This is a genomic window from Peribacillus sedimenti, from assembly GCF_046237635.1.
Taxonomy (GTDB): Bacteria; Bacillota; Bacilli; order Bacillales; family DSM-1321; genus Peribacillus; species Peribacillus sedimenti.
In genome coordinates, this window is sequence record NZ_CP143547.1 from 4175001 (window position 1) to 4280000 (window position 105000).

Annotated in this window: 91 protein-coding genes, 21 tRNA genes, 4 rRNA genes, 1 pseudogene, 1 riboswitch and 2 other annotated features (2 of these 120 running past the window's edge); of the genes and pseudogenes, 29 read left to right on the top strand and 88 right to left on the bottom strand. The window is 42.6% G+C overall.

Features of this window, described 5'->3' with window-relative positions; all coding sequences use genetic code 11:
* The 9 genes from V1500_RS20470 to sppA form a co-directional block, all read right to left on the bottom strand.
* Positions 1-521: ribosomal RNA gene (locus tag V1500_RS20470) — 23S ribosomal RNA — on the bottom strand; it reaches 2425 nt to the left of the window's first position.
* Between the two features lie 419 nt (positions 522-940).
* Positions 941-2490: ribosomal RNA gene (locus V1500_RS20475) — 16S ribosomal RNA — on the bottom strand.
* Together the 16S and 23S rRNA genes form the textbook arrangement of a ribosomal RNA operon.
* Positions 2491-2963: 473 nt before the next feature.
* Entirely contained in the window at positions 2964-4154 is a 1191-nt protein-coding gene (locus V1500_RS20480; RefSeq protein WP_409302166.1) for an acetate kinase, read from the bottom strand.
* 236 nt (positions 4155-4390) lie between these two features.
* The gene (locus V1500_RS20485; RefSeq protein ID WP_409302168.1) at positions 4391-5380 is read right to left on the bottom strand and encodes a class I SAM-dependent methyltransferase; all 990 of its coding nucleotides are present in this window, start codon (positions 5378-5380) and stop codon (positions 4391-4393) included.
* Positions 5381-5560: 180 nt separating this feature from the next.
* Positions 5561-6061 (bottom strand): thiol peroxidase, encoded by a 501-nt coding sequence (gene tpx / locus V1500_RS20490; RefSeq protein WP_409302170.1) that lies wholly within the window; start codon positions 6059-6061, stop codon positions 5561-5563.
* A 151-nt stretch (positions 6062-6212) separates the two neighbouring features.
* Complete coding sequence (gene ytfJ / locus V1500_RS20495) at positions 6213-6857, bottom strand: GerW family sporulation protein (RefSeq protein WP_409302172.1); 645 nt, start codon at positions 6855-6857, stop codon at positions 6213-6215.
* Positions 6858-6872: 15 nt separating this feature from the next.
* The gene (locus V1500_RS20500) at positions 6873-7535 is read right to left on the bottom strand and encodes a DUF2953 domain-containing protein (protein ID WP_409302174.1); all 663 of its coding nucleotides are present in this window, start codon (positions 7533-7535) and stop codon (positions 6873-6875) included.
* 86 nt (positions 7536-7621) lie between these two features.
* Positions 7622-8173 (bottom strand): RDD family protein, encoded by a 552-nt coding sequence (locus V1500_RS20505; RefSeq protein ID WP_409302176.1) that lies wholly within the window; start codon positions 8171-8173, stop codon positions 7622-7624.
* A 14-nt stretch (positions 8174-8187) separates the two neighbouring features.
* On the bottom strand, positions 8188-9189 hold the full coding sequence (gene sppA / locus V1500_RS20510) for a signal peptide peptidase SppA (RefSeq protein ID WP_409302178.1): 1002 nt from the start codon (positions 9187-9189) through the stop codon (positions 8188-8190).
* A gap of 237 nt (positions 9190-9426) precedes the next feature.
* Between sppA and V1500_RS20515 the strand changes: the two genes are divergently transcribed.
* On the top strand, positions 9427-10227 hold the full coding sequence (locus tag V1500_RS20515; RefSeq protein ID WP_409302180.1) for an NAD kinase: 801 nt from the start codon (positions 9427-9429) through the stop codon (positions 10225-10227).
* A 171-nt stretch (positions 10228-10398) separates the two neighbouring features.
* Here V1500_RS20515 and rarD read toward each other — a convergent pair whose 3' ends face one another.
* The 7 genes and pseudogenes from rarD to ezrA form a co-directional block, all read right to left on the bottom strand.
* Entirely contained in the window at positions 10399-11328 is a 930-nt protein-coding gene (rarD, locus tag V1500_RS20520; protein WP_409302182.1) for an EamA family transporter RarD, read from the bottom strand.
* An 80-nt stretch (positions 11329-11408) separates the two neighbouring features.
* On the bottom strand, positions 11409-13031 hold the full coding sequence (locus tag V1500_RS20525) for an amidohydrolase (RefSeq protein ID WP_409302184.1): 1623 nt from the start codon (positions 13029-13031) through the stop codon (positions 11409-11411).
* Between the two features lie 339 nt (positions 13032-13370).
* Positions 13371-14956: pseudogene (gene mbcS, locus V1500_RS20530) on the bottom strand (acyl-CoA synthetase MbcS).
* Positions 14957-15091: 135 nt separating this feature from the next.
* The gene (locus tag V1500_RS20535; RefSeq protein ID WP_409302186.1) at positions 15092-15289 is read right to left on the bottom strand and encodes a small, acid-soluble spore protein, alpha/beta type; all 198 of its coding nucleotides are present in this window, start codon (positions 15287-15289) and stop codon (positions 15092-15094) included.
* Positions 15290-15372: 83 nt separating this feature from the next.
* Positions 15373-16581 (bottom strand): tRNA uracil 4-sulfurtransferase ThiI, encoded by a 1209-nt coding sequence (gene thiI / locus V1500_RS20540; protein ID WP_409302188.1) that lies wholly within the window; start codon positions 16579-16581, stop codon positions 15373-15375.
* 4 nt (positions 16582-16585) lie between these two features.
* Complete coding sequence (locus V1500_RS20545) at positions 16586-17725, bottom strand: cysteine desulfurase family protein (protein ID WP_409302190.1); 1140 nt, start codon at positions 17723-17725, stop codon at positions 16586-16588.
* Between the two features lie 219 nt (positions 17726-17944).
* Positions 17945-19639, bottom strand: coding sequence for a septation ring formation regulator EzrA (ezrA, locus tag V1500_RS20550; protein ID WP_409302192.1), 1695 nt, complete (start codon positions 19637-19639; stop codon positions 17945-17947).
* 168 nt (positions 19640-19807) lie between these two features.
* Between ezrA and hisJ the strand changes: the two genes are divergently transcribed.
* The gene (hisJ, locus tag V1500_RS20555; protein WP_409302194.1) at positions 19808-20632 is read left to right on the top strand and encodes a histidinol-phosphatase HisJ; all 825 of its coding nucleotides are present in this window, start codon (positions 19808-19810) and stop codon (positions 20630-20632) included.
* On the opposite strand, the gene refZ is transcribed toward hisJ, so the two are convergent.
* Positions 20629-21285 carry a forespore capture DNA-binding protein RefZ gene (gene refZ, locus V1500_RS20560; protein WP_409302196.1) on the bottom strand — a complete coding sequence of 219 codons (657 nt, stop codon included), beginning with the start codon at positions 21283-21285 and terminating at the stop codon, positions 20629-20631. The two genes, hisJ and refZ, sit on opposite strands and share 4 nt — an antisense overlap.
* A gap of 153 nt (positions 21286-21438) precedes the next feature.
* On the opposite strand from refZ, the gene V1500_RS20565 reads away from it, so the two are divergent.
* The gene (locus V1500_RS20565) at positions 21439-21918 is read left to right on the top strand and encodes a GAF domain-containing protein (protein WP_409302198.1); all 480 of its coding nucleotides are present in this window, start codon (positions 21439-21441) and stop codon (positions 21916-21918) included.
* 73 nt (positions 21919-21991) lie between these two features.
* Here V1500_RS20565 and V1500_RS20570 read toward each other — a convergent pair whose 3' ends face one another.
* Positions 21992-23854: a diguanylate cyclase domain-containing protein gene (locus V1500_RS20570; protein WP_409302200.1), complete on the bottom strand. Its 1863-nt coding sequence runs from the start codon at positions 23852-23854 to the stop codon at positions 21992-21994.
* A gap of 519 nt (positions 23855-24373) precedes the next feature.
* Between V1500_RS20570 and rpsD the strand changes: the two genes are divergently transcribed.
* Positions 24374-24976 (top strand): 30S ribosomal protein S4, encoded by a 603-nt coding sequence (gene rpsD, locus V1500_RS20575; RefSeq protein ID WP_409302203.1) that lies wholly within the window; start codon positions 24374-24376, stop codon positions 24974-24976.
* Between the two features lie 184 nt (positions 24977-25160).
* On the opposite strand, the gene tyrS is transcribed toward rpsD, so the two are convergent.
* A complete protein-coding gene (gene tyrS, locus V1500_RS20580; RefSeq protein WP_409302205.1) occupies positions 25161-26417 on the bottom strand; it encodes a tyrosine--tRNA ligase in 1257 nt (418 codons plus the stop codon).
* A 76-nt stretch (positions 26418-26493) separates the two neighbouring features.
* Positions 26494-26728: a binding site (T-box leader), on the bottom strand.
* A 238-nt stretch (positions 26729-26966) separates the two neighbouring features.
* Here tyrS and V1500_RS20585 point away from each other — a divergent pair.
* Complete coding sequence (locus tag V1500_RS20585) at positions 26967-29909, top strand: transglycosylase domain-containing protein (protein ID WP_409302207.1); 2943 nt, start codon at positions 26967-26969, stop codon at positions 29907-29909.
* Positions 29910-29963: 54 nt separating this feature from the next.
* Here V1500_RS20585 and acsA read toward each other — a convergent pair whose 3' ends face one another.
* The gene (gene acsA, locus V1500_RS20590; RefSeq protein ID WP_409302209.1) at positions 29964-31682 is read right to left on the bottom strand and encodes an acetate--CoA ligase; all 1719 of its coding nucleotides are present in this window, start codon (positions 31680-31682) and stop codon (positions 29964-29966) included.
* Between the two features lie 425 nt (positions 31683-32107).
* Between acsA and V1500_RS20595 the strand changes: the two genes are divergently transcribed.
* From V1500_RS20595 to V1500_RS20605, 3 genes are read left to right on the top strand one after another with little or no spacing between them, the layout of a single operon-like run.
* Positions 32108-32740: a GNAT family N-acetyltransferase gene (locus V1500_RS20595; protein WP_409302211.1), complete on the top strand. Its 633-nt coding sequence runs from the start codon at positions 32108-32110 to the stop codon at positions 32738-32740.
* Between the two features lie 24 nt (positions 32741-32764).
* Positions 32765-33412 carry an acetoin utilization AcuB family protein gene (locus tag V1500_RS20600; protein ID WP_409302213.1) on the top strand — a complete coding sequence of 216 codons (648 nt, stop codon included), beginning with the start codon at positions 32765-32767 and terminating at the stop codon, positions 33410-33412.
* Positions 33409-34593 (top strand): acetoin utilization protein AcuC, encoded by a 1185-nt coding sequence (locus V1500_RS20605; protein ID WP_409302215.1) that lies wholly within the window; start codon positions 33409-33411, stop codon positions 34591-34593. Before V1500_RS20600 ends, V1500_RS20605 begins: the two co-directional genes overlap by 4 nt.
* Positions 34594-34698: 105 nt before the next feature.
* On the opposite strand, the gene ccpA is transcribed toward V1500_RS20605, so the two are convergent.
* Together ccpA and V1500_RS20615 are read right to left on the bottom strand one after the other, a co-directional pair.
* Entirely contained in the window at positions 34699-35697 is a 999-nt protein-coding gene (gene ccpA / locus V1500_RS20610; RefSeq protein WP_409302217.1) for a catabolite control protein A, read from the bottom strand.
* A gap of 485 nt (positions 35698-36182) precedes the next feature.
* Positions 36183-37259, bottom strand: coding sequence for a bifunctional 3-deoxy-7-phosphoheptulonate synthase/chorismate mutase (locus tag V1500_RS20615; RefSeq protein WP_409302219.1), 1077 nt, complete (start codon positions 37257-37259; stop codon positions 36183-36185).
* A gap of 249 nt (positions 37260-37508) precedes the next feature.
* On the opposite strand from V1500_RS20615, the gene V1500_RS20620 reads away from it, so the two are divergent.
* Positions 37509-39653: a cell division protein FtsA gene (locus tag V1500_RS20620; RefSeq protein ID WP_409302221.1), complete on the top strand. Its 2145-nt coding sequence runs from the start codon at positions 37509-37511 to the stop codon at positions 39651-39653.
* Positions 39654-39834: 181 nt separating this feature from the next.
* Positions 39835-40095 carry an alpha/beta-type small acid-soluble spore protein gene (locus tag V1500_RS20625; RefSeq protein ID WP_409302223.1) on the top strand — a complete coding sequence of 87 codons (261 nt, stop codon included), beginning with the start codon at positions 39835-39837 and terminating at the stop codon, positions 40093-40095.
* Between the two features lie 206 nt (positions 40096-40301).
* Here V1500_RS20625 and ytxJ read toward each other — a convergent pair whose 3' ends face one another.
* The 3 genes from ytxJ to V1500_RS20640 form a co-directional block, all read right to left on the bottom strand.
* Positions 40302-40634 (bottom strand): bacillithiol system redox-active protein YtxJ, encoded by a 333-nt coding sequence (gene ytxJ, locus V1500_RS20630; protein ID WP_409302225.1) that lies wholly within the window; start codon positions 40632-40634, stop codon positions 40302-40304.
* Positions 40635-40742: 108 nt separating this feature from the next.
* Positions 40743-41327, bottom strand: coding sequence for a YtxH domain-containing protein (locus V1500_RS20635; RefSeq protein WP_409302227.1), 585 nt, complete (start codon positions 41325-41327; stop codon positions 40743-40745).
* Positions 41328-41368: 41 nt separating this feature from the next.
* On the bottom strand, positions 41369-41890 hold the full coding sequence (locus tag V1500_RS20640) for a DUF948 domain-containing protein (protein WP_409302229.1): 522 nt from the start codon (positions 41888-41890) through the stop codon (positions 41369-41371).
* A gap of 297 nt (positions 41891-42187) precedes the next feature.
* Here V1500_RS20640 and V1500_RS20645 point away from each other — a divergent pair, with 297 nt between their 5' ends.
* Positions 42188-43303, top strand: coding sequence for an aminopeptidase (locus V1500_RS20645; RefSeq protein ID WP_409302230.1), 1116 nt, complete (start codon positions 42188-42190; stop codon positions 43301-43303).
* Between the two features lie 68 nt (positions 43304-43371).
* Here the strand turns inward: V1500_RS20645 and murC are convergent, their stop codons facing one another.
* From murC to V1500_RS20670, 5 genes are all read right to left on the bottom strand, one after another.
* Positions 43372-44676 (bottom strand): UDP-N-acetylmuramate--L-alanine ligase, encoded by a 1305-nt coding sequence (gene murC / locus V1500_RS20650; protein WP_409302232.1) that lies wholly within the window; start codon positions 44674-44676, stop codon positions 43372-43374.
* A gap of 239 nt (positions 44677-44915) precedes the next feature.
* Positions 44916-46013 (bottom strand): nicotinate phosphoribosyltransferase, encoded by a 1098-nt coding sequence (locus tag V1500_RS20655; RefSeq protein WP_409302234.1) that lies wholly within the window; start codon positions 46011-46013, stop codon positions 44916-44918.
* Positions 46014-46078: 65 nt separating this feature from the next.
* Positions 46079-49066, bottom strand: coding sequence for a DNA translocase FtsK (locus V1500_RS20660; RefSeq protein ID WP_409302236.1), 2988 nt, complete (start codon positions 49064-49066; stop codon positions 46079-46081).
* A gap of 330 nt (positions 49067-49396) precedes the next feature.
* Positions 49397-50203: a DUF1444 domain-containing protein gene (locus V1500_RS20665; protein WP_409302238.1), complete on the bottom strand. Its 807-nt coding sequence runs from the start codon at positions 50201-50203 to the stop codon at positions 49397-49399.
* A 56-nt stretch (positions 50204-50259) separates the two neighbouring features.
* On the bottom strand, positions 50260-50571 hold the full coding sequence (locus tag V1500_RS20670) for a thioredoxin family protein (RefSeq protein WP_409302240.1): 312 nt from the start codon (positions 50569-50571) through the stop codon (positions 50260-50262).
* A 239-nt stretch (positions 50572-50810) separates the two neighbouring features.
* Between V1500_RS20670 and V1500_RS20675 the strand changes: the two genes are divergently transcribed.
* Positions 50811-51257 carry a YtoQ family protein gene (locus V1500_RS20675; RefSeq protein WP_409302242.1) on the top strand — a complete coding sequence of 149 codons (447 nt, stop codon included), beginning with the start codon at positions 50811-50813 and terminating at the stop codon, positions 51255-51257.
* Positions 51258-51299: 42 nt separating this feature from the next.
* Here V1500_RS20675 and V1500_RS20680 read toward each other — a convergent pair whose 3' ends face one another.
* A complete protein-coding gene (locus tag V1500_RS20680) occupies positions 51300-51824 on the bottom strand; it encodes a DUF84 family protein (protein WP_409302244.1) in 525 nt (174 codons plus the stop codon).
* 129 nt (positions 51825-51953) lie between these two features.
* A complete protein-coding gene (locus V1500_RS20685; protein WP_409302246.1) occupies positions 51954-53027 on the bottom strand; it encodes a M42 family metallopeptidase in 1074 nt (357 codons plus the stop codon).
* 272 nt (positions 53028-53299) lie between these two features.
* On the opposite strand from V1500_RS20685, the gene V1500_RS20690 reads away from it, so the two are divergent.
* Complete coding sequence (locus V1500_RS20690) at positions 53300-53617, top strand: hypothetical protein (protein WP_409302248.1); 318 nt, start codon at positions 53300-53302, stop codon at positions 53615-53617.
* A gap of 64 nt (positions 53618-53681) precedes the next feature.
* Here V1500_RS20690 and V1500_RS20695 read toward each other — a convergent pair whose 3' ends face one another.
* Both V1500_RS20695 and trmB read right to left on the bottom strand, forming a co-directional pair.
* Positions 53682-54527, bottom strand: a complete 846-nt coding sequence (locus V1500_RS20695; RefSeq protein WP_409302249.1) for a YtnP family quorum-quenching lactonase — start codon at positions 54525-54527, stop codon at positions 53682-53684.
* 316 nt (positions 54528-54843) lie between these two features.
* Positions 54844-55482 carry a tRNA (guanosine(46)-N7)-methyltransferase TrmB gene (gene trmB, locus V1500_RS20700; protein WP_409302251.1) on the bottom strand — a complete coding sequence of 213 codons (639 nt, stop codon included), beginning with the start codon at positions 55480-55482 and terminating at the stop codon, positions 54844-54846.
* A gap of 277 nt (positions 55483-55759) precedes the next feature.
* Between trmB and V1500_RS20705 the strand changes: the two genes are divergently transcribed.
* Positions 55760-56038: a YtzH-like family protein gene (locus V1500_RS20705; protein WP_409302253.1), complete on the top strand. Its 279-nt coding sequence runs from the start codon at positions 55760-55762 to the stop codon at positions 56036-56038.
* 4 nt (positions 56039-56042) lie between these two features.
* Here V1500_RS20705 and V1500_RS20710 read toward each other — a convergent pair whose 3' ends face one another.
* The 6 genes from V1500_RS20710 to pepV all read right to left on the bottom strand — a co-directional run bounded on the left by V1500_RS20710 (position 56043) and on the right by pepV (position 62426).
* Positions 56043-56819, bottom strand: coding sequence for a phosphotransferase (locus tag V1500_RS20710; protein ID WP_409302255.1), 777 nt, complete (start codon positions 56817-56819; stop codon positions 56043-56045).
* Between the two features lie 389 nt (positions 56820-57208).
* Positions 57209-58174, bottom strand: a complete 966-nt coding sequence (locus tag V1500_RS20715) for a diacylglycerol/lipid kinase family protein (protein WP_409302257.1) — start codon at positions 58172-58174, stop codon at positions 57209-57211.
* Entirely contained in the window at positions 58146-59135 is a 990-nt protein-coding gene (locus tag V1500_RS20720; RefSeq protein WP_409306058.1) for an NERD domain-containing protein, read from the bottom strand. Before V1500_RS20720 ends, V1500_RS20715 begins: the two co-directional genes overlap by 29 nt.
* Positions 59136-59309: 174 nt before the next feature.
* Positions 59310-59873, bottom strand: coding sequence for an RNA 2',3'-cyclic phosphodiesterase (gene thpR, locus V1500_RS20725; protein ID WP_409302259.1), 564 nt, complete (start codon positions 59871-59873; stop codon positions 59310-59312).
* Positions 59874-60101: 228 nt separating this feature from the next.
* Entirely contained in the window at positions 60102-60959 is an 858-nt protein-coding gene (gene dat, locus V1500_RS20730) for a D-amino-acid transaminase (protein WP_409302261.1), read from the bottom strand.
* A gap of 36 nt (positions 60960-60995) precedes the next feature.
* Positions 60996-62426, bottom strand: a complete 1431-nt coding sequence (gene pepV / locus V1500_RS20735) for a dipeptidase PepV (RefSeq protein ID WP_409306060.1) — start codon at positions 62424-62426, stop codon at positions 60996-60998.
* Between the two features lie 524 nt (positions 62427-62950).
* Between pepV and V1500_RS20740 the strand changes: the two genes are divergently transcribed.
* Positions 62951-63172, top strand: a complete 222-nt coding sequence (locus tag V1500_RS20740) for a DeoR family transcriptional regulator (RefSeq protein WP_409302263.1) — start codon at positions 62951-62953, stop codon at positions 63170-63172.
* Positions 63173-63283: 111 nt separating this feature from the next.
* Here V1500_RS20740 and V1500_RS20745 read toward each other — a convergent pair whose 3' ends face one another.
* Entirely contained in the window at positions 63284-63997 is a 714-nt protein-coding gene (locus V1500_RS20745; protein ID WP_409302265.1) for a pseudouridine synthase, read from the bottom strand.
* Positions 63998-64121: 124 nt separating this feature from the next.
* Positions 64122-65741, bottom strand: a complete 1620-nt coding sequence (locus V1500_RS20750) for an oligosaccharide flippase family protein (RefSeq protein WP_409302266.1) — start codon at positions 65739-65741, stop codon at positions 64122-64124.
* Between the two features lie 557 nt (positions 65742-66298).
* Between V1500_RS20750 and V1500_RS20755 the strand changes: the two genes are divergently transcribed.
* A complete protein-coding gene (locus V1500_RS20755; RefSeq protein ID WP_409302268.1) occupies positions 66299-67564 on the top strand; it encodes an NAD(P)/FAD-dependent oxidoreductase in 1266 nt (421 codons plus the stop codon).
* Positions 67565-67724: 160 nt separating this feature from the next.
* On the opposite strand, the gene V1500_RS20760 is transcribed toward V1500_RS20755, so the two are convergent.
* From V1500_RS20760 to V1500_RS20780, 5 genes are all read right to left on the bottom strand, one after another.
* Complete coding sequence (locus tag V1500_RS20760; protein WP_409302270.1) at positions 67725-67910, bottom strand: sporulation protein Cse60; 186 nt, start codon at positions 67908-67910, stop codon at positions 67725-67727.
* Positions 67911-68033: 123 nt separating this feature from the next.
* Positions 68034-68345 (bottom strand): rhodanese-like domain-containing protein, encoded by a 312-nt coding sequence (locus V1500_RS20765; protein WP_409302272.1) that lies wholly within the window; start codon positions 68343-68345, stop codon positions 68034-68036.
* A 234-nt stretch (positions 68346-68579) separates the two neighbouring features.
* Positions 68580-70994, bottom strand: a complete 2415-nt coding sequence (gene leuS / locus V1500_RS20770) for a leucine--tRNA ligase (RefSeq protein ID WP_409306062.1) — start codon at positions 70992-70994, stop codon at positions 68580-68582.
* Positions 70995-71208: 214 nt separating this feature from the next.
* Positions 71209-71435: a binding site (T-box leader), on the bottom strand.
* A gap of 146 nt (positions 71436-71581) precedes the next feature.
* Positions 71582-72778 carry an MDR family MFS transporter gene (locus tag V1500_RS20775; protein WP_409302273.1) on the bottom strand — a complete coding sequence of 399 codons (1197 nt, stop codon included), beginning with the start codon at positions 72776-72778 and terminating at the stop codon, positions 71582-71584.
* 357 nt (positions 72779-73135) lie between these two features.
* Positions 73136-73411, bottom strand: a complete 276-nt coding sequence (locus tag V1500_RS20780; protein WP_409302275.1) for a YtzC family protein — start codon at positions 73409-73411, stop codon at positions 73136-73138.
* Between the two features lie 282 nt (positions 73412-73693).
* Here V1500_RS20780 and V1500_RS20785 point away from each other — a divergent pair, with 282 nt between their 5' ends.
* Positions 73694-74653 (top strand): TIGR01212 family radical SAM protein, encoded by a 960-nt coding sequence (locus V1500_RS20785; RefSeq protein WP_409302277.1) that lies wholly within the window; start codon positions 73694-73696, stop codon positions 74651-74653.
* On the top strand, positions 74653-75225 hold the full coding sequence (locus V1500_RS20790) for a class I SAM-dependent methyltransferase (RefSeq protein ID WP_409302279.1): 573 nt from the start codon (positions 74653-74655) through the stop codon (positions 75223-75225). Before V1500_RS20785 ends, V1500_RS20790 begins: the two co-directional genes overlap by 1 nt.
* Before the next feature lie 57 nt (positions 75226-75282).
* Here V1500_RS20790 and V1500_RS20795 read toward each other — a convergent pair whose 3' ends face one another.
* Genes V1500_RS20795 through V1500_RS20805 form a run of 3 tightly spaced genes read right to left on the bottom strand, consistent with a single transcriptional unit; the run spans position 75283 to position 78209 of the window.
* Complete coding sequence (locus V1500_RS20795; RefSeq protein WP_409302280.1) at positions 75283-76281, bottom strand: LLM class flavin-dependent oxidoreductase; 999 nt, start codon at positions 76279-76281, stop codon at positions 75283-75285.
* Between the two features lie 17 nt (positions 76282-76298).
* Positions 76299-77393, bottom strand: coding sequence for a tetraprenyl-beta-curcumene synthase family protein (locus V1500_RS20800; protein ID WP_409302281.1), 1095 nt, complete (start codon positions 77391-77393; stop codon positions 76299-76301).
* 12 nt (positions 77394-77405) lie between these two features.
* Positions 77406-78209 (bottom strand): lysophospholipase, encoded by an 804-nt coding sequence (locus V1500_RS20805; RefSeq protein WP_409302283.1) that lies wholly within the window; start codon positions 78207-78209, stop codon positions 77406-77408.
* Between the two features lie 144 nt (positions 78210-78353).
* Here V1500_RS20805 and V1500_RS20810 point away from each other — a divergent pair, with 144 nt between their 5' ends.
* Entirely contained in the window at positions 78354-78875 is a 522-nt protein-coding gene (locus V1500_RS20810; protein WP_409302285.1) for a gamma carbonic anhydrase family protein, read from the top strand.
* Between the two features lie 160 nt (positions 78876-79035).
* Here the strand turns inward: V1500_RS20810 and metK are convergent, their stop codons facing one another.
* A complete protein-coding gene (gene metK / locus V1500_RS20815) occupies positions 79036-80229 on the bottom strand; it encodes a methionine adenosyltransferase (RefSeq protein WP_409302287.1) in 1194 nt (397 codons plus the stop codon).
* A 269-nt stretch (positions 80230-80498) separates the two neighbouring features.
* Positions 80499-80657, bottom strand: a riboswitch (SAM riboswitch).
* A gap of 56 nt (positions 80658-80713) precedes the next feature.
* Positions 80714-81094, bottom strand: coding sequence for a thiol-disulfide oxidoreductase DCC family protein (locus V1500_RS20820; protein WP_409302288.1), 381 nt, complete (start codon positions 81092-81094; stop codon positions 80714-80716).
* A 219-nt stretch (positions 81095-81313) separates the two neighbouring features.
* On the opposite strand from V1500_RS20820, the gene pckA reads away from it, so the two are divergent.
* Positions 81314-82900 carry a phosphoenolpyruvate carboxykinase (ATP) gene (pckA, locus tag V1500_RS20825; protein WP_409302290.1) on the top strand — a complete coding sequence of 529 codons (1587 nt, stop codon included), beginning with the start codon at positions 81314-81316 and terminating at the stop codon, positions 82898-82900.
* Between the two features lie 332 nt (positions 82901-83232).
* On the opposite strand, the gene V1500_RS20830 is transcribed toward pckA, so the two are convergent.
* Together V1500_RS20830 and V1500_RS20835 are read right to left on the bottom strand one after the other, a co-directional pair.
* Positions 83233-83475, bottom strand: coding sequence for a DUF2584 domain-containing protein (locus V1500_RS20830; RefSeq protein WP_409302292.1), 243 nt, complete (start codon positions 83473-83475; stop codon positions 83233-83235).
* A 42-nt stretch (positions 83476-83517) separates the two neighbouring features.
* A complete protein-coding gene (locus V1500_RS20835; protein ID WP_409306063.1) occupies positions 83518-84309 on the bottom strand; it encodes an alpha/beta hydrolase family protein in 792 nt (263 codons plus the stop codon).
* A gap of 196 nt (positions 84310-84505) precedes the next feature.
* Here V1500_RS20835 and V1500_RS20840 point away from each other — a divergent pair, with 196 nt between their 5' ends.
* From V1500_RS20840 to V1500_RS20850, 3 genes are read left to right on the top strand one after another with little or no spacing between them, the layout of a single operon-like run.
* Positions 84506-85504, top strand: coding sequence for an ABC transporter substrate-binding protein (locus V1500_RS20840; RefSeq protein WP_409302293.1), 999 nt, complete (start codon positions 84506-84508; stop codon positions 85502-85504).
* Positions 85505-85516: 12 nt separating this feature from the next.
* On the top strand, positions 85517-86308 hold the full coding sequence (locus V1500_RS20845; RefSeq protein WP_409302295.1) for an ABC transporter ATP-binding protein: 792 nt from the start codon (positions 85517-85519) through the stop codon (positions 86306-86308).
* On the top strand, positions 86286-87077 hold the full coding sequence (locus V1500_RS20850; RefSeq protein WP_409306064.1) for an ABC transporter permease: 792 nt from the start codon (positions 86286-86288) through the stop codon (positions 87075-87077). The genes V1500_RS20845 and V1500_RS20850 overlap by 23 nt, the downstream gene beginning before the upstream one ends.
* 188 nt (positions 87078-87265) lie before the next feature.
* Here V1500_RS20850 and ytkD read toward each other — a convergent pair whose 3' ends face one another.
* Together ytkD and V1500_RS20860 are read right to left on the bottom strand one after the other, a co-directional pair.
* Positions 87266-87748, bottom strand: a complete 483-nt coding sequence (ytkD, locus tag V1500_RS20855; RefSeq protein WP_409302296.1) for an RNA deprotection pyrophosphohydrolase — start codon at positions 87746-87748, stop codon at positions 87266-87268.
* A 300-nt stretch (positions 87749-88048) separates the two neighbouring features.
* Positions 88049-88384 (bottom strand): hydrolase, encoded by a 336-nt coding sequence (locus V1500_RS20860; RefSeq protein ID WP_409302298.1) that lies wholly within the window; start codon positions 88382-88384, stop codon positions 88049-88051.
* A 516-nt stretch (positions 88385-88900) separates the two neighbouring features.
* On the opposite strand from V1500_RS20860, the gene V1500_RS20865 reads away from it, so the two are divergent.
* The gene (locus V1500_RS20865; RefSeq protein WP_409302299.1) at positions 88901-89161 is read left to right on the top strand and encodes a DUF6154 family protein; all 261 of its coding nucleotides are present in this window, start codon (positions 88901-88903) and stop codon (positions 89159-89161) included.
* An 84-nt stretch (positions 89162-89245) separates the two neighbouring features.
* Here the strand turns inward: V1500_RS20865 and V1500_RS20870 are convergent, their stop codons facing one another.
* A complete protein-coding gene (locus V1500_RS20870; protein ID WP_409302301.1) occupies positions 89246-89689 on the bottom strand; it encodes a Dps family protein in 444 nt (147 codons plus the stop codon).
* 122 nt (positions 89690-89811) lie between these two features.
* Here V1500_RS20870 and ytzI point away from each other — a divergent pair, with 122 nt between their 5' ends.
* Complete coding sequence (gene ytzI, locus V1500_RS20875) at positions 89812-89973, top strand: YtzI protein (protein WP_409302303.1); 162 nt, start codon at positions 89812-89814, stop codon at positions 89971-89973.
* A gap of 55 nt (positions 89974-90028) precedes the next feature.
* On the opposite strand, the gene V1500_RS20880 is transcribed toward ytzI, so the two are convergent.
* The gene (locus V1500_RS20880) at positions 90029-90502 is read right to left on the bottom strand and encodes an S-ribosylhomocysteine lyase (RefSeq protein ID WP_409302304.1); all 474 of its coding nucleotides are present in this window, start codon (positions 90500-90502) and stop codon (positions 90029-90031) included.
* 181 nt (positions 90503-90683) lie between these two features.
* Between V1500_RS20880 and yidD the strand changes: the two genes are divergently transcribed.
* The gene (gene yidD / locus V1500_RS20885; protein ID WP_409302306.1) at positions 90684-90914 is read left to right on the top strand and encodes a membrane protein insertion efficiency factor YidD; all 231 of its coding nucleotides are present in this window, start codon (positions 90684-90686) and stop codon (positions 90912-90914) included.
* A gap of 156 nt (positions 90915-91070) precedes the next feature.
* Entirely contained in the window at positions 91071-92003 is a 933-nt protein-coding gene (locus V1500_RS20890) for a metal ABC transporter solute-binding protein, Zn/Mn family (RefSeq protein WP_409306065.1), read from the top strand.
* A gap of 91 nt (positions 92004-92094) precedes the next feature.
* Here V1500_RS20890 and V1500_RS20895 read toward each other — a convergent pair whose 3' ends face one another.
* From V1500_RS20895 to V1500_RS20925, 7 genes are all read right to left on the bottom strand, one after another.
* Positions 92095-92241 (bottom strand): hypothetical protein, encoded by a 147-nt coding sequence (locus V1500_RS20895; RefSeq protein WP_409302307.1) that lies wholly within the window; start codon positions 92239-92241, stop codon positions 92095-92097.
* Between the two features lie 235 nt (positions 92242-92476).
* The gene (gene menC / locus V1500_RS20900) at positions 92477-93583 is read right to left on the bottom strand and encodes an o-succinylbenzoate synthase (protein WP_409302309.1); all 1107 of its coding nucleotides are present in this window, start codon (positions 93581-93583) and stop codon (positions 92477-92479) included.
* On the bottom strand, positions 93583-95073 hold the full coding sequence (locus V1500_RS20905; RefSeq protein WP_409302311.1) for an o-succinylbenzoate--CoA ligase: 1491 nt from the start codon (positions 95071-95073) through the stop codon (positions 93583-93585). The genes menC and V1500_RS20905 overlap by 1 nt, the downstream gene beginning before the upstream one ends.
* A 165-nt stretch (positions 95074-95238) precedes the next feature.
* Entirely contained in the window at positions 95239-96057 is an 819-nt protein-coding gene (menB, locus tag V1500_RS20910; RefSeq protein WP_409302313.1) for a 1,4-dihydroxy-2-naphthoyl-CoA synthase, read from the bottom strand.
* A 14-nt stretch (positions 96058-96071) separates the two neighbouring features.
* Entirely contained in the window at positions 96072-96878 is an 807-nt protein-coding gene (menH, locus tag V1500_RS20915) for a 2-succinyl-6-hydroxy-2,4-cyclohexadiene-1-carboxylate synthase (RefSeq protein ID WP_409302314.1), read from the bottom strand.
* A 1-nt stretch (position 96879) separates the two neighbouring features.
* Positions 96880-98637, bottom strand: a complete 1758-nt coding sequence (menD, locus tag V1500_RS20920; protein WP_409302316.1) for a 2-succinyl-5-enolpyruvyl-6-hydroxy-3-cyclohexene-1-carboxylic-acid synthase — start codon at positions 98635-98637, stop codon at positions 96880-96882.
* Positions 98630-100036, bottom strand: coding sequence for an isochorismate synthase MenF (locus V1500_RS20925; RefSeq protein WP_409302318.1), 1407 nt, complete (start codon positions 100034-100036; stop codon positions 98630-98632). The genes menD and V1500_RS20925 overlap by 8 nt, the downstream gene beginning before the upstream one ends.
* A 282-nt stretch (positions 100037-100318) precedes the next feature.
* On the opposite strand from V1500_RS20925, the gene V1500_RS20930 reads away from it, so the two are divergent.
* Both V1500_RS20930 and V1500_RS20935 read left to right on the top strand, forming a co-directional pair.
* Positions 100319-101254 (top strand): 1,4-dihydroxy-2-naphthoate polyprenyltransferase, encoded by a 936-nt coding sequence (locus tag V1500_RS20930; protein ID WP_409302320.1) that lies wholly within the window; start codon positions 100319-100321, stop codon positions 101252-101254.
* Positions 101255-101420: 166 nt separating this feature from the next.
* A complete protein-coding gene (locus tag V1500_RS20935; protein WP_409302322.1) occupies positions 101421-102182 on the top strand; it encodes a TraR/DksA C4-type zinc finger protein in 762 nt (253 codons plus the stop codon).
* Between the two features lie 40 nt (positions 102183-102222).
* On the opposite strand, the gene V1500_RS20940 is transcribed toward V1500_RS20935, so the two are convergent.
* From V1500_RS20940 to V1500_RS21050, 23 genes are all read right to left on the bottom strand, one after another.
* A tRNA-Glu gene (locus tag V1500_RS20940) sits at positions 102223-102294 on the bottom strand.
* Positions 102295-102297: 3 nt separating this feature from the next.
* Positions 102298-102388: transfer RNA gene (locus V1500_RS20945), tRNA-Ser, on the bottom strand.
* 3 nt (positions 102389-102391) lie between these two features.
* A tRNA-Asn gene (locus V1500_RS20950) sits at positions 102392-102466 on the bottom strand.
* Position 102467: 1 nt separating this feature from the next.
* Positions 102468-102544: transfer RNA gene (locus V1500_RS20955), tRNA-Ile, on the bottom strand.
* Positions 102545-102552: 8 nt separating this feature from the next.
* Positions 102553-102626, bottom strand: a tRNA-Gly gene (locus V1500_RS20960).
* A gap of 9 nt (positions 102627-102635) precedes the next feature.
* Positions 102636-102711, bottom strand: a tRNA-His gene (locus V1500_RS20965).
* A 20-nt stretch (positions 102712-102731) separates the two neighbouring features.
* Positions 102732-102807 (bottom strand) — tRNA-Phe (locus V1500_RS20970).
* 9 nt (positions 102808-102816) lie between these two features.
* Positions 102817-102892, bottom strand: a tRNA-Asp gene (locus V1500_RS20975).
* 3 nt (positions 102893-102895) lie between these two features.
* Positions 102896-102969 (bottom strand) — tRNA-Met (locus V1500_RS20980).
* A 171-nt stretch (positions 102970-103140) separates the two neighbouring features.
* A tRNA-Ser gene (locus V1500_RS20985) sits at positions 103141-103233 on the bottom strand.
* A 7-nt stretch (positions 103234-103240) separates the two neighbouring features.
* Positions 103241-103317: transfer RNA gene (locus V1500_RS20990), tRNA-Ile, on the bottom strand.
* Positions 103318-103477: 160 nt separating this feature from the next.
* Positions 103478-103554 (bottom strand) — tRNA-Met (locus tag V1500_RS20995).
* A gap of 25 nt (positions 103555-103579) precedes the next feature.
* Positions 103580-103655, bottom strand: a tRNA-Ala gene (locus V1500_RS21000).
* Positions 103656-103670: 15 nt separating this feature from the next.
* Positions 103671-103747, bottom strand: a tRNA-Pro gene (locus tag V1500_RS21005).
* A 5-nt stretch (positions 103748-103752) separates the two neighbouring features.
* Positions 103753-103829: transfer RNA gene (locus tag V1500_RS21010), tRNA-Arg, on the bottom strand.
* Positions 103830-103841: 12 nt separating this feature from the next.
* Positions 103842-103930: transfer RNA gene (locus V1500_RS21015), tRNA-Leu, on the bottom strand.
* A 10-nt stretch (positions 103931-103940) separates the two neighbouring features.
* Positions 103941-104015 (bottom strand) — tRNA-Gly (locus V1500_RS21020).
* A 5-nt stretch (positions 104016-104020) separates the two neighbouring features.
* Positions 104021-104105, bottom strand: a tRNA-Leu gene (locus tag V1500_RS21025).
* A gap of 6 nt (positions 104106-104111) precedes the next feature.
* Positions 104112-104187, bottom strand: a tRNA-Lys gene (locus V1500_RS21030).
* 45 nt (positions 104188-104232) lie between these two features.
* Positions 104233-104308 (bottom strand) — tRNA-Thr (locus V1500_RS21035).
* 7 nt (positions 104309-104315) lie between these two features.
* Positions 104316-104391: transfer RNA gene (locus V1500_RS21040), tRNA-Val, on the bottom strand.
* 9 nt (positions 104392-104400) lie between these two features.
* Positions 104401-104517 (bottom strand): 5S ribosomal RNA (gene rrf, locus V1500_RS21045).
* Positions 104518-104761: 244 nt separating this feature from the next.
* A 23S ribosomal RNA gene (locus tag V1500_RS21050) occupies positions 104762-105000 on the bottom strand; it runs 2707 nt beyond the window's last position.

Here is a 105000-nt window from a genome sequence, read left to right on the forward strand (position 1 = left end):
ACCTTTCCCTCACGGTACTGGTTCACTATCGGTCACTAGGGAGTATTTAGCCTTGGGAGATGGTCCTCCCTGCTTCCGACGGGATTTCACGTGTCCCGCCGTACTCAGGATCCACTCAGGAGGGAACGAAGTTTCGACTACAGGGTTTTTACCTTCTCTGACGGGCCTTTCCAGGCCTCTTCATCTACCCCGTTCCTTTGTAACTCCATATAGAGTGTCCTACAACCCCAGAAGGCAAGCCTTCTGGTTTGGGCTAATTCCGTTTCGCTCGCCGCTACTCAGGAAATCGCGTTTGCTTTCTCTTCCTCCGGGTACTTAGATGTTTCAGTTCCCCGGGTCTGCCTTCCATACCCTATTTATTCAGGTAAGGATACTGCCCCATTACGGGCAGCGGGTTTCCCCATTCGGAAATCTCCGGATCAAAGCTTACTTACAGCTCCCCGAAGCATATCGGTGTTAGTCCCGTCCTTCATCGGCTCCTAGTGCCAAGGCATCCACCGTGCGCCCTTTCTAACTTAACCATTGCTAATTTGTGATGACCGTCGGCCTTCTTCGTCAGCTTCACTCGCTCACTCCTCACGTATGTGTAATACGTTCCGGTGCTCGCTCGATTGCTTCCTCGAATCCCTCGGTCCTGACAAATCATCAGTTTTACATCTCGGTGTTTTGAAAATTGACGCAAAAATTTGCCTTATTACTGTTATCTAGTTTTCAAGGAACATGGCTACGGATTTCAATCACATCGTGATTCATCACCGGTAGCGATACTGCGTGCTGCCATGCGAAGAGCAAAAAGAGATGCCTCTTCGAATAAGCTGTGGCGCAGGAGCAATCGTCTTAAAAGAAGACTCATTTAAGACTCACAATATTTAAAGCTTGAAAGAATTGCTTCTTTCAAAACTGAACAAAACATAAGCGCCTGACGTCTGTATATCCTTAGAAAGGAGGTGATCCAGCCGCACCTTCCGATACGGCTACCTTGTTACGACTTCACCCCAATCATCTGTCCCACCTTAGGCGGCTGGCTCCAAAAGGTTACCTCACCGACTTCGGGTGTTACAAACTCTCGTGGTGTGACGGGCGGTGTGTACAAGGCCCGGGAACGTATTCACCGCGGCATGCTGATCCGCGATTACTAGCGATTCCGGCTTCATGCAGGCGAGTTGCAGCCTGCAATCCGAACTGAGAATGGCTTTATGGGATTGGCTCGGCCTCGCGGCTTCGCTGCCCTTTGTACCATCCATTGTAGCACGTGTGTAGCCCAGGTCATAAGGGGCATGATGATTTGACGTCATCCCCACCTTCCTCCGGTTTGTCACCGGCAGTCACCTTAGAGTGCCCAACTGAATGCTGGCAACTAAGATCAAGGGTTGCGCTCGTTGCGGGACTTAACCCAACATCTCACGACACGAGCTGACGACAACCATGCACCACCTGTCACTCTGTCCCCCGAAGGGGAACGCCCTATCTCTAGGGAAGTCAGAGGATGTCAAGACCTGGTAAGGTTCTTCGCGTTGCTTCGAATTAAACCACATGCTCCACCGCTTGTGCGGGCCCCCGTCAATTCCTTTGAGTTTCAGCCTTGCGGCCGTACTCCCCAGGCGGAGTGCTTAATGCGTTTGCTGCAGCACTAAAGGGCGGAAACCCTCTAACACTTAGCACTCATCGTTTACGGCGTGGACTACCAGGGTATCTAATCCTGTTCGCTCCCCACGCTTTCGCGCCTCAGCGTCAGTTACAGACCAGAGAGTCGCCTTCGCCACTGGTGTTCCTCCACATCTCTACGCATTTCACCGCTACACGTGGAATTCCACTCTCCTCTTCTGCACTCAAGTCCCCCAGTTTCCAATGACCCTCCACGGTTGAGCCGTGGGCTTTCACATCAGACTTAAAGGACCGCCTGCGCGCGCTTTACGCCCAATAATTCCGGACAACGCTTGCCACCTACGTATTACCGCGGCTGCTGGCACGTAGTTAGCCGTGGCTTTCTGGTCAGGTACCGTCAAGGTGCCAGCAGTTACTCTGGCACTTGTTCTTCCCTGACAACAGAGCTTTACGACCCGAAGGCCTTCTTCGCTCACGCGGCGTTGCTCCGTCAGACTTTCGTCCATTGCGGAAGATTCCCTACTGCTGCCTCCCGTAGGAGTCTGGGCCGTGTCTCAGTCCCAGTGTGGCCGATCACCCTCTCAGGTCGGCTACGCATCGTTGCCTTGGTGAGCCATTACCCCACCAACTAGCTAATGCGCCGCGGGCCCATCTGTAAGTGACAGCCGAAACCGTCTTTCCATCCTCCCCCATGCGGGGGAAGAACCTATCCGGTATTAGCTCCGGTTTCCCGAAGTTATCCCAGTCTTACAGGCAGGTTGCCCACGTGTTACTCACCCGTCCGCCGCTGACTTCCGGGAGCAAGCTCCCTTCTGTCCGCTCGACTTGCATGTATTAGGCACGCCGCCAGCGTTCGTCCTGAGCCAGGATCAAACTCTCCGATAGAATTTGTGATGCACATGGATGTGCTAACATCGGCGTTGTCACAGGACGTGACGATCTTAGCCGATGATCCTTAACTCTTGTACTTTTAAAGTGTTTACTCACTATTATTTAGACGTCTTATTTCCATAAAAGAAACAAGAATCTGGCGCTTGTTTTGTTCAGTTTTCAAAGAGCAATCTCAATGCCGTTTCTCTCAGAAGCGACTTTATCAATATAACACCATATCAATCAGTTGTCAACTTCTGCGAAAAAAACTTTTTTAATTTTAAAGTCGCTGCATCAGCAACATTTATCATCTTAACAGCATCGCCATACACTGTCAACACTTTTCTAGATCGCGCACACTGGAAACCTGTAGTGCCAGCGTCCTTAATCTTTTAAGAACCTCCTTATATTACTCCGGTTCCTCTTAATCGTCAAGGTGTAGATATTTCCCACTTTAATAGAAAAGCCCCTCAGCAGAGGGGCTTTGATCAAGTATTTGCTAATCTAATTACATCCCTGGCAATCATAACTTCTTCATTTGTTGGAATCACCATAACTTTGACAGGAGAATGAGGATAACTGATAAAAGCTTCTTCGCCGCGTGTCCTGTTCAATGCCGGGTCCCAATATACACCCATAAATTCCAGCCCGTGTAATACTCGGGCACGAATTGATTCGCTATTTTCCCCGATTCCAGCTGTAAAGATAATGGCATCTACACCGCTCATTCTGGCTGCGTATGAACCGATATACTTATGGATGCGGCCTGCAAACACCTCTAATGCCAATTCGGCACGCTTATTTCCATTATTCGCCTCAACCTGTATATCGCGAAGATCACTTGAAAAACCTGAAATTGCAAGCATACCGCTTTCCTTATTCAATACATCAAGAACTTCATCTGCCGTCTTGCCTGTCTTCTCCATGATATATGGAATAAGAGCAGGGTCGATGTTACCAGAACGTGTTCCCATTGTCACACCAGCAAGCGGAGTAAAGCCCATCGAAGTATCAATTGATTTTCCACCTTCAATCGCTGCAATGCTGGCACCATTGCCCAGATGGCATGATAGCAGGCGAAGCTGTTCCAAAGGTCTGCCAAGCATTTCTGCAGCTCTTTGAGATACATATTTATGGGAAGTACCATGGAAACCATATTTTCTAATACCGTATTTCTCATAGTACTCATATGGCAGACTGTATAAGTATGAGCTGCCTGGCATCGTTTGATGGAATGCTGTATCAAAGACAGCCACTGATGGAACTTCAGGAAGGATTTGTCTGAAGGCCATGATCCCTGTCAAGTTTGCTGGATTGTGAAGGGGTGCCAAATCTGACAACGCTTCAATTTGTGAGATTACTTCATCATTTATGAGTGCGGAATCACTGAATACTTCTCCGCCATGCACGACGCGGTGGCCAATACCATCAATCTCATCATACGATTTTATAATATTATGTTTTGTCAATTTTTCTAATAACAGCCTTACTGCTATATCATGATTCGGAATATCAGTAGTTTCAGTAATTTTTTCTCCATTTACTGAAATCGTAAAAATTGCATCATTTAAACCTATTCTTTCCACAAGCCCTTTTGTGATTACTTCTTCTGAGGGCATTTCAAAAAGCTGAAACTTCAACGAGGAACTCCCTGCATTGATTGCAATGATTTTAGACATCCGTCGCGCTCCTTTTCTTAAACGTATTACGTTTAATCTGTAACTCTTACCCCATGCCTATAGGCATGGCGTCTTTATTTCCCCATTTAATCATTGAATAAACCCCATTTCAAGATAGGATATCCATTGGACACGCTTACAATCTAAAATAAAATAATTCATATTTTTCATATAAATTACAATAAATTTAACAAAAGCTAATGACAAACATTATGCCATTAGCTTCTGTAAGATAGTCAGTATTTTTCTTGTTTAAACCATTCATCAATTTTACTCATGACTGATTTTGTCGCATTTACATTAGAAAGCTTCGGGAGCTCGACCAGCAATGCATTTTTAGGGGGATTTAACCCTTCTTTTTTCTTTTGCAGCAATAGAATGCTTTTAGCTGCGGCTTCATTCTTAAACATGGATAATGGGAGCTGTATCATACCCTGAATATGGGTGTATTGTTTAAGATAATTGTTCAGTTTGTCCGCTTCTGCTGTTGTAAAAATGTTATTCGGGATGATGAATAATAAATATCCTCCACCTTTTACATGCTTCACGCTTTGTTCAATAAATAAATGGTGAGCATACGAATGTCCCTGATCCGCAGCCAGCTCATAATCGGCCGCCCTTACATCATTGGGGTAGTAACCAACCGGTAAATCACTCACTACTATATCCACCGGATCAATGAATAATGGTTCCAGGCTATCCTGGTTGAAGAACTGTACAGAATGCTCCTGTAAATTTGCTCCTGCGTATGCGAGCCTTATCAGTGTTTCATCGACATCCACACCAAAGGATGTATTTTGCTTCTCTGATAAGTGATTAAGAATTGTGAATAAAAGGTTGCCAGTACCGACTGCCGGGTCCAATATAGAAAAAGCATGTATATTATTTGTAAATTTCCCGATTAAATAACTTACAAACATTCCCACCGCATCAGGGGTCATTTGATGATTTGCCTGGGTATTTTCCTTCATACCCTTCAAAATCGCAAGCTGGAATGCCTTCCTAATATCTTCCTTCGAAAACTTTTCGAGCGAAATCTCTCTATATTTATTTAATAGCCGCTTTCTTGACAGCTCACTTACCTCATCCTGGATTACATTCCCATGAAATATATTTTCACCGGTTTCTCCAAGAGCATCCAGAAAAGTACAAGATAGCTCTTCCTGGAGCAAGGACGCGGTCTCGTCAAAAATATGAAATAGTTGTTCTATTGGCGCAAAGTTCACTGCGAAATCCTCCTGATTTTTTTTGTTTCTCCATTGTATAGGTGTAATGCTGCTGAAAACAAGTATTACGTCCGCAAAACAGGCATTATTATGTATGATGACACCAAAAAAGCTCTGGCTCCTTCTAGATGCTACCGAAGTAACACAAGGACAAAGGAGCCAGAGCTATCGCATCTGTTGTTATTTTGCGTTTTTAGCTGCCTCTAGAGCAGCTTCGTAGTTCGGAGGTGTTGTTCCTTCACTTACATATTCAACGTATACTACTTTGTCATTGCTATCAACGACGAATACAGAGCGTGCAAGCAAACGAAGCTCCTTCATCACAACTCCATATGCTTCCCCGAAGGATAAGTCGCGGTGGTCTGAAAGGACCTGCACATTGTCTAAGCCGCTTGAAGCACACCAGCGCTTTTGAGCGAATGGAAGATCAACGCTGATAGTTAGAACCTTTACATTATCAAGGTTTGATGCATCTTCATTGAACTTTCTGGTTTGAGTATCACATAAACCCGTATCGATTGAAGGTACTACGCTTATGATCCTCACCGTTCCCTTTGAATCAGCTAGCGTGACCTCGGATAAATCATTGGCAAGCACCTTGAAATCTGGTGCCTGGTCACCAACCTTAACTTCGTTCCCCAGCAGAGTCACCGGGCTGTCTTTAAATGTTACAGATGCCATAGCAATCCCCTCCTAAACTGTAAATTATGTACATTTTAATCATATGGGCTGACTATGTATTTTGCAATATTTTAGCTTTAAAGAATAGTTCTCCAATCTGTTAGTTGTAATGAAAAATACAACTGCTGCCGGCTTTTGATAATAGTACCTGTCACCATTCATAATCCTGTTCTTCGCTGGATGGTCTCTCATTTTGTTCAGATGAATTTTCACCAGCGCCATCCTGTTTGGGCTGTTTCGAACCAGATTTCTGGTCCTCACCCCCATGTGCATTTCCGGAGGATTCTTGGCTCTTATTTTGCTGACCATCCTGATTTTGCTTCTGGCCGGACGATCCCTCTGATTGCTGTGACTTCTTGTCCTGTTTTTGATTAAATGCCCCATTTGCTTTCTTCTTGATATTATTATTTCCACCAGAGGACTTATCAAGCAGACTCTGGACCTTTTCGAAAACGGCAGGGGCAACATCCAGCATTTTTTCCAGAAGGTGTGTGCCCTGATTCAAATGAAGAAGCTGGACCCCTTTTGTGCCTACGATCAGGAAAGCAATCGGAGTTATTGAAACTCCTCCTCCGCTGCCTCCACCGAAAGGTTGTTTGGAGGAATCTTGCTGCTGCCCTTCAATGACAAACTCGCTTCCACCAGTAGCAAACCCAAATCCGACCTTTGATACAGTCAAAATCACACTGCCATCAGGGGCTTCCACTGGGTCACCTATAATTGTATTCACATCAACCATATCTTTAAGATTTTCCATGGCTGTTTTCATTAAGCCTTCAATTGGATGTTCTGGCATGCTCATTCACCCCTTTTAGACAGATTGTTCATTCGTTTCAGCTGCGGATATTACTGCCAGATCACTAGAAAAATCTCTTTTTATTCGTTTCCAATACAGTAATAGCCTAAATCCTGCCCAAATAGCTTTTCCGATTGGAAAGTGGAATATACAAGACAGATGGCTATCAACAGTTGTTTCTTGATAGTTTGGAGTAACTGAATAAACCGGAGGTGTTCTAAATTTAATTAGATAACTTAAAACTGAAAAGATATAGCTTTTTATCGATAAATACCCGCTTGCTGCCATTCCTGTTAACATAGCGTCCCCTGTACCTATCACACTGTGCCATACCAGTTTCGGCACCTTAACGGTAGCAATGAACCCTTTGGAAATTCTCAGAATCGACCGCAGTTGATCCTGATATTTTTTTGCATTTCCGGTTATCACATCAATTTTTTGCAAAAGGGTATAATGTGGCTTTCCAGTATCGTTGGTGAATGAAGTATGTCGTTCCGGATTGCTGCCAGTGTGATGAAGTGAAATGCTCTTTTTGTACCGAAAGATTTGCAGCCAGGCAAATGTCAGATTGATGCATCCATCGTGGTGCTGAAAATAGATAGATATATGTATGCTTGAAAAAGCAATGAAAAGGAGTAAAATGATGGATACTGCAAGAATCACCAGGATCGTAACCAAAATGCCGCCTCCCTCTTATCACTAATATGGGCGACGGGCTAAAAAAATAAACCTCACAGCCATAGCCGTGAGGCAATTTCTTATTTCTATCTTCTATCAATAAGTACAGCAGTATCAGCAAAGATATCGTGAAGGCCTTGTTTCTTTGGAAGGAATCCTGCAATGATATAACCGATAAAAGCGAACTTTGCAATAAATCTTCCAATAAACTCCCTAAAGATGACGGTGCCCCAGGTTAGCTTTTCTTCCTTCAGACTCATTACCTTCAGTCCAAAAATCATTTTCCCCAGCGTCTGGCGGGTATACTTGGTCATCAATACGAAATACAGGTAAAATACCATAGAAGTAAGGATGGCTTCAAGCGTGAACCATTCAAACGGTGAGCCGATATCCATTGTTTTGAATATAGGATGGATCAAAATTCGGTTTATACTGCCAATCACAATCAAATCGGCAAGGTACGCCCAAAACCTCATCCAGAACCCGGCATACGGCAGTTTTCCGGACCCAGCGTACAGAGCATTTTTACTTGAATCAGCTTTTTCAATAGTCGCTGGACTTTCTGCAGATGTCACTTCTTCATTTCTCGTATCATCCCCATGCTGTACAGCTTTGTGATTATCATTTATATCACTCATTTTCTTCCCCCTCCCTACTCAGAATATAAATACATAAGGCGGGGAGAATTTCGGTTAGACAGCAGTTTCAACAGTGTATTTGTTTCTTTCCCCATTAATTTTTGCGCACCCATATTAAAGAGTGACTCTAGTCCAGCCTCATCCGTGTAACGGACAACTTGTGCATTATTAATTTTAAGATCTTTTTTCATCGCCTCTGTCACATCTTCCAAATGCCCGAATTCATCAATCAAATGAAGCTTCTTTGCCTGGCGTCCATCATAAATGCGTCCGTCTGCAATCTTGCGTACATCGGCTTCTGGCATATGCCTTCCCTCTGCAATGATTTTTACGAACTGATTATACGAATTATTAATCATTGTTTGTAAGATCTCATGTTCTTCTTTTGTCATTTGGCGATTTGGGCTCATGATGTCCTTATACGGACCGCTTTTAATCGTTACGAACTCCACTCCATACTTTTTTGCCAGCTTTTCATAGTTCATACCCTGCATGATTACACCAAGGGATCCGGTCAGCGTTTCCGGGCTGGCGAAGATCTTATCCGCAGGGGCTGATATATAATAGCCTCCCGATGCAGCCATTGATCCCATCGAAACATATACAGGTTTTTTTGTTTCATTCTTTATCTCCTGTATTTTATCATAGATTTCCGCGCTCTCTACAACCCCTCCGCCTGGAGAGTTTACATCCAGTACTATTCCTTTAATATCAGAATCCTCTTTAGCCATTTGCAGTTTGTCCATAAAATCTTTATGGTTGTATCCTCCGCTGCTCATGAAGGAAGAAACATCCCCTGAATCCTGAATTACGCCATCCACTTCAAATATCGCTATTTTATTGGATTCATCATCTCCCTCCACCACTTCTTCCGTAAACTTGTCTTCAGAACCAAAGAGATTCGTGATCGCTTCTTCAGTATCAGCCGTAAAGAAACTGACAGCCATGCTGAAAAAGATTGATACCACAAATAATACAGCTGCAATCCCAAGCGCAGCCCAACGTTTGCCGTTCATACTTATTCCCCCTTTTTAGTATTTAAATGAACCTGTAATCGAAAGTCCTGAGTCTTATTCCAGGTCAAAATAATGCACCCTGCCTCTTTATGTATGCTTCCGTTTTTCAAATATTTCAAATCATGATAAACTTATAGCACATTAAAATAGTTTACCAAAATATTGCGGATTTGTGTAAGAATGACCGTGTCAAAAATAGAAGCCGACTCATTAGTCATAAAATGGAGGAAGATTCACATGGCCAATCGCCGAAATATTTATTTCTTTCATAAGCGTTCAGACGACATAGTGGAGAAAATCCAGCATTTATACGACCTTGCTGAGAGATATTCTTTCAATATTGTTAACGACTATAGTATCGCCAACATTATTGTCAGTATCGGGGGAGATGGGACCTTCCTGCAGGCAGTCAGGAAAACCGGTTTTAGAGACGACTGTTTATACGCAGGCATTTCAACCACCGGCAATCTGAACATGTATTGTGATTTTTATCTGGATAGCACAAGTAAGATGATTGAGGCAATGACTTCAGAGAACATCGAGGTTCGCCGCTATCCGACTATAGAGATTAAGCTGGATGATCAGCCATCCTTCTATGCACTGAATGAACTTAGCCTAAGATCATCCGTAATCAAGACATTCGTTGTCGAGGTCTTTATTGACGAGCTTCATTTTGAGACCTTCCGGGGCGATGGAATTGTGGTCGCAACTCCAACAGGCAGTACCGCCTATAATAAATCCGTAAATGGATCTATAGTCGACCCTACGTTGCCATGCTTCCAGGTAAGTGAACTGGCTTCTTTAAATAATAATACATACAGGACACTAGGTTCATCATTCATTCTTGGTCCCGACCGCAAGCTTACACTAAAGCTTATGCAGGAAAGCAAAGATTACCCTACAATTGGTATGGATAATGAAGCTATGAGTATTCGAAATATCAAAAATATAGAGGTGTCTTTAAGCGGAAAAGCCATAAAAACAGTAAAACTAAAAGATAACTCTTTTTGGGAGAAAGTAAGAAGAACATTTCTGTAATCGTGCAATCAATACTTAAGCATTCGTTATGAGAGGAAACTCTTTTGTTCTTATATTGTCCTTCTTATATTATATATAGTTTCTCTTTACTTATCGTCAAAAAACCTTGTTAAGGCCGTTCTTCCCAAATGAAAAAGGAATCTGCTGGCCGCTGATTCCTTTTCATATTTTCTATGCACCAAGCTTCACTTTGCCCTTCACTTTTTTCGTTCTTATTGTTCCCCATTTTGTCACTGAAAGTGTATAAATCACCAGCGCACTCCAAATAAACATGAACGCCAGCAAATGAACCCTAGTAAAACTTTCATGGTAAACGAATACTCCTAATATCAAAGTGATAGTCGGAGCTATATACTGAAGGATCCCCAGCATGGAAAGAGGAACCTTTTGAGCTCCTTTTGCAAAGTATAACAAAGGGAGAGCCGTTGCAATTCCCGCCCCCATCAAGAGCAAGCTCGTATTCGCTCCTGAAAAGAACTGTGAATCGGCAGTGAACATCAGGTAAATCCAATACCCTATGGCAATTGGGGTAACCATCATGGTTTCCAGCGTTAAGCCAATTGCCGAATCGGCATTGACCATCTTCTTAACCAACCCATACAGTCCAAAAGTGATTGCGAGCAATAGCGATACCCACGGTATGGCACCATAGTGGACCCCAAGAATCAAGACCCCTACGCCTGCCAGGGAGAAAGCAAAGATTTGTGCTTTACTCAGCTTTTCCTTCAATACTATGACACCTAAAAGGACGCTAATAAGAGGATTAATATAATAACCAAGGCTTGTTTGCAAAATATGTCCGCTATTGACAGCCCAAATAAATATCCCCCAGTTGGCACTGACCAATAGCGATGCTAAAAGTAGTGCACTGAATTTCTTGCGGTTTTTAGCAATATCCTTTAGAAATATAACAAATCCAGACCATTTTTTCGTTACAAGAAGAAGAATGACCATAAATACAAATGACCACAAAACCCTATGAGCCAATATTTCACCGGCAGAAACGTCCTGCAGCCATTTCCAGTAAATCGGGATAATGCCCCATATCAGATAGGAGAGTGCAGCGTAAAAGGCACCCTCCTTTTCATTTGACAGCTTCAATTTGCTTATCCTCCTTGAAATATTTCCGTACTCGAAATAATTTCATTATATAGAAGGATGGCTTAAATATCTATTCTTTTTTAATCATTTTTGGTTGTATATTTTACTGATTGAAAGACGCTTTTCCCCGCTATGACTGTCATAGCTACATTGGCTTCAAGCAATTTCTCTGCACTGTTTCTGAATATATCTGTATCCAGGATAGTAAAATCGGCATCAAACCCCTTAGCGATTTGACCCCGTGTTTTCTGTTCAAGTATTGCTCCAGCACTGCCTGTAGTATAGAGCGATACGGCCTCGAACATGGACAAGCGCTCTGATTCCCCATAAACAGTGTTATCCTCGCCCTCAGGTTTCATCCTTGTAACTGCAGCATGTATTCCTAAAAGGGGATTCAACTGCTCAATAGGTGCATCTGAGCCGCCCGCACATACAATGCCCATTTCCAAGTATGTTTTCCACGCATAGGAATTTATTAAAAGCTGCTTATCTACTTTGCTTGTTACCCAAGGAAAATCGGATGGGACAAAACCAGGCTGTATGTCAAAAATCACAGGTAAAACCTTTGCACGATCCAGTAAGTCTTTCCGGACTATCTGAGCATGAATTAAGCGATCCGTTAATCCCTTTTTAGGAGGGAATTTCTCAATGGAGTTAAGCACATATTCAAAGGCTAAATCCCCGATGGCATGTACAGCTACCGGCATATCAAACCTGCGCGCTTTTTCCACGAGGGCGTCTAACTCTTCCTGGCTGAATATGGCGACTCCTTGCGTCTGTGGTTTATCCTTGTATGGCTGGCTTAACAGGGCTGTGTTTCCGCCAAGGGATCCATCCGCAAAAACTTTCATGGCATCGAAGCGAATAAATTCCGAACCAGAACCGTAACTGAACCCTTCGGATTGCATATCATCAATCACTTCATGGTGCACCAGCAAATTGGCCCTGAGCGTCATGCCTTCCTCTTCAATCACTTTTCGGAAAGCATTGTAGACAGGGGTAAATCCGTTGTAATAATGTAAATCCTCTGTATGGCATCCTGTTAAGCCGAGGCTCCAGCTGTCCTTAATTGCAGTACGCAATGCTCGTTCCACATAACCCTGAGTGATGCCTGGCAGGTTTGCTGTTACTAGTTCCATCGCCGGGTCTTCTTTAAACACTCCATTTAAATCTCCGTCCTCATACCGGCCGATCACTCCGCCGCTCGGTTGTATCACATCTTCGGAAATTCCCGACTCTGCTAATGCCTGCGTGTTTGCAACCAAAGCATGCCTGCAGATCCGTTTCAAAATGACCGGGTTATAAGGGGAAATTTCATCTAATTCCCGCAGGAGAATCAATTCCGAATGGCTCCATTCATTTTCATTCCAGCCTTCGGCAACAATCCACTCTCCGATTGGTGTTAGGGTGCATTTCTCCTTAACGGCAGCAAGGACTTCCTCCCTGCTTTTCATACCGGATAAATCCAGCCTCAAAAGGCGCTCTCCATGGCCAACCAGGTGCATATGGCTGTCAACCAGTCCTGGAAGCATCGTGTTACCCTTCAGATCCGCTGTTTGATCTATTTTCTCACCATATGTTTCTTTTATGTACGCCAGTGTGCCGGTATCCATGATCTTTCCACAATCGGTATAAACCGCTTCTACTGTTTCATTTTCATTGCTCATCGTGTAAATTCGTCCGTTATGCCACAATGTCCCCACGCTGTCTTCCCCCTTGTTTTATGCTCTACAGGAATGAGTGTAGCATTGTATAAATATTCTGCCAACAAGGAATGTATTTAGCAGGCTTTAGTACCTGGCAAACGATACCCTGCTATTTAAACAATCCATTGAAGTACATTGTCCTACCGTCCTCTTTTCGCATACAAGGAAACTGAGGGCTCTGGCAAATGAATGGGGAAAAAGCAACCGGCGAAGAGCCAGTCGCCAAATGCAGGATGCTTACCCTATTGCGAGTCTTGCTTTTCATTATAAGAATAACAACCTTTCGCCCAACTATAAGAAAACGGTCACTAATATTAGGAATAGATTATGCAAAAGTTATGGGTTCTGGTTGATTAATGCCTCCTGATTTCTTAATTCGACCCTGCGAATCTTGCCAGAAGTCGTCTTTGGAAGCTCATCCAAAAATTCTATTTTTCTTGGGTATTTGTATGGAGCGGTTAGTTGTTTAACATGCTCTTGAAGGGCTGGAACTAATTCTGGATCATCAGGATTAACAGCTTCCTGAAGCACAACAAACGCTTTGACTATATTCCCGCGTATCTCATCCGGGCTTGCCACAACCGCGCATTCTTTAACCGAAGGATGTTTTACTAGAGCGTCCTCCACCTCGAACGGACCTATCGTATAACCAGAGCTGATAATAATATCATCGCTTCTGCCTTCAAACCAGAAATATCCGTCTTCATCTTTTTTCGCCTTATCTCCTGTAACATAATATTCTCCTCGGAATTGCATTCCGTCCTTTCCGGATCTTTAAAATAATGCTTGAAGAGTGCCGGTGTTTCCACATGCACAGCGATATCACCAACCTCTCCCACTCTGCAAGGCTGTCCATCCCCATTTATGATTTCCACCCGATTTCCTGGAGTAGGCTTTCCCATGGAGCCCGGCCTGATTTCCATACCCTTTGTCACACCGACAAGCAGGGTATTTTCTGTTTGCCCATATCCATCTCTGACATCAAGATTGAAGTGCCTTCTAAATGCTGTTATAACCTCTCTATTCAAGGGCTCGCCAGCTGAAACCGCACTGTGCAGAACAGGAACGGAATATTCGGCTAAATTATCAACCTTGGCCATTAGCCTATATTCTGTAGGCGTGCAGCAAAGCACATTAATGTCATAGTCAGACAGAAGCTGCAAATACTTTTTCGGTTCAAATTTTCCGTTGTAGACAAAACCGGTCGCACCCGATCCCAGCACGGATAAGAAAGGACTCCAGATCCATTTCTGCCACCCTGGCCCGGCGGTGGCCCATACTGTATCATTATCCTTTATTCCAAGCCATTTTGGCGCTGCAGTCCTTAAGTGTGCATAGGCCCAGGCATGAGTATGCACCACTCCTTTTGGATTGCCAGTAGTCCCGGACGTATATGATAAGAAAGCCATATCGGAACTGTTAGTGTCAGCTATCGTAAACTCGCCTGGCTGCTTGTCCATTTCTTCATCTAGAAATATCCATCCCTGTTTATATTGTCCGACAGAAAACCTCACAATGGCTGATGATTCCTTGACCTCTTCTACCTGTTTGACAAAAGGATAGTAGCTAACCACACCTTTCGCTTCACCATGTGTAAGTCGGTATTTAATATCTTTGGATCTGAGCATTTCAGAGCTCGGAATCACTACGAGGCCCGTTTTTAGGGCGGCTATATATACCTCGTAGGCTTCAATGATCCGCGGAATGATGACAAGTACAGTATCGCCCCTCTTTAGTCCGGCTTTCATAAATGCATTAGCTATCTTATTGGAATTCTTGGTCAATTTCGCGTATGTAATCCTCTTTTTGTTCCCCGATTCATCTTCCCACTTCAACGCCACTCGGTCCGGATCGTCTGAAAACTGTTCGATCTCGCTAACCAGGTTATATTTCTCCGGAGCCAGCAAATCTTCACGCTTCATATTGTTTCCCCTTTCGAATAAAGTTACATATACATTATACAAAACAATCGGAATATTTAAAAAATATTATCCAGAATAGAGGAAGGTGCATATAAAAAGAGCGGGGAAAGCTTCCCCCGCTCCTCTCTCATTTCTCTATTGCTGGTTTCGTCCTAGCTGTTGTTCAGCCATCTGGATCATTCGTTTTACCATTTCGCCTCCAACGGACCCGTTGGCACGGGCTGTTGTATCGGCACCCAGTTGAACTCCAAATTCATTAGCGATTTCGGTTTTCATCTGGTCAAGGGCTTGTTGTGCACCGGGAACTAACAATTTATTTCTGTTATTTGCCATGTGTCACCACCTCCTTGTAGTTATAGGGTGGGACAAAACGGTACTGTTGATACAGTTGCCTCTATGGAAATGATAAACATGATTTAGAAAAGGTCATCTACTGGGTCTTCCGCTTTCTTGCTTTGTCTGCTGATTGTTAGTGTTTCTGTGTTTTCCACAGCCTTTTCAATCAGAGAATCAAAATCAACAAAGCTTTCGTAAAAATTGACCTTTTCACGCTGTGGCTTTGTCTTTGGGGCCGCCGGTGTAAATACCGTACAGCAATCCTCATATGGCCTGTTCGATATTTCAAGAGTATCAAGTTCCCTTGCGATATCGATGATGTCCGTTTTATCCATAGTAATTAACGGCCTTAAGATCGGTGTATTTGTCACTTCATTAATTGCAAACATGCTGTTTAATGTTTGGCTTGCAACCTGCCCGAGACTCTCCCCTGTGACGATGGCCATTGCGTCGTTCTTTTCCCTGATTTTATCAGCAATTCTTAGCATCAGCCGTCGAGTCGATGTCATGGTATAATTTTCAGGGATCTGTTTTTGAATGAGCAGCTGGATATCGGTAAAAGGGACGATATGAAGCTTCATACCGCCGCTCAGTTCAGACAGTTTTTCCGTTAAATCTATTACTTTCTGCCGTGAACGTTCACTTGTAAAAGGAGGGCTGTAAAAATGAATGCACTCAATTTCAAGTCCGCGCTTCATGGAAAAATATCCGGCAACAGGACTATCAATGCCTCCGGATAACATAAGCATAGCTTTCCCGCTTGAACCAAGCGGAAGACCGCCTGCTCCCCGTATAATTTCTCCAGTCAAATACACGGCTTCCTTACGAGCTTCTACTCTCAAATTAAAATCAGGATTTTTGACATCCACCTTCAAGCCTTCGGAGTTCCTCAAGATGTGGCCTCCCAATTCATGATTGATTTCATCCGTGCTGTATGGAAAATCCTTATCAGATCGCTTTGCGGAAATTTTAAATGTACCTGGAGTTTCAGAAAGCTGCCTATAATAATACAACGCAGCCTTTTTCATTTCATCTAGATCTTTGTTCACCTTCAATGCAGGGCTTAAAGATTGAATGCCGAAGATTCCCCTCAGCCTTTCTATAATTTCGTTGTGGTTTTCTCCATTCAAGATTACATACATGCGCTCCCTGCTTGCCGATAGAGCTGCATTAGGGAAATCCCTTAATACCCATTTTATATTGTTTTTCATTTTATCAACAAACCGTTTCCGGTTTCTCTTCTTAGTCGATATCTCTCCATAGCGTATGATGATATGGTCAAATTCCATTTGATTACCTCATTACCTTCTTTAATTTCTCGACCGTTTTTTCTATAACATCCAATGCATAAACTGCCTCAACATTCGTATTTTGGTACGATAAGCTTATTCGCACGATGCTTTCTGCCCGATCTTGGTCATGGAACATCGCAAATACCGTTTTGCTTGGGGACCTGCGTTTGGAAGAGCATGCACTGGTTGTGGAAACGTAAATCCCTTCCTCCTCCAGAGCGTGGACAAAGACTTCTGACTTAAGCCCAGGCACAGAGAAATTCAAAATGTGCGGCGCTCCCTGTTTAGGACTGTTAATTTTAATTCCTGGAATTTTGCTAAGTCCATCCCACAAAATCCCTCTGATTTCCAGAAGGGAATTTATTTGGTTTTGTTGTTTTTCCATGGTGATGCGAAGTGCCTTTGCGAGAGCCACGATTCCGGCTACATTTTCTGTTCCGCTCCTGATTTTTGACTCCTGGCTGCCCCCGGAAAACAGCGCATTTATATGCACACCTTCCCGGATATATAAAATACCAGTGCCTTTTAATCCGTGAAACTTATGGCCCGACATTGTGCATAGGTCTATTCCCGAGCCTTTTATATCTAAAGGAACCTTCCCGATTCCCTGAACATGGTCCACATGAAAAAGGATATGAGGATATTTTCGAAGTAATTGCCCAATTTGCTCGACAGGCTGAATTGCTCCTGTTTCGTTGTTTACATATATGGTACTAACTAGTATCGTGTCTTTTCTGATAGCTGCTTTTAAGTCATCTATATGAATTTGACCAAGCTCGTTTACTGGCAAATAACTAACCTCGAAGCCAAGGTCCTTCAGATTGCTGCAGGCATCATGCACAGAGGCATGTTCGATGGAAGTGGTGATGATATGCTTTCCTTTTCCTTGATTGGCAAGAGCAGCTCCTTTTATTGCAAGGTTATTTCCTTCCGTCCCTCCTGAAGTGAAATAGATCTCATGATTCTTAACATTCAGAAGGCCTGCAACTTGTTTCCTAGCTTGAGAAAGCAAATTTTCTGCTTTGGCACCAATACCATGAAGTGAAGATGGATTCCCGAAAAATTCCGTCGAAACCTTTATAAAAGAATCCAGCACTTCATCATACGGCTTCGTTGTAGCGCTGTTATCAAAGTAAATCATCTCTTTCACCTTCCATATATGTTTCCAATTAGCAACTATTAATATTAACATATAAATGTCGCTTTTGAGAACTTTATGCCTACTCGTTCGTTTTTCTAGTGTCTGCCATTTTTGCAGAAACACACTCTATCTGTTCATAATTCTGTTATCCTTACCCTGCAGATCACGAAAAAACCGGCTAAACCACACCCTAAGGAAAAGGGGGTTCAACCGGCATCACTATGAGAGGATCTCGTCCAGATTCGCATCTAATTTTTTAAGGCTCCCTGGTTCCACCTTTTCAATCACATCGGCAGCAGCCTCTAACGCTGCTTGATATTGGTAATTACGAAATTGTTCTTCTGCTTTCCGCAACCCCTCTGCCACAGACGGAAACTTACTCCTATATCTGTTGCCATACTGAATAACCTTCTCCGCAAGAAACATATGCTCTATCAGCTCTCTTGTGAGATCATTCAGATTATGTACACTTGAATCGGCTTTCTCTAGAAAAATGCGGACTGAAGCCATGTCCAGCGGCTTTTCTTCCAGCTTGGCTTGCACATCCTCAAGGCTTTCCTTAGCTTCCATTACAACTGCCTTATATTCCTCGGGGAGACCTGGTAAATTGCTTTTTGTTAACAGCCTGCTTGTCTCTGCCATTATTTTGCGCAGCTCTCTTAGTGTGTCCCTCGCTTCAAGTTCATCCTTTCGCAGCGCCTGAAGCTTCCCAAAAAAAGTCTCCTGTTCATCTTTTACTTCTTTAATCTGGTTTCCTACCGACTGCATATCCTCGCTCAAGGCCGAATAGGCTTCATCGTTTTCTTCCATTTTCGCAACTAAAAGGGCATATCTCTTGGATATTTGAGCAATCTGTTTTTCCAGTCTCCTTACCGCTTCTATTTCACTTTGTGTTATATGGTAGCTATGCTGGACAATCGACATTTCAGCTTTCAGTTTATCATTTTCGAACTCAAGCGAGCTGATTGCATCAGATAATATTTCATCATTCTTCTTTATGTACTGTTTGGAATAAACTTCTTTTTCCAGCAGATCATACAGCACATTAATGCTTTCGTTTATTTCCTTGAGGCCTTGCTCCACCTCATTCGTCTCAGCATTTTCCAGGAACTGCTCGTATAACCCCAATTCCTTTTCAATCCGTTCCGTTTCCTTGTCAAACTGGATATGGTCTAAAGAATACTCCTGCGCCAGCATATCCCTGTAGCCTTCCTTTAATTCCTGCAGCTGTGCTGGCAGGGTTGACTGCGTTTCTGCCAAAAGCTGAGGGATCAATTCCATCCTGTCTGATATACTCGTAATTTTAGACTTGATTGTTAAAACCAGTTCCCTCGCGTTTAAGTAATTTCCGTTCTCTGTCGCAACCTCATATTGCTGGATGATCCCAAGAACCTCCTCAAGCATCCCTTCCAGTTTGCCAGACGCTTTCCCGTATGAATGGCCGTGTGCAAGGAGGGATTTTCTCAAAAAGCGGTATGCATCTTTCAGCTCTTCAATTTCCACACGGTTTTTCTCTTCACTTCCGACCAGGTCATGGAGTTCTGAAAGGATTCTTTCGATAGATTCCTCTATAGCTTGAAGTTCATCGGAAATTTTTCTTTGTACATCCCTCGATTTTTTGAATCTGTATTTGTCTACATATTCTTCGGCGTCAAACAGAAGCTCTTCCACATCCGGCATATGGACGGTGATAATGGCGTCCCACTCTTTCCTCCAGCGTTCAAACATCTCTTCTGTCTCCCCGGTCATATTCAGCTGTTTCACCTTAGACAATTCATCGAGGACAGGGCGGTTCATAATATCGATTTTCCAGGCTTCCAGCCTGTCAATTTCCTTAAAATATTTCTTCTTGCTAAAATAGCCCCATATTATAAACGCTAAAATAACTACGATAATACCCAGTATGTATTCCATGGTTTGCCCCCTGTTCTCAACCAAAACGTATTCTATATATATAGGAAAAATTAAATGTGCAGGTTCAATGCTTTTATGATAACATGTTAGAAATCATTTTTGACTAAAAAGTTGAATTTTTTTGTTGAAAAATGTAATTAAATCACAGATTATATGGAGTTGGTTTTATTGAAGTTCGACGGGCATATTCATAGTCCTTATTGCCCCCATGGTTCTTCGGATCAATTCGAAGAATACATTGAGCGGGCAGTACAGTTAGGCATGAATGAAATATCGTTCACAGAACACGCTCCGCTGCCGAAGGGTTTTTCCGATCCGACTCCGGACCAGGACAGTGGAATGGATTGGGAGCAGCTGCTGCCATACATAAAGGACTTGAAAGTTCTAAAGGAATACAATAAGAAAAGAATTAAAATAAATATTGGGCTGGAAGTGGACTTCATAGAAGGATTCGAACAGGAAACAAAGGAGTTGCTGGATGAAATTGGAGGCTCATTGGATGATAGCATCCTTTCCGTTCATTTTATAAAGCACGAAGATTCCTGGCTCTGCATCGATTTCAGTGAGGACCTGTTTTACGAAATTTCCAGGATGCTTGGAGGAGTAGACGAGGTTCACCAACAATACTACTCTACTGTCAAACAATCCATTCATGCTGACCTTGGCAAATATAAACCTACCAGAATCGGACATATCACATTAGCAACGAAATTCCAAAAAAAATACCCCGCAAGCAGAAGCTTTGATAGCGAGGTATTCAACCTATTGCATTTAATTCATTCGAAGAACTACTCACTTGATTATAATGGGGCAGGAAAGGTTAAGCCACTTTGCGGGGAAACATATCCGTCTGAAAAGTTTGCAAGCTATGCGGCAAAGCTTGGAATTCCCCTTATATATGGGTCTGATGCCCATACAGCAAAGGGGCTGGCACAAGGGTTTGAAGGCATTGCTGCAGCCGTAGAGCCTTCACTTAACAGGGTGATTCGCTAAAGCCCTACCAATGCTTTGCTGTTCCCTTCATTAGCCTTGCTGGCCTGGACAAAAAGCATGGAACGAAGAAACTTGTCTACCTGATCCTTGTACCTTTGTGTATAATACATTTCCTGCGGAAAGAAATGCAGGACTTCCATGGAATATAGTGAGTGCAGTACAGGTGCGGTCAAAAGACCTTTCAATTGCAGAATAAAGACTGGAATCGGGACTCTGACGAATGCTCCTTTCTTGATTCCTTCCTCAAGGAGCAGTTGAAAATAATATTTTTCCTTGGTGAGATAGGTGGACAGGAGCTCTCTGTTCAAGCTTGAATCGAGGGAAAATTCTCCGTGGATGAAACTGGCAGCGAGGAAGTGCTGCCTTTGGAAATCGAGAATATCTGAAACCATTTCCAACAAGCATGGGATGGGGCCGACATCCTTTAACGAGATAACATGCGATTCTACCAATTGGATATATTCTTCTAAATAGCAGATGAAACAATATTCTAGCAATCCGTGTTTATTTTTGAAATAATAAGCAATATTAGCAGTGTTTACTTGGGCTTTGCCCGCGATGTCCCTGATCGAAGTGGCGTGAAAACCCTTGAGGTGAAATAAATATAACGCAGCATCGACTATGGCTTGTTTTGTTTCGTTTTTCTGGTTCATCCGGCACCCCTCGCTTTTATGAGACAAGGTCTCTTTAATTGTTTTATTCTTTGCGCGAACGGGATTTCCTTGTAGGAGTTCTCGACAACTTCTTAATGGATAGCCATAATATGGATTATCCTGTAAAAATTAGTGGAACTAAGGTGATAGCATATGTTTAACGTCGAATTATATAAAGGCACAAAGGAAGATAATTATACATTGCTTCTGAAACAGCTGACTGCTCTAATTGAAGATGAAACAAATAAAATCGCTAACCTCAGTAACGCCTCAGCTCTTTTAAATCAGTTCCTTGATGAAATAAACTGGGTAGGTTTTTATTTGACAGAAGGAGAAAGCCTTGTTCTGGGGCCATTCCAAGGGCTTCCTGCGTGTGTACGCATCCCTTTTGGCAAAGGGGTTTGCGGAACAGCAGCGTCAGAAAAAAGGACTTTGAGAGTCAAGGATGTGCATGATTTTCCAGGGCATATTGCATGTGATGCTGCTTCTCAATCGGAAATCGTCGTCCCAATGATAATAGAAGGCCAGGTTATTGGGGTATTGGACATCGACAGCCCAATCAAGGATAGATTTGATGAAACAGATCAAAGAATGCTGGAACAATTCGTTTCTGAGCTGGTGAAATATTTGTAGTGTGTAACTGAAAACATAAAAAACAACCGTGGAGGAAGAGAACCACCCATCCACGGTTGTTTTTTCTTCCGTATTAATTTTGAACCAGGACCTTGTTCTTTCCTGAATTTTTCGCTTGATAAAGCGCTTGGTCTGCCCGTTTAAAAAGCGCCTTGGCATTATCCGCCTGGTCTTTCTTCCAGTAAGATACACCGCAGGAGATCGTCACCTTTGGATCAGGCAGCTCAGCTACCTTCTGAATAAGCCTCTCCGCGATGGATACACCAACCTGCAGCGAGACACGGGGAAGGTAAATGGCAAGCTCCTCTCCGCCCCACCTGGCTCCAATATCGGCATCCCGTATATTTTTCGTAATTAAGCTTGCAACCTGAACGAGAATTTCATCCCCGACCTGATGGCCGTATGTATCATTTACCTTCTTAAAATCATCAATATCAATAAGGATAAATGTGCCTTCCGCATCCTCTTGCATGGATTGGAAAATCTTTTCATCCAAATAATTGCGGGAATATAGCCGGGTCAAATGGTCGGTGATAACCATTTTCTCCAGTTCCTCCCTCAGCATGGAATTTGACAGAGCCAGGCTCGAATGATGAATAAGAGATTGAAGAAGCTTAAACATATCAAATGAGAAAAAATATTTTTCCTCATGCAGCACTACTGCAAATCCTTTGATAGAATTGCTTTGAATCATGGGAACTGCCATTAATGAACTATACGCAGATTTCTGTTGGCAGGGCATATTAAGATCGCCGATAAACAGCGAGTCCTTCTCCCTGCTTATTTTATCTTTTATCCAATCAATATACTTATAGGCTTCGTCCGTATGAAAAAATGGCGTACTGCCTGGGAGTGTCTCTGTCCCGCCATTTGGAAGAAACATAATGAAACCGGTTTCCTGGGCCCCGAATGAATCGGTTATCTGATTTTGCATATAGGCCATCGTTTCACTTAAAGGCAAACTGGAATTCAAGCGATTCGACGTCTCATTGATCATTTGCAGATCCGAAATAAGCCTTCTTGACTGTTCATAGAGCTGTGCGTTTTCCAAAGCACTACCTGCAGTATTGGCAAGCAGGGTGATAAATTCTACCTCACCCTTCGGAAAGATAACTGCATCACCGGCAATAACCTGGAGCACCCCGTACACACCCTGTTTTCCTTTTAAGGGTGCATATAATATTGACTTCTTTTCGAATGTTAAATCCTCGAATTGAACATTTCCTGTCACATATGCCTGCATGGCTGCAGCGTTATCAGAATCATACTCCATATCCTTTATAGGGAGGCCATCATTGTATTTATTGTCATGAGATATTAATAAATAATACGTAAAAGTAGGATAGACCTCCTCTAAGGTCTCAATTATTTCTCCAAGCACTGCATTCATGCTCATAGAGGAATGGAATTTTTCCGTTACCCTGAATAACTGCTTGTATCTTCTCTCTTGATTTACTATATTGGCAATGCTGGAAGCAGCCTCTAACAGGTCCGCACATTCTCTTGCCAGCCGTTCTCCTTCCGTCGGTGCAAATGCGGAAAGGGAGCCTTCCACCTGTTCCTGAATCGCCAGGATCCCTGCCAGTTCATTATTATAACGAAGAGGAAGGATAAGATTATATTGTTCAAGGCCGCCTAAAGGGAAACTGTTATAATAAAAAGCTTTCACACCGGCATTATCAATACCTGTGTATATATCCTCAAAAGGAATCGTATTCTGGCATGATTTTGGACAAGTGGACGCCTCCAAATAGAATGTCCGCTTCCAAAAATCGGATCTGAATAAGGCCACTTCCTTAACGGATAATATCTCCTTAATCCCCGCCAGCAGATTATTAATGAAACTATCGTATTTTATCTGTCCGCTTTTAAAATCCATATGATTTAAAAAAAGAGTTTTTAAATCGTACAGAGTATTAGTAGTCAGGTGTACCATTACAATCATCCCTATATAAATTGCCTTTAGTTAAAAAGTCTCATTCAAAGCCGAAAAAAAAATCCTGTTAAACATACATACTCTCTTGAACTCGATTCTCCCAAAATAAAAAAGATATAAATACAATATTATTATAAACGTAAAAGGAAAAAATTTCTTCCTAATTTTTATAAATTATGAGAAACAAGAAAACAAATATCTTCTCTCCTTGTTTTCAAAAATAAAACAAAACAAAGCCGCGCTTGACTGACTTCCATATAAATTATATAATACTCTTTGTGTAAAATATTGCAGCCTATGTGAAGGCTTTTGTGTGATGCATTTTGTTCCTCTTCTCATTCAGGCCTGTATGTCCTGAACTTACTATTAGTGATTAGCGTTTCCAGCGTTATTTATGAGGTGTATCACGTAACCCTCTGCTGCTAGGGCGAAGGTACATGAAAATAAAATGCCCACGATTGTTATTTCGCAACGGTTTTTATTTTACCAAAATAAAAACATTTGAAGGAGGAGTCATTCATGGCTCGTTATACTGGCCCAAGCTGGAAGTTATCCCGCCGTTTAGGGATTTCCTTAACTGGAACTGGTAAAGAATTAGAAAAGCGTCCTTACGCTCCTGGACAACATGGTCCAAACCAACGTAAAAAGATTTCCGAATACGGAATGCAATTACAAGAGAAGCAAAAGCTTCGTCATATGTATGGTGTAAACGAACGCCAATTCCGTACTTTATTTGATAAAGCAGGAAAGCTTCAAGGTAAGCACGGTGAAAACTTCATGGTTCTTCTTGAATCTCGCCTTGATAACGTTGTTTATCGTCTTGGTCTAGCTCGCACACGCCGTGCAGCTCGCCAGCTTGTAAACCATGGCCACATCCTTGTTGATGGAAGCCGCGTTGACATTCCGTCATACCGCGTAGCTCCTGGCCAAACAATCAGCCTTCGTGAAAAATCACGTAACCTAGACGTAGTTAAAGAAGCTGTTGAAGTAAATAACTTCGTTCCAGATTACTTGACTTTCGATGCTGATAAATTAGAAGGTACTTTCACACGTTTACCAGAACGTTCTGAATTGCCTGCTGAAATCAACGAAGCTCTTATCGTTGAATTCTACTCTCGTTAATCATACTCATAAGTGTTCCTGGCATATGCTGGGCACTTGGCAAAACCCCTGTCGCTGGATAGGGGTTTTTGTTTGATACTGAAGGATTTGGTTGTTCCCCAATCTTTATTTTTCTGTAGTTCGCTGATAGATAAAAAAAACAGAAAAAAGCTGGACCAAGCATAATAAGGTCCAGCTTTTTTTGCTATTTAATAAGGGTATACTTCTTTTTCCCTCGGCGGATTAGAGTAAACTGCCCTTCAATCCGATCGTTTTCAGTAATTATATATTCCACATCAGTGTTCTTTTCTCCATTAATTGAAATTGCCCCGTTTTGAATATCCTCACGCGCCTGGCGTTTTGATGGAGAAATCTTTGCTTCCACCAAAAGCTCTACCAGCGCAACATCGTCGTTAGAGGTGCGTTCAAAGCTTGGTACATCCTTGAATCCAACCTTGATTTCATCTGCGCTCAGGTCTTTGACATGGCCGCTGAAAAGTGCGGCGGAAATTTTGATAGCCTGCTGTAACGCCTCTTCCCCATGGATTAAGCGTGTCATTTCTTCTGCAAGAGTTTTCTGTGCCTGACGCAAGTGCGGTTCCGACTCTACAGCCCGTTCTAAAGCTTCAATTTCCTCATGCGGCAGGAAGGTAAAGAATTTCAGGTATTTAACGACATCCGCATCAGCAGTGTTAAGCCAGAATTGGTAAAATTCGTATGGGGTAGTTTTTTCTCCGTCCAGCCATACCGAACCCCCTTCTGTTTTCCCAAACTTCGTACCATCTGCTTTTGTAACGAGAGGAATGGTCAGGCCAAATGCCTTTGCCCCCTCTCCATTCATTTTTCTGATCAGTTCAAGTCCTGTTGTAATATTTCCCCACTGATCGCTCCCGCCGATCTGGACCCTGCAGCCAAAATTCTGATATAAATGATTAAAGTCCATAGCCTGAAGAATGGTATACGTGAACTCCGTAAAAGAAATACCTGTATCAAGCCGGGATGAAATGGTATCCTTCGCAAGCATGTAGTTGATGCCAATATGCTTCCCATAATCTCTTAGGAAAGTAACCATATCGATAGAGCCAATCCAGTCATAGTTATTGACCATGGCCGCCCCATTCTCTCCTTCAAAATCAAATATGCTCTGAAGTTGTTTTTGAATGCCGCGGACATTGTGTTCCACTGCTTCAAGCGTCTGAAGCTTTCGTTCCTCGCTCTTCCCGCTTGGATCACCTATTAAACCCGTTGCTCCCCCAACAAGTACAATGGGCCGGTGTCCATGCTGCTGAAAACGCCTTAAGGTCAAAAATGGGAGTAAATGGCCTATATGCATGCTGTCAGCGGTAGGGTCGATACCGCAGTATAAAGAGATTTTTTCTGTGTCCAATATAGTTTTTAAATTTTCTTCATCGGTTTGTTGATAAATGATTCCTCTCCACTCGAGATCTTTCAATAAATCCATTATAGTTCCTCCTTTGGTTTGTAAAACTACATTCACCCTGCCTTGAACAGCCAAAATAAAAACGCCCCTTCATAAATGAAGGGGCGAAAATATTCGCGGTACCACCCAACTTGAGGATCTGTGAAATGCAATCCTCCGCTCTTAACGATAACGGTCGCCGGCCGTTTGCCGCTACTTATCCCTTGTACAGGTCTTGTTCACGGCAAATGCTCAAGGAGGTAATTCATCATGCCATTTGTGCCGGTTCGCACCAAACACCGGCTCTCTGAAACAGGGATGGCATGACTACTTATTCCTATCAAAGCAATCTGGAATTGAAATTTTTAATATTAATGAATTTTTATCATAAAATCTGATCCCTTGTCAACTCGCTCTTCATATTCCTTTAAAGATATTTTTTTTCATTTCTATTTTTCACGAAATAAATCGAAATTTCCTATGTTAAACTGCCTTACTGAAATGTATACCAAAACAAGCCAGCATGGAAAGCCAAAAATCCCCAACAGTGAAATTATGGTATAATGTAAATGATTTCAGGGGGTATGAGATATGAATAATAACGAAAATCAATCGCCATCTAGAATAAGAGAATTACTGAATATGCTTCAGAGCAAAGCTGCCAGACGATACATACGGATTACATACGGGGTTATATGGAACCTCACTCTTTTGCTATTGATTATAGGAGTTCTCGCTTTTTCCTTCGCAGGAGGCGTCGGAGCCGGTTATTTCGCCGCGATGGTAAAGGATGAGCCAGTAAGAACGAAAGAGGATTTATCACGGGATATTTACAATTATGAAGAAACCTCGGAAATTTACTTTGCCAATAATGTATATCTCGGCAAGCTAAAAAGCGACCTGGAGCGGGAAGAGGTTACCCTGGAACAGGTGTCCAAGAACCTAGCTAATGCAGTTATCGCAACTGAAGATGAATATTTTTACCAGCATGATGGCGTGGTGCCGAAAGCGATCATGAGGGCCATATTTCAGGAACTGACCAATTCCTCCGTTCAATCAGGGGGCAGTACCCTTACACAGCAATTAATCAAAAATCAAGTCCTGACAAACGAAGTGTCCTTCGAGAGAAAGGCCAAGGAGATTCTCCTTGCTCTCCGTGTAGAAAAGTTTTTTGAAAAAGAAGAAATATTAGAAACCTATTTGAATGTCTCTACCTTTGGAAGAAACTCCTCAGGCAGGAACATTGCAGGTGTAGAATCTGCGGCTGAGGGTATTTTCGGAAAACCTGCCAAGGATCTAAATCTACCGCAATCAGCCTTTATTGCCGGATTGCCGCAAAGCCCCTTTGGTTACACTCCATATACCCAAAAAGGCGAGTTAAAAAAGAATTTGGAGCCTGGACTGTCCAGGATGAAGACAGTTTTAAAGCGGATGCATGATGGAGGATATATAACTGATAAAGATTATAGCGATGCTCTCAAATATGACATTGTCGGCGATTTTATAGAAAAGAAGCCTTCTCCACAGGAAAAATACCCATGGGTTACCTACGAAATAGAAAAGCGTTCTATTGAAATCCTTATGAAAATTCTTGCCAAACAGGATGGCTACGAGGAAAGCGACCTGACGAAGGATAAAGATTTAAGGGAGCAATACATGACCCTAGCCGATAGGAACCTTCACCAGAATGGATATAAAATCTATTCAACGATAGACAAAAAAATATACGATAAAATGCAGAAGGTAAAAGATAATTATGCCTACTATGGACCGGATAAGCCTCAGGAGGTAAAGGACCCGGAAACCAAGAAAACTTCGGTGATCAGCGAGCCTGTAGAGACAGGGGCCATACTGATAGAAAATAAAACCGGGAAGATTATCAGTTTCGTCGGAGGAAGGGACCATAAACGCGAACAGACCAATCATGCTACTGCTTCACTCCGGCCCAATGGCTCTACCATGAAGCCTATTCTTGTGTACGCACCCGGTATGGAACTTGGTAAATTATCTCCCGGCACCATTACAGCTGATGTGCCGATGACGTTTCCTGGAGGGTGGAAACCTAGCAACTATGGCGAATCGTACAGCGGTCTTACTACTGCAAGGAACGCGCTGGCAAAGTCATATAACATGCCTGCAATAAAATTTTATCTGGATATCTTAAATCAGAATCCGGTTAAATACTTGGAAAAAATGGGTTTTACCAGCATCAAAAAGGACCATTACACGAATATGTCCATGGCAATCGGAACAATGGAAACAACTGTGGAAGAAAACGTCAACTCCTATACAACGTTTGCAAATGGCGGGAAATTTATTGACGCTTATATGATTGATAGAATCGAAACAAAGGATGGAAAGGTCATTTACCAGCATAAGCCGAAACCTGTGAAGGTATTCTCTCCCCAGACAGCTTACCTGACCATCGACATGATGAGGGATGTCATCAATAAAGGCACAGCAGTCTATGTAAACAGCCAGCTTGCCTTTTCATCTGACTGGGCTGGAAAGACCGGTACAGGTAATGAATATAAGGATGCATGGTTTGTCGCAACCAATCCGAATGTGACACTGGGCACATGGATGGGCTATGATAATCCGAAATCGTTAAAGGGAACGTATAAAGGGCTTGAATATAACCAGCGTAATCTGCGTTTGTGGGCAGGACTTGCAAATGCTGCTTATAAAGTGAATCCCAAGCTTATGGATCCAAAAAAGCGGTTCGAGATGCCTGGAGGAATAGTAAGAAGATCATTTTGCGGCGTATCCGGACTCTTACCTTCTGATGCATGCTCAAGGGCAGGAATGGTGGAAACTGACCTGTTTAACGCAAAGTATGTACCTACGAAGGTTGATGACAGCTTTATAAACGGGAAATATGTTCAGGTTGGAAACAAACGGTACGCAGCCCTTCCTGAAACCCCTTCAGAGTTCGCAAGCGTAGGCTTCATGCTTAATCCAGTATATTTTGAAAGGATTGGGGGTAAATATGTTACTGATCCCGGGCTATTGATTCCGAAGGATATGCGCTGGGGCAACATCATGGTTCCAAATGCCGTTCTGAGGGATAATGGAAAAGTGCCAGCTGCGCCTTCTGCCACAGCAAGCGGAAGAGGCATCGCATGGAATACGCATCCGGAAAATGACGTTATTGGATATAGGATTTATAGTAATGGACGAAGAATAGGCAGCGTCAGGGCTGGCTCCTCCCTATCATTCAGTGGAGCTGGAAGCCTTTATGTATCGGCGGTTGATGTGGCAGGGAAAGAATCTCCACCATCAAATGTAATTAATGCTGGCTTCAGCAAAAAACCGGAAGAAAAAGAAGATACTCCTGATTCTGAGGACAGTACACCACCAGAAACAAAAAATCCCGAAAATACAAAGCCAGAAAAACCAAAGAATGAAAAGCCGAAGAATGAAAAACCGAATGATCCGAATGATTCAGAAGCAGAAGGCGATAAGCCGAATGTTCCTGCTGATCCCGAGAAACCGGAGGAACCAGGAGAACCTAAAGATAATTCCGAGGATTAATAAATAAAAAAAGAGCATCCTAGTGGAAGGATGCTCTTTTCAAGTATTTGTTGATCAGTCTTCCATTGTAGATAAATCGCCTGTTGGCAAATCCAATTCCCAGGCTTTTAACACACGGCGCATGATTTTACCGCTTCTTGTTTTTGGCAGCTTATCGCGGAATTCTATTTCACGTGGAGCAGCATGGGCGGCAAGCCCTTTCTTGACGAATTGGCGAATTTCCTCAATGAGTTCCTCGCTTGGTTCATGTCCATCCCGAAGAGCTATGAACGCTTTGATTATTTCACCGCGCACCGGATCCGGCTTGCCAATGACACCCGCTTCGGCAATCGCAGGATGTTCCACCAGCTTGCTTTCTACCTCGAATGGCCCTACCCTTTCTCCTGCAGTCATAATGACATCGTCAACGCGGCCTTGGAACCAGAAATACCCATCTTCATCCATATAAGCTGAATCGCCCGATACATACCAATCTCCAGGCATGAAATACGATTCATATTTTTGAGGATTATTCCAAATCTGGAACATCATCGATGGCCAGCCTTTTTTGATTGCAAGGTTCCCCATTCGATAAGGCGGTAATTCATTACCCTGGTCATCCACGATCGCAGCCTGGACTCCCGGAATCGGTTTACCCATGGAACCAGGCTTGATTTCCATGCACGGATAATTGCAAATCAGCTGGGCTCCTGTTTCAGTCATCCACCATGTATCATGGATACGATGCTGGAATACTTTCATTCCCCAGCGTACAACTTCAGGATTTAGAGGCTCTCCTACACTGAGAATATGGCGGAGTGACCGTAAATCAAAATGGTTGACAATATCATCACCGGCGCCCATCAGCATTCGGAATGCAGTAGGAGCACTGTACCACACAGTAACCCGATAATCTTCAATGGTCTTGTACCAGGCTTCCGGGCTAAAGCGGCCGCCTACCACTACATTGGAGGTCCCAGTTAGCCAAGGGCCAAAGATACCGTAGGAGGTTCCAGTTACCCATCCAGGGTCTGCTGTACACCAGTACACATCATCCTCACGAAGGTCAAGTACCCATTTGGCAGTCTGATAGTGTTGGATCATCGCATTATGTACATGCAAGACTCCCTTAGGCTTGCCGGTAGACCCAGAGGTATAATGAAGGATTAATCCGTCCTTACGGTCTACCCACTCTACTTCTAGTTCTGGGCTTGCCTCTTTACATTTATTATTAAAATCATAAAGGTTTTCTTTCTCTTCGACATCTTGTCCAACCAAGAATATATGTTTTAATGCAGGCAGTTCATTTACAGGAACACGTGAAAGCAGATCGGGGGTAGTCACTAACACTTTCGCTTCGCTATCCTCCAGGCGATCGCGTACCGCTCCCTCCATAAATGCTTCAAACAGCGGGCCCACAATTGCGCCAAGCTTGATTGCCCCAAGCAAGGCAAAATATAATTCAGGAGAACGGGGCATAAATATGAAAACTCGGTCTCCTTTTTCTACATCGCCGTATGCTTTCAATACATTGGCAGCTCTGTTCGTAAGTTCCTTCATTTCCCTGAAGGTGTATTTTTCATCCCTGTTTGCATCTTTGTAGTATAGTGCAACTTTATTCTTTCTGTGAGACTCTGCATGGCGGTCGATGGCTTCATAGGCAGCGTTCACCTTTCCAGTTTCTGACCAGGAAAATGCCTTTTCAGCCTCTCTCCAGTCAAACTGTTTGTACGTTTCCTCGTAATTCTGCAAATTATAATCCCCTTTAATAACTGGCAGCGCTTCCACTTTCATCGCAAATACTCCCCCTTTGTCCATAGATAGAAAAATATAAGTTTTTAACGTAAATACCCGCATTACCCGTTGGCCGTTGAACTCGAGCTCTTGTTTACCAAAGTGAGACGTACATTGCTGCAAAGTCCATCAGCCAGTTCAATTATCAAGCTTAATTAGCAGCCCAGGTTTTTACGTTATCTGAACTATACAGTTAATATTATATTATAAACATTATGTATTCACAATTTTTTAAATATTATCCCACCAGCCTTCTGTTTTTTCTTCTGCTTATTAATACCTTTGAACAATAATATGTAAACTTGACAATCTACAATTTAGTTAATTTTCATAGTTGCCAGAAAATATTCAAGAGTTGTATATTCCTGCTTTTTCTTTTTATGTATAATGAAAATAGTTGATTAAAATGGTTTGGTGGTGATGCAATGGAGCATAAAAAAACATATAATGCCAGGGAACTTAAAACAGCTCAGGGCACTTTGATCATTGAAGGGCCGATTTCATCGGAACAGATTGGCACATATGAGTTCCATGAGGACTTAGTCGCTTTTCGGCCCCCCATGCAGCAGCATAAAGCTCTAATGGAGATTGCCAGCCTTCCAGAGGGCAGGATCATCATTGCACGACACAAGGAAACGATTGTAGGATATGTGACCTACCTTTACCCGGATCCACTGGAAAGATGGTCGGAAATTGAAATGGACGACCTCATTGAACTCGGGGCAATTGAAGTAATTCCACAATTCCGCGGTGCCAAGGTTGGTAAAAATTTATTGACTGTGTCCATGATGGACGATGCCATGGAAGATTTCATCATTATTACAACGGAATATTATTGGCACTGGGATTTGAAAGGGACAGGCCTTAATGTATGGGATTACCGTAAAGTCATGGAAAAAATGATGAATGCGGGCGGGCTGGTATATTATGCTACAGACGATCCAGAAATTTGTTCCCATCCCGCAAACTGTCTGATGGCTCGAATTGGAAAAAGGGTCCCTCCTGAATCTGTTCAGCAATTCGACCGTTTGCGATTTATGAATCGCTTTATGTATTAACGGGATATACGAGGAGGAGCAGAAGTGATTATAGAAGAAATCATGAATAAAGATGTTGTTACTCTATCAGAATCCGATACTATACAAACGGCTATAGAATTGATTAAAGAAAAGAGATTTCGGCATATTCCCATCGTGAATGAAAGACGCGAGCTGGTGGGCTTGGTCAGCGACCGCGACCTTCGGGATGCAACCCCATCCGTTTTCCGTACTGAGGAATTTAAGCAGGATTTAGGCAAACCGCTTCGTTCCATCATGATTACAAACATTATCACTGGCCATCCCCTGGATTTTGTGGAAGAAGTGGGTGCAGTATTTTACGAGAATCGCATAAGCTGTCTCCCTATTATTTCAGACAAAAAGCTGGTAGGAATCATTACAGGAAGGGACCTCCTCCATTCCTACGTCGAATTGACTGGCGCTAACCAGCCAGGTTCACAGATTGAAGTCAAGGTTCCAAATAAAACAGGCATACTCCATGATATTACAGCCATCTTTAAAGATAGAAATTCAAACATTCAAAGTGTCCTGGTATATCCTTATAAGGGAAATGCAGCGTACAAGGTTGTGGTATTGAGGGTACAGACAATGAATCCCTCATTATTAGTAGAGGATTTAGTAAGTCATGGGTATACTGTTTTATGGCCAGGTTTGCCGGAGAATAATCTATGAAACGACATGCAGTTTTTGTATATTCTGACCAACTATTATCATATAAGTTCAATGACAGCCATCCTTTCAATCAAAAAAGGCTCCAGATTACACTTGATTTATTAAAAAAACATCACGCGATACATGAAGAAGATATCATTCAGCCGCGTATAGCGACTGATGAGGAGTTGCAGCTGGTCCACGACCCTAACTTTGTAAACGCTGTCAAGATGGCCGGCCAGGGGCTGCTTTCTGCTGAAAAGGCAGAAGGCTTTGGGCTCGGCACCGAGGATACACCAATATTCACCAATATGCACGAAGCCAGCGCCCTTCTTGTAGGGGGAACGCTGGAAGCTGTAGACCAGGTAATGGGCGGACACGCCTTGCATGCAATAAACCTGGGAGGAGGACTGCATCACGGATTCAGGGGGAAGGCCAGCGGTTTTTGTATTTATAATGACAGCTCAGTCGCGATAAAGTACATTCAGGAAAAGTATAAGGCCAGAGTGCTCTATGTAGATACGGATGCACATCATGGTGACGGAGTACAGTGGACTTTCTACGATGACCCTGAAGTATGTACCCTTTCCATACACGAGACAGGCCGCTATCTCTTTCCTGGGACAGGCAATATCAATGAACGCGGACAGGGAAAGGGATATGGATATTCTTTTAACATACCTGTAGATGCATTTACAGAGGATGAATCCTGGCTCCACTCCTATACTACTGCTTTCCGGGAAGTTATTGAATATTTCAGGCCGGATGTAATTTTAACCCAAAATGGGGCAGATGCGCATTATTATGATCCACTGACACATTTATCTTCTACAATGAAAATATATAAAGAGATTCCTAGACTAGCCCATGAAATGGCACATAAATATTGCGAAGGCCGATGGATCGCTGTAGGCGGCGGTGGCTATGATATTTGGCGTGTAGTTCCCAGAGCATGGTCTTTTATCTGGATGGCAATGACAGATAACCCGAATATATCCGGAAGGCTCCCGAGGGAATGGATCGACAGATGGCAGAAAGAATCGCCAGTGCCCCTTCCCGCCGAGTGGGATGATCCTGAAGGAATTTACAAGCCAATCCCGCGAAAAGGTGAAATAACCGAAAAAAACGAGAATACGGTTGACAAAGCATTATTTCCAATAAGGTCAGCCAGACCAGCTCCGACTTCAAATGGGACTGCATAAATGTTACAAGTATTGTGCCGCTGCACGAATCTTGCGCAAACTGCATAAAAAAGGATAGACACCGCATTAATTTGCTACTGTGTCTATCCTTTTCTTTCAAGCGATTTATTTGGTCGATTGTCGATTTTCAACGCGATGAGGAAGTATGACAGTTTCCTGGCCGTCTACCTTCTCATTGTTCATTAATTTTGTCAGCAGCCTCATAGCTACAGCTCCGATGTCATATAGCGGCTGTACAATCGTGGTTATTTGCGGGCGGACCATCAAAGTCAGCCGTGTATTATCAAAGCTTATAACCTCATAGTCTTCAGGAACATTATAGCCTTTATCCTGAGCGGCATGGACAATCCCCAGTGCCATTTCATCAGCACCTACCAAAACAGCTCTTGGATTGTCTTCTGATTCTAAAATTTTATCAAATGATTCAATTCCTGAATCGTAAGTATAATCTCCCTCAACGACATTTGCTTCATTAAACGAGATGCCCGCATCACTTAAAGCACGCTTATACCCCTGTAATTTCTTCTGATTGATAGGTTCTTCCGAGTTCCCTGCCAGAAATGCAACATTCTTGTGCCCACCCTGCACAAATTGGGTTACAGCATCGTAAGCCGCTGCTTCGTAATCTATATTTACTGAAGGAATTTGACCGGACTCCTCTAAAGATCCTGCCAATACAATCGGTACGGGAGATTTCTTAAATTCAGCAACATGCTCATCTGTAATATTCGAACCCATAAACACGATGCCGTCAACTTGCTTGCCCAGCATTGTGTTAAGCAAATGAAACTCTTTGTCTTTATTTTCATCGGAATTGCTAAGGATAATGTTGTATTTATACATCGTAGCAATATCCTCAATTCCTCTGGCAAGCTCTGCATAGAAAATACTTGAGATATCAGGGATGATCACACCTACGGTTGTTGTCTTCTTGCTGGCAAGTCCCCGTGCAACCGCATTCGGGCGGTATCCAAGGCGTTCAATGACCTCAAGCACCTTTTTTCTGGTAGCCGGCTTTACATTTGGATTCCCATTAACAACACGGGAAACCGTTGCCATGGACACGTTCGCCTCACGTGCCACATCATAGATTGTTACGTTCATTATACCACTCCTTCTTCTTTTTATTTTCCCCTGAAAATACTGTATTATTTCTCATTCTGTGGTTCTCAAATTTTTATATCGTTAAAAAGGTTTTGTAAAAAGCACATGAGCTCCTTATGTACTTGCAGCTTCAAATGAAATAAGTAACTATTCCTGAGAGGGTCCAAATCCCTCCTCTCCAGGTGAAAAGGCTTAAGCCAAAGCATTTTGATAACGTAATAATCACTATTAATTAAACAGCTTCGCCATGAACGAAGCATGTAGTACTGCTCCTTTTTGATTGTTCAAGTTTGAGCAATGAAATACAGAGTTGTTTACCTGAGGAGATTGTAGTGCTGGTTACATATTTATGCTTTATATCATACGACAGTCCTTACCTATCCTGCAATGCAGAAGCTTGTTTTTTCAATTTATTTTCACAAATATCGAAAAATAGGAAAAGCGCCCTGACTTAGAGTGTCAGGACGCAGTCTGAAGTTTGTATGTTAAACTGTAACCCAGCTTTGCCTTTGTATCTCATGGAAAAATTCATCGAATTGCTTCAAGTCCATCTGCTGTGCAGAATCGGAAAGTGCAACGGATGGGTCCGGATGCACTTCTGCCATAACACCATCCGCACCAATTGCAAGCGCTGCTTTAGCAGTAGGTAGAAGCAAGTCTCTTCGTCCGGTTGAATGGGTAACATCGACCATGACTGGCAGATGGGTCTCCTGTTTTAGGATCGGAACTGCAGAGATATCAAGAGTGTTTCGGGTCGCACGTTCGTATGTCCTAATACCGCGCTCACAAAGAATGATATTTCCATTTCCCTGTGACATGATATATTCAGCTGCATGGATGAATTCATCAATTGTTGCAGCAAGTCCGCGTTTTAACAATACCGGTTTGTCAACAGCACCAGCAGCTTTAAGCAATTCAAAGTTTTGCATATTTCGTGCACCAATTTGAATGACATCAAGGTATTCCACAGCTGTCTCTATATCACCTGGATTTACAATTTCACTTATAACTGCGAGGTCATATTTGTCAGCGACTTCTTTCAGTATCTTTAAGCCTTCTATCCCTAATCCTTGGAAATCGTATGGTGATGTACGAGGTTTATAAGCACCTCCACGAAGCAGCTTGAGGCCCTTATTTTTAACAGCCTCCGCTACTTGTGCCACCTGCTCATAAGACTCTACGGCACACGGTCCGAATACGAAGCTTGGTACTCCATTTCCGATCAGCTCACCCTTTAGATTAATAATGGTGTCTTCGGATTTTTTCTTTCTGGAAACCAGCAGAGCCTTTTTCTGATTTTCTTCCTGGAGACCTAGTCCTAATTTGAATATTTCCTTAAAAATATGCTTAAGCGAAGCATGATCAAGCGGCCCCTGATTATGTGACTCAATTAAATCAAGCATTTTTCTTTCTCGGACGGGATCATAACGATTTACACCTTGCTTTTCTTTAACGTGTCCTATTTCTTGTACGAGTTCAGCACGCTTATTGATAAGCTGCAATAACTCTAGGTTAACGCCATCCAGTTTGTCACGTAAAGCATCCAGTTCCTTGTTGCTCATTATAAATCCATCCCTTCGGCTACTATTTTTGACCGGTCACCATTCGATTTGGGGCTGTTTCTTAAAAATTAGTGATATTTAACAAACACCATTTCTACACCGGCTGCTTTTATGAAATAATAGAATTATAATTTCATATAATTAGGAACTATTATAAATCATTGCAAAGAGAATGTCACCAATTTTTTCTTCAATGATTAAACGCTTTTAAGCACTAAAGTATATTTCTCATAAAGAAGGTGTTTTCCGTTGCAGGAAAAAATTTTTGCTTTGGACATAGGTACCAGGTCCGTAGTCGGATTGGTTCTCGAAAAACGCGATGATACTTATTTTGTTAAAGACATATTAGCGAAAGAACATACAGAACGTGCCATGATGGATGGCCAGATACATGATGTAATCTCGGTTTCGAAGGTTATCTCAGAAATCAAAGATGGGCTTGAGCAGATACACGGGCCTTTGACAGAAGTTTGTGTCGCAGCTGCAGGAAGAGCATTAAAGACTGAAAGAGCGGCTGTTACAGTGGATGTAAGAGGAAAGCCAATCATGCAGCGTGATGATATTCTTCATTTGGAGCTCTCAGCTGTTCAGCAAGCCCAAAGCCTTGTTGCAGAAAAAATTAGCGGAGATGCATCCTATCATTATTATTGTGTAGGATATTCCGTGCTCTATTACAGATTGGATGGGGAAGAAATTGGAAACCTTATTGACCAGAGCGGAAATGAAGCCTCTGTGGAAATCATCGCGACTTTTCTTCCAAAGGTAGTAGTGGAATCATTGCTTGCTGCATTGAAGCGTTCCAACCTGACTATGAGTGCCTTAACACTTGAACCTATTGCAGCCATAAATGTACTGATACCGCCATCGATGAGGCGTCTTAATGTCGCTCTTGTGGATATTGGTGCCGGAACATCCGATATAGCTATTACCGATACTGGGACGGTCATTGCCTACGGAATGGTCCCAGTCGCCGGTGATGAAATAACTGAAGCAATCAGTGACCATTTATTATTGGACTTCCCAATGGCAGAGCAAGCAAAAAGGAGCTTGATGAATGAGCAGGAAATAACCGTCACCGATATTTTGGGCTTTGAAAACTCGATAGCCAGAGATGAGATTGTGGAGCAGATTTTTCCCGCTTTAGCCGGTCTAGCTGAAGCCATAAGCAAAGAAATCAGGGCTCTGAATAACCACAAATCACCAAAGGCGGTTATGCTTGTCGGCGGCGGCAGCCTGACGCCCAAATTGCCGGCACTACTTGCAGAAAAACTGGACCTGCCGCAAAACAGGGTTGCAATTAGGGGGATTGAAGCGATCACAAATCTTTCTATGTCTGACCATCTGCCCAAAGGGCCGGAGCTTGTTACGCCAGTCGGCATCGCCATTGCTGCCCACAACAGTCCTATCCAATATATGAGCGTCTATGTGAATGGGCAATTGGTTCGACTGTTTGAAATGAAAAAGATGACCGTGGGGGACTGCTTACTTACTGCCGGCATAAAGATTGGCAAATTGTATGGAAGACCAGGACTAGCGATGATCGTCAATGTGAATGGGCAAAAAATTACAGTGCCCGGCAGTCATGGACAGAAACCAACCTTACTGCTCAACGGCATACCGGCAGCCCTGGATGATGATGTAAAAAAAGATGATCAAATCTCAGTGGAAAAGGGTGTTGATGGCGAACCTTCTGTAGTTAAGATCGAGGACCTGCTGGATTCCTTACCACAAAAAAAAGTATATATAAACGACGTGGAGTATTTCGTCTCGGCCAACTTGCTTAAAAACGGAAAGCCTGCAAGCGGCAGTGACCTGGTGCGTGACAAGGACCAAATATCCTGTCATTTCCCTGAAAACATAGAAGAGCTTCTAATCAGTCTGCAGCTAAATGGATTCCCGGCCACGCTTTCCCCTTTTATGGTAAATGTCAATGGAAAAACAATAATCCTGGAAAACTTCTCAGCAGGAATTCGAAAAAATGAAATTCCAGTTACGAAGAGTCATGGATTTGAAAATGGTGACAAAATCCGCATTTATGGTCCTGCCAATCCAAAAGTAAGTGATTTGGCTACTCTGATTCAAGTACCATTAACCTATTCCATTCAGGTAACATTTAACGGAAATAGAACGATTTTAACAAAAAATGTGGGTGAATTCTACAGAGAAAACAAGCGATTAATAGAAACTGACGAGCTGCATAATGGAGATGAATTATCCTTAATCAAGCATAGGATAGATCCATTTATTTTCCAGGATATTTTTAAATATGTAGAAATAGATAAGCCAACAGATTCAAATGGCCGTTTTATTTTATTCAAAAATGATAAAGAGACTTCCTTTAACGAGATTATTACTTCAGGAGATCAATTAAAATTAATCTGGCCTGGTGGCTAAACCCCACAATCCAAGCTGTAACCTCAATTGCGAACAGCGGCGGCAGCCGCTGTTTTTGTGTTCCATCTTGCTAAAAAATATGCTTGCCTCCTTTTTGCCAGTAAATAAAAAAGACTGACTATCTTATATCTGAAATAGCTTGGATTTTTCAGGAAAAGATATAATCAAGGGGGTGTCAAATTTGGCAAGACGGAGAAGAAACATTCTCGTACCAGAAGCACGCAGCGCAATGGATCAACTGAAAGCTCATGTTGCAGGCACCGCCAGTCCGGAGGATGCAAAGTTCGAGGCTGCGAGAGAGGTCGGTGTACCTTTGCAAAGAGGTTATAACGGCAGGCTGACCTCGGAACAAGCCGGAACGGTTGGCGGCCGGCTTGGCGGGAATATGGTGCAGCAGCTGATTAAGATGGCGCAGCAAAATATGAGCAATGGCCATAAATAAAGCTACTCTTTATAAAAACAAAGCCCTGTAACCAGCAATTGCTGAAACAGGGCTTTCACATGTACTTGATTTCCGTCCCAGGCGCATTTGATTTCCCAGGTGTGGGGTGAGCCCCTCGTCGCTGCAGCACTGAAGCGGTGACACCTGTCCCGCTGCTCCAGCAGGAATCTGGCATTGTACACTCCAATTTTTTCATGCGCAAGTCGTTATTGCTCCGACTTAATAGCTTTCGACAGCGTATCATATGTAATCTTCCAGTGCGACGCGTTCCAAACCGGCTTTCCATTTCTGAATAATATGGCTTGAGGGGATTCATGTTTAATACCATATGCCTCAGCAATATAGTTCGATAACGGCCGGGCTTCCTGCACAGCCAAGTAGGCTGTATTCTCCCCTTGATGGTCCTCAAGGAAGCTTTCATATTCCTCAAATGCGGCACCGCTTACTGGACAAGTAAGGCTATGCTTGATCAGCAGAAAGCTTTCCTTACTAATTAACTCCTCAAATTCTGCCTGAGATTCAATTTTAGTCGTCGCCAATTTACTAACCTCCTTACAAACTGATACCGTGCATGATAAAGGACGGTGAAGCAATATTACCACTTCACCGTCCCCTGTGCAAATAAATTATCCGGCCTTTGTCAGCCGCTATTCTTTTAATTTATTTTCCGTTTCCTCAAACGCCTTTTTTGTTTCATCTAACTTCATTTGCGCTGCATTTGCGCCGGGTGTCGTGCTTGAAGAAGATGATGCATCTGCAGTTGTAGTAGTTGGTATTGTTTCCTGAGGAACTTGATCCACATCAACTGTACCTGTTTCTATAAATGCAGCTTCATTTTCTGCTTGCGCTTCCGGCTGTTCATTCTGCGTCCCATTTTTTCCTGAAGAAGTCATGCTTTTAACCTTATTGATCAAGCCGGAGGAAGTATTGGAGACCATTTCTCCGACAGAACTTGTCTTCTCCTTAGCTGTCCCCGCAATGGAGCCGCCTTTTTCCATAGCGACGCGTGTGATTTTTCCGGTCCTTTCAGAGATGTTTCTTGCTTGCCCGTTTATGTCGCTCATTAACTCTTTGCCGGATTTAGGAGCCATGAACAGAGCTGTTGCCGCTCCAACTACTCCCCCAATTAAGGCACCAATGATGAAATCTCTTGAATTCATAGTTTCTTTTTCAGTAACATACGGCTTTTGATAATCCCTTGTGTAGTCTTTCGGATATTCTTTTTGAGTCATTCATTCATTCTCCTTTTATTTTTTAAATTTTTTGTTGCTGCTTATCTGGATCTTAAGAACCTTCTTTTTGGTTCAGTGTCTGTAGCTTCCGTTTCATTCTGCACATCAAACGATGTCTGAACTGCTGGCAAATTTGTTTCTTGGACCGCCTGGGCTTTTCTTGCCTTCCACTTGTCGCGGATTTCCAATGCTACATTGCTCCATTGGACAATTTGGGAAATTTTTTCCTTGTTGTTGTCAATTCCAGCTTGTACCTTGTTAGATACCTTCTGGATAGATGAGTTGAAATTGTTGATCGATGATCCAACACCTTTTACAGCACTTACAACCGTGTTAAGACTTTCAGATTTCTTTTGAATGTCCTCTGCCAATGCATTTGTTTTATGAAGAAGGGACGCTGTTTCAACCGTGACTCCCTGCATCTGCTGCTCCAGTCCATCTAAGGTATGTGCAACGCTATCAAGTGTCGTCTGAAGTGACTTCAAGGTCCTGGACAAGAAAATCACCAAAACTAAAAACGCGACGGCTGCAACTGCAGCACTTAGATATAAAATAATTTCCATAGTACACCTCCGATGTTATTTCAAGTACTTTGTACCTTTAACTTGTTACTATAAATACCCGCTCACTTTTAATATAAACGTAATTATATTTTTCCATATAAACCGCAAAAACTCCTTCTTTTAACATATAACATAAATGACCTGCACTTTGTATGTATTATCTTCTATTTCTAAGTTTTTTATTAATGGCTGGCTGCCGCGAACTATTTCAAACTCCGAAACATATTAGTGAAATCTGCCCCAGCAATAAGGTACAATAGACTAGGAGTTATATACATACATACGGAGGAATGCAAGATGAGGGATCCTAGAATAGAATATTTGGCCAAAAATTTAATCAATTACTCAGTCAAGCTGCAAAAAGGAGAAAAAGTATTGATTGAAAACTTTGGCCTGCAGCGGGAATTGGTTACCGCATTAGTTAATGAGGCTTATGCTGCCGGAGGATATCCATTTGTTTCTCTGAAGGACCATCAGGTAGATCGTTCTCTGTTAATGGGCGCACATGAAGATCAATTTAATATGATTGCAGATTTTGAAGCGGAAGTCATGTCTAAAATGGATGCTTATATTGGACTTCGTTCAGGCGATAATATAAATGAACACGCTGACGTGCCATCCGAAAAAATGGCCATCCATGGAAGAACGATTGGCAAAAAGGTACATCGTGATATACGCGTGCCGAAAACTAAATGGGTTGTACTTCGATATCCAAATGCTTCAATGGCGCAGCTGGCCAAGATGAGTACTGAAGCGTTTGAGGATTTTTATTTCGATGTGTGCAATTTGGATTATGGAAAAATGAACGATGCAATGAACAGCCTTGTCGAATTAATGGATAAAACAGACAAGGTAAGGATTACAGGGCCAGGCACCGATCTTAGTTTTTCAATCAAAGGGATTAAGGCAATTAAATGCGCTGGGGAACTGAATATTCCGGATGGAGAGGTTTATACTGCCCCTGTAAAAGATTCTGTGAATGGAGTGATAACGTATAATACTCCTTCCCCATATCAGGGCTTCACTTTCGAAAATGTAAAATTGACATTCAAGGATGGAAAAATTGTGGAGGCTGAATCGAATGACTCAGAACGAATCAATAAAATCTTTGATACGGATGAAGGAGCAAGGTATATAGGGGAATTTGCGATTGGGGTCAATCCATATATTCTGCACCCTATGCAGGATATTCTGTTTGACGAGAAGATCGACGGCAGTTTTCACTTCACTCCCGGACAGTGCTATGATGATGCCTTTAACGGAAACCACTCCAATATCCACTGGGATATGGTGAACATCCAGCGTCCTGATTATGGCGGCGGAGAAATTTATTTTGATGATGTCCTAATCCGTAAAGATGGAAGATTTGTCCTTCCTGAACTGGAAAAATTGAATCCTGAAAACTTAAAATAAATACGCAGGCATAAAAAAAACGGAAATTCCGGTCGTGAATTTCCGTTTTTTTATATTTGCCTTTGATATTATCTAACTTCGGCTAATTTTTCATAGGCATCCTGGAATTTCTGAATATCGCCTGCTCCCATGAATAACAGCACACTATCCTCATGCTTCAGAAGAGGTGCCGTATCATCTTCCGTTAACAACTCTGCTCCAGGAATCTTGGCTTGGAGGTCTTCGATAGAAAGTTTGCCTTGATGTTCACGAGCAGAACCAAAAATTTCACAAAGATATACTTTGTCTGCCAAGTTAAGGGCGTCTGCAAATTCATCCAGAAAAGCCTGGGTTCTAGTATAAGTATGTGGCTGGAAAACTGCTACAACTTCCTTATCAGGATATTTTTGTTTTGCAGAATCGACCGTAGCCGTTATTTCCGTAGGGTGATGTGCATAATCATCAATGAGGATCTGGCTTCCACTATGCTTTTCAGAGAAGCGGCGCTTTACGCCTCCGAAACTTAAAAGCTGCTCCTTCACAATGTCTGTATCAAGATTTTCATACTTACACAATGCAATCACCGCTAGTGCATTGAGCACATTATGTTTGCCATAAGAAGGGATTGTGAAAGTTTCATAAAAAGTATTTCTCACAAATACATCAAACGATGTCCCCTGTTCATTAGTAGCAATATTTCTGGCCTGGAAGTCATTCTCCTCAGCAAAACCATAAAAAATTACAGGAACCTTAGCCTGGATTCTTTGGAGGTACTCATCATCGCCACACGCAATAATTCCCTTATTCACCTGAAGTGCCATCTGCTGAAAGGCCTGAAACACATCTTCAATATTTGCGTAATAATCTGGATGGTCAAAATCAATATTTGTCATAATAGCATAGTCGGGATAATAGGAAAGAAAGTGACGGCGGTATTCACAGGCTTCGAATACAAAGTATTCAGCACCCTGCACACCTTTTCCCGTTCCATCCCCAATCAGGAAGGATGTTGGCTTTGCGCCCCCCATTACATGCGAAAGCAAACCGGTTGTCGATGTTTTTCCATGTGCCCCGGTTACCCCAACGCTAATAAAATTCTTTAGGAAATCACCCAGGAACTTATGATAACGAACAATAGGCAATCCAAGCTCTATGGCACGTGCAATTTCCGGATGTGTATCTGGAAATGCATTCCCTGCAATGATCGTCATTCCCGGCTGTACGTTTTCTTCATTGAATGGAAGAATGGTAATTCCGGACTTTTCAAGAGCAATTTGAGTAAAAAATCGTTTTTCAATGTCTGAACCCTGGACAACATAGTCCATATCATGCAGTACCTGAGCAAGTGCGCTCATGCCTGAACCTTTGATTCCAACAAAATGGTAAACAGTCATATAGAGAACCTCCACCAATCGTCTATCTGTATGACAGTATATGACGGTATCTGTTATTTGCCTATCGATGAACATTTCATTAACCATAATGTTCATACTGGCTTAATTTAATTCATTGAAGCATTACTAAATAAAAGCTAAATGAGTTTTCACGAAAACCTATTATAACACTTTTTTATGAAATCAACCATCAAGCATGAATAGTCAACCACAGTTTCCTCATTTTGAAATAACTTACATTATTCCACTTTCTCAAGCCTTGGGTTTGGACGGTATCTCCTGCCCTCTTTTGCCTGATGATTTCCGTTTAAGAGAACATTATCCCCCGTAAAGCTTACTGAGATTTTCAACAGGCTGCTGCCAACCCCGTACATGTCAACCGGTACGTTGCCCTGTTCAAACCTTGTAATCCGTTCCTCGGTAAATCCGCCGCTTACTACAATCTGGACATGGTTAAAACCTTCGTCATCCAGAGCCTTCCTAAGAGCATAAATTAATTCTGCATTCACGCCTCGTGGATCAAAGGTTCCAAGTAGATGTTGATTTCGCACGAAATATTTATCAATCATCGTTCTGGACGTATCCACTCTGACGCCTCTCAATGTATCTCCAAAGGCCCTTGCGGCTTTAAGTGCATCCGTGATTGCATCGTTGTTATAATCGACCAGCGCAATTAAATCGTCTTCGGGATATTTTTGAATATAAGCCTCGCACGCAGCAACTATATCCCCATTGAATAGCTGTATCAGAGCATGGGGCATGGTGCCGATCCCTTCCTTGCCCCACCATTCATTCATTGCATGAGTTGCCTGTGCTGTAGCACCGCCGATATATGCCGCATATCCGTCTCCGGCTTGCTGCGTAAAATGGTCATCGCGGTCACCCATGAAAATCACTGGTTTTTGGACGCCGGTAAGAGCTGCCGCTTTAACTACATTATATACATTCGTAGCAACTGAAGTTCTGCGGGACAAAATTCCATCAATGACACCTTCTAAAAAACCAAAATCCTGATAACGGCCGGTTATGGTCATTACGGTTTCAAACGGACTGATCTTGTCCCCATCTTTCAGTGAAGAAATTTCCAGCTCATCCGGATTGGCCGCAAAGGTTTTTATCAAGGCAATCACTTCATCAGTCCCGCAAAGTACGGCATTTTGCTTTTGGAAAAATTGCATTGTCACTATATTATCCGGAAAAAATTCCTGGACAATTTCCTTTGTTTTAAGAAAGTAGACGGCTGAAAACCATCCTTCTCTGATTCTTTCATCAAATTTAAAGGTTTTATTGGTTAACCTTTTTATTTCCCCCTGCATTTTCAATTCAATTTCTTTCATCTTCCATGCTCCCTTTAGACCTCGAAGCACTATCCAATGACTTAACGTAAAAGTAACCAGTAAGATCAATTCATGTTGTTGGCTTCAAGGATGTATTCTAGTTCCTCTTCAGATATTAACACATCCCGCGGTTTACTGCCTCTAGATTCTGACAGGATCCCCTGTTTTTCCATCATTTCTATCAATCTTGAAGCTCTATTGTAACCAACATGAAAGCGCCTTTGCAGACTGGAAGCAGATGCGCCTTTTTGATTTACCGCAAACTCGCAGGCTTCATAAAACAATTCATCGGTTTCATCAAGGACTTGTGCTTTTGACAGCAATTCCTCCTGCTCAAAGAGATAAACGGGTTCTTGTTCTCTTCTTACATGATTTACTACCTGATCGATTTCATCGTCAGAAACAAATGTGCCCTGAAGGCGAACCGTTTTGGAAGAACCATTTTCAGCAAATAGCATATCTCCCCGCCCCAGCAATTTTTCAGCACCGCTTGAATCAATGATCGTACGAGAATCAACCTGGGACGAGACCGAAAAAGCAATCCTGGTAGGAATGTTAGCCTTAATTAAACCTGTAATAACGTCTACGGAAGGACGCTGGGTAGCGACAATCAAATGAATCCCGCATGCCCTTGCTTTTTGGGCAATCCTGCATATAGCCTCCTCGACGTCTGCAGGCGACATCATCATCAAATCAGCAAGTTCATCAATAATGACAACCATATATGGCAGCTTGTCCGAATGCTGTCCTGCCCTCTCTGCCAGCTCGTTAAAGCGGCTGATATCCCTTACCCCTGTATGGGCAAATAATTCGTAGCGGCGCTCCATTTCTTCCACTGCCCATTTCAGTGCAGCCGTGGCTGCCTTTACGTCGGTGATGACAGGGCTTACCAAGTGCGGAATTCTGTTGTATGGCGCCAGCTCCACCATTTTAGGATCAATTAACAAAAGCTTAAGCTCCTGCGGCGTTGCTTTATAAAGCAGGCTGACAAGCATGGTATTTATGCAGACGCTTTTCCCTGAACCCGTTGCGCCGGCTATTAGCCCGTGCGGCATTTTCCTTAAATCCGTAACAATTGGCTGTCCGGATATATCCAGCCCAAGAGCCACCGTCAATGGAGATTGGTCTTGTCTAAATGCATCACTTTCAAGGACTTCACGCAAAAATACCGGCTTGCTTTTACGGTTTGGGATTTCAATGCCGATCGTATGCTTCCCTGGAATAGGCGCCTCCATCCGGATATCCTGGGCAGCAAGACTAAGTTTGATATCATCGGTAAGATTAGTAATCTTATTAACTTTCACTCCTGGCTCAGGCTGTACTTCAAATCTGGTAACAGAAGGTCCCTGGGTTACATTCACAACACTGGCCCGGACGTTGAAATTCTTTAGTGTTTCATTTAACAGAAATGCCTGTTCATTCAGCCATTCCCGATCATTCTCTGCGTGCGCCGGAGGTGTTAATAAATCTATGAAAGGATAAACGTAATAAGGCATTTCCTCTACTAGGGAATCCTTAGCTCCTCTATCTTGAACACTTTCAACAGTTTCAGTCGTTTCCGAAATTTCAGTGGCTTCAATAGTTTCAGTAATCTCCCTATCTTCAGTAGTTACAGCAATTTTTTCAGCTGTTTTAGCCATTGCATCGGGTTCAACAACAGTTTCCTCCTGTTTTGACTCCATTGGTTCAGAAGCTACATGGTCTGCTGCTATGCCGGCATCTTCTTCCGTATTATTTTGGTTAGAATGAAGGGCTTCTTCTTCCATGTTACTCTTCGCAGGAATCCTTCTATCCATTTGCCCTTGATGTAAATTTACACGGTCCCTGTCTTGTTTAAGCATCAAAACATTGAAAGGAAGATGCTTCTTCTTTGGTTTTAGTTCCTCTCGATCTGCGTGATCCTGTTCTCCAGACTCCTTCAAGCCGAAAGACGGTTCTTCTTTAGGTGCGGCTTTCCCTTCCTCTTCGATGCCCGAGCTTCCTAATATGGCAGACCGTTCCTCCGATTGGTCTGTATCATGTTGATTCATGGATTGAGATTGTATTTCTGACTCTTTTTCCTCCACGTCTGCTGTCTCTTCCGCACCCATAAATCTATCAACGCTTCCAAGCTGTTCAGACGTGTCATTTTCATTGCTTTCCTTCTCCGGCTGAAAGTATGTCCCAGCTGAAGATATGATTTCGCTTTCGTTTGCCGCAGGTTTGCCTTCTGGCATAACGGTGTCAATTTCGGCAGCCGGTCCTTCATTGGCAAGCTGTGCAAAATCGCTGCCATTATCGGAATCACCTTCCGCAAAGAGCGGAAATTCATTGCTTACAGACATTTTCTCATCTGACTTTGATTGCTCATTCTGTATGGAAATGCCCGTCTTACCCAGAATATACTCTATTTCCTGTTCAGCTTCTTTGTTTGCAACTGCTAGCGACTCGTTCAAAATTCCTTTACTTTCAGGCTTTTCTACGTTTTTTTGGGTATCCTTACGATAGACTGCAGGTATATCGGAAAAATCTACTTTATTGTCCCTGTCCTTGGGTTCGAGCTCAAATTCTATTGATTCCTCAACCACCGGCTTCTTTATTTCTGGGCGGTTAAACCCATAAATGGGCGATGGTATTTCGGTTGGTCTGAAAGGTATATTGGATGGTTGAATTTTCGTTTGCTTATATCCTTCTTCACGGCCCTTGCTTGATTCCTTTGGTTTTCCCTGCTGTTTGACAGCGGAATCAGCCTTTTCATTCTTCCTGTGAACTTGCTGTTTCTCGGCTTTTCTCCGTTTGTTGCGCTCTAACTCCTTGTCTGATTCCACCGGGAATTTAAACTGCCCCTTCGGATATTGATATAATACTCTGGCCTCCGGTTCGATTCCCCTGGCTGTGTGGGAGCTATGTATCTGCCTGGAATCGTGTTCTTTAGGCTTAAAATCTTTTAACTTTGTAAAATCGACTGTCTTAAGTTCTTCTATGTCGACAGGCTCATCGACAATGATTTCTTCTATCTCAATGATTTCCTCTTCAGCCTGAAACCATTTCTTAATTTTTTTGAACCATTTCACTTTATCACACTTCCTATAACTCTTAGTCAATAATTCATTTTATCAGTATTTTAGAGAATAACGTACAAAAATATAGAACATTTGCAGTCTGTTTACCTTTTCACATTCAAGTCCTATCCTCATTTATCCAACAAACCGACGCGTTAAACTCCTATCTTATTTCGGCCAAAATAATTATATATTAAGCACTGAAAACTCTTGAATTGACCAGCCCAGGAAATAAAAAACCCTTATCGGATATCAGTACAGTCATTTTACTGTATTGATATCAAAATAAGGGTTCTGTTACTAACTCTTAATTTAAATGTAAAACTAATCAAAAGAAAATCATCATTCTGTTCGTTTTCTGTTTTTTCCCAAAATGAAAATAGGTTCCAGTTCTCCGTCTTCGTACAGGAAAGACAGTGCGGTTATCGGTACATGGCCGCTTGCAAAAAAGCTCATGGCCATTTGGGCAAGGATATCATAGCCTGTATCATTTTCGACATCGGCAATAATGATCACATCCTGGTGAGGCAGTGCGACGGCCATTGTTCCTTTCACGGACTGCTTCATTTCTCTAAGCCAAGACTCGTTTAGGATCCTGCTCGCATCATATCCATCATTTGTATTTAGAAAATAAAAGATATTGCCCGCCACCGTATCTTTTTTCAGAGTGGTAGGAAGGGAACGAACGTTAAAACGCGCCACCTGCCTGACCCTTTCAGGATCCCATCCTTCTTTATCAAGCAGACGCTTGTCAATTAAACGATAAGTATTACCCAGGTCGAGTGCATAGTAAATCCGGGTTTCCGCGGTATGCTCGTCAAATAAAAATTGGTTTCCCTCACTTTCTTCTTCGGGAAAAGAGGTTGAACGGATAACAGGGAAGATGGATTTTTCCCGGCCTGTAAGTGAATGCTCCGTACCCATAACATGCAACGCTTGTTCCGCATAATACACCACTTCGTCAACAGCCTTTTCCTTGGCAGTTTCCCAGTTTGCGATGACTCGACCCATTTCTATAGACAGCCCTTTTCCTGTAACTGTATTATCAATTCTCAGAACATCATTTTTGCTATCAAAATGAAAAGAACGATTTTCTCCCTTCAACCGCTCTTTGATGATCCCTGCCATTTTTCTGCCGTCCATTTTCATAAAAAGCCCCCTCTCTGACAATAAATCGCCCCCATCGCAAGACGGGGGATCAAGTTTTATAAAGATTCAATAAAAGATTCGATTTCTTCCTTCGTTTTACGGTCTTTGCTCACAAAGCGTCCCAACTCTTTCCCATCACCATAAGCTAAAAAGCTCGGAATGCCAAATATATCGTTTTCTGCGCACAAATCAATAAATTGATCCCGGTCAACATAAACAAACCGGTACTCTGGATATTTTTCCTCGATCTCCGGAAGGATCGGTTCTATTACCCTGCAATCCGGACACCAGTCTGCGGAAAACAAAAATATATGTTTCCCTTGATTTTTAAGCTCTTCAAATTGATTTATAGTATCTAATTGTTTCAATAGAGTTCCTCCTGTTATTAGCTTTTATATTGGTCCATTCTCTTGTTTTTCATTCAGATTCTATAATGATAATAACAAACAAAGGATGCCGCCACCAATGATATGCAATACGGTGTATTAAGGATTCTGATAAAAATTGATACGCAGGCCTTGTTCTTTTAAATTGATGTTTTCAGGATAAAAATGTAAGATGACAGTATTATCTTATTTTTCTATACAACACTGATGGAGGTGCGCCTATGAATTTGATCGTATATTTAGCAGGGGAAATCCACAGCGAATGGAGAGCCGAGCTAAAGGATAAAGCTGCTGCTCTTAAGCTTCCGTTGGAATTTGTCGGCCCAATGGAGAATCATTCCAGATCAGATGAGATAGGCGAGGAGATTCTGGGCCCTCAGCCCTCAGCCATCCTAAAGGACGAAGCAGCTTCCAGGATCAATAATCTTCGAACCCAGCTGCTTTTGAACAAAGCCGATCTTGTTGTGGCCTTCTTTGGACAAAAATACAGACAGTGGCATACTGCGATGGATGCAAGTTCAGCCATTGCATTGGGCAAACCATTGATATTGATCCGTCCGGAGGATTTGCATCATCCTTTAAAAGAACTTTCCCAGAAAGCCAGTGTAACTGTTGATTCTGTAAATCAGGCCCTAAAAGTAATTTCATATATTTTTGAAACCGAATAAAAGAACCTTGCCCGAAAGCAGGTTCTTTTTATATGCAGCAATTTAGGACGAAGCGCCATTAGATTTATGGTATTCATACTGGCCGATCAGCATCTGCATGATATGCTTGAACATTTCGCTCCTGGTAACCTGCTGATTCGTGAAAATACCTATGGCTCCTTCTTTTTGCCTGATATTTCTTTTATTCGTATACTCATCCATTATTGGCCCCAGTTCTGTCCCCTGGGATAATTTTTCTGCAATCTCATCCGGCAGCCGTATCCTTGCTCCCCCGGCAATAAAGCTGGTGCCATCCCTGGCGACAAGCGCTCCCCAGTTGCATAAAAACAAGCCAAATTGGGTTTGTACCACTCCACCTTCCAGTCCAAGACCTATTTCGGCATCACTTTGCATAAGGCAGATTTTTGCCCTGTTTAAAGCACCTTCAATGGTCTCTTCATCTGAGAAAGGCTGGCTGGAAACCCCAGACTCAACATCCAGTGTGATAATTTCCGCATCCTTGCCGTAGGATTCTGTGACTGCCTGGACCTTGGCTGGATTTGTACTTCCTATTGCAATACGTGTCATTCTTTGTCCACTGACCCTTCAATGCGCATTATACAGATTTATTGACAATACGAAAGTCCTGCTGCCTTTTCGCAGGCCGGCACCATCGCTAAAGTTTATTAAGGTAGCCAGCACATCAGTTATGGCTATCTATCCGTTGTTCCTGATAGATTCAACCGTCGTCCTGTCACAGCTTCTGACAAGCTTTCCAAGCAATTCCCTGGCCGCAGCATAGTCATCGATATGGATCATGGCTGCATGCGTATGAATGTACCGGGAGCATATTCCGACCACAGCGCTTGGAACTCCTTCATTGGCAATATGGACCTGGCCTGCATCTGTCCCCCCCTGTGATACGAAATATTGGTATGGGATACGATTCGACTCTGCCGTTTCCAGGATGAATTCCCTCATGCCCTTGTGAGTTACCATGCTTTTGTCAAGGATTCTCAACAACGTCCCTTTGCCTAGCTGTCCGAATTCACTTTTTTTGCCCGACATATCGTTTGCAGGACTTGCATCCAATGCGAAAAAGACATCTGGCTTAATCATGAAGGAAGCAGTGCGGGCACCCCGCAGTCCTACCTCTTCCTGGACTGTCGCTCCAGAATATAAAGTATTTGGAAGTGTTTCATTTTGGAGGTCTTTTAGCAGCTCAATGGCAAGCCCGCAGCCATATCTATTATCCCATGCCTTCGCAAGGATCTTTTTCTCATTCGCCATGGGTGTAAATGGGCAAATAGGAACGACCTGCTGACCTGGCTTTACACCGATTCTGTTTACATCTACTCGATCGTCCGCCCCGATATCGATCATCATATTTTTGATATCCATAGGTTTTGAGCGCTGTGATTCTTCAAGTAGATGAGGAGGGATCGACCCAATGACTCCTGTTACTGGCCCATTATCGGTAATAATTTCTACTCTCTGGGCAAGCAATACCTGGCTCCACCATCCGCCCAGCGGCTGAAAACGGATCATGCCATTGTCGGTTATGGAGGTAATCATAAACCCTACCTCATCCATATGGCCCGCTACCATTACTCTCGGACCAGACTCGTCTCCCCTTTTTACTCCAAAAATGCTTCCAAGCCCATCCTGAACTATTTCATCAGAATATTTTTCAAGCTCGGAACGCATGAATTTCCTTACAGCATGCTCATTTCCCGCAGTTCCCGGCAGTTCTGTAAGAGTTTTAAACAATGATAAAGTTTCTTGATTCAATTGCTCTCCCCCTAAATCGAAAGATATTCCCTCTTATTTTGATAAAGCCATAGATAGTTAGGCTTTCCAGCACTCATCGAAAGCTGTAATATGTACAGAAACATTTTACAGAAATTCAACAACATTTTCTATAATTATTTCGGTTCCTGAAATAAAGTGGCCTATAATTTGTTTATTTTTTCACTTTTTAGAATTCCTTTATTTGTTCTTCTACCCTATTGTTCGGTATACTATAAGAATATTATGCATCATTTAATCTGGAGGGGAAGCTTTTGAAATTGCGCACTTTGCTTATAGGGGCTGCGGCCGGATTTGCTGCAGGATTTGCAACAAAACAAGTATTGGATCAGTCTGGTAATCCTTCTCCCGAGAAGGTGTTATCACAGGTGAAAAGTCAGGTTCAGAAAGATGGCAAGATTTATGGATCCTGGATTTTAATGAAGCCTGAAACCTATCGCAAAAACGATTTGGAATACCAGGTTTACAAAGGCGGAGTAACCAGGCATATTGACGGCAATCAGGAGCAATTTGAATTCATTGCGGATTCTACTACTGGAACCATACTAGAACTAAATTTAAAAACAGAATGATATTCAAAAACTAGGCTGGCATTCTGCACAGCCCTTTTTATTGTTTGATCCTCGGTAAATGGATTTAACTGTTTCTTTTTACCGACTCTATGATTTCTTTTCCTTCCCTATCCCATTTAATCGCCCGATAAAACGCATCATGATAAAAACTATACCATGCCCTCTCGGCCAAGCCCTGTTTTATCCACTTTTCCTTTTGGTAAATCGACGTCATTGGGTAATCATCAAATGCAAGTACCCAGAGAGGATTTAAGTGGGCATGAGTTGGCATAAGATCCGCCATGTGAATCAGGCGCTCTTCCCCTTCTTCCATTACAATTATGGAATGCCCCTCACTGTGGCCGCCAGTATGAATCATCTTTATTCCTGGGGCAACTTGATACTCATCTTCATATGCCTCAACTAAATGGGAAACCGCCTCCCAATTTTCCTTCCAATATGTATTACGTGAGCGTATATTCGGACTCTTCATTTCATCCCATTCTATTTTGGAAGTAATAATTTTTGCGTTTGGAAAAACCGGTTCCCATCCTTTGTCGGAATGCTTCGAGAGCCCGCAAGCATGGTCAAAATGAAGATGCGTCATTAAAATATAGTCAATATCATTACAGGATAAGCCCAGCTCTTTTAAATCATCTTCAATGTTTGACTCTTCTGTGACGCCGTAGTTTCTTTTCTTTTTGGCATCCAGCTTTCCGTTTCCAATCCCGGATTCAATTAAAATATTGATACCCATTGTCTGAACAAGGATCGGATCGGTTCTTAATTCAATTTGATTATTTTCATTATGAGGATATTTTTTAGACCAAAGCGGTTTGGGCACCACACCAAACATCGCTCCTCCATCGAGATGAGTCACCCCTCCATTTAGCCAGGTAAGCTTTATGCTCCCTAATTGCAATGTCTCCATTTATTCCCCTCCTGTCCCATTTAGTGTAACAAAGATTTCTTTTTATTTAAAACATTTGTGAAACTTTGCTGGTAAACACCCGGTGAGGAATAGTGTTTATTATGCTGATCAATCAACGGCCTGTTGATAGCAGTGAAATGCATTCTGCTTACCTCGGGGCGGGCGGTGAACATCCCTAGTTGCTGACGATCCTGTGATGTCTTACCTGTCCCGCCGCTCCCGCAGAAGCGGCGCCTGGAACGCAGATCAAGATTGTTTGTTGATGTACTTCCCCAAATAGCAAAAAACCCGGCCAATTTCTCGGCCAGGGCTATCATTATCGGTATTGAGCTTCCAGACGGTAAATTCTATTCCCTTTTTGAGAAAACTTCTCCTCATACTCGGTCATGATATTTCCTTGAAAATCGCTATTATGCAAATCTAGACTTACATAAGTCAATAACATTCCATAGCGCGATATACTCATAAGGGATGATTCAAACAGTCCCTGATTATCTGTCTTAAAGTGTATTTCGCCTTTTTCTGGAAGAATATCCTCATATACTCGCAGGAATGTTTCATATGTCAGCCTTCGTTTGGCATGCCGCGTTTTCGGCCATGGGTCCGAAAAATTCAAGTACACACGGTTCACATCGCCTTTTCCGAAATAATCCCGCAAATCATTGGCATTCACATTCATCAGCTTTAAATTCGGCAGTTCAGCCTCTATAAGTAAATCCAGCGCAGATATGATCACACTTTTTGCAAGCTCTATCCCAATGAAATTGATATCCGGATGTGCTTTTGCCATTTCAGTGATAAATCTCCCTTTTCCTGTACCTACCTCGATATAAAGCGGATTGTTGTTTCCGAAAACCTCGTGCCATTTTCCCTTATGAAGCTCCGGCTGCGCTACTACATATTGAGGATATTGCGCCAGCTTGTCTTCAGCCCAGGGTTTGTTTCTTAAACGCATTAACACACCTCTGATTTTTTATTTTCTTGTTAGCATTTCAATCTGTATTAGTATTTCCTTAACCCAGCAATATAGATATCCCCTCTGGCGCGGCCGTGAGGAATTGGGGGGATATTTGGCCGTTAAACCACGGCAATAACTGGTTGTCCATAAGGACGAAGAGGATAGCCCAAACGCAATTTAATTGCCCAACGTCATATCAAACAAGTATAAAATTACGGGTACTCCACACTATATTAAAAGTAAAATCAGTTATCAGGAAGGATTGGATTTAATAATGCCGCTTTCTCATTCCGATCAATTTTCATTACTCAAAGATATTCTACAAAATCACGAAACGGACTGCTGCGGTTCAATTGCTGAATGTGAGCAGGTCGAGCGACTGGTAAAATCATTAATGGTCAACAGCAACATCAATAACGATGTTAAAACTGTGCTGGAAGAAATATATCGCTATAGCCAAAATGGCATTAATTCGTCCAGTCTCGATGATTACATCCATTCACGGCAGCATGACTTGTCCAATTGGGTCGATGATATCGAACGTTTTTCCTAATGACCTAAGCCAGTATAGCTGTAAGTTTACCAATTAGATGATTCATCTCTTCAATGCGCCCTTTGTCCTTATGCCATTGAATCGAATTCAACGATTGGGCAATCACATGCCACTTCATCCGGAGCTCGAAGTGTGCATCAAGGACCTTTCCATATTTAGCGAGCCAGTCTCGCCAATTATTTCGAGGCACATATGAATACAAGAGCACTCCAAGATCAATCGCCGGGTCAGCGATCATCGCGCCATCCCAGTCGATCAGGAATAACTCTTCTTCATCGTTTATCATCCAATTGTTATGGTTCACATCTGAATGGCAGACTACTTTTTCTTCCGTATCGACAAGCAGCAGATTTTGCTGAAGAAATGAAATGGCTTGGCTAACCACAGGAATTTCAATTAAGTCTTCATCCATGCTGTCTTCGATTTTTGAAAGTATGCTTTCAGGCCTTAAAGGAGATTTCCCCAATCGTTTCAGCATAGATAATAATGGCTCGGATTGGTGAATCTTCCGCAAAAGCTTTGCCACCTTTTCATCATTCATCTCTTGGTGGGACAGTTCTCTGCCATTCAGCCAATGCTGCGCAGTTACAACATCACCATTCTCAAGACGTTTTGTCCAAATTAGTTTAGGAACGATGCCCTCTGCTGACAAAACGGCTAGAAACGGCGAAGAATTGCGTTTCAGAAAGAGTTTCTGCTCCTGGTTGAGAGCTATAAAGGCTTCACCTGTTGCTCCTCCTGCGGGTAAGATTTCCCACTCCCGGCCTAATATATGTTCCAAAATGGTTCACCTTCAATTTCTTAGCTAAATAAACAAGCATAAGCATCTATTTAAACATCATAGTAATCAATTGATTAATAAGTCTTGGGATGGCTCTCATTTTTCGGACAACAGCCCGAAGCCGTTTTCGTAAATTTATGGTATTTATTGAAATAAAAAAGACAGCTATTTGACAATAGCCATCTATTAAATTTTAGTTAAAAGAGGTTTTACAGTCAAGTATATATTATGATACCAAAATAAAACATAACACCCAATACCTCTTTTAAAATTACATATTTTTAGCATTGAATCGATGGTTTCAGAGCATCGGGAGAAATTTGTGCCGCAGTCTTACAGCCCATTTATCAGCCACAGCCTTGCTTTATTTTCTCATGAAATAACATTTCTTAAAAATCCCTAACACTGTATAGAATTCTTATTTTTGTTGGCGCCAGTCGGACAGCTACATGCTGCTGTCCGACTACTTCCCCATCTGCCTGGACAAAGACAGGCTTGGATGAATCGATCACCACTTCATTGCAAAGGTATGAATCTACATTCCTTATCCGTAAGTGCCCTCCCCAAAATACTGTAATGAAAACAGATAGAAGCTTCGCTCGGGAAATATCATGGACTGCTATCACATTAAATTTACCGTCATCAGGTACAGAGCGAGGTGAAATATTAATACCCCCTCCAAAATACGGCTGGTTGGATACCACGATAAACCATACCTTTTTAAGATTGATTTCTTGTCCATCAATGATCACTTTCATATCTGTCCTTTGGTAGGTAATCAGCTTTTTGACAAAGAAATAAATATAGACAAGTTTGCCGAGCTTTAAGAGGTTAAACCACTTTTTGGCTGATGATCGGTTTACTTCAGCGGTAATCTCCGCATCTATTCCCATGCCAATACTATTTACAAACATGCCTTTATTCCCATTGGAATCATATTCTCCCAGATCGATTGAACGGCTGCTGTCAGGGTGCAGGTCCATTAGAATCGCCATTGCCTTTTTATATTGCGCAGTTCCCTGAATGCCTCTGGCATAGTCATTTCCCGACCCTGCTGGAATGCTGATGACTGCTGCATGCGGAAATCCTGCTGCTCCATTGATCACTTCGTGCATTGTGCCGTCTCCTCCGACTACAGCCAGGATCACCCTTGTGTTCGTTTTTTCAAGAACTTGTTTTGCTATCACTGCGGCATGACCCTGATATGCTGTATAAAACACTTGATACGGCCTGTTTCTCAATAGGAGCTCCTTTTCAACAGCTTGCCACACTTTCAGACTTCCAGCGTTCCGCGCTGCTGGATTGATGATAAAAACAAGCTCGGCTTCAACGATCGATAAGGTCTTCGCCGCCATCCGCATCCACATCCCATTCCAATCTTCTGTTAGACGCCGTATCACAATAATCCAATAAAGCCTGGGCGGCCTTTAGCTGCAGATGCTTTAACGGCGATGATAAATTCCGCATCCTTTGGAACCACTCGGGAAAGGAACGCTTATCCAGCAATAAAGTATCGAATGGGACTAGCGGATAATCGATATACCCATTCCTGGACAGAATAACTTTTTTGATTGGAAGATTTACTTCATACAGGGTAAAAACCTGGGTTACAATCTTCTCCATACGATTTAAAGCCAGCATAGGGTTTAGCACTTTTTTATCTCCATACCGATGATGCCGTTTAAGCCAGAATCTCTCATTCGTGCCGACGAATGCCGCATCCTCTTCCGCCTCGAGAAAGGTTATGCACCATGCATCCGTAGGGCTCAAGAGGATTACCTCCACTTCCACGGGAGCGTTTTTCAATAGAAACACAGGTTTATAGAGTACAAGAAACGTATCAGGAAATCTCTGCAGGAAAAACCTTAGCCTTTCATCGAGGTAAAATGCTGGATCTATAACCGATTTTTCATGAAGTGTCGAGCTTGCCCATTTCATCTGAAATCTTAGCAATTGATTTAAATAAGTCTGTTTCAAATCTTCCATGCTATCGGGACTGTTCGGAATATGCAGGGAAAAAATATTATCATCTTGATGGCTGGACCCTTCTATTTCATACTGATTTTCTAGCTCCCGGTCCTTTTTAAACAAGCCTTTAACCTTTGTAAACAAAGCCTGCTTGGGCTGATATATCCAATCATCTTCAATGTCAGACTCTTCCTTGCCGGCAAATAGATTTTGCAATTCACCGGCAAGATAAGCTGCTTTAAGCTTTTCCCACTGCTGATGTTTTAGCCGGACAAATTGTGAAGGATAACGGTAAACATCCTGCTCATATCTGGAGATGTAATCCTGCAATTTTATAAGCTGTCCCACTATAATCACTACCAGTCTCATTTAATTTAAAATAACGATATATTAACTACAATCGTCGGAAATAATGGAATCCTCTTCTGTCACTTAGGGCGATCTAAAAAAAAGAAGTCCCTCTTTTATCAAACTTTTTATTAAATCGAACTCAGTGAATCCTTAATTGGCTTATCGGCCATTTTATGATTTTTTTAAGGGTACTGTAAAAATGGGTTCATAGGAGGGTGAAGCACCCATGTGGGTTTTGTACAGAGTAACCTGTGACGCCCGAAAGACGTGTTCTCCTCTTTGCAGCATGGTTAAGTCCTGGCTCTTTTCAATCTGATATGGGATATCCCCTATGTATTTCCTGGCCACTGTTATATGCGGTTTAAAAGGTTTTTTATCGAGAATAAAGCCTGCCTGTTCACTGGCAGCATAGGTTTTTTTCTGCAATTCAAGGAGGCTATTGCTATGCTCTACACCCAGCCATAAAATCCTTGGCGCATGTACCGGGCCAAATGTACCAATGTCGGTTACTGTTAAAGAGAATTCCCCTAGGGGCTCTATAGCCTCCTCAACCAGCTTTTCAGCTTTCCTTCTCATTCCTTCCTCTGTATTCCCAAGAAACGCTAATGTAATATGGTAATCCTGCGGATGCAGCCACTTTTTAAAGGGAAGCTGCTTTTTAAGGTTCGTTATAATGTTATCAATGTATGTTTTAGTTTCATCAGGCAAAGTCAAGGCAAAAAAGAAATTTGTCATCAGTGTTTCACCTTTTTCCATCTAATTTTATCATAATCATGCCCAGTTCTCTTATTCTTTATTTAACTTAAGTGCCTGCCCTTATATCTATTATATCTTATAGGCAAATTTATTGAGCTATTTGGTATATAAGCGCGGGATGGCTGTTGAATGGATTCATTGTAAATACGCTTTAAAAAATGATATAAAAAAATCCCTGCCAACAGGGATTTTTCTCAGTGTACATCTTTAGTTGCGGACGCCGCATTGCCTTTCTACTTCATTACTGAAAAGCTCCTGAAGCTTCTGTGTAATCTGGCCTGGCTGTCCGTCGCCAATAACTGTCCCATCAATTTTAATAATTGGCAGGACTTCGATCGTGGTTCCTGTCAGAAAGACCTCTTCTGCATTCATTAGTTCATCGACCGTAAATTCCCTTTCTTCCACAGGAATGTCATTACTTGCACACAGATGCAGCATAACCTGTCTGGATATTCCATTTAGAATCAGGTTATTTGCTGGATGGGTGATAATCTTGCCTCCTGAAACTATGGAAACATTAGAGGAGCTTCCTTCGGTCACTGTCCCATCACGATGCTGGATGGCCTCAAAACATCCGGCTTCAGCCGCTTTTTGTTTGGCGAGAATATTCCCAAGCAGGTTAAGACTTTTGATGTCGCAGCGAAGCCAGCGAATGTCCTCTGTTGTAATTGCGTTCACACCTGTGTCCGCATTTGCTGTGCTTCTCGGCACTGCTTTTGTTTTTGCAATGTACATACAATCTACCGATGGATTAGGAAATGCATGGTTTCTAGGTGAAACCCCTCTTGTAATCTGCAAATAGATTATGCCAGACTCCAGACTGTTGGCTTTAACTAGCTCTTGCAGCTGTTCATTGATCTCTGACGCAGAATAGGGCACAGAAAGAAAAATATGCTTAGCGCTGTCCATAAGCCTTTTCAAGTGCTCTTCAGCCGTAAACAATTGGCCATTGTATACGCGAATTACCTCATAGATTCCATCACCAAACTGATATCCTCTGTCCTCAAAGTCTACCTTTATCTCCGTTTGGGCGACTAACTTTCCGTTCAGTATCATCTTTTCCATTTGGTTTCCCCTCCGATTTCCAATTCTATTTATTTCTCATTTCGCTAACTCATAGATCGCATGGGCATAAATAGCTGCGGCGCTCAACATATCATCAATTGCAATATATTCATCCTTTTGGTGTGCCACATCCTCACTTCCCGGGAATAACGGGCCAAATGCCACACCTTGTTCCAGTGATCTTGCATAAGTCCCTCCTCCAATGGAAAGTAACTTAGCTTCCTGCCCTGTTTGTTCCTTATATACCTGTTGAAGCGTTTTAATTAAAAAACTGTCACTAGTGACATGGTGCGGCTTTGAATTGGATTCTGCCGAAATTCCGAAATTGTGCTGTGCCAACTGAACAACGAGCTTTTCCTTACTTTCTTTCCAATTGTATGTAACAGGATATCGAGTTGTGAAGCCAATTGAGCCCCCACCATCCTGTGTATAGCGCAATACGCCTGCATTGATGGTAAGTTCACCGGTAATCTGATCCGAAAATGCAAGACCGAGCTTATGGCCCCTCGAATCCCCGAATAACTTGTCGTGCACAAAAGTAAAATATTCTTTAGCCTGATCATCAAGATTCAGTCCAGATAAGAAAGCGGATAAGAATAAACCGGCATTCACGCCGTTGTTTGGTTCCATGCCGTGAGCGGACACTCCCTCCAGTTCAATTATTATTCCGCCTTCCTTAAGAGTCGCAGTTCCGGCAAGAGAATGCTTTTGAATGAATGTGTTGAACCGGTCAGCTATTTCACTGCTGTCAGACGCTGCCTTAATGCTAACTATGGCATAGTCGGGTACCATATTCGGCCTTCTGCCTGAGGAGAATTCCTTTACTGTGATTCCTGTATTAGAAGCAGTGGTTACAGTATTTTGCTGGACGGTGAAATCCCATATCCCCTTTTCAGCATTAATGATTGGAAAATCCGCATCAGGAGCGAACCCCATGGCTGGCATTTCTTCTTTCTCGAAATACCGATCCACACATCGCCAATCAGATTCCTCGTCTGTACCTATAATCATTCGGACTCGTTTACCAAGCGGCAGTCCAAGTTCCTTAATAATCTTCATCCCATAATAAGCAGCCATAGTCGGGCCCTTATCGTCTATTGCACCACGGGCGTATATTTTGCCATCCCTTATATCAGCTGAAAAGGGATCAGAACTCCAACCATCTCCCTCAGGTACGACATCGACATGACATAGAATCCCTATAAGTTCGTCTCCTTCCCCCATTTCCAGATGCCCGGCAAGATTATCGACATTTTTGGTGACAAATCCATCCTTTGCACCTAATGAAAGCATGTAATCCAGGGCTGCCTTGACGCCCTTCCCCAATGGAGCTTCTTCTGTCGCTTGTTCTTCATCCAGCACACTTCTTATTCTTAAAAGCTCCTGTGTGTCCTGAAGCAAGCTTTCTTTTCGTTGTTCGATCTCCTGCCTCCAATGTATTTGGGCCACAATAATCACTCCAATCATTTGTGTGACAAAAATTGCTCTTCCATCTATTATCACTTCTTTACCATGCGTCTGCAAGAGCTTTAAAGCGCTAAAACAAAAGTTGGCTTGCAAAGAAAGCAATCCACTTTGACTTATACCGCATCATTCAAAATAAAATTCTGAAAATAACCATTTGCTGCATATCATGCATCGAAGAGGAACATGTCTTAAGACAACAGTTTCCTGAATAAAGAAATCCCTTTTTGAATATATAATAACAGTAATTTTTTTCCTAATATTTTGTTAATTAAGTTATTTATCTGGAATTTCACATACTAAAGGCGTAAAATATTAAGTAACTGCACGGTTTACAATGCTTCATAGCTGTATCACGGTGGTATAAAAGAATTAGGCATGTCGAAATTTTACCGGGAGCTGTATGTACAGCAGCTGATCTTGGAGAACAACGTATCCATTAGTCCTATCGCAGAGTTTTTCTATTTTGTTTGGCCTTACAGGCATTTCCTTATGGCCAATAAGGTAAAAGGAATAGGAGTGGTATTGTGAAACCTTCAACAAATCGAATGTTAACCCGTATTAAATCCGTTTATATGTTTATAAGTGATAACGGTACGGTTTCTACTCAAGAGCTTGTAGAAGAATTTGGCATCACTCCTCGCACGATACAGCGAGACCTGAATGTACTGGCATATAATAATTTAGTAAAAAGTCCAAGCCGAGGCCTTTGGACAACGACAAAAAAGCGTGTAAAAATGTCATCGTGATTATAGAGCAGCCAGTCAAGATCAGCGGGGCATGTCATAAAGAAATAACCAGCGCGCTCGATCCAGGCAAAAAAAGCGGCGGCCAATTTAGGCCGCCGTCTCTTATATCTATTATTCTTTACCTTTTAACAATCGCAGTTCCTCATCTGTGAGTTCCCTGTATTGGCCTAGCCCCAATTCTTCATCCAATACCAGACTTCCCATGGAGATACGTTTCAAATAAATGACCCGCTTTCCTACCGCCTCGAACATTCTCTTTACCTGATGAAATTTTCCTTCCGTAATCGTTAATTCAATGTCAGAAGTTAACCCCTGCTTGAGAATCGCCAATTCACCAGGTTTTGTCACGTATCCATCATCAAGGGTCACACCAGCCTTAAATGCTTCAATGTCATCCTCTGTCACTTCGCCTTCAATTGCGGCGAAATAGGTTTTCGGGACGTGCTTTTTAGGAGAAAGGAGCTGATGGGATAGCTGCCCATCATTTGTCAAAAGCAGCAGGCCTTCCGTATCCTTATCCAGGCGCCCTACAGGAAAGGGCTGGAACACAGCATCCTCAGGTTCAAGAATGTCAATGACTGTTTCCTGATAGTGATCCTCTGTTGCTGATAAGACACCAGGAGGTTTATTCATCATGAGATAAATGAACTCTCTATACTCTACGTCTTCACCCTGAACTGTTACACGGTCAGCTTTGGTATCCACATGCTCTTTTGGATCCTTGACCACCTTTTCATTCACTGCGACGGCACCAGATTTAAGTAGTTTTTTTACTTCTGTCCTGCTTCCATACCCTATATTGGATAACATTTTGTCAATTCTCATATTAACCTCCTGATAGTACCCTCACACCTGCGCTGTATCTACTATGGTCTTCTCACCAGATACAGGGCCCTTAAGGATTCAACATCCATACATAAGACCAGGCATTCATCTGATGAAAATGCAATTAGGCTTTTAGCTTCAATTTCCTTTGCAAAGCATCAATTCGGTTTCCAAATAAGCGATGTGCCAGCTTCGTCTTTAAAGCCAGAATGAAGTATGCTGCCGCTCCCGTCAATGCACATCCCGCTGTGACCAGGATAGCCTGAAACCGTTCCTGCGGGTTCAGGAAATGTGAGAAAATCCATTGGAATACAAATACGGAGATGGACATGAATATGGTAAAAATGAAAATAAGCATTGTTCTTCTTACAACTAGTTTATACTTATAGCCAGTAAAATACGTAATGATATACATATTGATCAGACATGCCACCAGGTAGCCAAGTGTTGTGGCATAAATGGAACCTGCTGTTTCAAACATTTTGATCAACGGAATATTCAAACTCAGCTTTATTAAGATCCCGGTCAACAGGCTTAATACGGTGAATTTTTGCTGATTGATCCCTTGAAGAACAGCTGCCGTTACTGAGAACAAAGCAAAAAAGATTGCAGCAGGTGCATAAATCTGAAGGATTTCGACACCCAATCGATCGTATCCATAAAACGCTGAGTACACTGGTTCCGCAAGCAGCGACATCCCTACTACCGCAGGAATCGTCAGGAAAAGCAGAATTTGAAAAGCCATATTCAGCTGGTTGCTAAATGTTTGAAACTTGTCCTCCACGAACGCTTTTGTTACACTCGGCAGGATGCTCATCGAAAAAGCAGTTGCCAATGTCATAGGGATAATTACTAGCTTCTGCGTCGAGAAGTTGACAATGCCTAGAGCCTCACCGGCAACCTTTGCATTTATCCCTGATGCAACCATCGCGCGGGTGAATGTCAAAGTATCTACCAATTGAAAGAGAGGGAGAGCTATCCCCACAAAAATAAACGGGATGGAAGATACTAAAATCTCTTTATATATTTGAGGTAAAGATATATGGATGGTACCCTTATCTTGTTCCAGCAATTTATCAAGGTGCGGTTTTCTCTTTTTCCAATAAATGAGCAATACAATGAGGCTTGCCACCGCACCTGCTGTTGCTGCCAATGTAGCCACGCTAATTGCTGTCACCAGGTCGCCATCCATTACCTTCAGAACGATATATACTCCGCCCAGCAAAAAGAGAACGCGTATAAACTGCTCTATTACCTGTGATATCGCAGTCGGCCCCATCGATTGATGCCCCTGGAAATAGCCGCGGATCATACTCATGAATGGAACTAGAATCAAAGCAAAACTGACCGCTCTTATAACGGTTGTGATGTCTTCTACAGTAAAATTCTGCTTGTCATCGACTGTGACAAATCCTGCGATAGCCGGAGATAATAAATATAATAGTATAAATGCCCCAATGCCGGTCAGCAGCATAATTTTCAAGCTTGATTTAAAGAGCTTCTGCCCCACGGCATATTCTTCCATTGCATTATACTTTGAGACAAATTTTGAAACCGCCAGCGGCATCCCGCCTGTGGCAAAGCTAATAAATAATGTATAAGGAATATAGGCATATTGGTATAATTCTGTCCCCTCATTGCCAACCCATTCCTCAAAAGGTATTACATAGAATAATCCGAGCACCTTGGACAGTACCATTCCAAAAGTTAAGATAAACGTGCCCTTCAATAGCTTTGATGACATTCAATCCCATCCTACCTTTATTCAGTTACGTGTTTTCGCACGCTATCAAACCTAATCTTAAAACTGACTGCCTCGCCTTATCTCTTTATAAGAACGGCACTCGAGTTATATGAATTCGAATATCTTTGATAAACTAAAGAAAAGTTTACTCTTTTCACGGATCAATTACAATTATGATATTATTTCCTGAAACGGATCTTTTAGCTTGCAGGAAAAGGACAAGCCTTTATTCAGCCAAGCTAAACTATTTTAACAGATTCATTCCTCCAAACCAATAATTATGTAGCATACTGCTGTAATTAGGGAAAAATTAAATTGTATATGTTGTCTACGTTTATTCAAATCCATGTATACTGATAGAATGGCTTGCATAAAGGGAAAAGAAATCAGACTAATGAACGAATCAGAAGGCTTATCATTTTTTGCAAAACTGCTTTATCTGCAGGTGTATGTCGACAACGCTGCCGGAGAAAAGGACGATATAGCCTAGCATTATTGTAAAGTCCCAAAGTAATATAAAGGGATATTTAAACTTAGCATAAAAGATGGTGGATGATATGAAATTTGATGTAGTTGTAATAGGCGGGGGACCCTCAGGCTTGATGGCTTCAATAGCAGCAGGCGAAAGAGGGGCCAGTGTGCTATTGATCGATAAAGGCGAAAAGCTGGGAAGGAAACTTGCGATTTCAGGCGGCGGGAGATGTAATGTGACAAACCGCCTCTCCATTGATGAAATCATCAAGCATATTCCGGGAAATGGCAGATTCCTGTACAGTGCTTTTTCAGAATTCAATAATGAGGACATTATTACATTCTTCGAAAATCTGGGTGTAGCTTTAAAGGAAGAGGATCACGGAAGAATGTTTCCCGTAAATAACAAAGCCCAGAGTGTAGTGGATGCGCTAATCAACCGGATGAAAGAGCTGAATGTCAAGGTTTATACGAATTCACCGGTTGCTGATCTCATTTATAGGGATGGAAAAACGGCTGCTGTTCTTCTAAAAAACGGACAAACCTTTGAAACCGACGCGGTTGTTGTTGCTGTAGGAGGCAAATCTGTCCCTCATACAGGTTCCACAGGCGATGGCTATGCATGGGCCAAGAAAGCGGGTCATACAATTACGGAGCTGTTTCCAACAGAGGTACCTGTACTTAGCGATGAACCATTCATACAAAGTAAAACATTGCAGGGTCTTTCACTGCGAGATGTTGCCTTAAGTGTATTAAATCCAAAAGGAAAGCCATTGGTCACTCATCAAATGGACATGATTTTTACCCATTTTGGAATTTCCGGGCCAGCAGTGCTTCGTTGCAGCCAATTTGTCGTGAAAGCGATGAAGAAATGGAATCTTACGCATGTCACGATAAAGCTGGATGCCCTTCCCGACAGAAATAAGGAGGAATTATTCCAGGAGGTTGTCATGGAGGTCAAAGCAGATCCGAAAAAAGCGATCAAAAATATACTTAAAGGATGGCTGCCAGAACGCTATCTGTATTTCCTGCTTGAGGAGAGCGACATAGACTTACAGGAACAGGGGGCAAACATACCTAATGAAAAATTGCGCCGCTTTGCCGAGCTTTGCAAAGACTTTCAATTTAAAGTGAACGGAACCCAGCCAATCGAGAAAGCGTTTGTTACCGGAGGCGGCGTCAGCGTTAAAGAAATCCATCCAAAAGAAATGTCTTCTAAATTGATGGGAGGATTATATTTTTGCGGCGAGATTTTAGACATCCATGGGTACACAGGCGGCTATAACATAACTTCCGCACTGGTAACAGGCAGGCTCGCCGGCCAAAATGCAGCACTCTATGCATGCAACTGATAGGCTGCGCAATTTCTTTTGCAGTTTGACTATCAAAAAAGCTATCTAAATTATTCCATGGCATACAGCTATGGTCCCAACCAGCATATATAAAAAGCACCCCGTCTGTTCAACCAGACGAGGTGCAATTCCCAAAGCCTTATTAATCATATACTTTTATTTATCTTACTTTATATATAACCATGGCGCTAAAACAGTAAATCTGTTCTTCTTCCTCTTCACCCGATGCGGCCACATTATACTTTATATCCACAATTTGATTATCCCGAATGCTCTCAAGGAAATAATTCATTTCGTCCTCTAAATCCTGTTCATGTTCATAATCAAACAGCTTTACTTGAATCATGGACATCCCCTGCCCTTTTTAGAAACAGGATTGCCCAAGATTCAAGAAAATATACCGTTTCCGTCAAAATTTGCACGCTTTTCTACTATGATGTTTATGAATTCTTCTTTTTGTAGAAGGATCCTACTTAACAATAACTTCGCCGGTCCAGTTCAGCATGCCGCCCACCATATTGCGTACTTTATAGCCCTGGTCCTGCATGTAGTGGCAGACATTATTGCTGCGATTGCCGGATCGGCAAACGAAAATATACTCCTTGTCCTTATCAAAATGGTCCAGTTTCTCAGGAATATCGCCCATCCGGATATGCTTTGCCCCTTCAATCATCCCGTGCTGAACCTCTTCATCTTCACGGACATCCACTATTTCCAGCTTCTCACCCGCCTCAATCTTTTCCTCTAGCTCCTGGGGAGTTATAGTCTTAATATCTTCCATTTAGACACCTCATCAATTTAAATTTATGTATGACTCATTATAACAATTACCCGTGCCTCATCCAAATAAGAGGCTCATTCTGCTGCCGCTGTACTCAGTTAAAGAGATTCTGATCTCCTTGTAGAATTTACACAATTAAATAGGGGTCTGACCCTAAAATTCTTAAGCATATGCTATCCCCAGGGATCAAGGCCCCCAAGATTGGCTCGGAGGCCTTGTCAGCAGCTTTTTTATTTAGTTGGCAACAATATTAACCAGTTTGCCAGGTACCGCAATCACCTTACGGATCGTTTTGCCATCAATCTGCTCTTTGATGGCTGCATCATGCATTGCCAATTCTTCCAATTTTTCTTTGGATGAACCGGTTGGAACCATTAGCTTTGTCTTCACTTTTCCATTGATTTGGATGACTATTTCCACTTCATCTTCAACAAGTTTGGCTTCATCGTATGCAGGCCATGTTTCATACGTAATGCTTTCGATGTGGCCAAGCTTTTCCCACAGCTCTTCAGCTATGTGCGGTGCTACTGGAGAGAGCATTTTCGTAAATCCTTCGATATAAGCCTTAGGCAGATTTTGTGCCTTATATGCGTCATTGATAAACACCATCAGCTGTGAAATAGCCGTGTTGAGTTTAAGTTCCTCGTAGTTTTCTGTAACCTTCTTGACGGTTTGGTGGTACACCTTTTCCAGCTTGCCGCTGTTATCATTCTCAACCACTTTTTCAGAAAGAGTACCATCGTCTTCCACCAATAGTCTCCATACTCTGTCAAGGAAGCGTCGAGCACCATCAAGGCCATTCGCTGACCATGCGATGGACGCTTCTAAAGGTCCCATAAACATTTCATATAGACGAAGGGTGTCGGCCCCGTGGCTTTTGATGATATCGTCAGGATTGACCACATTTCCTTTTGACTTACTCATCTTTTCATTATTCTCACCAAGAATCATTCCCTGGTTGAACAGCTTTTGGAAAGGCTCTTTTGTTGGCACAACCCCTAAATCATAAAGGAACTTATGCCAGAAACGAGCATATAGCAAGTGAAGCACTGCATGTTCCGCACCGCCAATATACATATCGACCGGGAGCCATTCCTTTAATTTTTCAGGATCAGCAATCGCCTTTTCATTCGTTGGGTCGATATATCGCAAGAAGTACCAGCTGCTTCCTGCCCACTGCGGCATGGTGTTTGTCTCGCGTCTGCCTTTACGGCCATTTTCATCTGTCACATTTACCCATTCTGAAATATTCGCAAGCGGCGACTCCCCAGTCCCGGAAGGACGAATCTCCTTCGTTTTTGGCAGCAATACCGGAAGATCTTTCTCTTTTACAGGTTCTACGCTGCCATCTTCCCAGTGGATAATTGGAATCGGTTCACCCCAGTAACGCTGGCGGCTAAACAGCCAGTCACGCAAGCGATAAGTAATTTTTTTCTCTCCAATCCCTTTTTCGGTAAGCCATGAGATGGCAGCCTTGATGGCTTCATCTTTCTTCATGCCGTCCAAGAATCCGGAATTGACATGCTCTCCATCACCTGTAAAGGCCTCTTCTTGCACATTGCCTCCAGTAACGACCTCCTTGATTGGAAGGTCAAACTTCACTGCAAACTCATGATCGCGTTCATCATGTGCGGGAACAGCCATTATAGCTCCGGTTCCATAGCTCATCAATACATAATCCGCAATCCAGATTGGCATCTTTTCTCCATTTACAGGATTAATAGCATAGGCACCTGTAAATACGCCCGTTTTTTCCTTTGCCAAGTCTGTTCTTTCAAGATCCGTTTTGTTTTTAACTGTTTGGATATATTCCTCAACTGCACTTTTTTGCCCTTCTGCAGTAATCTTTTCGATGAAAGGATGCTCAGGTGACAGTACAGCGTATGTGGCTCCAAACAATGTATCGGGACGAGTCGTAAATACAGTAAATGAATCGTCATGTCCTTCAATCGCAAACGTCACCTCTGCACCTTCAGAACGGCCAATCCAGTTTCTCTGCATATCCTTGATATTCTCTGGCCAATCAACCTCTTCCAAATCATCAAGCAAGCGATCCGCATAAGCAGTGATCTTAAGAACCCATTGCTTCATTGGACGGCGCTCAACAGGGTGCCCGCCGCGCTCACTCTTTCCGTCAATGACTTCTTCGTTAGCAAGCACCGTTCCCAATGCCGGACACCAGTTGACTGCTACTTCATCAATGTAGGCTAAGCCTTTTTCATACAGCTTTGTGAAAATCCACTGTGTCCATTTATAATAACTTGGATCTGTCGTGTTGATTTCCCGCTCCCAATCATAGGAAAAACCAAGCTCCTTAATTTGCCTTCTAAACGTATTGATATTTTTCTCTGTAAATTCAGCCGGGTCATTTCCAGTATCTAATGCATATTGCTCAGCCGGCAATCCAAATGCATCCCATCCCATTGGATGAAGGACTTTATAGCCCTGCATTCTTTTCATTCGCGATAATATGTCACTTGCGGTGTAACCTTCCGGATGGCCGACATGAAGTCCTGCACCAGATGGATATGGAAACATATCGAGCGCATAGAACTTCCTTTTACCGCCCTCTTCATTTGTTTTGAACGTCTTGTGTTCTTCCCAGTATTTTTGCCATTTTTTTTCGATCTCATAATGGTTGAAACTCATCATCTTTCCTCCTAGAGTTAAAATAGTAAGGCAACTGCAGCCTAAAGCGTGTTCAAAAAACTTGCCATTTGCCACATATAGTTGGTCACTTAGAACCATTACATGTACCCGACGACATCCCAAGCATATCGAAAACGTCGAAGCGGGCCGCAGTCAAAGTAAAAAACTATGCATTCCTATCTTCGATAAAGGAATAAAAAAATCCCCTCATCCCAAAAGGGACGAGAGGATTATGTATATCTTCCCGCGGTACCACCCAAATTGGCGACAGAAAACAATCGCCCCGCTCTTCGATTCCGTAACGTGGAAAACGCCGGACACTACTGTTCATTCATGTCCGAAATTCAAAGGCGAGTTCACGATCATTCCTGGCTGGCTTTCACCGTCCGCCAGCTCTCTACGCAGGTTCAAATCGCTAATACTCCTTATCATCATCGTTAGATATAGGATTATATACGTATTCTAGTAAATTTTATTCATAAATGCAATAGCCGTTTTTCATTCATTATAAACATCTTTTGTTTTATATATTCATATTATGGGAAATATGTTTTCATTTCCAACCTGTTTCGCGCTCATCAAGGAAACTATTTTACAGGTGAAATTATATTTTCACTGCTGTTAGCTTTCTTAAGCCCTTTATCGTAAAAGAGTGTTGTAACAATAGCCATGACGAAGAGAATTGAAAATACACCGAACATCATATTCATTCCAAAAGAATCCACCAGAAATCCCCCTAGCAGCGGGCCAACCATCCTTCCCGCAGTGGCGGTGCTGTTCACGACCCCCTGGTAAAACCCTTCTTTCCCTTTAACAGCCAGTTCATTAGCAGCCGCTGGCACGGCGGGCCAAACAAACATTTCCCCGATTGTCAGAATGACCATAGCTGTCATGAAACCTGCAAAACCCGCTGCGTTGGCAGCCACCGCAAATGAAATAATAAAAATAAGCATCCCCGCAATAAGCTGCACCTTCAGTGTTTTTGCAAACCATTTGACTAATCCAGAGACAACTGGCTGTGCAACTACAATCAACGCCCCATTTATAGTCCAAAATAAGCTGTATTGCTTCAATGTAATTCCTATTTCCTGAGTATAAGCAGCGATAGTAGATTGCCATTGCACATATCCGATCCAGCATAGGAAATATCCAATGCTTAAAATGATCAGGGCATGCATTTTAACGCTGATTTGAGCTGTCTTGCCTCCAGCCGCAGGTGCTGCCTGTATGGAATCATCAGTCTGGATACCTCTAAATCCAAACACTGCAAGAGCAAGAAAAACTAAATACAAGGCTGTATTCGCAGCAAAGATGTATTCGAACGAGAATGAAGCGACTAGTCCTCCCAGCGCGGAACCAACAGCCACCCCAAGGTTCTGTGCCACATAAATAGCATTAAAGGCCTTTCTTCCGCCCTCTTTCCAGCAAGAACCGGCCATTGCAAAAATAGCCGGAAATATAATACCTGCTCCAAAACCGGAAATGGTTAATAAGATTACGTACGGCGTCCATGAATGGTCAATTGTCAGCCCTACGGAAGAAAGGACAGTCAATAAAATTCCGACAACAATTGTTTTATAGCCGCCTATCTTGTCAAACATGATTCCCCCGGCAAGATTTCCAACTACGCTTACTAGAGAATTGGCCATAAGAACGAGGCCGGCGACTGAAAGAGACTTCCCTAACTGGTCATGAATATAAATGGTATTGAGAGGCCATAAAAAGGATGATGCAGTTACATTTATAGCCATACCGATAATTAACATCCATAAGGAACGAGGCATAACTTTGCTCCCTTACATTAGAATCGTTTTGTGCACTAAACCATTCTATTGCTTTTCCTCCTGCCCGGCAATAGTTTTGTCAGCAAAATGATTCGGTTGCGGCCAATGCAGATTCACTGCCTCAGGGATTAAGATTCAGAAAACATGTGAAAACTTGTGCTTATTATCAAATATGCAGTATATGTAATAACTGGCGTGGTACAAATAATCAGAAAGTCCCGTATTATGTTTCTCATGAAACAAATACTGGCATGAATTTCATTGAAAAAGCAGTATACAAGAACAAAAAGAACTGGTCCGCTGACACTCACATGTCCGCGTCAGTCCTATTCACAGTATGGAGACGTTGATTTTAAGTCACATCGTTCGTGTATTGCTGCGCAAGATCATCTGGTTCTGCATTTGATCCACCAGCAATCGCATCCTGTAAAGCCTTTCTCTCTGCTGATTATCCGCACTGTTCCAAAGAACATCAATTTCATGTATAGCCTGTTCTAGCATGTTCTGGGCCTGGGTATATTCCAAGTCGTTGCCGTGCTCCTGCCTGGCCCCTTCCATATACTGCTCGTCCGCATATTGCAGCGCATCCTCGCAATTAAAAAGGCACATATCTATAGAATGTCTTGTTGCCACATTCCTTCACTCCCTAGCTACACAAGATAGAAGAGAAAAATCTCATCCGCAATTTTAGTTTTCTCACTTTAGATTTGCTTTATAAAAGGCAAGTATAGACATTTCCCTTCCTGTGACCTGAATTCGAAATACTTTTGAAAACAGACTTTGATACATGGTAAAATACCTTTTATGATTGTAAAACCTACCGCAATCGGAGGGCATGAATGTTGCATGTTCATCAGTAAATGCACACAGCAAAAGACAATTTGGATGTTATTCGCAATGAAGGAGGTTTCTGCCATGGATGAGTCAAACCCGTTTATATATGCTGACCAAGATAAACGATATCACACATGGAATTACCATTTGCGTCGGGTTTTTGGACATAAAGTATTTAAAGTGGCACTTGATGCCGGCTTTGATTGCCCTAATCGAGATGGGACTGTAGCGCATGGAGGATGTACCTTTTGCAGCGCAGCGGGTTCCGGAGATTTTGCCGGCAATCGGGCAGATGACCTTAAAACTCAATTCCGGCAGGTAAGCCAAAAAATGCACAAAAAGTGGAAAGATGCCAAGTACATGGCGTATTTTCAGGCTTTTACGAATACTCACGCCCCTGTCGAGGTCTTACAGGAAAAATATGAGACCGTCCTCAAGGAGGAAGGAGTCGTTGGCTTATCGATCGCCACAAGGCCCGATTGTCTTCCCGATGATGTTGTGGAGTATCTTGCCGAACTAAATAAACGAACGTACTTATGGGTGGAACTAGGGCTTCAGACAGTTCATGAAAGGACCGCATTATTGATTAATCGCGCCCATGATTATCAGTGTTATGCAGAGGGAGTCGAAAAGCTGAGGAAACACGGTATACGGGTGTGCTCACATATTATTAACGGTCTTCCGCTTGAGACGGACGAAATGATGCTGGAAACTGCAAGACAAGTTGCCGAGCTTGATGTACAGGGAATTAAAATACATCTCCTGCATCTATTGAAAGGTACCCCGATGGTCAAACAATATGAAAAGGGTATGCTGGAATTCCTCTCGTTCGATCGGTATATCTCACTCGTCTGCGACCAGCTTGAAATTCTTCCTCCAGAAATGGTGATCCATAGAATTACAGGTGACGGGCCAATAGAACTGATGATTGGGCCTATGTGGAGTGTTGATAAATGGAGTGTTTTAAACGCAATTGACTCAGAATTAAAAAGACGAAACAGCTGGCAAGGCAAATTTTATAAACAAGCGGTGAGTATTTGATGAAATTGGATAGGATTTTGCCGTTTGCAAGGGTTCTGCTCGAGAAAGCAATTAGAGAAGGAGATATAGCTGTAGATGCGACTACCGGGAACGGGTTCGATACTGTTTTTTTAGCACAACTTGCCGGAAACACAGGCCACATCTATGGTTTTGATATTCAGCAGGAAGCACTTGAGGCCACCGCTGCACGGCTGAACGAGCAGGGCCTCGCAAACTGCTGCACTTTAATTCACTCAGGTCATGAAAACATAAAGAACCATATCCCTGAATCGGTTCATCACAGGATCACTGCCGCAATTTTTAATCTCGGCTATCTCCCGGGAGGGGATAAACAAATTGTTACGAGGGCTGACACGACCATTTCAGCAATCGAACAACTGCTGGAAATCATGGCTGCTGAAGGGTTGATCATCCTTGTTATCTATCATGGACATCCTGAGGGCGCTGTTGAAAAGGATGAACTATTGCGATATGTTTCTTCCCTTCCACAGGACAGAGCGCACGTTCTACAGTATGGGTTTATCAATCAAGTTAACCAGCCTCCATTTATCATTGCCATTGAAAAAAGATAGAAAAAGTCTGCCATCCATTAGCTGGCAGACTCTTCTTTTTAATATTCTCTTTTTCCGCTAATTCCCAAAATGCTCAACAATTAACCTTAAAGCCTTTACTTTATCTTCAAAATTAAACGTAATGCTTACGAGCATCATTTCATCGACCATGTAGCCTTCACTCAATTCCTTTAATTGCTTAGCTGCAGAAACAGGACTCCCTACTACCATTCTTTTGCGATTTTCCCTGATCCAATCTAGTTCAAAAGATGAATACTGATAAGCCTGAACCTGCTCAAGATTTGGCGTTCCCTCCAGGCGAGCGCCCTGCTGCTGCATAAGCATGGTGTAATCCAATATTGATGCAATTTCTTCTGCTTTATGGTCTGTTTCCGCGCAAATAAAGAACACGGCAGCTAGACTCTTCGGTACGCTTAAAAATTTTGATGGCTTAAAATTCTGCCGGTATCTTTCCATATATTCAAACCCATCTTCCCCATTTATAAACTGGGCAAATGTGTAGGGAAGGCCTTTTTCTGCAGCGAGCAGCGCACTTGATTCTGTTGAACCAAGCAGCCAGACCTCTGGTGCAGTTTTTGTAACGGGGGCTGCAGTAAGGCCTGTGAATCTATGGCCTTCGGGCAAGGCATCGTGCAAGTAAGCCAAAAGGTCATCAATTTGTTCCGGGTAGCGTGTTTTATCCCTCTTTCTTCCGTCTGCTAATGCAAGGGAGGCAATGGGCATTCCGCCAGGGGCCTTTCCTATTCCCAAATCAATCCTGCCCGGTGCCAATCCCTCCATGACCCGAAAATTTTCGGCGACCTTAAAAGCGCTGTAATGAGTAAGCATAACCCCGCCGGATCCTACTCTAATTCTGTCTGTCTTTGCTGCAAGATAGGGAATCAGCACTTCCGGAGAGGTGCCGGCAAGAGTCATTGCATCATGATGCTCAGATACCCAAAATCTGTGGAAACCCAATCTTTCAGCGTGCTGCGCTAATTTAACAGTATTTTGGAGAGCTTCTTCTGCTGACATTCCCTGCGAAATTGGTGATTGGTCCAGAATACTTAATTTCATTGACGCTCCCCTTTCTGTCAATTTAGGCTGGCTGCTGTCGCAGCTGCATGCCTTCTTTTTTGCAGCGAACGATACGCCCTGCCATTCAAATAGAAGAACATGGACACGAAGCCGCCGCATCGAATCAGTCTCTTGGAAACAGCTTTAATCTTTTTCTGGGATTGTACTTTATCATCAGATAAATAAAGACCTAACAAGCCCCGATGAATAAGCAGGTGGAATCGTTTATGTGGAAGTAATCTCGAATGCTGCTCCGATTTTTCAACAAAATAAGCAAATCGGTTATAAAGCTCTTGATCGTCCTTATAATAGAAACAGAAATTCAAATCTCCTCCGTCTCTATCCTCTTCCTGATCGATAAAATAATCCAATAGGATATGGAGTCCCTGTATGTATGGAAAGTACCCCTGCCAGATCTTTTCCGCATATTCTTGAGTAAAATCCGGTCTCATGCTGTAGGAAACAAGGCAAAAAATACCGAGAGTGGATCCCGAGCAAGCGGAAAACTCATACCACGACATAGTTGGTAGCTGTGCTTTATGATGGTCAAACCATGATTGAAGCCGAGGTACCCTTTCTTCAACTCTTACATGCTTATGCACCTGCAAATCACAATAAACAGAGCATAAATCCCTTAGATATGGGAAAATATCCAGATAGCTGGAAATCCCCCGTAGAACAGATTGACAAGCAGAGACCAGTTCATGCAAATAACCCCCATCATCCTTATCGGACCGATATCTGTAGTAATCCGACGGCTCGGCATCAATATCGATCGAGTGGTGCATGGATTCATGCAGAGCCCTGAAATCCTCGGGATCAAGAGATGTGCTCCGATCGCATAAATTATCCAGGTAGTCACTGATTGTCTGATAGGCCACGATAAAACGGATCGCAGCCCTTGCTTGACTCTCGGCAGCGAGCGCAAGAATCGATCCTCCTTCACAATGAAATGTTTTTGAATGGATGCTTGCCAACGCTTGTCTTTTCAGTTCCTGATTGGGTATTTCTTCTGCCCGCTTCTTCCAATAATTGAGCTCCTCATGTACAACGGGAAAGATGTCCCGGTATACATTTTTCATTAATGTTAAGGGGTTTGTCGGTACTGCCATAGCACACCTCGCCTAAATAATATATCCCAGTGTCTTCAACCTATTTTCAACAAACCCTAATGCATATAGAAATACATTTTCTCTTTCTGGTTCGTTAAATATTTCATGATAAAGCCCAGGCCACTCTTTATAATGCTTTTCACTGCAGAGAATGTAATTAAACCATTCCCGCACCGGCCTTTTATCTACTATTTTATCATCTCCCCCTTGCATTAAGAGAACGGGAATGTCCTGTAATTCAGGGATTTCGTCAAAAGCATCCTTAATTGAGCTGACCAGTTCCCGGTACCATCTGACAGATACTTTGGTAACGAACAGGCTGTCATTCATGTCTTCATCCTTAATATCAGGATTTCTCGTTGCCATTTCCGGTGTCAGCTCTGGGTCAACCCTATATTTCGGATGAACTAGATTCAGTATTTTTGAAGCCGTATTTTTCATCCGTGATGGGTATGATGCCAATCCGAGGCAGGGTGATGAAAGAATGACCCCTGCCAAGTCATGCTCTTCTTGCTGAAGGAGCCTGATTGCAATAAGTCCTCCCATACTATGGCCCAGTACGAAAACAGGAAGGGAGTACTTATAGGCCTCGGCAATCCAGCTTCTGACTGCAGTTAAGTATTCATCGAAAGAATCTATATGCCCGCGAAATGCACGGGTGGTCATTCCCTGTCCGGGAAGGTCGCCCAAAATAACATGATATCCTGCTGATTTCCACATTTGGGAAAGCCATTTATAACGGCCATGATGTTCTAAAGCACCATGTACGATGACGATCACGGCTTTAGCAGAGCCCTCTGCTTGTAAGCTCCACATAGATAGAACTCCTCCTCCAGACAATATATAGATGGTAATAATGTGAAGAGATTTACTCTGCAATCTTTTCCGGATTGCGATATATTATCTTTATATAAGATAATACCGAAAAGTTCCATACGACGGAAAGGATTTGATTCTGAAATGAGTATCTACCCATACAAAGAATATAGCCCTGACATAGCGGATAGTGCATATATCGCTGAAAATGCCATAGTCACAGGCAATGTTTCTATTGGTGCTGAGTCGAGCCTATGGTTTAATTCCGTGATCCGCGGAGATGTTGCACCCACCATCATAGGGAAAAAGGTGAATATCCAGGATAATAGCGTATTGCATCAAAGCCCGAATAATCCTCTGATCCTTGAAGACGAAGTCACGATTGGACATCAGGTAATCCTCCACAGCTGCAAAATCAGGAAAGGAGCCCTGATTGGAATGGGTTCAATTATCCTTGATAATGCTGTAATTGGAGAAGGCGCCTTTATAGGTGCAGGCAGCCTGGTTCCACAAGGGAAAGAGATTCCGCCAAATGTGCTGGCCTTCGGAAGACCGGCACGTGTAATTCGCGAGCTGACAGATGAAGATAGAAAAGACATGCAGCGAATTTCCCGAGAATATGCGGAGAAAGCCCAATATTATAAACACGCGAAAAAAATTAAGTGAGTGCCCGAATACGAAGGAAAAAAAAGCCGATCGTACTCCCTTCATTGGTTTTATTATTGTTTTCCATCAAGCAATTTAATCACCATAGCAATGCAAAAAGGACCCATACCAAGTCTGAAGATTTACTTACTTGGTATGGGTCCTTTTATTAATATATTTATTAGGCCTGGGATCTAAGTGCTTCAGCTTTATCCGTGCGTTCCCAAGGCAGTTCAACATCAGTACGGCCAAAGTGTCCGTAAGCTGCTGTCTGCTTGTAGATAGGGCGGCGAAGATCAAGCATATTAATGATGCCGGCAGGGCGAAGATCAAAGTTTTTCCGTACTAGCTCTACCAGTACATCTTCACTTACAGTTCCTGTGCCGAATGTATCCACAGAAATCGAAACGGGCTGTGCGACACCGATCGCATAAGCCAGCTGTACCTCAACCTTGTCAGCAAGGCCTGCTGCTACAAGGTTCTTTGCAACATAACGTGCTGCATACGCCCCAGAGCGGTCCACCTTTGTAGGATCCTTTCCAGAGAAGGCGCCGCCTCCATGGCGAGCATACCCTCCGTAAGTATCCACAATGATTTTGCGTCCAGTCAGCCCCGCATCACCTTGTGGCCCTCCAATAACGAACCGTCCTGTAGGGTTAATGAAATATTTTGTATTTTCATCTATTAATTCAGCAGGAACGACAGGGTTAATCACATGCTCTTTAATATTGCGCTGGATCTGGTCCAGGCTGATTTCAGGATGGTGCTGAGTAGAAATAACGATGGTATCAATGCGCACTGGCTTGTCATTCTCATCATACTCTACTGTAACCTGGGTTTTGCCATCAGGCCGCAGATATGGAAGAATATCCTCTTTGCGCACTTCGGTCAGGCGCCTGGCAAGCTTGTGTGCCAATGAGATAGGAAGCGGCATAAGCTCTTTTGTTTCATTTGTGGCATAGCCGAACATTAATCCCTGGTCACCAGCACCAATGGCCTCAATTTCTTCATCGGTCATTTGGCCTTCACGCGCTTCCAACGCTTGGTCCACACCCATCGCAATGTCGGGTGACTGTTCATCGATCGATGTCAAGACAGCACAGGTTTGAGAATCGAAACCATATTTTGCCCGTGTATATCCAATATCGGCTATCGTTTCTCGAACAATTTTAGGGATATCTACGTATGTAGATGTTGTGATTTCTCCTGCAACCAGGACAAGTCCGGTTGTAACTGAAGTTTCACACGCAACACGCGCATTCGCATCCTTGGATAGAATGGCATCCAAGATTGAATCTGAAATCTGGTCACAAATCTTATCAGGATGACCTTCAGTAACAGATTCAGAAGTAAAAAGACGGCGTTTCTTGGACATCTTATTTCCTCCTAACAAAAAAGTATGTGCAGGCATCTGAATGAGGGAGTACAATAGTGAGGTTACCCCATTGAAAGGTACATAAACGACTCACTTTTTCTTCAGCCTGGCTAATCGACGGAGTTCATTCCCTTTAGGTTTCTATCATAGATTGTTTTATAGTCAATTTCCCGAATATTTTAACTCAAGGTGACATCGCTTTCCTGACTACATGAAAAAAACCTATCCACTTGAGAGGAAAGGTTGTTGTCAGAACAGCTATCCTTTCACTCTTATCGTTCAAGGGTTTAAAAACCTTGCATCAGGTTAGCACCATCGCCAAATATTCCGGTAATAATCCGTGCTCATTTACAGCAGGTTCATTCCGGTATATCGGCAGGTTGCCGGGTTTCATAGGGCCTGTCCCCTCCACCAGCTCGGGATAAGAGAATCCGTACAAGGTAAAATCATAACAAAATAACGAAAAATGTCAAATATTTTGTTGTCAATGAATCGAACATTTGCCGTCTTCACATTCCGTTCTAAAAAACAATCTACGGCGGTCGGCAATATAACGATAAAGGGGCCGGCCAATAATCCCGGCAAACGGAAGGTACGCTAAAATGCCGAATGGAATCAAAAGTGGGCAGCGCAGCATGATTCTCCTTACAGCATAGAATCCCCTTAATAGTTGCCGTTTATGTGTAATTAAGTGAAGTTCTTTTCTTAATTGTTTCTGATCTATAGATAATTTATAATGTTGTGTTGTCGCATAATCCTGAAGCGGGATCCATTGTATGGTCTGAAACCAATCAAATGAAGAAATATATTTTTTTGTCTTTTGGCAAAGAGTACATTCGGCATCGTACAATGCTATATCTTTCATCCTTCTTCACCTCTCCCATAAAATCTATATTATATTATCGCACATATGAAAACCGACAAAACACATTTCAGCTCAAAATGGACAAAACAAAAAAACGGTGACAAGATTCTGAAAAACCATCACCGAAAAGTTTTGAATAGTATAGACTAATTGAATAAATGTGTTATACTAATCGTATTATTACGTTAAATTCAAAAATAAAAGGATGGTATCTCATATATGAATTATGTCAGCACTTCAAATGGGTTGCATGAGTTATTGGCCGGGAGCAACGCGCGTGTACAACTTTCAGTCCCTCAATTAGTTGAGAAGGTTTTGAGCCGAAAGGAAGGAGTACTGACATCTACTGGGGCAGTAAGAGCCGAAACGGGGAAATATACGGGCCGGTCTCCAAAAGACAAATATATCGTTGAAGATGAATCCGTTATAAAGAAAGTGGACTGGGGCCCTGTAAATCAGCCGATTTCAAAGGAAGCCTTTGCTAAGCTATATGACAAGGTGATCCTTCATTTAAAAGAAAAAGAAGAGTTTTTCGTTTTTAAAGGCTATGCTGGCGCAGATCATAAATATAGACTTCCTATTCAGGTAATTAATGAATATGCCTGGCATAATCTTTTCGCCCATCAGCTTTTTATCCGTCCCATTGAGGAAGAACTCCAGGGTCATGACGCCCAGTTCACTGTGATTTCAGCTCCTGATTTCAAAGCTGACCCAGTTTTGGATGGTACAAAGTCCGAGACGTTCATAATTATTTCTTTTGAGCGGCGAACTGTTCTTATCGGCGGTACAGAATATGCAGGTGAAATGAAAAAATCGATTTTTTCAGTCATGAATTATTTACTCCCAGAGCAGGGAATTCTCCCAATGCACTGCTCCGCAAACGTCGGCAGAGAAGGAGACGTTGCACTGTTCTTCGGTTTGTCAGGTACAGGGAAAACAACTTTGTCTGCTGACACCAGCCGCAAATTAATCGGTGATGATGAACATGGCTGGTCTCCAAACGGAGTATTCAACATCGAGGGTGGCTGTTATGCGAAATGCATCAACCTCACAAGGGAAAAAGAACCACAAATCTTTGATGCCATCCGTTTCGGTGCCGTATTGGAAAATGTGGTTGTGGACCATGATACAAGGGTAGCAGATTATGATGACAATTCATTGACAGAAAATACCCGGGCAGCCTATCAGATTCAATCTATTGGCAACATTGTAGATCCCAGCATTGCAGGACATCCAAATACCATTATCTTTCTGACTGCGGATGCCTTCGGCGTGCTTCCTCCAATCAGCAAGCTATCGAAGGAACAAGCAATGTTCCATTTCTTAAGCGGATATACCAGCAAATTGGCTGGAACTGAGCGTGGTGTGACTTCACCTGAAGCTACCTTCTCCACCTGCTTCGGTTCGCCGTTCCTGCCGCTTCCGGCTACCCGCTATGCCGAAATGCTTGGTGAGAAAATCGATCAGCATGGCTCCAAGGTATATCTGGTAAATACAGGCTGGACTGGGGGAGAGTATGGAGTGGGCAGCAGAATGAAGCTTGCATACACTCGTGCGATGGTACAGGCTGCATTGGAAGGCGAATTGAACAATGTCGAAACAATCAAGGATGAAATCTTTGGCCTTGATATCCCTGTTCATGTACCAGGCGTCCCTGACGAGGTCCTTCAACCAAGAAAAACATGGGTGGATAAAGATGCTTACGAGGCAAAGGCTAATGAGCTTGCGTCCAAATTCCGCTTCAACTTCAAAAAATTTGCCGATGTAGCTCCTGAAATTGAAAAGTTTGGCGGACCAATTTCCTAAATCGCCCGTTTCTTACACATTTTTCGCTCTGCATAACATGTAAAAAGCCGAATTCCTTTAAGGAGTTCGACTCAGATTGTCCACAAAAGGGGTCTGGAATGTTCTCATTCCGGACCCTTCTTGTAAACTCCATCGCTATTTGAACAAATAGAGCCCAGGAAAGCGAAGCGCCTGGAACGGAAATCAATGGACTCAATTAGCAAGCCAAACAAAAAACTGTAGGCAACCTCAATTTTCTTAGTTTGTCTACAGTTTTTCACATGGTTATACAATCAAACAGTCTTCCACTCTAAAGCTGCAAAAACCAAGGGGCAGCTTTATCACATAAAGTTTTAGTTTGTTGAGTTTAAGGAGATTAATCGATAAGTCAAAAGGGTGTGATTGTTTTCCCATTCCACTTTTATAATCTCACCTGTCCCGCTGGATTCCCCCTGTACCGTCTTTCTTACATCAATAGGAATATCTATTGGATATAGCCGGTACCCCTCTTTCTGCAGAGTAAATATATTTTCTTCCCTGCGCTTCTCTCTTCCTTTCGTAACAATCATGGTGTTCAGCTCTAAAGGCATCCCCATAATAGTTTCCTCCTAAAAAAACGCATTTGTACTTGAATTATATCATTTTTCTCCGGCTTGTTTCATCCATCTTGTCAGATCCCTGACCACCTGCCGATTTATTGCCGGAGGAAAGTAATGGGTGAACTGTGTGAAATACCAGCTTTCTACGTATTTCCTCTTCATTTTAAGCGTTTTTTCCAATCGGAATGCATGTTCAACAGATACATTTGTATCCTTTTCTCCATGGATGATCAACACCGGAACATCAATCTCGTCAGCCCGAAATAAAGGTGTCCGGATTTCATATTCATTCGGATACTTGTTCGGGCTGCCGCCAATCACACGTTTCATCATCCTTCTTAAGTCACTTCGTTCTACATAGGTCAGGAACATATCAGATACTCCTCCCCATGTTACTAGAGATGCGGCTGTTTTACAGTGGATAGCTGTCCATAATGCCATGACACCTCCCCGGGAGAAACCGAAAATATGAATGCAATCCCTTTTCACCCTGTCATGGTATTCAAGAAGCTTAAAACCAGAAATGGCATCATATCTGTCTTCTCCGCCGAAATCCTCATCACCCTCTCCTCCTTGGTTCCCGCGATAAAAAGGGGCAAAAACGATAAATCCCTGGGCTGCAAACTGTGTGATTCTTGAGGGCCTGACTTTCCCCACATTCTTAATTCCACCCCTCAGATATAAAAATCCGTCATAATGCTTTCCATCATTCGGCTCAGCCAATAACCCTTTTACCTTTAAGCCCCCTGACATATATGTAACCAGGTAAAGATAAATGCCTGGATGTGGAGACGGAAATCGTCGTTTATCTATAATAGTACCGTCCTGCATACAACCTCTCCAATCAGTAAATTCGTTATCCATATTGTATATCTCTTTCTAACTTTCCCTAGCATTAAAGGAATTCAAACTATGTAAATAAGTTACACATTTGAATAAATTACAACACGATGGTAACTGGGCAAACACACATTTTTTATCATTTCATAAGATGATTGAAAGTGAAAGTAGTTAAAGGAGGGTTACCATGAAAAAAAAGATCAGAATAGGTGTATTGTTTCTGCTCGTATGTCTCTTAGCGATTCCATTGAGCGCTTGCTCAAAAAAGGAGGAGCTAAAAAAGGTCCGCATAGCGGAAGTTACCCGGTCCATCTTTTATGCCCCGCAATACGTCGCCATAGAACAAGGCTTCTTTAAAGAAGAAGGATTGGATATCAGCCTGAAAACTACGCCGGGTGGAGATAAAACAATGACTGCCTTGCTGTCCAATGGAGCCGACATTGCACTGGTGGGTTCAGAGACTTCCATCTATGTATCGGCACAGGAAACTAAAGATCCCGTAATAAACTTTGCCCAGCTGACTCAGACAGATGGTACGTTTCTTGTTTCCAGAAAGAAAATTGAACAATTTGATTGGACTATGTTAAAAGGGACCACCTTCCTTGGACAAAGAAAGGGAGGAATGCCTCAGATGGTCGGTGAATTTGTTTTAAAGAAGCATGGAATCAACCCTCACAAAGACCTTAAGCTGATCCAAAACATTGACTTTGCAAACATCTCTACCGCCTTTGCATCAGGCACTGGCGACTTCGTCCAACTATTCGAACCGACCGCGAGCGTGTTTGAAAAAGAGGGAAAAGGGCATATAGTAGCTTCCTTCGGGACAGAATCCGGCCATGTCCCATACACGACCTTCATGTCAAAACAAAGCTATATTAAAAACAACAAGGCTGTGATCGAAAAGTTTACCCGTGCTTTGAAAAAAGCACAGGATTGGGTTCAGCAGAAAAGCGCCAAAGAAACAGCAAAGGTGATTCAGCCCTATTTCGAGGACACCGACCTTGAATTAATTGAAACAGTAATAGACAGATACAAAACACAGGGCTCTTTTGCAGCCGACCCTATTTTGGATGAACAAGAATGGGATAATCTTCAAAATATTATGGATGAAGCTGGCGAGCTTCCAAAACGAATGGAATACGAAAAACTGGTAAATATAGAATTTGCTAAAAAGGTGTCTAAATAAGGGGGCTTTTCAATGAGCTTCTTAACCGTAAAAGGAATACATCATACTTATTTCACACGGTATTTTGCAGTTACTGCCTTGGAAGATATTAATCTGGACATCCAGGAAGGAGAATTTATCTCCTTCCTCGGCCCCAGCGGATGCGGAAAAACGACACTCCTATCCATAATTGCCGGGCTGATTGCCCCTGCCGCTGGAACCATTCTCCTGGAAGGCAAACCGCTTGATCGTAAGGGTCTATCTATTGGTTACATGCTGCAGCAAGATTATCTCTTTCCTTGGAAGACAATAGAACAGAACATTACGATAGGCTTGAAGCTTTTAAAGAAAAAAGAAGAAACAGAGATTGGCAAAGCTCTTGGACTTTTAGAACAGGTAGGTCTTGCAGGAGTAGAAAACCAATTTCCAAGACAGCTTTCAGGGGGGATGAGGCAGAGAGCAGCACTGGCACGGACCCTCGCTGTGAATCCAAAACTCCTGCTTTTGGATGAACCTTTCTCTGCACTGGATTATCAGACTAAGCTAAAGCTGGAGGACCTGGTTTCGGAAACTTTAAAATCCTATGGAAAAACTGCAGTCCTGGTTACTCATGATATTGGGGAAGCCATAGCCATGAGCGACCGAATTTATCTTTTATCTCCAAAGCCGGGAAAGATCCACAAATGGTTTAAAGTTCCGGCGCTACTGCAAAGTCTGTGTCCTTTTGAAGCAAGGAATCACCCCTTATACTCTGATTTATTCCAAATTATATGGAAGGAGCTGGAGAATCTTGAAGGTGGAAATGAACATAGATCAATTACATGAACAGTATAGATCCTCCCTAAATAAAGAAAAGCGCTGGGTACGATTTTACCAGCTGCTTATTTTCATTGTCTTCTTTTCCCTATGGGAAACCCTATCAAGATTGGAATGGATTGATCCGCTCATCTTCAGTTCACCCTCCAGAATTTGGCATCTGTTCACCACAAAGATAATGGACGGCTCACTGTTTCCCCACCTCGGAATAACCGTTTACGAAACAGTACTTGGTTTCATACTAGGAACCCTGCTGGGAACCATCCTGGCAGCATTGCTTTGGTGGTCTCCGTTCCTTTCGAAGGTCCTGGATCCGTACCTCGTTATTTTAAATGCCATGCCAAAGGTAGCCCTTGGCCCTATCCTTATCGTCGCTTTAGGTCCAACCATGACATCCATCGTGGCCATGGGGACCATCATTTCCATCATCATCACGACCATCGTTGTATATACCTCTTTCAGGGCAGTGGATCCCAATTATCTAAAGGTGCTGCAAACCTTCGGTGCAAGCAGAGTACAAATGTTTAAGGAAGCCATTTTGCCCGCATCCTTCCCGACCATCATTTCCACATTAAAGGTGAATGTGGGACTATCATGGGTTGGCGTCATTGTGGGTGAATTCCTTGTTTCTGAAAGAGGATTGGGGTATTTGATTATTTATGGTTTCCAAGTATTTAATTTTAATTTAGTTCTCCTTGCTTTATTAATCATTGCCGTATTTGCGACTGTTATGTATCAGCTCGTGGAATTCCTTGAGCGCAAAATCATTAGAAAGTGATAAAGGCACTAGCTGCGAATCCGATTAATATTTCAATCGGATTCTTTCTTTGAAAGACAGATTGAGTTTCCATACAGAATCATCTGAAAAAAAACAGAGAGAGCCCGTTATTGGCTCTTGGTGATAAGATATCGGACGCTTATGAATTCATCACACTAACACCTTTTTAAGAAAGGTGCAGAGAATAATTAAATCGACATATCTGGTCTTTTTTCCCGTAATCCTTTCATACTTAGCGTCAATACTCTATCTTTCATGATAAAACTGAAACGTTCGTCCATGTGGATTTGCTGCGGAGATAGGTCTTCTACTAATACTGGCCCATACGTTTCCATATAATGTTCACGTCTCAACATATCCTCTGCTTCTGCATAAAATATATCTTTGATAAAGCTTCTCTTTAGGTCATTGACCCTGTACTTGCCAATAAAGATGAGGTCGCGGATAATCCCCCCTGTTTCTTCCATTACCTCCCTAATACCTGCCTCCCGTGGTGTTTCACCCTCCTCCAGCTTCCCTCCAGGAAATTCAAAACCTCTTATTTTATGGTTGGTAAGAAGCCAACAGTCTTGATATCTGCACAATACAAATACATGGTCCGCTTCCCCGAAATCCTTTGGATTATCAGAGTAATCTATGTAAATACCATTCCTGTCCAAAAACCGCTCCAAAACTATCACCTTCTCTGATGGGTATTTGTTCCTGTTTTCTTACATTTTCTACTGCTCCGGGATTTGGAATCAAAAATTACAACAAGCCGGTCTAATTATAACTTATACCTATATCTTTTAAGAGGATAATTTTACAGTTTTTAAAAACAAGAAAGTTTTTATCTTTTTTCCCGTGATGCGCATAAATAAATTTACTGAATTAAAAAACTCAAAGGGCATGCATAACCTGTGAGCTGACGTTGTAAAAGTCCAATTGCCAAATCAAAACATGAAGTTTATTTCCCAGCAAAAGATGGCTTCTCAATCCGAGAGGCCATCCTTAACATTTGATTCTAATATTCCCATTTGTTGAATATGTTCCTTTGCTTCTGGATTCCCTAATTCATATATGATCCCATATATCTGTTTCAACTTTTCGTCATACTCATCATTTTCCCTGTCGTAATGATATTGCACATAAGGGACATGGGCACGAAAAAAACTTCGAGAATCATCATTGAGTATTTCGTCAAAAAGCTCCCTCAGACGAATAATCTCATTATCTGTGGCATCGATTTTAAAATTCCACTGTGAGTATTCGCTATCCCTCGATATCTGTCCATTAGGCACATAAATGTAATAGCTTTCTTTATGCATGTAACCCCGCCTTTTTGTATCATTTTTCCCTTAATCGAATTCTTCATTCTGAGGCATTTCCAAATACCTGTTTGGAAATATTTTTGTCAAACCTCTGTTTGATATAACGCCTTTTTTTAATCGTAATTGTAAAAATATAGATTAAAATGACATCTGCAGGGTAAAACAATACTATATTATCATTACGTTTTTTACCTTAAGTTAAATATACGCAGCACAAACGAAAAACCTCGTTCAGCCGCGACAGGCAGAAGACGGGATGCAAGGAAGCAGTTCTTCAGTCACCACAGCAGGATGGTTTATGACCCAAGCGTCTAGTGCGTGAAGATAGACAAATGAAAAACGGAAGGCCGCTCGTTCAGCATCGACAGGCAGAAGACGGGATGTGAGGAGGCGGTTCTTCAGCCACCACAGCAGGATGGCTTATGTCCCGAGCGGCTAGCGCCTGCAGTTAGACAAAGACAATTATTTTGACTGTTATTACATATGGCAAATAATTCAGCAAAGAGGTGAACAATGGTGAAACTTATTGAGGATTTGTATAATTTGTATCGAAATAAGCTTACCGGAGATGAGGAAGATATCGACATGCTTGCCTTTGCAGTGCTGGAGCAGCTAGATCGAAAAGAGATCATGAATCTCCTGGATGATATGGACGATCAGGAATTGAATAATTTACTTGGCCTTTATATTATTGAATCCCTTAAAGGTAAATTTGCTCAAGATGAACTTGAAGACACAAAACCCGCTCACTTCCACCATCGAAATATTCATTAATGAATTCATGACGCCTTGAGTCTTCTCAAGGTTATTTTTTTGCAAAAAAATAATTCCGCCTCTATGGCGGAATTATTAAGAAATTTATCGGCCCAGATAAGCACGGAGCATCCATGCATTCTTATCAAGACTCTTCTTCATCCCAGTAAGCATATCGCTGGTGACATCATCATCCGCTTGACCAGCCAAATCAATGCCTTCGTCCAATTCTTTTGAAATCTTTTGGAAATCGCTGATTACACTTTGTACCATGTCCTCAGTGTTCTCACTTCCTGTAGCCTCTTCAACGGTAGTCAACTCCAAGTATTCCCTAATCGTAGCAGCCGGCTTTTCCTGCATCGCCAGCAATCTCTCTGCCAATTCATCAATGTTTGTCGCTGCTTCGTTATATAGCTGCTCCAGTTTTTCATGGAGCGAGAAAAAATGCGGACCAGACACGAACCAATGATAATTATGTAGCTTCGTGTAAAGTATGGTGAAGTTTGCTATTTCTTTATTAATCACTGCCGTCAATTGATTGTTAGCCATTATATCTACCTCCCGTATTATGTTTTATATTTTCCCGATTCTCATTAGTTAAAACATATGAGGTGAAGGCGCATTGATTATGTTAATATTAGATATAATCTGATAATTTAGAAGGAGATCCGATGAAGGCTATTATCATTATAGGGGTTATCATTGTACTAGTTGTTTTATTATTGTCCGTGCTTACAATAAATAAAGGATATAGCTATAAACACACCATTGATCCGATTGATCCCCTTCCAGATGACAACAAGCAGGAAGATGATCATAAAGGCAATCTCTAGTCATATAAAAATCCCCGTCCTATTATAAGACGGGGATTATTTAAACGGTCTATCCTTAAGCAAAAACCTGATGCAGATTTTCCTTGCTTTGCTCCAGCCAGTAACGCATCAATTTCTTCGCGCCCTCCAAGTCATGAAGTTTCGCTTGGCCGCATTGTGTTTCGTTAGCAGCTGGAATTTCGGTGATCTCAACTGCGTCTTTCATCGTTTCCTCTAATACGTCGATAATTTCAGTGACAGTAGGCTCCCCGCTAACAACAAGATAAAACCCTGTTTGGCATCCCATCGGAGAGATGTCGATGATGTCGAAATGATCATATTGCTCAGAGTGCTTTCGTATATTAAATGCCAATAGATGCTCCAGAGTATGAATAGCATCAGGTTTCATGGCTCCTTTATTTGGCTGTATAAAACGAATATCAAATTTATTAACAACGCCGTCCGTACCCACCTTGTGCACTCCACAGTGTCTTACATAAGGTGCTTTAACTGCGTTATGGTCCAGTTCAAAACTTTCCACTGAAGGCATGTCAAAATCACTCCTTTTCATTATCTTTATTTATTCTAACCCTAAATGATATTTTTTTCATCTATTTCACGTACAATTCATACATGGTGTCATTCTCAAAACCATCACTGCCGCACAGCTAGCTAATTATATGTTATAGTTAATCTAACGAATCCACTCGCTAAAAAGGAACGGAAAAATAATGTTAAAGAATATGCTAATAGGCGTCATACGTTTTTACCAAATCGCAATATCGCCCCTAAAACCTCCAACCTGCCGCTTTTACCCTACCTGTTCCCATTATGGGCTGGAGGCTATCAAACGCTTTGGACCGTTCAAGGGGACTTGGTTAACAATAAAACGGATCCTAAAGTGCCATCCCTTCCATCCGGGTGGAATTGATCCAGTTCCTGAAAAGTCCAGCAAGCATTGAGAATTTTTCCACTTGCTTTCCTTGTGGCAATCAGGTAATATACAAAGGTCAAATCGTAATCATTTCGTTTATTTTTTTGAATATTAAATCGTAATCAATACGAATTAAGGAGATGAATACTGCTTGAAAAAACTAGCATTATTTATTTTTTCACTCATGACTATTACATTTATCGCTGGCTGCAACTCTGAAACGGGCAAAACTGCTAAAGATGGAGATGTGTTAAAGGTTTATACAACAGTCTATCCTCTGCTTGATTTCACTAAGAAAATAGGAGGGAAATATGTTAATGTGGAAACTGTTTATCCTGCAGGTACCGATGAGCATTCCTTCGAACCTACCCAAAAGGATATCATCAAAATGGCCGATTCCGACTTGTTTTTCTATATAGGCTACAACCTCGAAGGGTTCGTTACGAAAGCCAAGCCCATATTGGAGCAAGAAGATGTTACAGTAAAAGCAATCGGCGAAACAGTTGCAATCGATGAGCACGATGGAGGACATGAAGAAACCGAAGATCATGCCCACGAGCAAGGCGAAGACGATGGCCATAATCATGGCAGCATAAATCCTCATCTATGGCTGGATCCAATCTATGCGAATGAAATGGCTGCAAGCATCAAAGAAGAGTTAATAAATAAAATGCCTGAGCAAAAAGAGTATTTTGAAAAGAATTATCAGGAGCTTGAGGGTAAGTTAACAGACTTGGATAACACCTTCAAAGAAGCTGCTTCATTTGGGACAACGCATAAAATCATTGTATCCCATGCAGCATATGGCTACTGGGAGGAGCGCTATGGAATTGAACAGATTAGCGTTGCAGGACTGTCTTCTTCAAGTGAACCTACACAAAAACAGCTTGAGAACATCATTAAAACTGCTGAGGAAAATAAGCTTCGCTATGTAATTTTTGAACAGAACACAAGCTCCAAACTAACAAAAATTATTCAAAAAGAGATTGGCGCAAAACCATTGAAACTCCATAATCTATCCATATTGACGGACAAGGACATTGATAAAAAGGAAGATTATTTCAGCCTAATGGAGTCCAATGCGAATACACTGAAGACTGCGCTCAGCAATCAATAACAATCAATATATCAAATTTACAAGGATGGCCTGCTGTCCGGCCATCCTTTATTAGTATAAAATTATATTTAACTCGCACCATACAAATAGTTTACGGGCTGCTTGTATGATTTTTGGCCAATTCAATACTTTTTAAAATATCTAATTCCCGTTCATCAAGGGCTGTTATTTCCTTTATCACAAACTCAGGCATTCCTCTTTCAAGTAAAATCTGTGCAATGAGGTATGGTTTACTCATAAAATGTAATCTCAGCTCCCTGTCCATATATTATGATAATTAAATCTCCATTGGCTTGCCCTACATACAATTTCTCTTAAGCATATTACTATTATATAAAATCTTTGCTGAAGAAAAAAATCGGCAAAAACCTATTTTCATATGAATAGCGGCCTCATAATAAAATTCTTTCTGCGTATTTCTTTAGTTTTTCGCTTGTCTTATCCCATAAAAAAAATGACCCGATATAATCGGATCAAAGAGTAAATATCTCGCTATATATTGTAAGTTTATCGAGGTTTTTCTCATGAACGGAGAATCCAATGCCCGATCTTTCAGGAACATCAACTAATCCGTCTGACACAATAACTTCAGGTTCAATAATATCCTGTTCCCAATATTTTGAGGAGGAGGATAAATCTCCAGGAATTGTAAAGCCAGCCAAGGAAGCGAGAGCAATATTATGAGCTCTTGATATTCCAAATTCAATCATTCCCCCAACCCATACAGGAACACCGTTTTCCAGACAAAGATCATGTATTTCAACGGCCTCCTTCCAGCCTCCAACCCGGGCCATCTTAATATTAATTATTTGGCAGCTGCCAATCAGCAAAGCGCTCTTTGCATCATGAAAAGAACTGATGCTTTCATCCAGGCAAATCGGTGTTTTAATTTGTTTTTGGAGGAAGGAATGCTCGACAATATCATCGTGGCCGAGCGGCTGTTCTATCATGGCAAGTCCATACTGATCGAGCCTTTTAATATGGTCAGCATCATGCAGAGAATAGGCAGAATTCGCATCGGCAAGAAGGGCGATATCCGGATGAGCCTTCCGAATCTCATCCAGCATCTCCAAATCGTGGCGTGGGCTGATCTTTATTTTAAAACGTTTATATCCATCTTTTTTATACTCTTCTATTTGCCGGATTGCATCCGATATTACAGGAGTTGCGATAACCACCCCTGCTGCCACTTTCGAACGCTCTCCCCCAAACAGTTTGCCGATATAAATCCCCTGCTGTTTCGCATATAAATCCCAGACCGCCTGCTCCATCCCCGATTTAGCCATCGCATTCCGCCTTATACCCTTCCAAATTTCGGCCAGGTCCTTCGGGTGCTGCAATCGGTTTTGCAGTATTTTAGGAATAATGAAGTCTTTAAGAATGTGGTAGCAGCTCTTGATCGTTTCCTCAGTGTACCAAGGGCTGCTAAAGGGAACTGCCTCCCCATATCCAATAAGGCCGTCAGTATCGGTTACTTTAATGACGATAGCCTCTCTCTTCTTCACGGTCTCCAAGTGGGTTTGAAACGGAATTTTCAAGTCGGAGCATATAATCTGCATTGAGATAGATTGAATTTTCATCAGACATTCTCCAACCTATTTTTTAACTCTCTGCGCAATAGCTTATTAGACGAATTCCTGGGGAGCGCTTCACTAAAAATAACTCGCTTGGGAATCTTATACGGAGCCAGTCTTTCTTTACAATATGCAATGAGCTCTTGTTCTGTCAGCTTTTCTCCTTCGTGCAGCACCACAAACGCCACAGGAACCTCCCCCCATCTTTCATCCTTTTGAGAAGTAATTCCAGCCTCAAAGATGGCTGGATGATGGCTGATAACGGATTCAATTTCCGCAGGATATACATTTTCTCCGCCTGAAATGATTAAATCTGAACGGCGGTCAAGCACGAATAAAAAACCTTCGTCATCCAGGTATCCAATATCTCCGGTGTAAAGCCAGCCTTCCCGAATGCTTTTAATCGTAGCCTCAGGCCTGTTTAAATAGCCTCCAGTCACATTCGGACCTGAAACAGCAATCTCTCCTGCTTCATTAGGCATTGCTTCTCGTCCATCGATCTCTATTCGCAATTGTGAAGGGAATAAAGGCTTTCCTGCAGAGCCAATTTTCCTCAGGCTATCTTCGGGAGGAAGCGTTACAATTTGCGAGGATGTTTCGGTCATTCCATACGTCTGGAAAATAGGAATTCCGAGCCGTTTACACTCTTCCAATAGATGAATTGGTGCAGGCCCTCCCCCCAGCAGCATACATCGAAATGTGTCAGGATACGCTGAATCTTCCAGCTGAAGCAGCATTCTATTTAGCATGGCAGAGACCACGGAAATGATGGTGACACCCTTCTCCTTAATTGCCCTGTTAGCCTCTTCCTCTTCAAATCTTTCGGCAAGGATCACTTTCATCCCATATATTACGCTTCGCATCAAGATCGATAATCCGCTTATATGAAAAATGGGCACCGCGCAATACCAGCAATCATTGTCATGGAGTCCCAGATTAAGGGATGACCCCATTGCACTCCACCAATGGTTGCCAAACGTTTGGATAACTCCCTTTGGTGTCCCGCTCGTTCCGGAAGTATACATGATTGTTGCAGGGTCAGACAGGTTGAATTCCTTCAAGATAGCCGTTTTTTCAGCTTCTGGGTACGTTTCGATACTTTCCTTGGTCATCGAGCCAAGGTTTCTGTTATCTGAATTGATCGACTCCAACTTTTCTTTAAAGAATTCTTCTGTCACCAGCCACTTGGCATTACTGTCTTCAAGCTGCCAGGCCATTTCATGCGCTGTAAGCCTATTATTCAGAAAAACGACCCTTACGCCAAGATAGAAAAGGCCATGGAGGATGGCAATGCTGTCGATATGGTTTCTAACAAGCACTCCGCAAGTATCTCCCTTTTCGATCCCGCGTCCATCCAGCTTCTTTGCATAGCGCTCAGCCATGCTATCCAGTTGTTTAAACGTATAGGTTTTGTTTTCAAACTCAACGGCGACTCTTTCAGGAGAAATATCGGCCCTTTTTCTTAGCCAATTCGGAATGGTCTCACCTAATTTCATTTACTTTTGCTCCTTTAGGATTACTCCAGATTGGATAGAAAAACAGCTCGGCGAATTTCTCGCCAAGCTGTTCCTCTCAATATATATCGGGTTATGTCAGCCCATCTCTTTTTCAGGAGCGTTAACCTTATGGTTATTCGCTTCTGCGATATCAAAGATCATCTATCAAGGGAAACGCGGGAACTGTCCGAAGTCTGGCTTCCGCTTTTCCTTGAAGGCATCACGGCCCTCTTTGGCTTCATCTGTTGTATAGTACAATAACGTAGCGTCCCCTGCAAATTGCTGGATACCTGCTAGTCCATCAGTATCGGCGTTAAATGCAGCCTTTAAGAAACGAAGGGCAGTCGGGCTTTTCTCCAGCATTTCTTCACACCACTTGACCGTTTCTTCCTCTAGCTGGTCTAAAGGCACAACCGTGTTTACCAGCCCCATGTCCAAAGCCTCCTGGGCGTTGTACTGGCGGCATAGGTACCAGATTTCCCTTGCTTTTTTATGGCCTACGATACGAGCAAGGTACCCTGAGCCGTAACCAGCATCAAAGCTCCCAACTTTAGGGCCGGTTTGCCCGAACACAGCATTATCCGCAGCAATCGTCAAATCGCAAACGACATGGAGAACATGTCCTCCGCCAATTGCGTAACCAGCTACCATTGCAACAACCGGCTTAGGGATCACGCGGATTAAACGCTGAAGGTCCAAAACATTTAGACGAGGAATGTCATCTTCACCAACATATCCTCCGTGACCGCGCACTTTCTGGTCACCGCCAGAACAGAATGCTCTTCCTCCCTCACCAGTTAAAATAATAACACCGATATCGGCATTATCCCTCGCTCTTGTAAATGCATCAATCAGTTCCATTACCGTCTTAGGACGGAACGCATTATGTACTTCCGGACGATTAATGGATATTCTTGCTATGCCATTATACGCCTGATAAAGTATATCTTCATATTCTCGAAGGGTAGTCCATTCGATTGCCAAAAAAATCTCCTCCTTTAACTGTTTAAAAACTCACTTACTATTTTACCAAACATTCGACGATCTTCCACGTGAACCGCATGACCTGCATTGGTTATTACTTGCCACTCGCACTGCTTGATCAGCTTTTGCATTCTCCCTGCGATCACGCAAAATTTCTCATCGAGTTCCCCAGTTAATAATAACACAGGAAAACTCAGTTTGCTAAGTTCCTGCCACCAGGATGGCTGTATTCCAGTCCCCATACCGCGAAGACTATTCGCAAGGCCAATTTTCGAATTCGCTAATCTTTGCTGTTTGATAAACTGTTTTTCTTCTATTGATAATTTTTTTTGTGATGCAAATAACAGGATACTTTCCCAGTAATCAACGAAGGAAGCGACACCCTCATTCATGATCCTCCCGGCCAGATTTTCATCCTGCTGTATCCGCAATTGTCGTTGCTCTGACGATTCAAGTCCTGGAGATGCGCTCTCTAGAATCAGCTTGGTTACATATTCAGGGTAAAGACAGGCAAAACTCAAAGCAAGCCTGCCCCCCATTGAATAACCTAATATATTTGCCTTCTCTATATTAAGGTGATCAAGGATGCTCTTTAAATCCTTGGAAACCTGTTGCACTGAATATCTAGTGTGATCCAGAGGCTTATCCGTATCTCCATGTCCAATGATATCAACCCTTATCAGCTTATATTGATTCCCCATTATTGGTATAAGGAATTCCCAATTTTTTAAGCTGCCTGTAAAGCCATGTAATAGAAGTAGAGGTTCACCTTCTCCAGTTACCTCTATATTGTATCTGACCCCATCAATGAGAAGCTCCATATCAATTTTCCTTAGATACTACAGTCTTTATTTCCCGGGAAACAGAATCCCACAATTCTCGATGCTTTTTTACATTAATCTCTCTATTTGTCTGGATTTCAATCACCTTTAGCCCAGTGATATTAAAGGACTGCTTGAATGAAGCCGCAAAGTCCTCCCATGATGCCACCCTTTTATATTTGCCTTCATAGAGAGCGACTGCATGTTCAAAATCAAGGCCATGGGGCGTACCAAACAACGTTTCAAAATGTTCTTGTTCAGACGATTGTGGCAAAAAGGAGAATATGCCTCCGCCGTCATTATTAACAAGCAGTATGGTGATATTTTGCTTCTGTAGTTTAGCGGCAAGCAAGCCGTTCATATCATGGAAGAAACTTAAATCCCCAATAACAAGTACAGTATTTTCTTGAATTGTACTTACACCCAATGCTGTCGAGACGACTCCGTCTATTCCATTAGCTCCCCGATTGGCAAATATCTTGATACCTTTATCATTGTTAAAGAAGAAAGTATCCAGGTCCCGAATTGGCATGCTGTTGCTTACAAATAGGCTGGCTCCCACTGGCATTAGGTCATTAAGCAAAACAAACAGCTTTCCTTCATCGAGATTGTCTTCATCCTGAATTGATTTAAGTGCTTCCTTAGTGCCATCGTTAATTTTTTTCCAGTACTCCAGCCAATCCCGTTTAGCCTCTTCCTTTTTTAAACTGTCTTCAATACTCTTGCAGAAAGCAGCTTCCTCACAATAGACCATATGAGATGCAATTCCGATAGGATCTCGCCAGCCGGCTCCTCCATCTACAACAATATGGGTAGTGGAAACTTGTTTTTTCAAATACTGCATTAGCGCCTTTGAGACAGGCATACTTCCAAATCGAATTACAAGATCTGGCTGCAATGTCTGTGTGACCTGCTGGTCTCTAAGGAAGGTATCGTATGTGTCGATTATTGTTTCCTGGCTATTATCTCCGCTTCTTAGTTGTGACAGAGGGTCTGCCAAAATAGGAAAGGCTAACTTATCAGATAATGAAACTATAGCTTTTCTCGCGTCTTCATTTCTTAGATCTCCGCATACAATAATTCCTTTTTTCGACTCATTTATTTCATCAGCAATTTCAGATAATTGCTCTTCATCAATTGACATCATGCCAAGCTCTATAGCCGTCGTGGACTTTCTTTCATTCGGTATATTCCGGTAATTCCTGGCTTCCTCCATATTAGGGACTAAAGGCTCCCTCAGCGGAAAATTGAGGTGCACAGGACCTGCAGGCTCTTTTTTAGAAGTGGCGACTGCACGGGCACACACTGTCCTTGCATAACGCAGCATATCATTTGTGTTTTCCGGCAAAGCCATCTCTACAAACCATTTTGTATGCTTGCCATACAAACTGATTTGATCAATGGCCTGGGGAGCCCCTACATCTCTGAGTTCATGAGGTCGGTCTGCTGTCAGGACAATTAAAGGAACGCGAGAATAGAATGCTTCCACAATAGCTGGGAGATAATTGGCCGTGGCAGTTCCGGAAGTACATAAAATGGCGACGGGGCTTCTTAAAGCCTTGGCCATCCCAAGGGCAAAAAAGGCAGCAGAACGTTCGTCAACATTGATATGCACATTAATATCCGGGTGTTCCGAGAGGAGCAGTGCAATAGGGGTGGAACGGGATCCAGGACTCACTACGACATGCCTTATATCTTGCCTAGCCAGTTCATCCACAAAAGATGAAATATATCCGGTTGTAGCTTCTCTGTCAGTCATCCAGTTTTCCTCCTAATGCACTTAACATCGGCTTAAATTTAATTGATGTTTCTTGATATTCACTCTCGGGCTTCGAATCAGCCACTATGCCGCACCCCGCGAATAACGACGCTTCATTGCCTTGTACCAATCCCGAACGAATTGCTACTGCAAATTCTCCATTCCCTCCAGCGTCTATCCAGCCAAGAGGTGCTGCATAGAAGCCTCGTTCTAAGTCTTCATTTTCTCTGATCCATATAAGGGCTTTCTCCTGAGGCAGTCCACCTAAGGCCGGTGTAGGATGCAGCTTATATAAAATATCGAAAATAGAAACATCCTGTTTGGCTCTTCCTTCAACGGGTGTGTAGAGATGTTGAATATGCCGGTTTTTTAATAATATAGGTGATCTAGGTACTTCTACAACTTCACAAGTGTTGATCATTGCATCCTGGATCATTGAAACCACATATTGATGTTCCTTCAGATTTTTCTCGTCATGGAGAAGCGCTTCACCCAAAGCGTCATCTTCTTGTTCATTTTTTCCTCTTGCAATGGAACCTGCCAGGCAAGCAGAAAATAATACATTCGCGGTTTTCTTAATAAGCCTTTCAGGTGAAGCTCCCACAAAGAATTCACTGCCTACTTCCAGGCTGAAAATAAAGCTTTTCTCCTGTTCTTTCATTAACCTATCCAATACCATCTCGGATTGCAGCTGAGCCTCGAATTTTAGTCTCATTTCTCTGGCCAATACTAATTTATCTACATCAGATTGTTTAATATGGTCGATTGCTCCCGAAACAGATTCTATCCATTCTGCCGGTTTTATTTCCGCTTGTTCTATCAATAATGGATTACTATATGCCGGCACAAATTTACTATTTATATACGTATCCCTTTCATTTACCATTTTAATGAATGCCTGGATCTCATCTCCAGGGGAACAAATAAAATTGGTAGTGAGGTAAGCTTGTCCTTTCACTTTCGATAACATGAATCTGGGAATATAAAATAGGTTATCCCCGAATTGATCCCATAGTTCTGAATTGCTTTTATGGTGATCAAAGGAAAAACCTCCAAAGATTAAAGGTCCTGTGCCTGCCACTTGAGAAACCCCACGCCTCACTGATTCACTGACCAATTCGTTCCATTCCTGTTTTATATATTCATACCGCGATGAGTCCGCGGGCGCCTGAATTTTTTCCGCTTTTCCTAAACCAGAAAGGATTACTTCCTGGTTAGGGTCCTGCCAAAAAAAGCGTTCTCCTAGATAATGTTCTCTTCCTGCTTGATAAAATGAAAGGGGGCATACATCGTCAATCTTGATGATTTCACTGAATAAGACCTTTTTTTGATTTTTCACAGCTTTATTTAAAGCTTCCTTTAGGCCATCCATCAGCTCAGTATCATGTGAAATTGCCAAGATAATCCCTCCACTTTTACATATACAAACCTATTCAAACCTATTTAAAGATACACCTCGATTCAGGGCTATGTCAATCATTCAAGCCCTGTGGCACCGCTGTTCATCTTCCATGATCCGATAGAAAACCGCCTTTGTTTAAGTGGTTTTTATTGTTGTAGATAAAGCATAATAGATAAAAAAGAGATTGACACTTACGCCTTGTTTTCCTAAACTTAGTCTGTAACACTTTGTCCATTTTTAGTTCTATGGACAAATACCAAATTATTAAGGAGAGAAACAATGCAAGCCTTTCATGATTCAGATAATACTTCTGCTCTCCAAAGCAAAAAGAATTGGAGAGTCTGGTGGGAATTAACACGGCCTCATACTCTGACCGCAGGATTTGTTCCCGTATTGATAGGAACAGCCTTGGCGATGCAAGATTTCCATATAAATGTGCTATTGTTCGTTGCAATGCTGGTTGCCAGTTTATTAATTCAGGCTGCCACTAATATGTTCAATGAATATTACGATTTTAAGCGTGGCCTGGATAATAAGGAATCAGTCGGAATTGGTGGTGCAATTGTCCGGGAAGGAATAGCTCCGAGAACGGTTATGACTATCGCCCTTTCCCTATACGCAGCTGCAACCCTGATCGGTGTGTATATTTGTATGGAGTCGTCGTGGTGGCTCGCTCTGATTGGAGCAATCTGCATGGTAATCGGCTATCTGTATACCGGCGGTCCCGTACCGATTGCTTATACTCCATTTGGAGAATTAATGGCCGGCTTTTTTATGGGATTTTCTATAATATTGATATCATTTTATATCCAGACTGGTACAGTGACCAATACTGCTATTCTCGTTTCCATCCCAAGTCTAATCCTTGTTGGATTAATCCTTTTATCCAATAACATTCGAGATCTGGATGGAGATAAGGAGAACGGAAGGAAGACTTTAGCCATTCTAGTGGGACGAAAATATGCGATATACATTCTTGGTGTTATGTTTTCTGTATCCTACCTGTGGATTTTAGGACTAATCATTGCTGGTACAATGTCGCCATGGATCTTGTTAGTATTCCTGAGTGTACCAAAAGCAGTTAAAGCGACAAAAGGGTTTATAGGGAAAACTGTACCTGTTCAAATGATGCCTGCCATGGTCGCAACCGCACAGACAAATACGATTTTTGGTTTGCTATTATCAGCAGGGTTATTTATTAGCTATATAATGTAAGTGATCTTCCCCGGGCATATTGCCCGGGGTTTTCTTTAATATGGGAGAATAAGTTAAAAATTGCTTTGTTTCTCCGCTGCCATAACGGGTATTTAAACACTACGGACATGCATACGAGGTTCCCATTATTGTTAAGAACCTTAAATTATATAGAAGGAGTGTTCTTATGCTAACCCAGGAAAATATTACGACTCTTAAACAGGAATTGATGAATCTTAGAGAACAGCTGAGCAGCAGAGTGGAACATGATAAGCAAACTGTAGTAAGAGTAAGTGAAAGGGAGGCCGTGGATGAACTTTCCGCATATGACAACCATCCAGCCGATCTTGGTACTGAACTATACGAAAAAGAGCGGAATATGGCCCTCGACGACCATGCTCAAGCAGAGATTGAAAAAATTGATACGGCATTACACGCAATGGCAGAAGGAAGCTATGGCAAATGTAAAGTCTGTGGTGAAGAGATTCCTTATGAACGATTGGAGGCTGTCCCATCAACCCTGTATTGTATCGATCATACGCCGGAAAGGACTCCAGCCTCAGATCGTCCTGTTGAAGAAGATCTTTTAATACCTTCGTTTGGAGATGATTTTGAAAATAGAAGAAGCGGTGACATTAATGACAAAGAAGACAGCTTCGGAGAGGTGGCACGTTTCGGTACATCAGAAACCCCAGCAGATTATACTGGAGACCACGAAAATTACGATAACCTGTATAAAACAGAAGACGAATCCAACGGTTTCACTGAGGATTATGAAGGCTTCATCGGGACGGACATAAACGGTAAAAACAGTAGAGCATTTTCTACTAAACAAGAACGGCAATATGAAGAAACCTTGAATAATGAAGGAATGGAATCTAAGCTGGGAGATATACCTTACCGACAAAGAGACAGCTATCTGGAAGATAAAACAAAGAAAGAAAAATAAAAAAAGGCTGTATACCTTGAGTATACAGCCTTTTTAAGTATGACCCCTACGGGATTCGAACCCGTGTTACCGCCGTGAAAGGGCGGTGTCTTAACCGCTTGACCAAGGGGCCATATGGCGGAGAAGGAGGGATTTGAACCCTCGCGCCGGTTACCCGACCTACACCCTTAGCAGGGGCGCCTCTTCAGCCTCTTGAGTACTTCCCCATATGGCTCCGCAGGTAGGACTCGAACCTACGACCGTTCGGTTAACAGCCGAATGCTCTACCACTGAGCTACTGCGGAATGGTGGGCCTAAATGGACTCGAACCATCGACCTCACGCTTATCAGGCGTGCGCTCTAACCAGCTGAGCTATAGGCCCATTATAAGTGGAGCGGGTGATGAGAATCGAACTCACGACATCAGCTTGGAAGGCTGAGGTTTTACCATTAAACTACACCCGCGTGAATAAGTGGGGCGGCTGATGGGAATCGAACCCACGAATGTCGGAACCACAATCCGATGCGTTAACCACTTCGCCACAGCCGCCACAAAAGTGATTAATATAATGGTGGCTCAGGACGGAATCGAACCGCCGACACAAGGATTTTCAGTCCTTTGCTCTACCGACTGAGCTACTGAGCCACAAAGTAATGGCGGTCCCGACGGGAATCGAACCCGCGATCTCCTGCGTGACAGGCAGGCATGTTAACCGCTACACCACGGGACCAAATTGCGGGGACAGGATTTGAACCTGCGACCTTCGGGTTATGAGCCCGACGAGCTACCAGACTGCTCCACCCCGCGATAATATAAATGATGCAATTTTAACTTATGCACTAAGTGCACTGTAGACTGTCCGGATTTCAGTAAGCTAAACCAAGCAGCAGCTCAACCAGTACAACTCGCAGTTATTCAATGAAGGAACGCTCGTTGCTCCACCCCGCGATAATAAGAATAATACAATTTTAATTAAAATGGAGGAGGTAGAGGGATTCGAACCCCCGCGGGCTTTTACACCCCTGTCGGTTTTCAAGACCGATCCCTTCAGCCGGACTTGGGTATACCTCCAAATGAATGGTGGACCTTGTAGGACTCGAACCTACGACCGGACGGTTATGAGCCGTCTGCTCTAACCAGCTGAGCTAAAGGTCCATGTTAAGTGTTATAAAAGTGATAAGTTAAAGATTGTCTGTCCCCATCTCAGAAAGCAAAATCAAGCAGCAATTCGATGGGTACAACTCGAAGCAATTTCTTTGGAGCTTTGCTCGTTGCTCTAACCAGCTGAGCTAAAGGTCCACATAATTTTAAAAGATGGTAGCGGCGGAGGGGATCGAACCCCCGACCTCACGGGTATGAACCGTACGCTCTAGCCAGCTGAGCTACACCGCCATCACAAATATATGATTATCAAAATTGGTGGAGCCTAGCGGGATCGAACCGCTGACCTCCTGCGTGCAAGGCAGGCGCTCTCCCAGCTGAGCTAAGGCCCCAATCGTTAAAAATAATGGTCGGGAAGACAGGATTCGAACCTGCGACCCCTTGGTCCCAAACCAAGTGCTCTACCAAGCTGAGCTACTTCCCGTAATATGGCGCGCCCGAAAGGAGTCGAACCCATAACCTTCTGATCCGTAGTCAGACGCTCTATCCAATTGAGCTACGGGCGCATATGTTATAAATGGTGCCGAGGACCGGAATCGAACCGGTACGGTAGTCACCTACCGCAGGATTTTAAGTCCTGTGCGTCTGCCAGTTCCGCCACCCCGGCTAAATAAGTTTGGAGCGGAAGACGGGATTCGAACCCGCGACCCCAACCTTGGCAAGGTTGTATTCTACCACTGAACTACTTCCGCATAAATGGTGCGGGTGAAGGGAGTCGAACCCCCACGCCTTGCGGCGCCAGATCCTAAGTCTGGTGCGTCTGCCAATTCCGCCACACCCGCATATAATGGTGAGCCATGAAGGACTCGAACCTTCGACCCTCTGATTAAAAGTCAGATGCTCTACCGACTGAGCTAATGGCTCATCAAACTATTGATTAATATGCCGCCTAAGAGCTTGTACCATTTATGGTGCCGGCAAGAGGACTTGAACCCCCAACCTACTGATTACAAGTCAGTTGCTCTACCAATTGAGCTACACCGGCATGGTAATGGTGGAGGATGACGGGATCGAACCGCCGACCCCCTGCTTGTAAGGCAGGTGCTCTCCCAGCTGAGCTAATCCTCCAAATGGTATGCTTGGCGACGCCCTACTCTCGCAGGGGGAGAGCCCCCAACTACCATCGGCGCTGAAGAGCTTAACTTCCGTGTTCGGAATGGGAACGGGTGTGACCTCTTCGCCATCGTCACCAAACTATTTATCAATTAGACACTATTTTATTATAATGCCTTTTTGAAATTTTGCAAGAAGAAATTTATTATTCCTTCAAAACTAGATAACAGGTAAGGTTTTTGCGTGTCTTCAAAACATGGTTGGTGTCTAGCTGCGAAAGCCAAACCGTACGGCTGTTTCGCTTCTTCTGGGCAAGACTTTAGGTCTTTTCCGCCAGAAGCTCCAACATCCTATCGGTTTAAGCGGGCTTCCTCCGCTTTTCAATTTGGTTAAGTCCTCGATCTATTAGTATCAGTCAGCTCCACGTGTCACCACGCTTCCACCCCTGACCTATCAACCTGATCATCTTTCAGGGATCTTACCAGCTTGCGCCATGGGAAATCTCATCTTGAGGGGGGCTTCATGCTTAGATGCTTTCAGCACTTATCCCGTCCGCACATAGCTACCCAGCGATGCCTTTGGCAAGACAACTGGTACACCAGCGGTGCGTCCATCCCGGTCCTC

What these genes read in the sequence shown, in the direction of transcription:
- V1500_RS20755 (WP_409302268.1), top strand. Translation starts at nt 66,299, where the DNA reads ATGAAATTTGATGTAGTTGTAATAGGCGGGGGACCCTCAGGCTTGATG.
- V1500_RS20695 (WP_409302249.1), bottom strand. Translation starts at nt 54,527, where the DNA reads ATGGAGACATTGCAATTAGGGAGCATAAAGCTTACCTGGCTAAATGGA.
- V1500_RS20640 (WP_409302229.1), bottom strand. Translation starts at nt 41,890, where the DNA reads ATGGAAATTATTTTATATCTAAGTGCTGCAGTTGCAGCCGTCGCGTTT.
- yidD (WP_409302306.1), top strand. Translation starts at nt 90,684, where the DNA reads ATGTTAAAGAATATGCTAATAGGCGTCATACGTTTTTACCAAATCGCA.
- V1500_RS20505 (WP_409302176.1), bottom strand. Translation starts at nt 8,173, where the DNA reads ATGAGTGATATAAATGATAATCACAAAGCTGTACAGCATGGGGATGAT.
- V1500_RS20800 (WP_409302281.1), bottom strand. Translation starts at nt 77,393, where the DNA reads ATGGCAGTACCGACAAACCCCTTAACATTAATGAAAAATGTATACCGG.
- V1500_RS20645 (WP_409302230.1), top strand. Translation starts at nt 42,188, where the DNA reads ATGAGGGATCCTAGAATAGAATATTTGGCCAAAAATTTAATCAATTAC.
- V1500_RS20790 (WP_409302279.1), top strand. Translation starts at nt 74,653, where the DNA reads ATGAAATTGGATAGGATTTTGCCGTTTGCAAGGGTTCTGCTCGAGAAA.
- V1500_RS20905 (WP_409302311.1), bottom strand. Translation starts at nt 95,073, where the DNA reads ATGAAATTAGGTGAGACCATTCCGAATTGGCTAAGAAAAAGGGCCGAT.
- V1500_RS20880 (WP_409302304.1), bottom strand. Translation starts at nt 90,502, where the DNA reads ATGCCTTCAGTGGAAAGTTTTGAACTGGACCATAACGCAGTTAAAGCA.
- V1500_RS20675 (WP_409302242.1), top strand. Translation starts at nt 50,811, where the DNA reads ATGAATTTGATCGTATATTTAGCAGGGGAAATCCACAGCGAATGGAGA.
- menH (WP_409302314.1), bottom strand. Translation starts at nt 96,878, where the DNA reads ATGGAGCTTCTCATTGATGGGGTCAGATACAATATAGAGGTAACTGGA.
- V1500_RS20750 (WP_409302266.1), bottom strand. Translation starts at nt 65,741, where the DNA reads ATGTCATCAAAGCTATTGAAGGGCACGTTTATCTTAACTTTTGGAATG.
- V1500_RS20745 (WP_409302265.1), bottom strand. Translation starts at nt 63,997, where the DNA reads ATGAGAATTGACAAAATGTTATCCAATATAGGGTATGGAAGCAGGACA.
- V1500_RS20715 (WP_409302257.1), bottom strand. Translation starts at nt 58,174, where the DNA reads ATGGCGGCGAAGACCTTATCGATCGTTGAAGCCGAGCTTGTTTTTATC.
- ytfJ (WP_409302172.1), bottom strand. Translation starts at nt 6,857, where the DNA reads ATGCCAGAACATCCAATTGAAGGCTTAATGAAAACAGCCATGGAAAAT.
- menC (WP_409302309.1), bottom strand. Translation starts at nt 93,583, where the DNA reads ATGAAAATTCAATCTATCTCAATGCAGATTATATGCTCCGACTTGAAA.
- trmB (WP_409302251.1), bottom strand. Translation starts at nt 55,482, where the DNA reads ATGCGTTTAAGAAACAAACCCTGGGCTGAAGACAAGCTGGCGCAATAT.
- V1500_RS20665 (WP_409302238.1), bottom strand. Translation starts at nt 50,203, where the DNA reads ATGAAAATGGACGGCAGAAAAATGGCAGGGATCATCAAAGAGCGGTTG.
- V1500_RS20655 (WP_409302234.1), bottom strand. Translation starts at nt 46,013, where the DNA reads ATGAAAGAAATTGAATTGAAAATGCAGGGGGAAATAAAAAGGTTAACC.
- V1500_RS20860 (WP_409302298.1), bottom strand. Translation starts at nt 88,384, where the DNA reads ATGCATAAAGAAAGCTATTACATTTATGTGCCTAATGGACAGATATCG.
- V1500_RS20705 (WP_409302253.1), top strand. Translation starts at nt 55,760, where the DNA reads ATGCCGCTTTCTCATTCCGATCAATTTTCATTACTCAAAGATATTCTA.
- tpx (WP_409302170.1), bottom strand. Translation starts at nt 6,061, where the DNA reads ATGGCATCTGTAACATTTAAAGACAGCCCGGTGACTCTGCTGGGGAAC.
- V1500_RS20775 (WP_409302273.1), bottom strand. Translation starts at nt 72,778, where the DNA reads ATGCCTCGTTCCTTATGGATGTTAATTATCGGTATGGCTATAAATGTA.
- V1500_RS20760 (WP_409302270.1), bottom strand. Translation starts at nt 67,910, where the DNA reads ATGATTCAAGTAAAGCTGTTTGATTATGAACATGAACAGGATTTAGAG.
- V1500_RS20805 (WP_409302283.1), bottom strand. Translation starts at nt 78,209, where the DNA reads ATGTGGAGCTTACAAGCAGAGGGCTCTGCTAAAGCCGTGATCGTCATC.
- V1500_RS20890 (WP_409306065.1), top strand. Translation starts at nt 91,071, where the DNA reads ATGACTATTACATTTATCGCTGGCTGCAACTCTGAAACGGGCAAAACT.
- V1500_RS20635 (WP_409302227.1), bottom strand. Translation starts at nt 41,327, where the DNA reads ATGACTCAAAAAGAATATCCGAAAGACTACACAAGGGATTATCAAAAG.
- V1500_RS20585 (WP_409302207.1), top strand. Translation starts at nt 26,967, where the DNA reads ATGAATAATAACGAAAATCAATCGCCATCTAGAATAAGAGAATTACTG.
- V1500_RS20820 (WP_409302288.1), bottom strand. Translation starts at nt 81,094, where the DNA reads ATGAAAGATATAGCATTGTACGATGCCGAATGTACTCTTTGCCAAAAG.
- V1500_RS20535 (WP_409302186.1), bottom strand. Translation starts at nt 15,289, where the DNA reads ATGGCAAATAACAGAAATAAATTGTTAGTTCCCGGTGCACAACAAGCC.
- V1500_RS20930 (WP_409302320.1), top strand. Translation starts at nt 100,319, where the DNA reads ATGCAAGCCTTTCATGATTCAGATAATACTTCTGCTCTCCAAAGCAAA.
- leuS (WP_409306062.1), bottom strand. Translation starts at nt 70,994, where the DNA reads ATGAGTTTCAACCATTATGAGATCGAAAAAAAATGGCAAAAATACTGG.
- acsA (WP_409302209.1), bottom strand. Translation starts at nt 31,682, where the DNA reads ATGAAAGTGGAAGCGCTGCCAGTTATTAAAGGGGATTATAATTTGCAG.
- V1500_RS20680 (WP_409302244.1), bottom strand. Translation starts at nt 51,824, where the DNA reads ATGACACGTATTGCAATAGGAAGTACAAATCCAGCCAAGGTCCAGGCA.
- murC (WP_409302232.1), bottom strand. Translation starts at nt 44,676, where the DNA reads ATGACTGTTTACCATTTTGTTGGAATCAAAGGTTCAGGCATGAGCGCA.
- ezrA (WP_409302192.1), bottom strand. Translation starts at nt 19,639, where the DNA reads ATGGAATACATACTGGGTATTATCGTAGTTATTTTAGCGTTTATAATA.
- V1500_RS20565 (WP_409302198.1), top strand. Translation starts at nt 21,439, where the DNA reads ATGTTTAACGTCGAATTATATAAAGGCACAAAGGAAGATAATTATACA.
- tyrS (WP_409302205.1), bottom strand. Translation starts at nt 26,417, where the DNA reads ATGGATTTATTGAAAGATCTCGAGTGGAGAGGAATCATTTATCAACAA.
- rpsD (WP_409302203.1), top strand. Translation starts at nt 24,374, where the DNA reads ATGGCTCGTTATACTGGCCCAAGCTGGAAGTTATCCCGCCGTTTAGGG.
- V1500_RS20605 (WP_409302215.1), top strand. Translation starts at nt 33,409, where the DNA reads ATGAAACGACATGCAGTTTTTGTATATTCTGACCAACTATTATCATAT.
- sppA (WP_409302178.1), bottom strand. Translation starts at nt 9,189, where the DNA reads ATGAACGGCAAACGTTGGGCTGCGCTTGGGATTGCAGCTGTATTATTT.
- V1500_RS20895 (WP_409302307.1), bottom strand. Translation starts at nt 92,241, where the DNA reads ATGAGTAAACCATACCTCATTGCACAGATTTTACTTGAAAGAGGAATG.
- V1500_RS20850 (WP_409306064.1), top strand. Translation starts at nt 86,286, where the DNA reads ATGAACATAGATCAATTACATGAACAGTATAGATCCTCCCTAAATAAA.
- metK (WP_409302287.1), bottom strand. Translation starts at nt 80,229, where the DNA reads ATGTCCAAGAAACGCCGTCTTTTTACTTCTGAATCTGTTACTGAAGGT.
- ytzI (WP_409302303.1), top strand. Translation starts at nt 89,812, where the DNA reads ATGAAGGCTATTATCATTATAGGGGTTATCATTGTACTAGTTGTTTTA.
- V1500_RS20615 (WP_409302219.1), bottom strand. Translation starts at nt 37,259, where the DNA reads ATGAGCAACAAGGAACTGGATGCTTTACGTGACAAACTGGATGGCGTT.
- V1500_RS20840 (WP_409302293.1), top strand. Translation starts at nt 84,506, where the DNA reads ATGAAAAAAAAGATCAGAATAGGTGTATTGTTTCTGCTCGTATGTCTC.
- thpR (WP_409302259.1), bottom strand. Translation starts at nt 59,873, where the DNA reads ATGACAAATTTCTTTTTTGCCTTGACTTTGCCTGATGAAACTAAAACA.
- V1500_RS20515 (WP_409302180.1), top strand. Translation starts at nt 9,427, where the DNA reads ATGGCCAATCGCCGAAATATTTATTTCTTTCATAAGCGTTCAGACGAC.
- V1500_RS20570 (WP_409302200.1), bottom strand. Translation starts at nt 23,854, where the DNA reads ATGGTACACCTGACTACTAATACTCTGTACGATTTAAAAACTCTTTTT.
- menD (WP_409302316.1), bottom strand. Translation starts at nt 98,637, where the DNA reads ATGACTGACAGAGAAGCTACAACCGGATATATTTCATCTTTTGTGGAT.
- ccpA (WP_409302217.1), bottom strand. Translation starts at nt 35,697, where the DNA reads ATGAACGTAACAATCTATGATGTGGCACGTGAGGCGAACGTGTCCATG.
- V1500_RS20810 (WP_409302285.1), top strand. Translation starts at nt 78,354, where the DNA reads ATGAGTATCTACCCATACAAAGAATATAGCCCTGACATAGCGGATAGT.
- dat (WP_409302261.1), bottom strand. Translation starts at nt 60,959, where the DNA reads ATGGAAAAGATGATACTGAACGGAAAGTTAGTCGCCCAAACGGAGATA.
- refZ (WP_409302196.1), bottom strand. Translation starts at nt 21,285, where the DNA reads ATGAACCAGAAAAACGAAACAAAACAAGCCATAGTCGATGCTGCGTTA.
- thiI (WP_409302188.1), bottom strand. Translation starts at nt 16,581, where the DNA reads ATGGAATTTGACCATATCATCATACGCTATGGAGAGATATCGACTAAG.
- V1500_RS20765 (WP_409302272.1), bottom strand. Translation starts at nt 68,345, where the DNA reads ATGGAAGATATTAAGACTATAACTCCCCAGGAGCTAGAGGAAAAGATT.
- V1500_RS20545 (WP_409302190.1), bottom strand. Translation starts at nt 17,725, where the DNA reads ATGATTTACTTTGATAACAGCGCTACAACGAAGCCGTATGATGAAGTG.
- V1500_RS20865 (WP_409302299.1), top strand. Translation starts at nt 88,901, where the DNA reads ATGGTGAAACTTATTGAGGATTTGTATAATTTGTATCGAAATAAGCTT.
- pepV (WP_409306060.1), bottom strand. Translation starts at nt 62,426, where the DNA reads ATGATTGGAGTGATTATTGTGGCCCAAATACATTGGAGGCAGGAGATC.
- V1500_RS20830 (WP_409302292.1), bottom strand. Translation starts at nt 83,475, where the DNA reads ATGGGGATGCCTTTAGAGCTGAACACCATGATTGTTACGAAAGGAAGA.
- V1500_RS20870 (WP_409302301.1), bottom strand. Translation starts at nt 89,689, where the DNA reads ATGGCTAACAATCAATTGACGGCAGTGATTAATAAAGAAATAGCAAAC.
- pckA (WP_409302290.1), top strand. Translation starts at nt 81,314, where the DNA reads ATGAATTATGTCAGCACTTCAAATGGGTTGCATGAGTTATTGGCCGGG.
- V1500_RS20785 (WP_409302277.1), top strand. Translation starts at nt 73,694, where the DNA reads ATGGATGAGTCAAACCCGTTTATATATGCTGACCAAGATAAACGATAT.
- V1500_RS20595 (WP_409302211.1), top strand. Translation starts at nt 32,108, where the DNA reads ATGGAGCATAAAAAAACATATAATGCCAGGGAACTTAAAACAGCTCAG.
- V1500_RS20795 (WP_409302280.1), bottom strand. Translation starts at nt 76,281, where the DNA reads ATGAAATTAAGTATTCTGGACCAATCACCAATTTCGCAGGGAATGTCA.
- V1500_RS20835 (WP_409306063.1), bottom strand. Translation starts at nt 84,309, where the DNA reads ATGCAGGACGGTACTATTATAGATAAACGACGATTTCCGTCTCCACAT.
- V1500_RS20845 (WP_409302295.1), top strand. Translation starts at nt 85,517, where the DNA reads ATGAGCTTCTTAACCGTAAAAGGAATACATCATACTTATTTCACACGG.
- V1500_RS20480 (WP_409302166.1), bottom strand. Translation starts at nt 4,154, where the DNA reads ATGTCTAAAATCATTGCAATCAATGCAGGGAGTTCCTCGTTGAAGTTT.
- V1500_RS20935 (WP_409302322.1), top strand. Translation starts at nt 101,421, where the DNA reads ATGCTAACCCAGGAAAATATTACGACTCTTAAACAGGAATTGATGAAT.